We start from the raw sequence: 88,475 nt of genomic DNA, 5'->3' as shown, positions 1-88,475 counted from the left end.
AGCCCGCACACAGTTGAAATGCATTCCAACTGTGTGCGGGCTTGCTCGCGAAGAGGCAATTACAGGCTCCGATTTGCTCCAGTGAATAAAAAAGGCCCGCATTGCGCGGGCCTTTTTTCAGCGCAGCAGGGCGGTCATCAACCCGCCACCAACACCCGGATCGCTTCCAGTCGCAGCGCCGCCTTGTCGAGCATGGCCAGGCCTTGCTCGCGTTGTTGGCGCAGGGCCACCAGTTCGCTGTCGCGTACGGTCGGGTTGACCGCTTGCAGCGCCGTCAGGCGCGACAGCTCTTCGTCAGTGTCTGCAGCCAGGCGGCGCTTGGCTTCGGCCACACGCTCGGCGTGGCGTGGGGTGATCTTCTCTTCACCGGCGTTGATCCGCGGCGTCAGCTGGTCGCGCTGGGCCTGGATAAACTTGTTGGCGCTGGCCCGTGGCACGCTTTCCAGCTGGTCGTTCAGGGTTTCAAACGACACGCGGCTGGACAGGTCGTTGCCGTTGGCATCCAGCAGGCAGCGCAGGGCGGCCGGCGGCAGGTAGCGGCCCAGTTGCAGCGAGCGCGGGGCAACCACTTCGCTGACGTAGAGCAGCTCCAGCAACACCGTGCCAGGCTTGAGCGCCTTGTTCTTGATCAGCGCCACGGCGGTGTTGCCCATCGAGCCGGACAGCACCAGGTCCATGCCGCCCTGCACCATCGGGTGTTCCCAGGTGATGAACTGCATGTCTTCGCGCGACAGCGCCTGGTTGCGGTCGTAGGTGATGGTCACGCCTTCGTCGTCGCCCAGGGGGAAGCTGGCGTCGAGCATTTTTTCGCTGGGCTTGAGGATCAGCGCGTTTTCCGAATGGTCTTCGCTGTCGATGCCGAACGCGTCGAACAGGGTTTCCATGTAGATCGGCAGGGCGAACTGGTCGTCCTGTTCGAGGATGGCCTCGACCAGTGCATCGCCTTCACCCGCACCGCCGGAGTTGAGCTCCAGCAAACGGTCGCGACCGGTGTGCAGTTCCTGCTCCAGGCGCTCGCGCTCGGCACGGGCCTCGTCGATCAAGGCTTGCCATTCGCCATCGTCGGCGTTTTCCAGCAGCGGCAGCAGGCGCGGGCCAAACTGGTGCTGCAAGGCGTTGCCGGTCGGGCAGGTGTTGAGGAAAGCGTTCAGCGCTTCGTTGTACCACTGGAACAGGCGCTCTTGCGGGCTGGTTTCCAGGTAGGGCACGTGCAGTTCGATCACATGTTTCTGGCCGATCCGGTCCAGACGGCCGATCCGCTGTTCCAGCAGGTCGGGGTGCGACGGCAGGTCGAACAGCACCAGGTGGTGGGAGAACTGGAAGTTGCGACCTTCACTGCCGATTTCCGAGCAGATCAGCACTTGTGCACCGAACTCTTCATCAGCGAAGTAGGCGGCGGCACGGTCACGCTCGAGGATGTTCATGCCCTCGTGGAACACCGTGGCCGGGATGCCGGAGCGCACGCGCAGCGCGTCTTCCAGGTCCATCGCGGTTTCGGCGTGGGCGCAGATCACCAGGACCTTGGTGCGCTTGAGCATTTTCAGCTGGTCGATCAGCCACTCGACCCGTGGGTCGAAGCGCCACCAGCGGTTTTCTTCTTCGATGTCCGGCTGCGACTGGAAGCTGACTTCCGGGTACAGCTCGGCGTGCTCGCCCAGCGGCAATTCGAGGTATTCGTCCGGGTTCGGCAGCGGGTAGGCGTGCAGCTTGCGCTCCGGGAAGCCTTGCACAGCGGCGCGGGTGTTGCGAAACAGCACGCGGCCGGTGCCATGGCGGTCGAGCAGCTCGCGCACCAGGCGCGCGCTGGCCTCGGTGTCGCCATCGTTGACGGCGGTCAGCAGCGCTTCACCTTCGTTACCGAGGAAACCCTGGATGGTCTGGTGTGCGGCAGGCGACAGGCGGCCTTTATCCAGCAGCTCCTGCACGGCTTCGGCCACCGGGCGATAGTTCTCGCTCTCGGCGCGGAAGGTCAGCAGGTCGTGGAAGCGGTTCGGGTCGAGCAGGCGCAGACGCGCGAAGTGGCTGTCCTGGCCCAGCTGTTCCGGGGTCGCGGTGAGCAGCAGCACGCCCGGGATGACCTCGGCCAGTTGCTCGACCAGCGCGTACTCGGCGCTGGCCTTGTCTTCATGCCACACCAGGTGGTGGGCTTCGTCGACGACCAGCAGGTCCCAGCCGGCTGCGAACAGCGCGTCCTGGGCCTTCTCGTCGTCCACCAGCCACTCCAGGGCGACCAGCGCCAACTGGGTGTCTTCGAACGGGTTGGTCGCATCGCTCTCGATGAAACGTTCTTCGTCGAACAGCGCAACCTGCAGGTTGAAGCGGCGGCGCATCTCCACCAGCCACTGGTGCTGGAGGTTTTCCGGCACCAGGATCAACACACGGTTGGCGCGACCCGAGAGCAGCTGGCGATGGATCACCAGGCCGGCTTCGATGGTCTTGCCCAGGCCCACTTCGTCCGCCAGCAATACCCGTGGCGCGATACGGTCAGCGACTTCACGGGCGATGTGCAGTTGGTGCGCAATAGGTTGCGCACGCACGCCGCCCAGGCCCCATAGCGAGGACTGTAGTTGGCGGCTGGTGTGTTCCAGGGTGTGGTAGCGCAGCGAGAACCAGGCCAGCGGGTCGATCTGCCCGGCGAACAGACGGTCGCTGGCCAGGCGGAACTGGATGAAGTTGGAGAGTTGGGTTTCCGGCAGGGTGACCTGCTCGTTCTGCCCATTGAGGCCGTGATACACCAGCAGGCCATCGACGTCGTCGACTTCCTGCACGGTCATTTTCCAGCCTTCGAAGTGGGTGATGGAGTCCCCCGGCGAGAACCTCACGCGAGTGAGGGGCGCATTCCGTAGCGCATACTGGCGGGTGTCGCCAGTGGCCGGATAGAGCACGGTCAACAAGCGGCCGTCCTGTGCCAGAACGGTGCCTAACCCCAGCTCTGCTTCGCTGTCACTAATCCAGCGTTGCCCCGGTTGATACTGCTGCGCCATGCTGCCTGACTCCCGCCGTGAAAAAGCCGACTATCTTAACGGAACAAGGCCCCACGCCCAAGGACTCTGACAAAAACTACTCCGTTTGCGCCAGCGTCCGGAAGCCGAATCGACGGGTGGCAGGCACTTGCGAGTGTCGACTGGGTCACAGCTTGGCGAGTGCGTTCTCAAGTCGCCACGCGGCCCGCCGACAGCCTGTTGATCAGGAGAATAACTATTATGCTGCCACCCATGCTGCCCGTCAGCGTTGTGCCGGTCACTTCGCAACTCGACCCGGTACGCCAGAAGCCGGATATCCCGCCCGTGGTGCCAGTACAAGCGGGCTCCAACGAAAGCACGATCGACCTGAAAAAGGGCGATGCCGAGCAGTCGACCTTTCTGCTGCGTGAAGAGCAACGCCGCCAGCAGGAGCAGCAAAAACGCCGGCGCGAAGCCGACGAAGACCCGGAGCAGCACCTGGCGATTCCCGGCGACCTGCTCAATGCCGACAACACCGTGCCGGTGGCGCCGCTGATCGAAGATGCGCCGCGCCAGGGCTTGTGGGTGGACGTCGAGGTCTAGTCGCGCAACGCCTGCAATGCCGCCATCAACTGCGCGATGTCATCGTCGTTGTTGAGTGGGCTGACGGAGATCCGCGCGATGCTGGCCAGCCCGCGCGCCTGCATGTCCAACGGCGTGTAGGCCACGCCATTGGCACCGATATTGATGCGCTTCAAGGCCAGGCGGCGCTTGAGTTCGAAAGCGTCCCAGCCGTCCAGGTTAAAGGCGATCAGCCCTGATTGCGCAGTGCCCAGGTCATGCAGGGAAATACCCGGCATCTGACGCAAGGCCTGGCGAATTCGCTCACTGGTGTGTGCGATCCGTTCCCACACTTGCTCAAGCCCCAGTCGATTCATCTCCTGCAACGCGTTGCCCAGCCCCGCCAACAAGGCAAACGACACTTCGCTGGTTTCAAAGCGCCGGGCGTCGTTGCGCAGGTCGAAACCGCCTGCGCTCCACGGCGCCGAAAACACATCGCGCTGGGCCGGATTCAGGCGCGGTAAAAAGTCCGGGCGCACATACAGCAGCGCGGTACCACGCGGCCCGCGCAGGTGCTTGCGCCCGGCGGACTTGAGCACATCGCACTGCAGCGCCTGCACATCCACCGGCACCTGGCCGACGGCTTGGCCGGCGTCGATGAAATAGGCAATGCCATGACGTCGGGCCACGGCGCCGATGGCTTCGGCGGGGTTGATCAGGCCACCGTTGGCCGGCAGCCAAGTCAGGTCGATCAGCCTGACGTGCGCATCGATCATCGACTCCAGCGCCAGCGGGCAGACCGCGCCGGAGGCATCGCAAGGGATGACTTCCACGCGCGCGCCGGCCTGCACCGCCAGGTCCATGCTGGCGAGGTTGCCCCCCCATTCATGGCGGCCGACCAGGATGCGATCACCCGGTTGCCACGGGCCCAGTGCCTGGAATGCCAGGCTCCAGGCGGCCGAGCCGCTGCTGGCGAAGGCGATCGACGCGGCGGGTGCGTTGAGCAATTGCGCGGCGGCGCGGCGGGCTTTTTCCACCAGCACGGCGCCATGCTCGCCGGCTTCCATGGGGCCATCACGGGCTTCGCGGTGCAGTTGATCGATAATCGCGTCGAGGGTCGCCTGGCTTGGCAGCGAGGCACCGGCGTGATTGAAATGCACGATGCCCGACTGGCAGCCGGGCGTGCTGTCGCGCAATTGCTGGACGTCGAGCGGGCTCACGGTTGCAGCTCGAAAATCGCGTCAACCTCCACGGCCACGCCGGCCGGCAGGCTGGAAACGCCAACGGCGGTGCGCACATGCCGACCTTTTTCGCCGAGGGCATTGACCAGCAGGTTCGAGGCGCCGTTGGCAACCCCGCTCTGGCGCTGGAAATCGCCGCTGCTGGCAATGAATACACCCAGGCGCAAAATACGCACCAGGCGCGACAGGTCATCACCCAGCGCATGGCTCAATTGTCCCAGCAGGCCCAGCGCCGCCAGCTCGGCTGCCTGGGCGCCTTCTTCATCGCTGAGGGATTCGCCCAGGCGGCCGACGTAGGCGGGCTTGCCATCGACCATCGGGATTTGCCCGGAGACGAACAGTTGGTTCTGGCTGATCACATAGTTGATGTAGTTGGCCGCCGGTTGGCTCGGGGTCGGCAGCGTCAGGCCGAGGGCTTGCACGCGTTGGCGCAGGGAGTCGCTCATGATCCATCCTCCTGGGTTAAGAGGTGCCAGCATGTTGGCCGAGGAGGGCGGCGACAAACGGATAGATCTCACCCGACGTATCGAAAAAACTCACGCGTCGCGGCAGGCTTCCAGCAGCCATTCGCTGAAGCACGCGGCGGCGTCACCGGCCGGGCCGGGCGGCGCGATCAGCCAGTAGCCGATGTCGCTGTGATACGGCGGCCAGTCGAAGGCTTCCACCAGGCTGCCGTCCTGGAGCCTGCGCTGGATCAGGCGATGACGGCCCATGGCGATGCCTTGGCCGGCCACGGCCGCTTCGACCACGATGTTGTAGTCATGCAGCATCACGCGCGGGTGGCGGACGAGGTCGACGTGGTAGTGCGCAGACCAATCCGTCCATTCGAAGGGGCGGTGCGAGGTGGCCATCAGCAGTGGGCTGTCATGCATCGTTTTGAATGTCGGGCTGCACACCGGGGAGATGACTTCCGGCATCAGCCGCGTGGCCTGCACGTCGGGCCAGTCGCCTTTGCCATAGCGAATCGCCAGGTCGACCTCGGCGCCGGCCACGTCCGCCAGTTGAATCGCCGGTAACAGCTCCACCTGGATATGCGGGTAGCGGTTGAGAAACCCGGCCAGGCGCGGTGCCAGCCACAGCGTGGCAAAGGAGGCGAGCAGGCCGACACGCAGCACGGTGGTGCTGGGCGCTGTTTTTTGGGTGCGGGTCGCGGCGGCGATGGCGTCGAGGGCCGGGCGGATTTCGTCGTAGTACTGTTGGCCGTCAGTGGTCAGATCGATCGCGCGGGTGCGACGGATAAACAACGGTTTGCCCAGGTGCTGTTCCAACTTTTGCACCTGATGGCTGAGTGCACTCTGGGTCACCGACAACTCGCTTGCCGCCTTGATAAAACTCAAGTGCCGCGCCACGGCTTCAAAGGCGCGCAGGGCCAGCAGCGGGGGAAGGTCCTTGTGCAGTGCCACGTGAGCGCATCTCCTGGGGTGGATGGGAAGTGCCGATTTTGGGCGAAGGCCTGCATTTTGTCGCCCGCTCAATTGCCGTGAGGCGCTGGAGCCCGCATTATTGAGCGATTCCCGCCACGACGTAAGCCAAGCCATGAGTGAAGACGACAAGCTGATCGACCTGAACGCCGAACGTGCCAAGCGTGTGCATGACCTCAATGACAAGCGCCTGAATGAAGTGCGCCAAGCGTTTGAGCAGGCCATGCCGCTGGGAAAAGCCAAGAAAAAACTGAAGAACAAACCGAAAAAGCGTTGAAACAACCTGCATCCGTTGATGCAGGTCAGTTATTGCCCTTCTTTACGCCCCGTCGCGGGCGACATTGATCCTCGTCAATTTTCCAATCCGCCTTCTCCATTAACTTAGCCCTATCGCAACAGGGCAAGTGCAGGAGGCCGGTCATGTTTATCGATAATGTGGTATTTGCCGGGGTGCTGACTGTCAGCCTCATGGTGCTGTTTTTTGTAGGATTCGGGATTTTTATCTGGAAGGACGCTAATAAGCGTAAAGAACCGTAAGTCTTTCTGGATTACATGAGCACGCAAGGCATTTTGGGCGACTTCGGTCGCCCTTTTTTTTGTTTGTTTTTTGGCATGTCCACTATTGCGGGAATGGCTGAAATGGACCCCGCGTTTATTGCAGATTAGCTTTTGTGTGGGGGCCGGCTTGCCTGCGATGCAGGCAACTCGGTCTTCCCGTGAGACCCAGTCGATGCCTTCGCAGGCAAGCCAGCTCCCACAGTTGAGCGTGTTCCCCCGCACCACTGCGGTCGGTTTTTGGGTTGCTGTGTGAGTAGACCCAAAGCGTGCGCGCTTTTGTGTGGGGGCTGGCTTGCCTGCGATGCAGGCAACTCGGTCTTCCAGTGAGACCCAGCCGATGCCTTCGCAGGCAAGCCAGCTCCCACAGTTGAGCGTGTTCCCCCGCACCACTGCGGTCGGCTTTTGGGTTGCTGTGTGAGTAGGCTCAAAGCGTGCGCGCTTTTGTGTGGGAGCTGGCTTGCCTGCGATGCAGGCAACTCGGTCTTCCAGTGAGACCCAGTCGATGCCTTCGCAGGCAAGCCAAGCTCCCACAGTTGAGCGTGTTCCTCCGCACTATTCGGGTCGGCTGTTGGGGCACCGTGTTGTAGATCTTGATCCAAGGCGCTTTATCACAAGACAAAAAAAAGGCGCGATCCCAATCAAGGATCGCGCCTTTTGTTCCGAGGGCAGCCTGTCAGCTACCCAGCGCCTTGGAGGCCAACCAGAACAGCCCGGCCGACAGGCCCACGGTCGCCGGCAAGGTCAACACCCAAGCCATCAGGATGGTCTTCACGGTGCCGCCTTGCAGGCCGCTCTTGTTCGCGACCATGGTCCCGGCCACGCCCGACGACAGCACGTGGGTGGTCGATACCGGCAGGCTGAAGATGTTGGCCAGGCCAATCATGCTGGCGGTGGTGATCTGCGCCGACATGCCCTGGGCATAGGTCATGCCCTGCTTGCCGATCTTCTCGCCGATAGTCAGTACCACACGCTTCCAACCCACCATGGTGCCCAGGCCCAGGGCCAGTGCGACCGCCAGGATCACCCAGAACGGTGCGTATTCGGTGGTAGCGGTCAGGTCTTTGCGCAGCTTGTCGAGGTCGGCCTTGTCACGTGCGGACAGATTCGGCAGCTTGCCGACTTTCTTCGCGGTGTCGTCCAGGCAGAGCAAATACCGGCGTACTTCAATGCGGTGATCGGCAGTCAACGAATGGTAATCGGAAACACCTTTCAAGGTATTGACCAGCGCGTTGATGGTCGGCTCGGTCTGCTGCGGATTGCACTGGAACTTGCCAGGCAGGTCGTTCTGCACGCTTTTACCCAGGGCCAGGAACTCGCCGAGGGTGTCTTGATTGCGCTGGTAGAACTGACTCAAATGCACCGTCGCGTCGCGGGTACGTTCGATCTGGTAAGTGGTGCTACCGAGGTCGAGAACGAATTGCGCCGGCACGATGCCGATCAGCACCAGCATGATCAGGCCGATGCCTTTCTGGCCATCGTTGGAACCGTGCACGAAGCTTACGGCCATGGCGGAAATCACCAGCACCAGGCGGTTCCAGAACGGCGGGTGTTTCTTGTCGTCGAGCTTGCGACGCTGGTCCGGGGTCTTGTGCATCTTCGACAGCGGGCGCCACCACTTCAGCGCAATCAGCACCAGGGCGGCAACGAGGAAACCGGCCATCGGCGAGAACACCAGGGATGCGCCGATATCGATCGCTTTCTGCCAGTTCACACCGTCAGCCAAGGGGATGTCGTTGATCAGCGCGTTGGCCAGGCCGACACCGAGGATCGAGCCGATCAGGGTGTGGGAGCTGGAAGCGGGGATCCCGAAGTACCAGGTGCCCAGGTTCCAGGTGATCGCCGCCGCCAATAAAGAGAAGACCATTGCCAGGCCATGGCCGGTATTCACATTGATCAGCAACTCCACCGGCAGCAAGTGCACGATGGCGTAGGCGACACCGACACCACCGAGCAACACGCCGAGGAAGTTGAACACCCCGGAGAAGAACACGGCCAGGTGCGGCGGCATGGCTTTGGTATAGATGACTGTGGCCACCGCGTTAGCGGTGTCATGAAAGCCATTGATGAACTCGAAGGCGAGGACAAAGGCCAGGGCGAGCAACAGGCTCACTAGAACCCAAGCATCCAGTCCGCTGAATAAATCGATCATGAAGGTTTTCTGACCCGGTCGTAAGGGGGCGCGATTATGCCAGAAAACCTCAGTAATCGATGCACTAGCTGCTCATCGGTAACAATCTTCATTGAAAAAGCCGCGGCAAAAGGCGCCCATCCCAGGGTTTTCGGGGGGTTGGCAAGTCTTTGATTTATAACGCGGAGGGTGCCAGGGGCCGAGTTTTTTGGCAAAAACCGCATGCCTGAAACATTTGTATGAAATTTCGCTCGCGGCAGTGGGATGCCAGATAGCCGGCTGCTAGCTATGTGCCAGCAGCCTGGCGTGACCCGTGGCTCAAACCGAAGCGCTTATGGCTCTTCGGCTTTGAGTTCCTGTTCAATCTTTTGGATTTCCTGGGCAAATGCCTGGTCGAGCAGGCTGGCTCGTTTGCGCCATGGTTTGCGTTCAGGTTCAGGCTGGGCGGCGTAGGTGGTGATTTCCCCGCCGTAAACGTCCTTGTAACGTTGCTCCTGGCGCTCAAGTTCCGCGCGCAGTTCGTCTTTCGTCACATCGTTACCTAATTGAGTTGAGTAATTACATTGCAGCACGGTGCCTGAATGTCGCCCTCGGGCTCTTTCAAGTTAAACCGTTGCAGCGTTGAACTTGAAACAGGCACGAACGGCCATGGATTATTGCTGACATTCGAGGCAGGTAGTTGCGATCAACAATGCACGGCATCTGCATCATCTGGCCAGCTCCCGTCCCGACAGTGAAACCGGGCGGACCTGCATACAGGGTGCATTATAGCGGCGCATTTGAATAACACTATCGGCATAAAGTTAAAAAGCGTCAACTTTGTGTGAGCGTTTTGTTACACGAGCGCGTCAGTGTTTGCATAAAAGTTGGCGTCATAAAATCCACCCCACTTCGGACGTTAAAACCCCGCCCTAACTTTAGTTGGTTGGTGGGCGGACCCGTCCACGGTTATGCAAAATTGCGATTATCGAATGAGCGTCCGATAATCGCCCAATGTTCCCGGTCGTGCCTTGTGCATCCCGGCCGGCGCGGCTTGTAATAGCAGTCAAACCCCCTTGCGGTTGACAATAAGAGAAAGGATCCCGACATGAACGATCAATTGCGCAACGCTTTCGCCTCAGTGGCGCCGCCGATCGTTGCCTCACCGGCCAAGCGTATCCAGGCCTTTACCGGTGATCCGGACTTCATGACCTCCCTGGCCCGTGGCCTGGCCGTGGTGCAGGCGTTCCAGGAACGCAAGCGTCACCTCACCATCGCCCAGATCAGCCATCGCACGGAAATCCCTCGCGCCGCCGTGCGCCGTTGCCTGCACACATTGATCAAGCTGGGCTACGCCACCACCGACGGGCGCACCTATTCGCTGCTGCCCAAGGTCCTGACCCTCGGCCATGCCTACCTGTCATCCACGCCACTGGCGGTGTCGGCCCAGCCTTACCTGGATCGCATGAGCGAGCAGCTCCACGAAGCCTGCAACATGGCCACCCTCGAAGGGGACGACATCCTCTACATCGCGCGTTCGGCCACCACCCAGCGCCTGATCTCGGTGGACTTGTCGGTGGGCGGGCGCTTGCCGGCCTATTGCACCTCCATGGGCCGCATCCTGCTGGCGGCGCTGGACGATGCCTCCCTGCAGGATTACCTCGACCATGCCGACCTGCAAACCAAGACCAGCCGTACGCTGACCACCCCCGAAGCCTTGTTCGAATGCCTGCAACAAGTGCGTCAGCAGGGCTGGTGCATCGTCGATCAGGAATTGGAGCAAGGCCTGCGCTCCATCGCCGTGCCGGTGTATGACGCGTCCGGCCAGGTGCTGGCTGCGCTCAATGTCAGTACCCACGCCGGGCGGGTCAGCCGCAGCGAGCTGGAGCAGCGGTTTCTGCCGAGCATGCTGAGTGCGAGTCGGGATCTGAGCGCGCAGCTGTTTGCCTAACTGTTCGGTGACCGCACAGATCCCGGTTTGATCAATTGACGATGTTTCCCCTGGCTTATTACTGTGCGGCAGCGCTCTGAGCGCCGCCCAATAATAACGACGACCCCAGGCCGTCAGCCCGCCATCGGTGTGGAATAAAAATAATGAATCAGCCTTCTGTCGGTACCACGCTGGACGTCCAGTCCTTTATCAACGCCCAGCCGCTGTCACGCTACCAGTGGCGCGTGGTTATCCTGTGTTTCCTCATCGTGTTCCTCGATGGCCTCGATACCGCGGCCATGGGCTTTATCGCGCCCGCGCTGTCCCAGGACTGGGGCATTGATCGCGCCAGCCTCGGCCCGGTGATGAGCGCCGCGTTGATCGGCATGGTCTTCGGTGCCCTGGGATCGGGGCCGCTGGCTGACCGGTTCGGGCGCAAGGTCGTGCTGGTCGGCGCGGTGTTGGTGTTTGGCGCATTCAGCCTGGCCTCGGCCTACAGCAGCAATGTCGACCAATTGCTGGTGCTGCGCTTCCTTACCGGGCTGGGCCTGGGCGCCGGCATGCCGAACGCGACGACGTTGCTGTCGGAGTACACCCCCGAACGCCACAAGTCGCTGCTGGTGACCAGCATGTTCTGCGGCTTCAACCTCGGCATGGCGGGTGGCGGGTTTATCTCGGCCAAGCTGATCCCGGCGTTTGGCTGGCACGCGTTGTTGATGATCGGCGGCATCCTGCCACTGATTCTCGTGGGGGTGCTGGTGCTGTGGTTGCCGGAGTCGGCGCGCTACCTGGTGGTGCGCAACCGTGGGACCGACAAGGTGCGTAAAACCCTGTCACCCATCGAGCCGACCATCGTCGCCCAGGCTACCCACTTCAGCGTGCCGGAGCAGAAAACCGTCAAGGCGCGCAACGTGTTTGCGGTGATCTTCTCCGGCACTTACAGCGCCGGCACCTTGCTGCTGTGGCTGACCTACTTCATGGGCCTGGTGATCGTGTACCTGCTGACCAGCTGGTTACCGACCCTGATGCGTGACAGCGGCGCCAGCCTGGAGCAGGCCGCGTTTATCGGCGCGTTGTTCCAGTTTGGCGGGGTGTTGAGTGCAGTCGGGGTAGGGTGGGCGATGGACCGGTTCAACCCCCACAAGGTTATCGGCACTTTCTACCTGCTGGCCGGGGTGTTTGCCTACGCGGTGGGGCAAAGCCTGGGCAATATCACCTTATTGGCGACTTTGGTGCTGATCGCCGGGATGTGCGTCAACGGTGCGCAATCGGCGATGCCGTCCCTGGCGGCCCGTTTCTACCCGACGCAGGGGCGTGCCACCGGTGTGTCGTGGATGCTCGGCATCGGCCGCTTCGGTGCGATCCTCGGCGCGTGGATGGGCGCCACCTTGCTGGGCCTGGGCTGGAACTTCGAGCAGGTGCTGACCGCGCTGGTAATCCCGGCGGCGCTGGCTACGGCAGCCGTGGTCATCAAAGGCATGGTCAGCCACGCCGACGCCACCTGACCCGCCGTTGCAGGGGCGGGCTTGCCGGTGATGCGGGCGCCTCGGTCAATCATTGAGCGCGGTGATGCGGTCGCTGGCAAGCCCGCTCCTGCAGGGGTGGGGCGCTTCTGATGGCGTGTCGACGAGAAGATTAGCTAGACAACAATCCGTTCGATAATCGAACACTGAGTCGATTATCGGATTGTTCAGCCCATTTACCCGGCTTAATCTTCAAGCACTTCGGCGCCACCTCAGCGCCTTTTTCGATCCACACCGGGAGCCCGAACCCCATGGCTGAAATTCTTGCGCTGCGCGACGCGGTGAAGCAATTCGTGAACGACGGCGATACCGTCGCACTGGAAGGCTTCACCCACCTGATCCCTACGGCAGCGGGTCATGAAATCATTCGTCAGGGCAAGAAAGACCTGACGCTGGTGCGTATGACGCCTGACCTGATCTACGACCAGTTGATCGGCGCCGGCTGTGCGCGCAAGTTGATTTTCTCCTGGGGCGGCAACCCTGGCGTGGGCTCCTTGCACCGCCTGCGTGACGCGGTCGAGAAGCAATGGCCGCAACCCTTGGAAATCGAAGAACACAGCCACGCCGACCTGGCCAATGCCTACGTCGCCGGCGCCTCGGGCCTGCCGTTCGCGGTACTGCGTGCCTACGCCGGTTCCGACCTGCCCAAGGTCAACCCGCTGATCAAGACCGTGACCTGCCCGTTCACCGGCGAAGTGCTGGCGGCGGTGCCGTCGGTGCGCCCGGACATCACCGTGATCCATGCACAGAAGGCCGACCGCAAGGGCAACGTGCTGCTCTGGGGCATTCTCGGGGTGCAGAAGGAAGCGGCCCTGGCGGCCAAGCGCTGCATCGTCACCGTCGAGGAAATTGTCGATGACCTCAACGCGCCGATGAACAGCTGCGTGTTGCCGACGTGGGCACTGACTGCGGTGTGCCATGTGCCTGGCGGCGCGCATCCTTCCTACGCGCATGGTTACAACGAGCGTGATAACCGCTTCTATCAGGCGTGGGACCCGATTGCCCGCGACCGTGCGACGTTTACCGCCTGGATCGACGAATACATCCACGGCACTGCCGACTTCAGTGAATTCCAGGCCAAGCTGGCCACCGTGCAGGAGGCCAAGTAATGGCTTACTCGACCAATGAAATGATGACCGTCGCCGCCGCGCGTCGCCTCAAGAACGGCTCCGTCTGCTTTGTGGGTATCGGCCTGCCGTCCAAGGCCGCCAACCTGGCGCGCCTGACTTCCTCGCCCGACGTGGTGCTGATCTACGAGTCCGGCCCGATTGGCGCCAAGCCTTCGGTGTTGCCGCTGTCGATCGGTGATGGCGAGCTGGCGGAGACCGCCGACACGGTGGTGCCGACCGGTGAGATCTTTCGTTATTGGCTGCAGGGCGGGCGTATCGACGTCGGCTTTCTCGGCGCCGCCCAGGTCGACCGCTTTGGCAACATCAACACCACCGTGGTGGGCGATTACCACCAGCCCAAGGTGCGGCTGCCGGGGGCCGGCGGCGCACCGGAGATCGCAGGTTCGGCCAAGAGCGTGCTGATCATCCTCAAGCAGTCGTCGCGTTCGTTTGTCGACAAGCTGGACTTCATCACCTCGGTCGGCCACGGCGAAGGCGGCGATTCACGCAAACGCCTGGGCCTGCCAGGGGCTGGGCCTGTAGGGATCATTACCGACCTGTGCATCATGGAGCCGGAAGCGGGCACCCATGAATTTGTGGTCACCGCGCTGCACCCTGGCGTGACCCGCGAACAAGTCGTGGCCGCCACCGGTTGGGCGATTCGATTTGCCGACCAGGTCAGCACCACCGAGGAACCCACCGACGTCGAGTTGAGCGCCTTGCGTGACCTCGAAGCACGTACCGCCGCCGCCCATGGCCAAGCCCCCGGAGAAGCCTGATGCGCGAAGTATTTATCTGTGACGCCATTCGTACCCCCATCGGCCGTTTCGGCGGTGGCCTGTCTACCGTGCGCGCCGATGACCTCGCCGCGTTGCCGATCAAGGCACTGATCGAGCGCAACCCTTCGGTGGACTGGAACGCGGTCGACGAAGTCTTCCTCGGCTGCGCCAACCAGGCCGGTGAAGACAATCGCAACGTCGCGCGCATGGCCCTGCTGCTGGCGGGCCTGCCGGAAAGCATCCCTGGCGTGACCCTGAACCGCCTGTGTGCCTCGGGGATGGATGCGATCGGCACCGCGTTCCGTGCAATCGCCAGCGGCGAAATGGAGTTGGCGATTGCCGGGGGCGTCGAGTCGATGTCCCGTGCACCCTTCGTGATGGGCAAGGCCGACGCGGCGTTTTCGCGCAACATGAAGCTCGAAGACACCACCATTGGCTGGCGTTTTATCAACCCGTTGATGAAAGCCCAGTACGGCGTGGATGCAATGCCGCAGACCGCCGACAACGTCGCCGACGACTTCAACGTGTCCCGCGCCGACCAGGATGCGTTCGCACTGCGTAGCCAGCAACGCACGGCTGCCGCCCAGGCTGCCGGGTACTTCGCCGAGGAAATCGTGCCGGTACGCGTTGCACACAAAAAAGGCGAGACCGTGGTGGAGCACGATGAACACCCACGGGACACCACCCTCGATGCCCTGGCCAAACTCAAGCCGGTCAACGGCCCGGACAAGACCGTCACCGCCGGCAATGCCTCGGGCGTGAACGATGGCGCGGCGGCGCTGATCCTGGCCTCCGCCGACGCCGTGAAAAAACACGGCCTCACGGCCCGCGCCCGGGTGCTCGGCATGGCCAGTGCCGGCGTGGCACCACGCGTGATGGGCATCGGCCCGGTGCCGGCGGTGCGCAAGCTGGTGGAGCGCCTGGGCCTGGCGGTCAGCGACTTCGACGTGATCGAACTCAACGAAGCCTTCGCCAGCCAAGGCCTGGCCGTGCTGCGTGAATTGGGGATTGCCGACGACGCGCCGCAGGTCAACCCGAACGGCGGCGCCATCGCCCTCGGCCATCCGCTGGGCATGAGCGGTGCGCGGCTGGTGTTGACGGCACTGCATCAACTGGAAAAAACCGGCGGCAGCAAAGGCCTGGCGACGATGTGTGTCGGCGTCGGCCAAGGCCTGGCCCTGGCGATTGAACGCGTCTAATAAGAGAGGATTGCTCCATGAGTGACAAGCCCGGTTACCGGCGCCCGCAAGCGGGCACTCAACCTGATTACCTGCACCCGGCCTACCAGTCGACGAACCTGCGTTCGCCGTCCAAGCCCTTGGTGTTTCTGCCCCATTCGTTGTCGGAAATCACCGGCCCGACCATCGGCGCCGAGCGCGTCAATGCGCAGGACAACGACCTCACCGCCCAGCACGCCGGCGAACCGCTCGGTGAGCGCATCATCATTCACGGGCGTGTGCTGGATGAAAACGGCCAACCGGTGCCGGGCATCCTCGTGGAGATCTGGCAGGCCAACGCCGCCGGTCGCTACAACCACAAGCGCGACCTGCACGACGCGCCGCTGGACCCGAACTTCACGGGCACCGGCCGCACCGTCACCGACGCCGAAGGCTGGTACCAGTTCCAGACCATCAAGCCCGGCGCCTACCCGTGGGGTAACCACCACAATGCGTGGCGCCCGGCGCATATCCACTTTTCACTGTTCGGCCCGAGCGTGCTGACGCGCCTGGTCACACAGATGTATTTCCCCGGCGACCCGCTGCTGGAGTACGACCCGATCTACAACTGCGTGCCGGACACCTCGGCCAAGCAGCGCCTGATCGCCCGCTTCGACCTGGAAAAAACCATTCCTTCCTATGCCCTCGGCTACCGCTGGGACATCGTCCTGCGCGGCCGCGACGCCACGCCGATGGAGAAATGAGATGACACTCACTGCGACCACGTCCCACACCGTCGGGCCGTATTACCACATCGGCCTGACCTGGCTGAACCGCGAAGACCTCACCGTGCCCGCCACCCTCGGCGAGCGCGTGGCGATCAGCGGACAGGTGGTGGATGGCAACGGCGATGTCGTCAACGACGCCATGCTGGAAGTCTGGCAGGCGAATGCCGCCGGCAAGTACGACCATCCCGAGGATGAGCAGGACAAGGCTGTCGACCCCAACTTTGAAGGCTTTGGCCGGGTGCCGGTGGATGCCGAAGGGCGGTTTCGTTTTACCACCATCAAGCCAGGTGCCGTTCCGGGCTTGAAGGGCACGACCCAGGCGCCGCATTTGGTGGTGCTGGTATTCGCGCGTGGGCTGGTGAAGCACCTGCTGACGCGGATTTACTTTGACGGCGAGGCGCTGAACGGCGATGACGCGCTGCTGGCGTGTGTGCCCCAGGAGCGGCGGCGCACGCTGATCGCCAAGGCGGATGGGGCGGGTGTGTATCAGTGGAATGTGATTTTGCAAGGCACAGACGAAGAGACCGTGTTTTTTGATTATTGAGTTGGCTGAAGATTTTTCGCCGGCAAGCCAGCTCCCACAGGGGGATGCGTTCCACATGTGGGCGCCGGGCTTGCCGGCGATGAGGCCGGTTCAGGCAACTGCTGTGCAAAAGTCTGCTTGCGGAACATGGTTGTTGCAAAGTATGTCTAGGCTATAACCGTTCCCACTGAGTGAAAAAACATGACAACAAAAACCAGCCACTACACCGGAGAAGAACGCAGCAAACGGATTTTTGCGATCGTCGGTGCGTCTTCCGGCAACCTCGTCGAATGGTTCGACTTCTACGTCTATGCCTTCTGCGCCATCTACTTTGCCCCGGCGTTTTTCCCGTCGGACGACCCCACGGTCCAACTGCTCAACACCGCTGGCGTCTTTGCCGCCGGCTTCCTGATGCGACCTATCGGCGGCTGGCTGTTTGGCCGGGTGGCCGACAAGCATGGTCGCAAGAATTCGATGATGATCTCGGTGCTGATGATGTGCGCCGGCTCGCTGGTGATCGCCTTCCTGCCCACCTACAAAGACATCGGCGCCTGGGCGCCGGCGTTGCTGCTGGTGGCGCGGTTGTTCCAGGGCTTGTCGGTCGGCGGCGAATACGGCACCACCGCGACCTACATGAGTGAAGTCGCGCTCAAGGGCCAACGTGGCTTCTTTGCCTCGTTCCAATACGTGACGCTGATCGGCGGGCAACTGCTGGCAGTGCTGGTGGTGGTGATCCTGCAGCAACTGCTCAGCGAAGACGAACTGCGGGCGTGGGGCTGGCGGATTCCGTTCGTGATCGGCGCAGTTGCAGCCGTGATCTCCCTGCTGCTGCGTCGCACCCTCAAGGAAACCACCAGCAAGGAAACCCGCCAGGACAAGGACGCCGGCAGCATCGCCGCGCTGTTCCGTGACCACAAGGCTGCGTTTATCACCGTGCTTGGCTACACCGCCGGCGGCTCGCTGATTTTCTACACCTTTACCACCTACATGCAGAAGTACCTGGTGAACACCGCCGGGATGCACGCCAAGACTGCCAGCTACATCATGACCGGCGCGCTGTTCCTCTACATGTGCATGCAGCCGCTGTTCGGCATGCTGGCCGACAAGATCGGTCGCCGCAACTCGATGCTGTGGTTCGGCGCGCTGGGCACGCTGTGCACGGTGCCGATCCTGCTCAGCCTGAAAACCGTCAGCAGCCCGTTCCTGGCCTTTGTGCTGATCACCCTGGCCCTGGCCATCGTGAGCTTCTACACCTCGATCAGCGGCCTGGTGAAAGCCGAAATGTTCCCGCCACAAGTGCGCGCCCTCGGCGTGGGCCTGGCCTATGCGGTGGCCAACGCGATCTTCGGCGGTTCGGCGGAATACGTGGCCCTGGGGCTCAAATCCATGGGCATGGAAAACACCTTCTATTGGTATGTCACCGGCATGATGGCGGTGGCCTTCCTGTTCAGCTTGCGCCTGCCGAAACAGGCGGCGTATTTGCACCACGATTTGTAAGGGACCGTTATGACGCTGCGCACGAGCAATCAATTGTTCGACGCCTACTTCACCGCTGACAGCATGGCCGAGGTGTTCTGCGACCAGGGGCGCCTGCAGGGCATGCTCGATTTCGAAGCGGGCCTGGCCCGTGCCGAAGCGCGGGTCGGCTTGATTCCGCACGCCGCCGTTGCCCCGATTGCCCAGGCCTGCCTGGCGTCGCGGTACGACGTGGACGCCCTCGGCGTGGCGATTGCCACGGCGGGGAATTCGGCCATTCCGTTGGTGAAGGCGCTGGGCAAGTTGATCGCCAGTGAGGATGCCGGCGCCGAGCGTTATGTGCATCTGGGCGCGACCAGCCAGGACGTGATGGACACAGGCCTGGTCCTGCAAATACGCCAGGCGCTGGCGTTGATCGAAGCTGACCTGGCGCAACTGGGCGGCGTGCTGGCCGCGCAGGCGCAGCGTTATGCCGGCGTGCCGCTAGCTGGGCGTACCTGGTTGCAGCACGCGACACCGGTCACGTTGGGGATGAAAATCGCCGGTTGGCTGGGGGCAGTGACGCGCAGTCGGCAACGTCTCGCCGAGCTGAAACCGCGTCTGCTGGTGCTGCAATTTGGCGGTGCGTCCGGCACCTTGGCGGCGCTCGGTGAACAGGCGATGCCGGTGGCCGAGGCCTTGGCTGCCGAATTGCAGCTGGGCCTGCCCGAACAACCCTGGCATACCCAGCGCGATCGTTTGGTGGAGTTTGCCAGTGTGCTCGGCCTGATCGCCGGCAGCCTCGGCAAGCTGGGGCGTGATATCAGCCTGCTGATGCAGACCGAGGCGGCGGAAGTCTTCGAGCCGTCGGCGCCGGGCAAGGGCGGTTCCTCGACCATGCCGCACAAACGCAACCCGGTGGGCGCCGCCGTACTGATCAGCGCGGCGACTCGCGTACCTGGCCTGGTGGCGACACTGTTCAGCGCCATGCCCCAGGAACACGAGCGCAGCCTGGGCCTGTGGCACGCCGAGTGGGAAACCCTGCCGGAGATTTGCCGGTTGGTCTCAGGAGCGCTGCACCAGGCCTTGCTGGTGAGCGAGGGGTTGGAGGTCAATCCTGAGCGCATGGCGCAGAACCTCGACCTGACCCAGGGCCTGGTGCTGGCCGAAGCCGTGAGCATCGTGCTCGCCCAACGCCTGGGGCGCGAGACCGCCCACCATCTGCTCGAGCAATGCTGTAAACGCGCTGTCGCCGAGGGGCGTCACTTGCGTGCGGTGCTGGCGGACGAGCCGCAAATCACCCACGAACTGTCCGCCGCTGAACTCGACCGCCTGCTCGACCCGGCCCACTACCTGGGCCAGGCGCACACCTGGGTGACCCGCGCCGTCACCGAACATTTTGCCTTGACCGCCTGAGGAGAACGCTGTGGCTTTTGTACAACTCGCCGAGGGCGAACTGCATTACCAACTGGATGGACCTGCGGAGGCACCCGTGTTGGTGCTGTCCAACTCGCTGGGCACTGACCTGCACATGTGGGACATCCAGATCCCGGCTTTCACCAGGCATTTTCGCGTGTTGCGTTTCGATACCCGTGGCCATGGCAAATCCCTGGTCACCGAGGGGCCCTACAGCATCGAGCAACTGGGGCGCGACGTGATTGCGCTGCTGGATGCGCTGGATATCCAGCGGGCGCATTTCTGTGGGCTGTCGATGGGCGGCTTGATCGGCCAATGGCTCGGCATTCATGCCGGCGAGCGCCTGCAGCGCCTGGTGGTGTGTAACACCGCCGCCAAGATCGGCACGCCGGACATCTGGAACCCGCGTATCGAGATGGTCCTGCGCGATGGCGCGGCGGCGATGGTAGCGTTGCGCGATGCATCGATTGCGCGCTGGTTCACCGCCGATTTCGCTGCGGCCAACCCGCACCAGGCCCAGCAGATCACCGACATGCTCGCGGCGACCTCGCCCGAAGGCTACGCGGCCAATTGTGCGGCGGTGCGCGACGCCGATTTCCGCGAGCAACTGGCCTTGATCAAACTGCCGACCCTGGCGATTGCCGGCACCGAAGATGCCGTCACGCCACCGGCCGGCAGCCACTTTATCCAGAGCCATGTGCAGGGCGCCGAATACGCCGAGTTCTATGCTGCGCACCTGTCCAATGTGCAGGCGGGTGGGGCGTTCAGTGGGCGGGTGCTGGAGTTTCTGCTGGCGCATTGAACCTGTGGTGAGCGGGGCGTTGGGGGGCGAAGCGAGCTGGGGTCAGTCAGTGCGTTTTTTTCGATGGACCTTGTCGCAGGTTTTGGGGCTGCTGCGCAGCCCAACGCGGGGCAAGCCCGCTCGCCACAACAAGCCCACTAGCCACAACAAGCCCATTAGCCACAATAAGTCGGCTCAGCAAAACAAGCCTGCTCAGCAAGACAAGTGTGCTGGCTACGGTAGGTGTGTTTGCCACAGTGGGCGAGTTTTTATCACATTCAGTCGGGAGTATTTTTTGTGGATGAGAAACAACGTTATACCGATGGCCTGCAGGTGCGCCGCGAGGTCCTGGGTGATGCGCACGTCGACCGCAGCCTCAATGCCCTGACCGAGTTCAACAGTGAGTTCCAGGAAATGATCACCCGCCACGCCTGGGGTGACATCTGGACCCGCCCGGGCCTGCCCCGGCACACCCGCAGCCTGATCACCATCGCCATGCTGATCGGCATGAACCGCAGCGAAGAACTCAAGCTGCACCTGCGCGCCGCGGCCAGCAATGGCGTGACCCGCGCCGAGATCAAGGAAGTGCTGATGCAGAGCGCGATTTACTGCGGCATACCGGCGGCGAACGCGACGTTCCACCTGGCTGAGTCGGTGTGGGATGAACTGGGTGTCGAGTCGCGGGATCAGGCCTGAACACAGACTCCGCGACGCAGCGGGGGGCGGTAAAATGGGAGGTTGAGTGTTTCAGCTATGCTGACGGGGAGTAGCGGCTTATTCCTACAGCTCCTAAGGGGCGTCGTGTTTATCCTGCGCTACGGATCTTCCTATCCGACCTGAGCCCCGGCCCTAATGAAATTACTGCTGCATCCCGCCAGGGTTGTCGCCTTGGTGTTCCTGGCCGCGATAGGGGTCGGAACCTTCATTCTGATGCAGCCGATTTCCCATGCCGAGGGGGGCGCCGTCCCGTGGGCGACGGCCTTCTTTACGGCGGTATCGGCCGTCTGCGTGACCGGGTTGGTGGTGGTGGATACGGGTACGTACTGGTCGACCTTCGGCCAGTCGGTGATTCTGCTGCTGTTCCAGCTTGGCGGTTTCGGCATCATGACGGTGGCGACCCTGCTTGGCCTCATGGTTAACAGCCGGTTGCGCCTGCGCACCAAGATGGTCGCACAGTTGGAGTCGCGCTCATTGGGGGTGGGCGACATTGCTGGCGTGGCCAAACTGGTGCTGGTGGTGACGTTCGCCTTGGAGCTCATCACGACCGTGTGGCTCACTTTAAGGTTGCATTGGGGCTATGGCCAGTCATGGGCCGATGCGGCTTGGAGCGGCCTGTTTCATGCGGTATCGGCGTTCAACAACGCAGGGTTCTCGATTTATCCCGACAGCCTGATGCATTACGCCACGGATACCTGGATTCTGTTGCCTGTGATGGCCGCCATCATTATCGGCGGCATTGGCTTTCCCGTGCTGTATGACCTGCGCAGCCGGTTCAACCATCCTCATCGCTGGTCGCTGCATACCAAGCTCACCTTGTCTGGCACGGCGATCTTGCTGGTGGTCGGGTTTATCACGCTGTTGCTGTTCGAGTGGGACCATTCAACCACCCTTGGCCCGATGGCCGTGACCGATAAAGTGTTATCGGCAGCATTTGCTTCCGTGTCCGCGCGTACCGCCGGGTTCAATTCGATCGACATGGGTGCACTGACCTCGGAAAGCTGGGCGGTGCATTACTTTCTGATGTTCGTCGGCGGCGGCAGTGCAGGCACTGCGGGCGGGGTGAAAGTCGGTACTGTGGCGATCCTGGTCTTGCTGGTGATTGCTGAAATTCGTGGGCACAGTGATTGCGAGGCCTTTGGCCGGCGAGTCGGCGCTGCGGCCCAGCGTCAAGCGATAACCGTGCTGGTCCTGAGCAGCGCCCTGATCGTGTTGGCAACGCTCTTTATCCTGCGTGAAACCGCGTTGCCCACAGACCAGGTCATCTTCGAAGTCATCTCGGCGTTTGGTACCGTCGGCTTGTCCACCGGTATCACCGCCGAGCTACCCACCTCAAGCCAACTGGTGTTGACGCTGCTGATGTTCGCCGGACGGGTGGGCACTATCACGCTGGCGGCGTCACTGGCCTTGGGCAAGCACCGTATGCCCTACCGTTACCCAGAGGAGCATCCCATTGTTGGCTAACTTTCTATTTTCAGAGAAGTTCTCATTTGCCAAGGGCGACAGCGTGGTGGTAATCGGTCTGGGCCGCTTCGGCGGCTCCGTGGCCCAATCGCTGATGCGGCTGGGGCACGACGTCATGGGCATCGACCGCGACGCGGCACCGGTTCATGAGTGGGCTGACCTGCTGACGCATGCGGTGCAGGCCGACTCCACCAACCAGCAGGTGTTACGCCAACTGGGCGTTGCCGACTTTGCCCATGCCATTGTGGGCATCGGCACCGACCTGGCCGCCAGCCTGTTGACCATCATGACGCTGACCGAACTGGGGATCCCGGATATCTGGGTCAAGGCCCGAACAGCCGAGCACGGGCAGATAGCCCAACGCATTGGCGCTCACCACGTTGTCTATCCAGAGAAGGAAATGGGTGAGCGTGTGGCTCACCTCATTACCGGGCGGATGATTGATTTCATCGAGTTCGACGACGGTTTCGCCATCGCCAAGATTCATTCGCCCGTGTCGAGCCACAACAGCACGCTGGTCGATGGGCAAATCCGCGAAAAATTCGGCGTGACGGTCGTAGGGTTGAAGCGTGCCAGTCAAGATTTTCAGCATGCCACCCCGGGTACGCAGGTACTGCCGGGGGATCTGCTGATCGTGTCTGGGCCGACTCATCTGATTCAAAAATTTGCCGGCCATTCGACATAGCCCGGGAGCTGTGTTGCAGGTAAGCCTGTGGTGAGCGGGCTTGCCGCGCGTTGGGGGGCGAAGCGGGGGTGAGTCAGTCAGTGCGTTTGTTCAGTGCCTGGATTTGGGGCTGCTGCGCAGCCCAACGCGGGGCAAGCCCGCTCGCCACAACAAGCCCGCTCGCCACAACAAGCCCGCTCGCCAAAACAAGTGCGTTTGCCACAGTGGGGTGAGCCTTTATCACGTTCAGTCGTGAGTGTTTTTGTGGGTGAGAAACACCGTTATGCCGATGGCCTGCAGGGGCGCCGCGAAGTACTGGGTGGTGCGCATGTCGACCGCAGCCTCAATGCCCTGACCGAGTTCAACAGTGAGTTCCAGGAATGATCACCCGCCACGCCTGGGGTGACATCTGGACCCGCCCGGGCCTGAGGCGGTCGAGCCGGCTCAGGCCGCCTACGTGGTGTAGACCCTCTTGCGCAATGGAAGCCCCATTTCTTCTTTCAGGCCGTTTTCGGTAAATGCCCGTGGATTGGAGGTGGTTTTCGCGGTGCTGGGGTCGCCGTCGAAATCAACCGGGGGGACTGCCGATTCCAGACCGATCGCCTGTCGCTCCCTGTTGGGTTCACCTTCCTGGTTATTATCGGGTTCTGCGGTTGCGCCCTTTAGATTTTGGCCTGTGGCACCCGCGAAGGCGTGTCCCCTTTCATGCGCGAGACTGGTGATCGGGGAGGAACTGTCGTCATGCATATACATCGGGTTGTAATTGATCGTGCCCAGGTCAGCTTTTTCTCCGGCTTTACCCTCCACGATATAACCCAACTGTGACTCGCTCAGGGCTTCGACGGCGCCGCCGGCTTGAAGATGCTGTTGGATGGCCTTGGTGTTGAAGCCGTAGGTCATGTCATACCGGGTGTCCAGCTCGCGCAGTGTGACCGGCGCGTTGTTGCTCGCGGCCAGTTCGTCCTCTTTCTTCAAGGACTGCTGGCCTATGGGCGACATTCTCAATAGCTCCAGATCGTCTTCGACGCGCTGTTTGAACTCGGCGGAACCCTCGACCTTATAGGCAGTTTTCCCGGCATCACTGGGCGTTACATCAATCCTGCGTGAGCTGGGCGAGTGGACCACGTTATCCGAAGGTTTGGCGTAGATCACCGTGTTGTCATGGTAAGACCTCACGTTGTTTTTACCCCTGCCGGTGTAAATGACCGAACTGCCATGGCTGACCATCAGGTTGTCACCACCGCCACCGTGCATCACGGTGTGGCCATTTTTGGCGATCATGAAGTCGTTGCCGCGCCCTCCGTCCATATGCACCTTTCGGTGGGCAGGGCCCTGCATGGCCTGAAGGCGGTCATCGCCATTGTCGCCATACAGCGCACTGCTGCCACTGCCCGCGATCAGTGTGTCGTTGCCTTCCCCGCCTGATGCGACCCCACGCCCCCTGCCCATCACGATAAAGTCGTCGCCTGCGCCGCCCTTGATTTGGGTGTTGCCGCCACCACCGCGGGCGTAGTCGTCACCGTCTCCCAAATCGATCTTTATGGGCGTCGTGACGTCTGGAGCCACCACCACGGAATCGTTGCCGCCGTGGGTCTTGATATACAGGGGCTGGACCATTCCCTGCTCGGGACGATTGAGCAGCTCGAGGCTGTAGGCTTTACCGTTGACCGTCGCGAGCAGCTTCCCATCGGGGGCGCGCTTGATGTTCACCCGGTCTGCATGGTTGCCGGTTTCTAACACCATTTGACTGAATATGGTGCTGACGTCGCCGTTTTTTTCGGCGCTGAATTCAACCTCCTGGGAGATTTTCACATTCTTGTCCTGAAACAGGACCTCGCTGTTAACGTAGCTTTTGTGTCCCAGGGCGATTTCCGGAGACGGACGGGAGGCAGGGGTCAGGGCATCGGAGTCAGGGCGTTTGTATTTGATCTGGACGGAAGGTTCTGGCGGTGTCGGCGATGGACTGTGGGTGTAATTCGTCATTACGGGCGTGGACGCAGAGATAGTCATGGTAAGGCTCGATCGTTGCTGGCAGATTTTCCTTTGAGTGGTGGGCAGGGAAGTGTTGTTCCGAGGAGAGGGCAGTCAAACACTTGTCTTGATGTTGCGTGCCTTGGGAGCGGCCTGGATTTAATGGGAGTCGGCGTCCCACACCCAATTCCACACGCCGGGCAGATGCACGGGCTCGCTGACATCCTTGACCGTACGCGCCAGCGCGGCGCGTTGCAGGGCGCCGGTGTCGGTGTAGAACGGCTCGGCGGCCGTCGGCATGCCATTGATGCGGGCGCTGTCGAGCAGGATCTGCAGGTACTCCTGCAGGTGCCGCGCGGTGTAGCGGTTGATATCGTGGAAGGTCACCACCACCGGTATCACCCCGTCCACTGTCGGTAGCTCGCCGAGCGCGATGTGTTCGCGCACCACCGACAGTTGTCGATACAGATTGGCGCGGCGGCGCGGGCTGCCGTTGAAGCCCCAGATCTTGCCGTCATTGGCACTCAAGTCGGTGAGCAACACCTGCATGCCATGGCGCTGGTAGGCGGCGAACGTGCGGCGGTCGTAGTTCCAGAACGGTGGGCGCACCAGCACGGGCGGCGTGCCGGTGATCGCGGCAATGTCGGCCGCACCTTGGGCGAGGGTGCTGTCCAGCTCGGCGTCATTCAGCCAGCGATGGTTGGTATGAAACGCTGTCGCCGTGTGAAAGGCCAGGATATGCCCGCCCGCGTACTCACGCTCCATGGTCTTGCGGCCGCGGGAGCTCCCGCCGGAACGGCTCGCTTCGGTCTGCAGGAAAAACACCGCCTTGATCCCCGGCAACACCGGGTTGTGCGCCAGGTCGGCGACCACGGAACGACTGGGGTTGTTGTAGCCCGAGGCACTGGGGCCGTCGTCGAAGGTCAGCAGGAAACGGATCGGTGCCTGGGCTTGCAGGCGCTGTTCGGTCTGCGGCGTCAGGGGAATGGGCGCACCAATGCAGCCGCTGAGGCTCAGGGCCAGGGCACAGAGGGCGAAGGCGATGACGAAGGATTTCATGGTGTGCGCGGGCCCGGATAGAAGCCGCTGCTGAGTGGATCAGCAGCGGCAGGCGCGCACCATACAGCAAGTCCGGCGGCGGTTTACAGCAGACTTATCGGGTAACTGACGATCAACCGGTTTTCGTCGAATTCATTGTTGCTGTAGTCCCGGCGCATGCTTGAGTTGCGCCAGCGTACCGTCAGGTTTTGCAGGGCGCCGCTCTGCACGGTGTAGCCGATTTCGCTTTCACGGCCCCATTCCTTGCCGTCGGTGATGGTGCCGGTGTGCACGTTGCTGCCGCTGATGTAGCGGTTCATCAGGGTCAGGCCGGGGACGCCGAGGGCGGCGAAGTTGTAGTCATGGCGCACCTGCCAGGATTTTTCCTCGGCGTTGTCGTAGCTCGAGTTGTAGCTGTCGTTGGCCAGGGTGCCGCCGCTGGTGCCGTTGACGCGCATCCAGGCGCTGTTGCCGGTGAGTCGTTGCAGGCCGACGTAGAAGGTGTTGCCGCCGTACTTGGCGGAGAACAGCCCGGACCAGGTCTTGTTGTCCAGGTTGCCTGCGCGGGCGCTGCCGTCGTCCTTGCCGTAGAAGAATCCGAGGTTGGCCCCCAGCGTCCAGTCGCCGATGGGCTGGCTGTGGATCAGGTTGACGAACTGCTGGCTATAGATGTCCTTGAGCTGGGCATTCCACAGGCCGATCTGGGTGCGCTTGTCGTTGAACGCATACTCGCCGCCCTGGAAGTTGAAACGGTCGGAGGTGAAGGCGGGTTTACCGACCATCGACAGGTCGGTCATGCTGCTGTCGTCGCGCGGGCTGTTGGCGCGGAACTGGCCGCCGTAGAGGGTCAGGCCATCGATTTCCCTGGAGGTGATCTGCCCGCCGCGCAGGGTTTGCGGCAGGGAGCGGCCATCGTCCGAACGCAGGATCGGCAGCACCGGCATCCATTCGCCCACCTTGACCTCAGTCTTCGATATCCGCGCCTTGAACGCCACGCCCAGGCGGCCGAACTCGTCCGCCGGGCGACCGTCATGATCCAGCGGCAATAATTGAGTGCCGCCGGTGCCGCGCCCGCCATCGAGCTTCACCGAGTACAGGCCCAGCACATCCACGCCGAAACCGACCGTGCCCTGGGTAAAGCCGGACTTGGCATCGAGGATGAAACTTTGCGTCCACTCCTGCGCGCCGCCCTGGGTCTTGGTGGGGTTGGTGTAATTGCGGTTGAAGAAGAAATTGCGCAGGTTGAGGTTGGCGCTGGCGTCTTCGAGAAACCCATGTTCTTCGGCGACGGCAGGCAACGCAAGACTGGCGACAGCGGTGGCCAGCAAGAGCCGGCGCGGGTGGAAAGTGCTCATGGTGTCGGACCTGTTGTTATTGGGGTTATGCAGGTGGCGGCCATGGTGCGGGGCGGTGCGGGGACGATTCAATCGGGGGAGGGCGGGTTGTGGGCGATGATCGAACGCAAGTTGCCGGGCCGTCGGGCCCGGCAGTCAGGGTCAGCGCTTGGGCAGGTCGAAGTGGGTCCAGGGGAAGCTGGGCAGGTAGTGCTGGGCGGCAACGATCAGCGCCACCATCACCACCAGGAACACCGCTTGCAACGGGCTCCAGAACGCCCAGTGCAAGCCATTCAGCCACGGGTAGCCTTCGGCGAAGGCAGGACTCATGGAGCCGATGCGTTTTTTGTGCAACAGGTGGATCAGGACCATGCCGGCATAGGTGAGCGCGCCGAGCACGCCGAGCATCAGCCCGCAGGCCACCAGCATGATCGCCTGCGGCACGCCGTGGCGTATCACCAGCCAGTATTCATTGGGGTTGATTCGCTTGGGGATCAGGTACTGGCTCAGCCACAGGTCGGGTACCCGATAGGTGGAACTCATCCCGGCCCACAGCTGTGTCACGCGAAAACCGATGGCGGCCGGTACGAACGCCATCAGCATGAAGATCACGAGCGACATCAGGTTCAGGTTGTCGGGTTTGTCGTGCGCGATGCTCAGGCCGAACCCCAGGGTGAACACGGCCCACAGCCGGATAAACACCTGGGTGTAGATGGGCCGGGGCACGAACTTGCGCCAGAAAAACAGTTGTTTGTGGGGCAAGCGCTCGAGCAGTTGCGGGTAGCGCCAGGTGAGCGTTTCGGCCAGGTGTTGGCAGGCCTGCCAGTCGTTTTCGCCGAAGGTGTCGGTCAGGCGTTTTTGTTGCGTGGCCGACATCGGCGTCAGCAGCAGGCGCGCGGCCAGCGCATCGGCCGAGTTGCGCCGCTTGTCCTGGGCTTTGTCGAGCAGGTTGGCGTAGAAGCTTTCCTGCTCGCAGCGGGACACCAGTTGGCGCCATATCCAGGCGGGTTCCGGGTACACGCCTTTCTGGTCGTCCCAGCCGAACGCCTGGCACACCCGTTCAAACAGCGGCACGCTCCATTGGGTGTCGTGGAGCAGGTGCAGGACGATACGTTGCCACTGTTGCTGCAGGTCAAAGACCCGCAGCCAGGGCTGGTTGTTGTAGTGGGTGAGCCGGGTGATGAACTCACGCTCGGCCTTTTGCTCGAGCAGTTCCTGCAAGGTGCGGCGGTAATCCTGCAGCAGCTCGCTGGTCAGCGCTTCGTATTGCCAGGGGGTCATCGCCACCTGCTGCCACGGCGTCAGCCATTCCAGGTGCTGCACTGCCCAACTGGCGATGGCGCTGCGCTCGCCCGGGGCATCGAAACAATGGCGCAGCAAGAGGGCCTGGAAGGCGTCGGCGCAGCCTTGTTGGCGGGCCTGGGCCCAGCGCTCGTCGAGGTTATGCACGCTGAGGCCGCTGAGCAGCGCCTGGGCCGGGTTCGGCGCCGGCGCCTCGAAGGGGGCAGGGCTGAGCGGGCGAACGTCCATCAGTTCGGCCAGGTCGCTGAGGTTGCCGTAGGCGGCTTCGGCCACAGGCGCCTCGACCCGGTCCTCGTCCTCGTCCTGGTTATCGACGCGCCAGCGCGCTTCACTCAGGGCTTCTTCGTAGGCCTCGCGCAGGCGCTGGAAGCCTTCGGCGTCTTCGTCCGGGCGGCAGCTTTTGAGCAGCCGCGCATAAGTGCGCTTGATGGTGCGCTCGTCGGCATCTTCCGGCAGTTGCAGCACAGTCCAACAATCCATGGAGTGTTCCCTCAGCGCCAGAACCCGTTGTCGAGTTGCTCAAGTTGCCGGGTCAGTTCACTGCGCGCTTCGCGTATACGGCGTTCGTCCTGGGTGTCGAGCACCTGCTGGAATTGCCCGGCCCAGTGCCCGAGCTGCTCGCGCAACTCACCCAGGCTTTCCTGGTAGAGGCGTTCGAGGCGGGCGACGAGCACGGTGTTGACCTGCTGGTCGCGGGGATGAACCTTCAACTCTGCCAAGGCTTGCAGGCGCTGCTGGATCTCCTGCGGGTTCAGTACGCCGGGGTTGTTCTCGATCACCAGCGAGTGTTGCTCGCCGGTCAGCGGGATCTTCACCTGGGCTTCCAGCAGGCCGTTGTTGTCGTAGGTGAAACGCACGTCCAGCGAGACTTCACCGGCCTTGCGCTTGGGCACGGCAATTTCCAGCTGGCCCAGCTCGATGTTGTCTTTGACCAGGCGGCTTTCGCCCTGGTAAATCTTCAACAGTACGCGGGTCTGGTCGTCGTACAGGGTGAACACACTTTTGACCCGGCTCACCGGCACGCTGCTGTTGCGTTCGATCAACGGCAGGTAGTGGCCGCTTTCGATGTGGCTGCCGTACTGGTTCGAGGTCTCGATACCAAGGGTGTAGGGGCAGACGTCAGTCAGCACGACTTCTTCGAGGGCGGCCGAGCGTGCCTTCAGCGCGGCCTGGATCGCGGCGCCGTGGGCGACCACCTGATCGGGGTCGAGGCTGATGGACGGGAAGCGCCCGAACAGGCCGGCGGCGAGTTTGCGCACCAGCGGCATGCGCGTGGTACCGCCGACCAGCAGGATTTCATCGAGGTCGCCAACGCGAATCCGCGCATCGCGCAGGGCCCGTTCGATCGGCGCGCGCAGGCGTTCGAGCAGCGGCGTGTAGAGCTTGGCCAGCTCCTGTTGGGTGATGGTCGTGACCCATTGCTGGCCGTCGACGCGCAGGCTGAAGTCGGCGCTGTCGTCCTGTCCCAGGGCCTTGCGCACGCGCTCGGCCTCGCGGCGCAGGGCTTGCAAGACGCTGCTGGTGGGCGGGAAACCCTGGGCGTTGCGCTGGCTGTCGACAAAGTGTTCGAGCAGCAGCGTATCGAAGTCTTCGCCGCCGAGGAAGTTGTCGCCGGCGCTGGCGCGCACTTCCATCACGCCGTCGAACAGCTCGATGATCGACACGTCGAAGGTGCCGCCACCGAGGTCGAACACCAGGAACGAGGTTTCCTTGTCGCGCTGGTGCAAGCCGTAGGCGAGGGCGGCCGCGGTGGGCTCGTTGATCAGTTTCTCGACGTTGAGCCCCGCCAGTTCACCGGCGATGCGCGTGGCCTTGCGTTGGCCGTCGCTGAAGTAGGCGGGCACGCTGATCACGGCTTCGGTGACGGTATGGCCGTAGGTGCGCTCGATGTCTTCCTTGAGACTCTTGAGCACCAGTGCCGAGAGTTCTTCAGGACGGAACGAACGGTCGCCCAGGCGCACTTCGGTGGCACTGCCCATGTAGCGCTTGAACAGCGACGTGGTCAGGTGCGGGTGCGTGTGCAGCCGTTCTTTGGCGGCCTGGCCGACCAGCACGCGGCCTTGGTCATCCAGCCCGACCACGCTGGGGGTGAGCATCTGGCCCAGGGCGTTGGGCACCAATTCAGTGGCATCACCCCGCCAGACTGCCGCGAGACTGTTGGTGGTCCCCAAGTCGATTCCTACGATCATTACGACAAGCTCCCTCTGTGGTCTGTAAGAATCTGTTACCAATTTTACCCTGAAAGGTTGAAGGGAGCGCAAGGTGCACGACCGGGGATAGGCGGATCGGTGGGGTTGGAGCGAGATGGGCAACCGAGCAAAAAACACGCGGCTTTTCTGTAGGAGCTGGCTTGCCTGCGATTGCATCGAATGGGTGTCACTGATGTACCGAGGTGCCTGCATCGCAGGCAAGCCAGCTCCCACAGAAAAGCACCGTTGAGCAGTGAACAGGCATAAAAAAACCGCTTCCGGTAAGGGAAGCGGTTTTATCTACACCCGCACTGTCAGAACAACTTCAGCGGCGGTGCTTGTTCTTTCAACGGCTCGTTCTTCGCGGTCTGCTCGTTCCAGCCACCGCCGAGGGCCTTGTACAGGTTGACCTCGCTGTTCAGTTGCGCCAGGCGGTCGGTGATCAGCGATTGCTGGGCACTGAACAGTTGGCGCTGGGCGTCGAGGAAGGTCAGGTTGCTGTCGACACCGATGCGGTAGCGACGCTCGGCCAGGCGGTAGTAATCCTGGTTGGCGGCGACGAAGCCACGTTGGGCATCCAACTGCTGCTTGTAGGTTTCACGCGCGGCGAGGCCGTCGGAAACTTCCTGGAAGCCGGTCTGGATCGCCTTCTCGTAGTTGGCCACGTTGATCTCTTTCTGGATCTTCGAGTAGTCCAGGCTTGCGCGCAGGCTACCGGCGTTGAAGATCGGGATGTTGATCTGCGGGGCAAACGACCAGGTCCCCGAGCCGCCTTTGAACAGGCCGCCCAGGGTCGGGCTGGCAGTGCCGGCACTCGCGGTCAGGCTGATGCTCGGGAAGAACGCCGCGCGGGCTGCGCCGATATTGGCGTTGGCCGCCTTGAGGTTGTACTCGGCCTGCACAATGTCGGGACGACGTTGCAGCAGGTCCGATGGCAACCCGGCAGGCACTTCGCTGAGCAGGTCATCCGACAGCGGCTTGCTGGTGATGTTTGCCGGCAAGCCGGTGCCCAGCAGCAGGGTCAGGCTGTTTTCGTCCTGGGCCACCTGGCGGGTGTAGCGCGCCAGTTGCACACGGGCGTTTTCCACCGAGGTGCGCGCCTGGCTGAGGTCGAGGGCCGAGGCCACGCCGACTTCATTGCTGCGCGAGGTCAGCTTGTAGCTCTGCTCGAACGCGCCGAGGGTGTCCTGGGTCAGCTTGAGCAGTTCCTTGTCGGCCTGCCAGGTCAGGTAGGCGTTGGCCACGCTGGCCACCAGGCTGATCTGGGTGCTGCGCCGCGCTTCTTCAGTGGCGAAGTACTTCTGCAGTGCTTCTTCACTCAGGCTGCGCACACGACCGAACAGGTCCAGCTCATACGAGCTGATCCCGAGGCCGGCCGAGTATTGGCTGGTGATCCCGGCTTCGCCGGTCTGCGACAACTTGGCCGGGGTACGCGAACGGCTGCCGCTGCCCGTGGCCGAGATGGCCGGGAACAGGTCGGCACGCTGGATCTGGTACTGCGCGGCGTAGGCGTCGATGTTCAAGGCCGCAACGCGCAGGTCACGGTTGTTCACCAGCGCGGTCTGGATCAGCTGTTGCAGGGCAGGGTCATGGAAAAACTGCTTCCAGCCCTGCTCGGCAGCGGCCTGGCCCGGCGCCTGGGCCGACGAATACGCCGGCCCCTGCGGGTATTGCGCTGCTACCGGCGCGTCGGGGCGCTGGTAGTCAGGTATCAACGAGCAGCCACTGAGCACGAATGCCGTGACGGCTAGGGAAAGTAGCGACTTGCTCATTGGCCAGCCTCTTTAGGAGTTTCAGTAGTGTCGGTCTTTTTACGCTCGCCAACGGCCGACACGGTTGCAAAGAACAGTGGCACCCAGAAGATCGCCAGGACGGTGGCGGTGATCATACCGCCAATTACGCCGGTACCGATCGCGTGCTGGCTGCCCGAGCCGGCGCCAGTGGAGATCGCCAGGGGCAATACGCCGAGCATGAACGCCATGGACGTCATGATGATCGGACGCAGACGCATGCGGGACGCCTCGATGGCCGCTTCGACGATGCCCTTGCCTTGTTCGTGGAGCTCTTTGGCGAACTCCACGATCAGGATGGCGTTCTTCGCCGCCAGGCCCACTGTGACCAACAGGCCCACCTGGAAGAACACGTCGTTGGACAGGCCGCGCAGGCTGGTGGCAATCAATGCACCGATCACACCCAGTGGCACTACCAGGATCACCGCGATCGGGATCGACCAGCTTTCGTACAGTGCCGCGAGGCACAGGAACACCACCAGCAGCGACAGCGCGTACAGCGCAGGCGCCTGGGAGCCGGAGAGGCGCTCTTCATACGACAGGCCGGTCCATGCATAGCCGACGCCGGCTGGCAGGTCCTTGGCGATACGCTCGACTTCCGCCATCGCATCACCGGTACTGTAGCCAGGTGCCGGGGTACCGAGGATTTCCATCGCCGCTACACCGTTATAGCGCGAGAGTTTCGGCGAACCGAAGATCCACTGGCCCGACGAGATGGCCGACAGCGGCACCATCTTCCCGGAGCTGCTGCGCACGAACCACTTGTTCAGGTCTTCCGGAGACATCCGGCTGGCCGCGTCACCCTGCACGTACACCTTCTTCACACGACCACGGTCGATGAAGTCGTTGATGTAGCTACCACCCAGGGCAATCGCCAGGGTCTGCTGGATATCCGCCAGGCTGATGCCCTGGGCGCTGGCCTTCTCGTCGTCGACGGTGAGCTCGTACTGCGGCTCATCGTTCACGCCGTTGGGACGCACACCTGCGAGGATCTTGCTTTGCGCCGCTGCACCGAGGAACTGGTTGCGTGCCGCCATCAGCTTCTCGTGGCCGACGCCACCCTGGTCTTGCAGGAACACGTCGAAACCGGTGGCGTTACCCAGCTCCAGTACCGAAGGCGGCACGATGGCAAATACCATGGCGTCCTTGAAGGCCCCGAAGAAGTAACCCTGCGCACGCTTGGCCACCTCGAATACCGACATCGACGAGTCACGCTCATCCCACGGTTTGAGCATCACAAACGCGAGGCCCGAGCTCTGGCCACGACCGGCGAAGTTGAAGCCGTTCACGGTAAACACCGACTTCACGGCCTTGCCTTCGCCCGGCTCGCCTTCCTTGTCGTTCAGCAGGAAGGCGCGCATGTCGTCGATGACTTTTTGCGTACGTTCAGCCGAAGAACCGACCGGCGTCTGTACCTGGGCAAAGATCACACCCTGGTCTTCCTCAGGCAGGAACGCGCTTGGAATACGGGTAAACATCCAGATCATGCCGGCCAGGATCAGCACGTAGACCAGGAACGCTGGAAACTTGTGCTTGATCATGTTGCCCACGCCGCGCTCGTAGCTCAGTACGCCACGGTCGAAGGTGCGGTTGAACCAGCCAAAGAAACCGCGCTTGGGTTGGCCATGCTTTTCAGGATCGATCGGCTTGAGCATGGTGGCGCACAAGGCCGGGGTGAAGATCAAGGCAACCAGTACCGACAGCGCCATCGCCGAAACAATGGTGATGGAGAACTGTTTGTAGATCACACCGGTGGAACCACCGAAGAACGCCATCGGCAACAGTACCGCCGACAGTACCAGGGCAATACCCACCAGGGCGCCCTGGATCTGGCTCATGGATTTGACCGTCGCTTCTTTCGGCGACAAGTGCTCCTCGGCCATGACCCGCTCGACGTTTTCCACCACCACGATCGCATCGTCCACCAGCAAGCCGATGGCCAGGATCATGCCGAACATGGTCAGGGTGTTGATGGTGAAACCGAACGCTGCGAGGATCCCGAAAGTACCCAGCAATACCACCGGTACGGTCATGGTGGTGATGATGGTGGCGCGGAAGTTCTGCAGGAACAGGAACATCACCAGGAACACCAGCACGATCGCTTCGACCAGGGTGTGTACAACACCGGAAATCGATTCGGTCACGACCGGGGTGGTGTCATACGGCACCACCGCCTTCATGCCAGGCGGGAAGAACGGCTCCAGGGACGCCACGGTGGCGCGGATGGCCTTGGCGGTGTCCAGGGCGTTCGCACCGGCAGCCAGCTTGATCGCCATGCCGGAAGCCGGCTTGCCGTTGAACTGAGCACTGATGCTGTAGTTCTGGCCGCCCAGTTCGATACGCGCGACGTCACCCAGGCGCACCTGCGAGCCGTCGGCATTCACTTTCATCAGGATCTTGGCGAACTCTTCGGCGCTTTGCAGGCGCGTCTTGCCGATGATGGTGGCGTTCAGTTGGGTGCCGGGCAGGGCAGGCAGGCCGCCGAGTTGACCGGTGGCCACCTGGACGTTCTGCGCCTGGATCGCGTTGCTCACATCCACCGGCGTCAGCTGGTAGTTGTTCAGCTTGGCCGGGTCGAGCCAGATACGCATGGCGTACTGCGAACCGAACACCTGGAAGTCACCTACACCCGCGGTACGCGAGATCGGGTCCTGGATGTTGGACACGATGTAGTTGGAGAGGTCGTCCTTGGTCATGCTGCCGTCTTCCGACACCAGACCGATCACCATCAGGAAGTTCTTCACCGACTTGGTCACGCGGATACCCTGCTGCTGGACTTCTTGCGGCAGCAGTGGGGTCGCCAGGTTAAGCTTGTTCTGCACCTGGACCTGGGCGATGTCCGGGTTGGTACCCTGGTTGAACGTCGCGGTGATGGTCATGCTGCCGTCGGAGTTACTGTCCGAGGCGACATAACGCAGGTTGTCGATACCGTTGAGCTGTTGCTCGATCACCTGTACCACGGTGTCCTGCACGGTTTGTGCAGAGGCACCTGGGTAGGTCACCTGGATATCAATGGCGGTTGGCGCAATGGCCGGGTATTGGTTGATGGGCAACTTCAGGATCGACAGTGCCCCGACCAACATGATCACCAGGGCAATTACCCAGGCGAAAATGGGACGGTCGATAAAAAATTTCGACATGGGTTACTCCCCCTGGCCAGCAGCGGCAGCAGGAGCAGCGGCGGAACCTGCGGGCTTGGCGTTGTCCGCGTCCTTGACCTTGACTTCGATGCCCGGCTTGATGAATTGCAGGCCTTCGGTGATCACGCGGTCACCGGCGTTCAAGCCTTTTTCAACCAGCCAGTAGGCGCCGGCAGTGCGGTTGGCCACCAGCTGGCGCTGCTCGACCTTGTTGTCCTTGTTCACCACCAGCGCGGTCGGGATGCCCTTGATGTCGCGGGTCACGCCTTGCTGCGGGGCCAGGATGGCCTTGCTGTTCACACCGGCCTGCAACTGGGCGTGGACGAACATGCCAGGCAACAGGGTGTGGTCAGGGTTGGGGAACACGGCGCGCAGGGTCACGGAACCGGTGGTCTGGTCAACCGACACTTCGGAGAACTCCAGCTTGCCGTCCAGGCCGTAGTCGCTGCCGTCTTCCAGGGTCAGCTTGACCTTGGCGGCATTGGCGCCGGCTTTCTCCAGCTGGCCGCTTTCCAGGTCGCGGCGCAGTTTCAGCATTTCAGCCGAAGACTGCGTGACGTCGACGTAGATCGGGTCCAGTTGCTGGATCACGGCCATGGCATCGGCCTGGCCGTTGCTGACCAGCGCGCCTTCGGTCACCGAAGAACGCCCGATACGCCCGGAGATCGGCGCGAACACTTTGGTGTAGCGCACGTTGATCTGGGCGGTTTGAACGTTTGCTTCGGCAGTCATGCGGTTGGCGACGGCGGTGTCGTATTCCTGGCGGCTGACGGCTTGCTCATCGACCAACTGCTTGTAGCGGTCGGTGATGGACTTGGTCTGGGTCAGGCTGGCTTGTGCGCTTTTCAGCGTGGCCTCATAGACCGACGGGTCGATCTGATAAAGCTGCTGGCCTTCTTTCACATCCGCGCCTTCCTTGAACAGGCGCTTGAGAATGATCCCGTTGACCTGTGGGCGAACTTCCGCGATGCGGTAGGCAGTGGTGCGGCCCGGCAGTTCGGAGGTCAGGGTATAGGCTTGCGGTTGAAGGGTGACCACGCCGACCTGAGGGGTTTGAGCGGGCGGAGCCGCTTCTTCCTTTTTACATCCGCTGAGCAGCGATGCCAGGGCGACGGCAGTGACCAGAGCGGTAACAGCTGGCTTAAGTTGCATGAAGATCCTCGGGTCAGGCGCGCAGAGTGCGCACAAGAAGTGTGGAAGGGTAAAAAACAAGCTGTGAGTAGATAAGTAGCTTGCTACGCAATATACTTACGTTCATGGTTGTTTGTAAACTCTTGACAGGCTTCGCGGAATGTTGACAAAGCACCGCCCAAAGCCTCGATTTTAGTACGTTCGGCGCCCATGACGGTGTCGTCCCACAATTATTCAGATGATCGTTACCGCCTATTGATCGTGCGTTACCGATAGTCCCAAGTGTCCTGATTGAGGTTTTACTGCCATGGTTCGTCGCACCAAAGAGGAAGCTCAGGAAACGCGCAGCCAGATTCTCGCCGCCGCCGAGCAAGCCTTCTATGAGCGCGGCGTTGCGCGGACCACGCTGGCTGACATCGCCGCGCTGGCCGGGGTGACGCGGGGTGCCATCTATTGGCATTTCAGCAATAAATCCGATCTGTTGCAGGCGCTGCTCGACACCCTGCATGAGCCGCTGGATGAATTGGCGCGTGCCAGCGAAAGCGAGGATGAACTCGACCCGCTCGGGTGCATGCGCAAGCTGTTGATTCATTTGTTTCATCAAGTAGCCCTGGACCCGAAAACCCGGCGCATCAATGAGATCCTGTTTCATAAGTGCGAATTCACCGATGAAATGTGCGATATGCGCCGCCAGCGCCAGACCCACAGCCTGGAATGCAACCTGCGCATCGGCCTGACACTGCGTAATGCGGTCCATCGCGGGCAACTTCCGGAAAACCTCGACACTACCCGAGGGGCAGTGTGCATTCATGCCTACATCAACGGGTTGATTGGCCAGTGGCTGCTGGTCCCCGACAGTTTCCAACTGCACCAGGACGCCGAGCGCTGGGTGGATGCCGGGCTGGACATGCTGCGCTGGAGCCCCAGCCTGCGCAATTAAGACAAAATGCGTAATTGCATCCAGTTGTGTCAACAGTAAAGCCCAAGGACCGTCAATCGTCCTTTTGCCTGATCGGTGGGGTGACTTTATATACGGGCTGGCGGGCGGTTGATAGGTAGCCGCCTAAGTATTTTGTAGCGATTTTGTTGCAAGGCTGTGAAGGAATGTTTCTTCGCACTCAAGAAAAAGCCCCGGTTCTCGCGAACCGGGGCTTTTTCGTTTCAGCAAGTTACATCACAGGGCCAGTGTCGGGTAGTCGATGTAGCCGACCGGACCCTTGCTGTAGAAGGTGTCCGGGCGTGGCTCATTGAGCGGCGCCTCGGCCTTCAGGCGTGCTGGCAGGTCCGGGTTGGCAATGAACGGTACGCCGAAGGCCACCGCATCGGCCTTGCCCGCCGCCAGCCAGGCGTTGGCGCTGTCCTTGGTGAAGCGCTCGTTGGCGATGTACGCGCCGCCGAAGGCCTTTTTCAATTGTGGACCGAGGCTGTCGCCGGCTTCTTTCTCGCGGGAGCAGATGAACGCGATACCGCGCTTGCCCAGCTCGCTGGCGACGTAGGTGAAGGTTTCTGCCAGGTTGTCGTCACCCATGTCGTGGGCATCGGCGCGTGGTGCCAGGTGCACACCGACACGGCCGGCGCCCCAGACTTCGATGGCTGCGTCGGTCACTTCCAGCAGCAGGCGTGCACGGTTTTCCAGGGAGCCGCCGTAGAGGTCGGTACGCTGGTTGGTGCTGCTCTGCAGGAACTGGTCGAGCAGGTAGCCATTCGCGCCGTGGATTTCCACGCCATCGAAGCCGGCGGCCTTGGCGTTTTCGGCGCCGGTGCGGTAGGCGTCGACGATGTCGGCGATTTCAGCGGTTTCCAGCGCACGTGGCGTCGGGTAGTCCGCCAGTGGGCGCACCAGGCTCACGTGGCCTTTAGCCTGGATGGCGCTCGGAGCCACCGGCGTTTCGCCGTTCAGGTACGACTCGTGGGAGATACGGCCCACGTGCCACAGCTGCAGGAAGATCTTGCCGCCGGCACCGTGCACCGCCTTGGTGACGTTGGCCCAGCCACGCACCTGGTCGTTGGACCAGATCCCCGGGGTGTCCGGGTAGCCCACGCCCAGTGGCGTCACCGAGGTGGCTTCGCTGAGGATCAGCCCGGCGGAGGCGCGTTGCACGTAGTACTCGGCCATCAGCGCGTTGGGTACGCGGCCGGCATCGGCACGGCAGCGGGTCAGCGGCGCCATGATGATGCGGTTCGCCAGTTCCAGGTCGCCCAGTTTGATCGGATCGAAAATAGTCGTCATGGGGAAAACACCTTTCTCTTTGAAGTTGATCAGTTGGTCGCAGGGGCCAGGTCGGCATCGCCGCTCTGACGGAAAGTAATCAAGGTCACCACCAGCGCGAGGATCGCCAGGGCGGCGGCTGCCAGGGGCACGCTGGTCAGGCCGAAACCGTGGGCAATGACGCTGCCGCCGACCCAGGCACCCAGGGCGTTGCCGATGTTGAAGGCGCCGATGTTCAAGGTGGAGACCAGGTTCGGTGCGGCCTTGCCGAAGGTCACCACGTTGATCTGCAGCGCGGGAACGGCGGCAAACGAGGCGGTGGCCCACAGGAACAGGGTGATTTCAGTCGGGATCACGGCGATGCTGGTCCAGGTCAGCGCGGTGGACACTACCGCCATGCTGATGAACACGCCGATCAGCGTGGCCGCCAGGCGTTTGTCCGCCAGCTTGCCGCCGATGATGTTGCCCACGGTGAGGCCCAGGCCTATCAGCAGCAGGGTCCAGGTCACGCCTTTGGGGGAGACGCCGGTGACGTCGCCAAGCAGTGGTGCCACGTAGGTGAAGAGGGTGAACATGGACGCGGCGAACAGTGCGGTCATGGTCAGCGACAGCCAGATGCCGGCGCCTTTGAGTGCGGCCAGTTCGGCACGCATGTCGAGTTTTTCTTCGTCACGCTTGGCCGGCAGGAAGCGGATCAGGCCGATCAGCGCCACGACGCCAATCACCGTCACGGCCCAGAAGGTCGAGCGCCAGCCGGCTGCCTGGCCCAGCGCCGTACCCAGCGGCACGCCGAGCACGTTGGCCAGGGTCAAGCCGGTGAACATCAAGGCGACTGCCGAAGCGCGTTTGTTGGCCGGTACCAGGTTGGCGGCCACCACCGAGCCGATCCCGAAGAACGCACCGTGGCACAGCGCGGTGACCACACGGGCAAACATCAGCACGTTGTAGTCACTGGCCAGGGCGCACAGCAGGTTGCCGACAATGAAGATGCCCATCAACGCTACCAGGGCGGCCTTGCGGGGCAGCTTGGCAGTGGCCAGCGCCATGAACGGCGCACCGATGGCCACGCCCAGGGCGTAGCCGGTGACCAGCCAGCCGGCGCCGGGAATCGACACGCCGAGGTCCGCCGCCACATCGGGCAGCAAGCCCATGATGACGAACTCGGTGGTGCCGATGGCGAAGGCGCTCAGGGCCAGTATGAGTAGCGAGAGGGGCATTTGCGTTTCCTTGTTACAGCGGTGCGCTGAGTTCAGTGATGAGCGCCGTGAGGAAGGCTTGGATCACTTCCTCATTGCGTTTGAAAAAGTGCCACTGCCCGGCCTTCTGGCTGCTGATCAGTCCCGCCCGTTGCAAGGTCGCCAGGTGGGCCGACACCGTCGACTGGGACAAGCCGCAGCGCTGGTCGATCTGCCCGGCGCAGATGCCGTATTCGTGGTTGTGCAGTTGCTCGGGGAACTGCACTTTCGGGTCTTTCAGCCAGGTGAGGATGTCTCGTCGTACTGGGTGCGCCAGGGCTTTTATTATTTCGTCGAGGTCGATGGACATGGCAGGTGCTCGGTGTCGTAAAGCGTTATATCGCGATGAGGCGAACCTTAAATCGTTATATCCCGATATACCAATATGATTTTGGTCTGAGGTCAGGCTAAATCGGTATATCGGGTTATAACGATACGTTGTCGGCAGTGCTAGACTGCGCGCCATGAATTATCTCGCACATCTGCACCTGGGCGGCCAACTTCCTGCACAACTGCTGGGCAGCCTGTATGGCGATTTCGTCAAAGGCCGCCTGCAGGGCCAGTTCAGCCCGCAAATCGAGGCGGCGATCCAACTGCATCGGTCCATCGACCGCTTCACCGACAGTCACCCGCTGGTCGGCGAGGCGTTGTCGCGTTTCAGCCTGACCCGCAGGCGCTACGCGGGGATTGTCGTTGATGTGTTCTTCGATCATTGCCTGGCGCGCGATTGGGCGCTGTATGCCGACCAGCCGCTGGAGCGCTTCACCGCGCAGGTCTACCGCGTGCTTGCCGCCGAGCCGCAGTTGCCAGGACGGCTGGCGCAGATTGCGCCGTACATGGCGGCGGATGACTGGTTGGGTTCTTACCGCGAGTTTGCGGTGATGGAGCAGGTCTTGCGGGGGATCTCGCGACGCCTGACGCAACCCGAGGAACTGGGACAGGCCATGCAGGAATTGCGGGTGCTGTATGAGCCGCTGAGTGAGGATTTCCGGCGGTTCTATCCGCAGTTGCAGGCGTTTGCACGCACCCAACTGATCAGTGGGATCTAAGGTGGGAGCGGACTTGCCTGCGATCGCGGTGTGTCAGCAACCGCAGCATTCACAGGTAGACCGTCATCGCAGGCAAGCCAGCTCCCACACTTTAAACCGTGTTCAGTTGATATCAGGCTGCAAACGCAGGTCGGGTATCCACCTGTTCAGCTTCCGGCAACGGCCCAAACAACGCCTTCTGCACCGCTTGCTGCGCCTGGAACGCCAGTGCCGCGCGTTCCTGTCCGGCGCAGGCGATCGGCTTGAGCACGTGGATTTCCACATCGCCCTGGTCATTGGCAAACAGGCGCATCAGGTGCGAGAGCAAATCGTCATCGCCAATGAACGGGGCCAGCGGGTCGACTTGCCCGTCGCGCAGGTAACGGATCGCCACCGGCTGCAGCGACACATCGGCCTCGATCGCACTCGCCAGCAAGCGCCCGTGGAAGGTGCGCAGGCTGCGCCCGTCAGTGGTGGTGCCTTCGGGGAACATCAGCAGCGGGTGCTGTTGCTCCAGATGACGGGTCATCTGCTTGCGGATCAACTGGCTGTCACCTGAACCGCGGCGGATAAACAGGCTGCCGGCCTTGGCCGCCAACCAGCCGGCCACCGGCCAGGTGCGCACTTCGGCCTTGGACAGGAACGACATCGGCGTGACCATGCCCAGCAGCGGGATGTCGGTCCACGACACGTGATTGCTCACCCACAGCATCGGCGTTTGCGGCAGCTCACCGTGCACCGTCACGCGAAAGGGCAGGGCGTTGGTCAGTCGCGCCATGAAAAACCGCGACCAGCGTTGGCGGCGCACCATCGAATTGGCCACCCCCATGCGTTCGAACACGCCAAACACACTGGCCATGCTCAAGCCCAGTGCCACCACCCCCAGCACCCGGGCAATGCGCCCGTATACGCGCAGGCGGCTCATCACATGGCCGCCTTGAAGTGACGTGCATAGCGCGGGCACAGCTCGTCGCGCTTGAGCAGGATGAACACGTCGGCGACCTGGAAGTCTTCATCCCAGCACGGCTCGCCGCAGATCTTCGCACCCAGGCGCATGTAGGCCTTGAGCAGCGGCGGCATTTCGGCGATCACGTTGGACGGCAGGTCCAGCGCCGGCAGCGGTTTTTTCGGTTCGGCGCGCAGGTGTTCGTTGCACAGGTAGCGTTCGCGCAGGCGCTGCATGATCGCGTGGGCCTGGATGCCGCCGTCGTGCATCGGGATGCTCGCGCACCCCATCAGGTAGCTGTAGCCGCCCTGGTTGAGCACTTCGGCCAACTCGCCCCACAACACGGCGATGGTGCCGCCATTGCGGTAGGCCGGGTCGACGCAGGTGCGGCCGATTTCCAGGATCGGGCCCTGCAAGTGCAGCAAGCCATGCAGGCTGAATTCTTCTTCGCTGTAGAACCGGCCCAGGGTGCTGGCGGCCTGGTGGTCGAGCAAACGGGTGGTGGCGACGAGTCGACCGCTGTTCAAGTCCCGCACGCCGATGTGGCTGCAGTGAACATCATAGTCATCCATGTCCAGGCCCAGTTCCGCGCCTTTCAGCTTGGCGTTGAACTCGCCGCTGAACACGTTGAACCGCAGGGCCTGGGCTTCCTGCAAAGCCTGCGCGCCGATCAGGCGTTCGGCTTGCAGACGGCGTTCATTGCCGGTGTCGCTGATGCGGGCGATCTGAGTCATGGCGAGTCTCCGAGTGCCGGCCACGATTTCGGCCGGTCGACTTTGTTGTCCAAAGTCAGGCTATGTAGCCTCGGTGTCATCTCCATGAAGTTATGGTGACGCTTGGATGACAGGCGTTTTGATAGGGCTGCACCGCAACGGTCGCCCGATATTGTTTTCCTACTTTGGATTTGGAGTAGGACGACCGCTTGGAGGGAACCGGATTACCCATGCTGCCACACAGGCTCTGGATGTGAGGGCAGATGGGCGCCTTATGCCGTTGGACGTTTGCCAAGCCTTCCGTTGTGGAGGTAGGAGCACTATGCCGGTTTCGCCAGTTTCGAATACCACTCCCGCCTGGTGGGAAATTAATAATCATGAAAAAAGTCAGGGTTCTGAGCCGCCGGAGGTGCAAGTCATCAGCAAACGGTACAGCGGCACCCGCAGCCAGGATGGTCGGTCTTATGGCGAACCCGTCAACAACAAGGTCGTGGCGTCGGGCATGCACCTGTTTGTATACAAGCCAGATAGTCGTGATCCTGGGAAAAAACCCGAGGACATTTGGAGTGCTTTCAGCCAGTGGAATCAGGACAACTGTGTGACCGTTGCGGCAATAAAGATGGCGATGATGCAGTTTGGTGAGCAGCCAACCGACGTATTCAAGGAGGTGCGAGAAGTCCCGGGTGGTTTCCAGGTTACGTTAAGAAATAACGAGTCGGTTTACGTGACCCAGGCTGAGCTTGAAATGACGTCCATGGCAATGAAGTTCAAGGGGACGGATCCAGGGGCGATCACCTCGGCGAACGTAATCAGTACGGTTATGGCCAAGGTTGAGCAGCAGAAATTATCCAAGGAACAGAACAGGAATGTGGGGTTTGGCGAAGCGCTGCAGGTCTTGAATCGCCCTGACGCCCTTCCTTTGGCGCTTGCGCGGCTTGGCTTGGGAAATATGATTGAAATGGTATCGCCTGAAGACTTGCTCAAGGGCCGTTTAGGGGCTTTTTCCAGCGGCGCTAAAAACGGCAGTCATAGCTCTGTGAGCGTGGGTGGTAAAGAGGAGCGTTGGGGGCTGCGCGGCGGTCCATCCCCGACTGGGGAGGATATTTACGCATATGCATTCAAGAAATCATAAGCGTGCGATGCTTGTCATAGCGGGTTGTCACAAAACCATCATTAGTCTCGGCTAGCCTCGCGGGCTTGAATGCCCCCTTGAGTTTGCGTCCATGGTCCGAGGCCTGTTGTGCGTTGCCCTGCTGTTAGCCACCGTCACCGCCCGCGCCGAAGCCTGGCCGGACAAGGACTGGGTCAAGGGCACACCGCTTGAAGGCCCCGCTGTCGAAGCGCTCAACACTTATGCGTTCCCGCCGCGTGATGACACCACCCGACAAGGCATCCGCACCGATGCGTTGCTGGTGATCCGTGACGGCCAAATCATTTATGAACGCTACGCCGCGCCCACCACTGCCACCACGCCACACCTGACCTGGTCCATCAGCAAAAGCCTGATGGCCACCGTGCTGGGCGTGGCCTTCGGTGATAATCGCTTCAAACTGACCGACCCGGCGGCGCGGTTTTACCCGCCGATGAAACAGCACCCCACGGTGACCATGGCTGACCTGTTGCACTGGGCCTCGGGCCTGGACTGGCAGGAAGACTACGAATACGCCCCGTTGAAATCCTCGGTGGTGGCGATGCTCTACACCCGTGGCCACGCCGACATGGCCGAGTTCGCCGCCGACACCGAAGTTTTCGCCGCCCCGGGCCAGGTCTTTCGTTACTCCAGCGGTGACAGCAATATTCTCTCCGCCACCCTTAAAGGCATGCTCGGCCACAAGGCCTACATGAGCTACCCGTGGGATGCACTGTTCAAGCCGCTGGGGATTCACAACGCCACGTGGGAGACCGACGCCGACGAAACCTTTGTCGCCTCGTCCTACGCCTACCTCACCGCCCGTGATCTGGCGCGTGTCGGTCTGCTGATGGCGCGAGACGGGCGCTGGGGGGAGCAACAGCTGGTGCCCAAGGCCTGGGTCGATTTCAATCGCCAGCCGTTCGGTCGCTACCAGGCCGGCCAGGACGAAGCCGTGCCTGGCGGCCAATGGTGGCTCAACCAAGGGGCTCCACGCCCGTGGCCCGACGCCCCTGCGGACACCTTCGCCGCCCTGGGTCACTGGGGCCAGGCGCTGTTTGTGATGCCTGAAGAACATTTGGTGATCGTGCGCTACGGCGATGACCGCGATGGCAGCTACCGCCATAACGAACTGCTCAAGCGCGTGCTGGCGGCGGTGAAGCCATGATCCGTCGTCGCCCGTGTACCAGCCTGTTTCTGCTGCTGTTGCTCGCCCTGCTGGGATGGATCTGGCACGAGCGCGTCAACCTGCAAGCCTTCCCCGACATCATCGCGGCCTATACCGCCAAGGAGTATTGCTCGTGTCGGTATGTGGCGAACAACCCGGCTGAATATTGCCGGGGGTATGTGCAGCAGTACGTGCCCACCAGCGCATTCACCGACAACCCGGAGCGCAGTGAAGTGACGGCCAGTGGGTTGGGGCGCACACACAGCGCGCGGTGGTTCGGCGATCGGCAGGGGTGTCGCCTCAACCCCTGACACACCACCTTACCATACAGTAACCACCTTGCCGGCGATGGCGGCGGCACCGGCGATAGGGTTGTCGGCTGGTCTACCGCTATCGCAGGCAAGCCAGCTCCCACATTTGCTCGGCTTTGTCAGCTCCATCGCGCCAGCACGCGGTGCCATGTGTCGCCCGAATTCCTGACACACCACCTTCCCATGCAGGCGCCGGCAAGCCGGCGATAGGATTGTCGGCTGGTCTACCGCCATCGCAGGCAAGCCAGCTCCTACGTTTGCTCGGCTTTGTCAGTTCCATTGCACCGGGCCCACGGCACAGTTAAGGTTCGTGCAGGTTTTTTGCCGCATGAGTCTTTATGTTCAATGTCAAACCCCTGGCCTTCTTCCTGCTGATCGCCGCCGCTGCGCCTGCACACGCCGATTGGTACCTGGACAACGAGTCCTCGCGCCTGTCCTTCGTGACGACCAAAAACACCGAGATTGCCGAGGTGCAGCGCTTCCTGGTGTTGCACGGCAAGGTCGACGGCAAAGGCGCGGCGCAGTTGGAGGTGGAGCTGGAGTCGGTCAATAGTGGCATTCCGCTGCGCGATGAGCGCATGCGCAATCAGTTGTTCGAGATCAAGACCTTCCCTGACGCGCTGATCAACGCGCAGATCAACCTGCAACCCATCAACGACCTGGCGCCTGGCGCGCAGTTGGAATTGCGCCTGCCACTGAGCGTGACGTTGCATGGCAAGACCCAGACCTACAGCGCCGAGCTGTTGGCAACGCGCCTGGATGATCGACGGTTCCAGGTGGTGACCCTGGAACCGGTGGTGTTGCATGCCGAGGATTTCGAGCTGGTGCCGGGTGTGGCCGCGTTGCGCAAGGCGGCGGGGCTCAAGTCGATCAGTTTGTCGGTGCCGGTGGGTGCGGTGCTGATTTTCACGGCGCGCTGACGTGAGCGGCGCGGTCTTCCCGTGGCGCAGCGCCAACCGTTTCGAGTTGTTGATCGACGGCCCGCAATTTTTCCCACAGATGTTGGTGGGCATTGCCCGCGCCGAGCGGCAAGTCGATGTGGAGTTGTACCTGGTGGAAGCCGGCGCCTGCGCCGAAGCCATGGTGCAGGCGCTGGTGTTGGCCGCCGAACGCGGGGTGCAGGTGCGCTGCCTGTTTGATGATTACGGTAGCCTGGCCTTTGCCTTGGGGCTGCGCAAACGCTTGACCGACGCCGGTGTGGCGTTGCGTTTTTACAATCGCCTGAACTGGCGACGGTGGATGCGCAATCTCTACCGTGACCACCGCAAGCTGTTGTTGATCGACCAGCACATCGCCGTGGTCGGTGGCACGGGCGTTACCGATGAGTTCTGGACGCCGGGGCAAGACACTGCCGACTGGCACGAAGTGATGGTGCAGATCAGCGGCCCGCTGGTGCAGGACTGGCAGGCACTGTTCGATCGCCAGTGGCACGCCAACGCCGCGCGGCGCGAGTGGAAACCTGCCACGCATTTTGGTTTACCCCGCTTGCCCAAGGTGCCGGCGACCGGGCCGGGCCTGGGGCGCGTGGCCTATGCCGATGCCCGCCAGCACCGCGATATTCTGCAATCGCTAATCCGCGCCTTGAACAGCGGCCAGCACCGTATCTGGCTGGCCACGCCGTATTTCCTACCGACCTGGAGTGTCCGCCGTGCCTTGCGCCGCGCAGCCGGGCGCGGGGTGGACGTGCGCCTGTTGCTCACCGGCCCACGCACCGATCACCCGTCCGTGCGCTACGCCGGGCACCGTTATTACCCGCGCCTGCTGCGTTCGGGGGTGCAGATCTTTGAATACCAGCCGTGTTTCCTGCACCTGAAGATGGTGCTGGTGGACGATTGGGTCAGCGTCGGCTCATGCAACTTTGATCACTGGAATTTGCGCTTCAACCTGGAAGCCAACCTGGAAGCGTTGGACCCGGAATTGACGCAGGCGGTGGCGGGCAGTTTCGAGCGCGACTTTGCCCAGAGCCTGGCGGTGAGCCTGGAGGCGTGGAAGGCGCGGCCATTGTGGCGGCGGGTGAAGCAGCGGGTGTGGGGGTGGATTGATCGGCTGGTGGTCAACTTGCTTGATCGACGCGGCTGATTCGCTCACATCGATAAACGGTGGGAGCTGGCTTGCCTGCGATAGCGGCGGTGAATGTTCCACCACTATCGCAGGCAAGCCAGCTTCCACATTGACCGTGTCTACAGCTTCAGGTCAGAGCAGTTCGAAGGTTTGTTGCTGCACATCCTGGGAGTCCAGCCCGATCTGCACGTTGAACTGGCCGGGTTCGGCGGCGTACTTCAACTGGGTGTTGTAGAACTTCAAATCGTCCTCGGTGATGGTGAAGTGCAGCGTGCGCTCCTCACCGGCCTTGAGCATGACCTTCTGGAAGTTCTTCAGTTCTTTGATCGGGCGGATCATCGAGCCGGCCACGTCCTGGATATACAGCTGCACCACGGTTTCGCCGTCGACCTTGCCGGTGTTTTTCAGCGTGACACTGGCGTCGAGCTTGCCGGTCTTGTTCAGGGTGGTCGACGACAACGCCATTTCCGACAGGCTGAACGTGGTGTAGCTCAGGCCATAACCGAACGGGAACAGCGGCCCGGTGACGTCATCGAAGTACTGCGAGGTGTAGTTGCCCGGCTTGCCCGGGGTAAAGGGCCGGCCGATGGTCAGGTGGTTGTAGTAGGTCGGAATCTGCCCCACCGAACGTGGGAAGGTGATCGGCAGCTTGCCCGACGGGTTGTAGTCACCGAACAGCACGTCGGCAATCGCGTTGCCGCCTTCGGTGCCGGCGAACCAGGTTTCCAGGATCGCGTCGGCCTGTTGGTTCTCTTCGAGGATCGACAGCGGCCGACCGTTCATCAGCACCAGCACCAGCGGCTTGCCGGTGGCCTTGAGGGCCTTGATCAGGTCGCGCTGGCTTTGCGGGATGTTCAGGTCGGTGCGGCTGGACGACTCGTGGGACATGCCGCGCGATTCACCCACGGCAGCCACCACCACGTCGGCATCCTTGGCGGCCGTGACCGCTTCATCGATCAGCACTTGCGGCGAGCGGGTGTCATCCACCACTTCCGGGGCATCGAAGTTGAGGAAGTTGAGGTAGTCGACCACGGCCTTGTCGTTGGTGATGTTGGCGCCCCGCGCGTAGATCACCTTGCCTTTTTCGCCGATCACGGCATTCATGCCGTCGAGCAGGGTCACCGACTGCGCCGGTTTGCCGGCGGCGGCCCAGCTGCCCATCATGTCGATCGGTGCCTTGGCCAGCGGGCCGACGAGGGCGATGGTCGCGGACTTTTTCAGCGGCAGGGCGTCGTTCTGGTTCTTCAGCAGTACCAGGCTGCGGCGCGCGATATCGCGGGCCTCGCTGCGGTGCAGGCGGCTTTCGGCGTAAGTGTCGGCCGGGTCATCCTCGGCCTTGCCGATGCGCAGGTACGGGTCGGCGAACAGGCCCATGTCGTACTTGGCGCCGAGCACTTCGCGCACGGCGTTGTCGATGTCGCTCTGCTCGATCTCGCCGGACTTGAGCAAGCCGGGCAATTCCTTGCCGTACAGCGAGTCGTTCATGCTCATGTCGATGCCGGCCTTGATCGCCAGCTTGGCGGCTTCACGCCCGTCCTTGGCCACGCCGTGCTTGATCAGCTCGAAGATCGCGCCATGGTCGCTCACGGCCAGGCCCTTGAAGCCCCAGTCCTTGCGCAGCAGATCGTTCATCAGCCAGGTGTTGGCGGTGGCGGGGACGCCGTTGATCGAGTTCAGGGCGACCATCACGCCGCCGGAGCCGGCCTTGATCGCCGCGTGGTAGGGCGGCAGGTAGTCCTGGTACATCTTGACCGGGCTCATGTCGACCACGTTGTAGTCACGCCCGCCTTCCACCGCGCCGTACAGGGCGAAGTGCTTGACGCTGGCCATGATGCTGTCGGCATTGGCGGGGCTGGTGCCCTGAAAGGCCTTGACCATCACTTCGGCGATGCGCGAGACCAGGTAGGTGTCTTCGCCGAAACCTTCGGAGGTGCGGCCCCAGCGCGGGTCGCGGGAGATGTCGACCATCGGCGCGAAGGTGATGTCGAGGCTGTCGGCGGCAGCTTCCTGAGCGGCGATGCGCCCGGAGCGGCCGATGGCGTCCATGTCCCAGCTGGACGCCAGGGCCAGGCTGATCGGGAAAATCGTGCGGTGGCCGTGGATCACGTCATAGGCGAAGAACATCGGGATCTTCAACCGGCTGCGCATGGCCGCGTCCTGCATCGGACGGTTTTCCGGGCGGGTGATCGAGTTGAAGGTGCCACCGATGCGGCCGGCGGCGATTTCCTTGCGGATCAGCTCGCGGGGCATCTCGGGGCCGATGCTGATCAGGCGCAACTGGCCGATCTTTTCATCGAGGGTCATCTGCTTGAGCAGGTCGCTGACGAAGGCGTCCTTGTCCTTGAGCGCAGCAGGCTTTGTTTCTGCCCAGACGGGGTGGGTGGCCAGAGTGGCAACAAGGCCGAGCAAACACAGCTTCTTCATGAATATCCTTTTTCGGCTCACTGCACAGCGCTGGGGCTGATCGGCCAAAATGTGGGGAGCGTCTATTGTTGTTCGGGTGTTGTTCAGATAAATGCAGCACACTCTGAACTCTTTTTCGCGCTGGGCATCTTTGTAGCTGATTGGCTCAATGCATTCCAGTGGTGGCGGATTATGCCCCAAGCGCGCGGTTTATAGGGTTAGTCGTCACATTCCATCCAGTTTGGTCAGGAGAAACACCATGCAAGCAGCACACTCTTCCCGCTGGGGCCTCAAGGCCGCGGCTTTGCTACTGATCAGCACGGTGCTGAGCGGTTGCGGCATCAACACCATCCCGACCCTGGATGAACAGGCCAAGGCCGCCTGGGGCCAGGTGCAGAACCAGTATCAACGCCGTGCCGACCTGATCCCCAACCTGGTGGAAGTGGTCAAGGGCTACGCTGCCCATGAGCAGGACACCCTGACCGCCGTCATTGAGGCACGGGCCAAGGCCACCTCGATCCAGGTGGATGCCAGCACCCTCGACAACCCGGAAAAACTCAAGCAGTTCCAGCAGGCCCAGGATGGCTTGAGCGGTGCCCTCAGCCGCTTGATGGTGGTGTCCGAGCGCTACCCGGACCTGAAGGCCAACCAGAACTTCCTGGCCCTGCAATCGCAGCTTGAAGGCACCGAAAACCGTATCGCCGTGGCCCGCCGCGACTTTATCCAGGCGGTGCAGGCCTACAACACCGAGATCCGCACTTTCCCCGGTCGCTTGTGGCACAGCGTGATGTACAGCGATCTGCCGATCCGCGCCACGTTTGAAGCCACCAGTGCCGATGCCGATAAAGCGCCGCAAGTGAAGTTCAAATAAGGCTGCATTGAGGTGTCGATGCGTTTATTCAGGATAGGCCTGGCGCTGTGGCTGCTGGCCTGCGTGGGCGTGGCCCAGGCGGCGCTGACCTTCCCGGCATTGACCGGTCGGGTGGTGGACACCGCCCAGATGATCGACCCGGCGACCCGGGAGCAGATCACCCAGCAATTGCAGGCGCTCGAGCAAGCCCGTGGCGACCAGATCGTGGTGGTCACGGTGCCCGACCTGCAGGGTGTGCCGATTGAAGACTACGGTTATCAGTTGGGCCGCCAGTGGGGCATTGGCCAGAAGGGCAAGGACAACGGCGCGCTGTTGATCGTCGCCCGCGATGAGCGCAAATTGCGCATCGAAGTCGGCTATGGCCTGGAAGGCGTGCTGACCGATGCGCAGTCCTGGGTGATCATCAACCAGGTGATCGCGCCCAAGTTCAAGGCCGGCAATTACAGCCAGGGCATCAGCGATGGTGTTTCGGCGATGGTGCAGGTGGTCGGCGGTGAACCGCTGGCGGTGCCGGCGCACGTGGCGGACGCCAACTTTGCCAAGGATAATCCGGGGTTTTCCATCGGCCTGTTTATCTTGCTGATCGGTGTGCTGTGGCTGTGCAATCGGCTGGGGCTGCCGGTGGGCGCCATCTTGCTGGCGATCCTCAGCAGCAGCGGGCGCGGCGGTGGTGGCGGAGGCGGAGGCGGTGGTTTCCGCGGCGGCGGTGGCGGCTTCGGCGGCGGCGGGGCCTCGGGCGGCTGGTAATGACAATAACGACAACAGAGCATCTACAACCATGGCACTACTGAGTGAACACGAGCAACGCCAGGTCGCCGAGGCGATTGCCCGCGTCGAGCAGCAGACCGACGCCGAACTGGTGACGGTACTGGCTGCCCGCGCGGACGACTACGCCTACATCCCACTGCTGTGGGCCAGCCTGATCGCGTTGGTGGTGCCGGGTGTGGTGCATTACTTGTCCGGCTACTTGACCATGTACACCTTGCTGTTGGCGCAATGGGCGACGTTTATCGTGCTGTGCCTGGTGTTTCGCCTGCCCAAGGTCACCACCCGCCTGATCCCGCGCTCGGTGCGCCATTGGCGCGCGTCCAACCTGGCGCGCCGGCAGTTCCTGGAGCAGAACCTGCACCACACGCTGGGCAGCACCGGTGTGCTGATTTTTGTCAGCGAGGCCGAGCGCTACGTGGAGATCCTGGTGGATGAGGGGATTTCCAAGCGCCTGGATGACAGCAGTTGGGACACCATCGTCAGGGCGTTCACTCAGCAAGTGAAACAGGGGCAGACACTGGCGGGGTTTATTGCCTGCATTGAAGCCTGCGGGGAGTTGCTCAAGGTGCATGTGCCGGTCACGCAGACCCGCAATGAACTGCCCAATCGCCTGGTCGTGCTCGAATAGTCCATCTTGCTCCAGGTCGGAACTGGCTTGCCTGCGGGGCGGGCAACTCGGTCTGTCAGGCCCGTCGAGGTGATGCAATCGCGGGCAAGCCCGGCTCCCACAAAAGGTGCGTCCCGCCGTGGATGGGCAGGGTTGATTGACCGTTGATCAAATAACCCCGTGCCCTCGGCCCCCATCCCCCCTAAAATCCCCGGCATCCCCAGCCCGAGGCTTTTTTGTTCATGTCTGTCACCGCTCAACCTGCCCGCCCTGCGCCGGATCATCACGCCCAGTTCATCGAACTGTTGAGCGCAAGCCTGGCGCAGCATGCGTTTATCAAGCTGGTGCTGGCCAAGTACGTTGGTGCGGAAGCCGAGCTGCAACGGCTGATCATCAAGCAGGTAGAGGTCAAGGAGCAGCCGTGCCTGTCCTTCGTCTACCGCTACAAGACCCGCGACATCACCAAGAATTTCGCGCTGGCCGAAGGCGTGGCGATGATTGCCGAGTTGCTGCCGGCGTCCTTCAAGAACGCGCACCTGCTGTCGCTGACGGATGAAGCGCAGCTGGAATACAGCAAGAAGAACAAAAGCTCGCTGTTCAAAAGCAAGCCGCAGCAACTGCGCGAGGCGCCTTCGGCTGAGCATAACCGCGAGAAGAATCGCTTTCTCGACCTGAGCCGGCCGTTCCTCGCTGACCTCGGCGTGACCGATGCCAGGCAGGCGCTGATCCCGTCGATGTCGCGCAAGTGGAAGCAGATCAACAAGTTCATCGAAGTGTTCAGCCATGCGCTGACCTCATCACCGTTGAAACTGGACCAGCCGGTGCGCGTCGCCGACTTCGGCTCGGGCAAGGGTTACCTGACCTTTGCGATTCACGATTACCTGCGCAACACCCTCAAGGCCGAGGGTGAAGTGACCGGCGTGGAACTGCGTGAAGACATGGTGACCCTGTGCAACAGCGCCGCTGCGCGCCTGGAGCATCCGGGCCTGGTGTTCAAGTGCGGCGACGTGCGCAGCGTGGCGCCGAGCGAGCTGGACGTGATGATCGCCCTGCATGCCTGCGACATTGCCACCGATTACGCGATCCACACCGGCATCCGTTCCGGCGCGTCGATCATCATGTGCTCGCCGTGCTGCCATAAGCAGATTCGCCTGCAGATCCAGAGCCCGGCGCTGCTCAAGCCGATGCTGCAGTACGGCCTGCACCTGGGCCAGCAGGCGGAAATGGTCACCGACAGCTTGCGTGCGCTGTTCCTCGAAGCCTGTGGCTACGAGACCAAAGTGTTCGAGTTCATCTCGTTGGAGCACACCAACAAGAACAAGATGATCCTCGCGGTCAAGCGCGCCGAGCCTTTGGACAACGCGCAGTTGCTGGCGAAAATCCAGGAGCTGAAGGCGTTCTACCACATCACCGAGCACTGCCTGGAAACCCTGCTGCGGGCGGATGGCTTCTTGAACTGAACACACCACGTGCAGGCGCTGGCTTGTGTGGGAGCTTTCGAGCTTTAGCGAGGCTGCGAAAGCGGCGGTATTGGCGATAGAGGGGTTGGCTGACCGACCGCTTTCGCGAGCAAGCCCGCTCCCACATTTTGACCGTACCCCGCCACAGATCTCGTAGCCATCCCGCGATCCCCCTGTGGCAGCTGTCGAGCTTTAGCGAGGCTGCGAAGGCGGCGGCATGGGCGATAGAGGGGTTGGCTGACCGGCCGCTTTCGCGGGCAAGCCCGCTCCCACATTTTGACCGTACTCGGCCACAGATCTCACATACCCCCGCAATCCCCTGTGGGAGCTCTCGAGCTTTAGCGAGGCTGCGAAGGCGGCGGCACGGGCGATAGAGGGTTGGCTGACCGACCGCTTTCGCGGGCAAGCCCGCTCCCACATTTTGACCGTACCCCGCCACAGATCTCATAGCCATCCCGCAATCCCCTGTGGCAGCTGTCGAGCTTTAGCGAGGCTGCGAAAGCGGCGGTATTGGCGATAGAGTGGTGGGCTGATTCACCGCTTTCGCGGGCAAGCTCGCTCCCACATTTTGACCGTACCCGGCCACAGATCTCATAGCCATTCCGCGATTCCCCTGTGGGAGCTGTCGAGCTTTAGCGAGGCTGCGAAGGCGGCGGCATGGGCGATAGCGGGGTTGGCTGACCGGCCGCTTTCGCGGGAAAGCCCGGCTCCCACACAAGCCGGCGCCTGCATTAGATAGCGTTTACCTTTGGCGCCGGCGCAGGCTGCACCGCCGTCTTGCGCCCGAGCATCACCGTGACGATCACCCCACAGGCGAACAGCCACGTAATCGGCTCGATATGTTCGCCAAAGAACAGCGCCGAAAAGGCGATGGTGAAGAAGATCTGCAGCAATTGGATCTGGCTGACCCGCGCGATCCCGCCCATGGCCAACCCTGCGTACCAGGCGAAGAATCCCAGGAACTGCGAGAACAGCGACACATAGCCAAACGCCCACCAGGTGCGCATCGAAATCGCGCCTTGATGCTGCGCCGCCAAGTACCAGACCGGGCCGATCAGCACCGGCGTCGACAGTACCAGCGCCCAGCAGATCACTTGCCAGCCGCCCATCTCCTTGGCCAGCCGGCCGCCTTCGGCATAGCCCAGCCCGCCGACGGCAATCGCGCCGAGCATCAACAAATCGCCGGCCTGAATACTGCCGGCGCCGGTGATCAGCGCGTAACTCAACACCAGCGCACTGCCCAGCGCCGCGCAGGCCCAGAAGGCTTTGGACGGTCGCTCATGCGACAGCCACGCGGCATACAGTGCCACGCACAAGGGTTGCAGGCCGTTGACCAGCGCGCCATGGGAGGCTGGCAAGGTTTGCATGGCCCAGGCCGACAACACCGGAAAGCCCAGGATCACTCCGGCGATCACCAGGCACAGCCCGCGCAGCTGGCGCCAGGTCGGCCAGCGCTCACGACGCCACAGCAACAGCGCCGCCGCCGGAATCGCCGCGAACAGCGCACGGCCGAGGCCGTTGAGCAACGGGTGGATTTCCTGCACCACGATGCGGGTGAAAGGCAGGGTCAGGCTGAAGATGATGACGCCCAGCAGGCCGAGGGCCATGCCGGTATTTTCGCGCGAACTCATGGGAGGGATCCGAAATCCAGAGGGCTTCAAGGGAAGCCCATCTAGCCACATCCCCCGCCAATCGCGGGCCTACAGCTGGGTGCGGATTTATCCGTACAGTTGCGGGCCAGGGCGATGGGATCGCTGCTGTTTCGCGGGTAAACCAAGTCGCCCGCATCGCCGGCACGCCGCCGCCTACAGGTTCAGAAGAACCGCGTGATGCTGATCTTGGCGTTGCGCCCTTCGCTGTAGACACCGTCGCCGCTGAGTGCTGGCTGGTAGCTGCGGTTGAACAGGTTGTCGACGGTGAAGTTGATCTCGGTGCCTTTGAGACCCGCCTGCTGCGGTTTCCAGTTGGCGAACAGGCCCTGGGTGTCGTAGCTGGGGTTTTCGGTCTGGTCGTAGATAAAGTCGCCAATGGTGGAGTTGAAGCCGCCAGGATAAATGTCGGTAGGCACGCGATCGGTCTTGCGCACAAACTGGCCCTGCCAGCCCACTTGGGCGTCCCAGCTCGGGATCTTGGTGCCGAGGACTACCACCCATTTGGCCGGTGGAATATCCCGTGCCCACACGTGCCGGTCGGTAGCCCAAGGGTTGGTGTAGGGGTTATCTCGTTTACCTGTAGCCCAGGAGTAAGTCAGGGAGCCGAACACGTACGTCGAGTCGTAGTAGCTTTCCAGCTCGAAGCCCTTGATGGTCATGCCGCCCACGTTGCGATAGTTGGTCCTGGACGCCGCATCGGTGCACACCGCATCGATACTGCCCGGCACGGTCATTTGCCGTTCGCAGCCGAGGCCGGTGGCCTTCATGATCTCGTCTTCGATGCGGTTGTGAAACAGCGTGGTGCGCAACTGCAGGTTGTCATCGCGGGTGAAGACGCCGGAGAAGTGCGTGACGTTGCCCGCCGTAATCGCGGTGATGCGCTCCGGGTCGAGGTTGAGGCTGGTGGCGCTGCGCGTGCTGGCAGAGCCTTGCACCTCGTACTGCTCATCGATGACCGGCGCGCGCCAGGTGCGGTTCCAGCTGGCGAAGAAGGCGACATCCGGGGTCACGTTCCAGAAGGCTGCCAGGCGTGGCGACCAACCGGTGTAGGTGCGGTCGCTGTAGTCATGGCCGACGCGCGGGTCCGGGCTGCTGTAGTACGGCGCATCGTTGGCTTCGCCGCGGTTGCGCACGTGGTCATAGCGCAGGGACGGCGTGAGGGTGACGTCGCCAAGTGTCACGGCGTCCTGCAGGTAGAACGCATTGGTGTCGACTTTGCCGTGGGGCATGAAGTACGGCTGGAAATGGCCATAGTTGTATCTAGCGGTGTTGTAGGTCGCGCCCGGCATCCAGCTTTCGGTTTCGCGGTCGTGCTTGCGCACCTGCACGCCGGTGGTTACGGCGTGTTCCAGCGGGCCGGTGGTAAACAGGCTGATGTTGCGCAGCTCAAGGATGCGGTCAGTGTAAGACGTTTCCATCTTGCGCCCGCCGGTGGCCAGGCTGATCACCGCATTCTCGGCGCGCTCGTCGGTCTGATCGGTCTTGGAGAACGAGTAGCTGAGTTTCAAGTCGATCAGCGGGTTGTTCAACGGCTGGTATTCGTACTTGCCTGACCAGGTGGTGTCCACGGTTTCGCGGTCGGCCAGAAAGCGTTTCAGTGCGCCTTCGTAGCCATATCGGTCGATGGCTGATTGCGTCGGCGGCGACGGGTAGGTTTTAGCCGAGAACGGCGCCATGCGCTCGCTTCTGGCGCTGGAATAGGACAGGCCCATGCTGTGCTCGTCGGTGAAGTGCGCGTTGAACTTGAGCAGCTCGCCTTCTACATCCTGCGCGCTGTTGGGCAGGCGCTTGGGGTTGATCGGGTATTCGTTGCGTGGGTCGGGCGGGGTGCCGGCGAGCTTCAAGTCGTCGCCGTCGCGTTTGGTCAGGTAGATCAGGCCATCCATGCGGCCGTCGTCGGTGCGGCCATACACTGCGCCGGTGTACACCTGTTCGTGGGTGTTGCTGGAGTAGCCGTACTTGGCCATCGCCCCGGCGTTACGCCCATCCTTGAGCAGGTCCGGCGCATCCTTGGTGATCATGTTGACCGTGCCGCCGAAACCGCCGTTGCCGTTGAACGGCGAATACGGACCTTTCTCCACCTCAATGCTTTTGATCAGCTCGGGTTCGATGAACACCGTGCCTTGCTGGTAGCGCTCGAAGCCGCTTTTGGTCGCGCCATCCACGGTCATTGGCACATCTTCGGCATCGCCCATGCCGCGAATGTTGATGGTCTGGCCACCGGGCTTGGGCGAGCCGCCCATGGACACTCCCGGCAAGGTCTGCAGCAGCGAAGGGATGTTGTCGGGCTGGTAGCGGTCGATATCGGCCTGGCTCAAGGTGGAGCGCCCGACGGTGCTGGAGTCGACCTCGTTGCCGGTGCCGATCACGCTCAGGGCTTCCAGCTGGATCGCGCCGCTCTGGGTGGTTTTTGCCTCTTCGGGCTTTACCACGTAAGTGCTGCCGACCCTGATCAGGATGAACTCGCCGTTTTTCAGCAGGGTGCGAATCGCCACTTCCGGGCTGAACTCACCGTTGAGCGCCGGTGCCTGCACGTTCTTGAGCAGTGCTTCATCGAACAACAGCTGGATCTTCGCCTGCTGCGCCACTTGGCTCAGCGACGTGCCCAGCGACTGGGCGGGCAATTGCAGCTTGAACGACTCGGCCTGGGCGCTGAGGCTGAAGGCCAGGCAGGTGGCAATGACGGTCGGTCGAAGAAACAGGTGCGAAGCGTGGCAAGGCGCGCGAAACATGAAATCCCCCGGTGTGGCCAAGTGGCCGAAAAATGCGTGCGTATCAAACGCAGACCGGAGGAAGACGGGGCAGGCAAAAAAATCCACACCTGCGAATGAAAAATATTCTCAAGTACTGTTTCGAGGGTTATTTGTTGGGCTCGATCCGCACGATGCCATCGGCCGAAGCCACGGTTTTCACTGGCAGCAAGGCGGGCAGGGCGTTGAGCAGGGCGTCCGGATCGTTGACATCGAGATTGCCCGAGACCTTCAGTTGCGCCACCGCATTGCTGACCTGCAACGGCGCCTGGGGACGGTAGAGGCTCAGTTCATCGATCAGGCTGACCAGCTCGCGGTTGCGAAACGACAAGTGCCCGCTGCGCCAGTCGGCCACTTCTTCGGCGGTGAGGGTTTGTTGCTGCACGGTGCCCTTGGCGTAGCTGTAGGTGGCGCGCTGCTGGGCGCCGAGCAGGGTTACCGGGCTCTTTGCGTCCGGCTCGAAAGCCACCTTGCCGTGGGCGACGCTGACCACCAGTTGCTGTTGGCTGCGGCGTACATCGAAGCCGGTGCCGACCACCCGCACATAGGCCTCGCCGGCCTGCACGAACAGCGGCCGCTCCTTGTCGGCGGCCGCCTCGATATACAGCTGGCCCTTGTCCAGGTGCACGATGCGCTGGTGCGCGGTGAAGTCCACGCGCAGGCGCGTGTTGGCATTTACATACAGCGTGCTGCCGTCGGGCAGGTTGAAGGTGCGCATGCCCTTGGCATGGGCCGCCACTTGCGTGTGATACAGCTCGCGGGGCGCGCCGATATGCGTGGCCAGCACGGCGCACAACACTGCGGCGGCGACGGCCAGGGCAGGGCGCCACACCGACGGCTTGCGCTTGGGCAGGGGCACCGGTTTGTTCAGTTGCTGCAACTGTGCCAGGTCGGCCCACAGTTGCTCGAACTCGGCATAGGCGCGAGCATGCGCCGCAACCGCATGCCAGGCGGCAAACGCCTTGCGGTCGGCACGGCTCGCGTCATTACGGTTGCGTGCAAACCAGCTGGCGGCTTGGGCATCGATGGAGTCACTCGCTTCGATATCCAGGGCGTCGGTGTCGCTCAGGCGGTTCATTCTGGCTGCTCCGTGCCGGGGTCTGATTGAAGGCGTCGCTTGCAATGCAGCAGGGCAAAAGCGATGTGCTTTTCCACCATGCTCGTCGAAATGCCCATGCGCTCGGCGATCTGCGCCTGACTCAAGCCTTCGAAGCGGTGCAGCATAAGGGCTTCTCGCCGGCGCGGCGAGAGTTCGGCGAGGACTTCTTTCAACTGTTCCAGGCGTTGCAAGCGCTGCGCGGCGGCCATGGGATCGTTTTGCTCGTCGGTGACCGGTTCGGCGTCCCTGTCGGCCTGATCGGAATGGGCGGTGTGCCGTACCTTCTGTCTGCGCCAGTGATCACGCAGCAGATTGCGCGCCATCTGGAACAGAAAGGCCCGTGGCTGCTCGACCTTGGCCCGGTCGCGGTAGTCCAGCCACTGGGTAAAGACATCCTGGGTCATGTCCGCCGCGTCGCTGGCGTTGTCCGTGCGTTTGCGCAGGAAATGCAGAATATCTGCATAAAACCCGCGAAAAGCATCGGCCGACAGCGGGTCGGGCTTGGGACGAGACATGGATATCCTTCGTGACGAAGCACGGCGTAGAAATGCTGCGAATGATATCGAGAATTATTGTCATTTGTCTCGGTTTAATTGTCGACGCCGGCTTGTCGACGATCGCGTCGGGGCAGTCGATGTTGATGTTGACTGCGAGAGCGCTATCGCCGGCAAGCCGGTTCCTACAGGGTCAGCGCAGCAATGTCTTTAGTTGCTCGATCCCGGCTTCACTCAACGGGAACACCGGCAACCGTGGATCGCCGGCTTCCAGCCCGGTCAGGCGCAAGCCGGCCTTGATCGTTGCCGGTAGTCCGCCCTTGAGGATGAACTCCAGCAGCGGCAGTTGGCGGTAGAACAGTTCCCGCGCCTGGGTCAGATCATTCGCCAGCACCGCGTCGTACAAAGCCAGGTTGAGCTGTGGGATCAGATTTGGCGCTGCGGTGCACCAGCCTTTGGCACCCGCCACGAAGGCTTCCAGTGCCAGCGGGTTGCACCCGTTGAAGAACTGCACGTCGCTGTGGCGCCGTAATTGGTGCATGCGTTGAATATCGCCGGTGCTCTCCTTGACCATCGTCACGTTCTCCACGTGCTTGACGATCCGCAGGATCAAATCCACCGACATGTCCGTGCCGCTGGTGGCCGGGTTGTTGTAGAGCATGATCGGCACGCCGATGCTGTCGCCAATCGCAGCGTAGTGGGCGAGGATTTCCGCTTCGCTGAGTTTCCAGTACGAGGCCGGCAGCACCATCACCACATCGGCGCCATTTGCCTCGGCGTAACGGGCGCGCCGCACGGCTTTAGCGGTGGTCAGGTCCGAGACGCTGACCACAGTCGGTACCCGCCGGGCAATTTTTGCCAGGCTGTAGGCGCTGACTTCATCCCACTCGGCATCGCTCAGATAAGCGCCTTCGCCGGTGCTGCCCAGGGGCGCGATGGCATGGACGCCGGCGTCGATCAAGCGGTCGATGGAGCGGCCGAGGGCGTCGAGGTCGATGCGCTTACCGTCAGCGCTGAAGGGGGTGATGGTGTAGCCGATGATGCCGTGAATATCGGGGCTGGACATGGGAAGTCTCCTGTCGGAAAAGGGGCGGGTCAGTTCAGGCAATCGGCGTGCTGGCGCAGGTTCTGTCGCACGTAGTAATTGAACGCGGCGCCATGGCGCTTGGGCCGGGAGATCCAGTCGTGGGCCTCGCGCCCCAGCTCCGGCAGGATCGGCTTGATCGTGCCGGCCGCCATCGCCAGCAACTGCAGCTTGGCGGCGCGCTCGATCAACTGTGCAATCACGCAGGCCTCCTCGACGCTCGCGCCGGTCGACAACTGGCCGTGGTGCGAAAGCAGGATCGCGCGTTTGTCACCGAGTGCCGCGGTGATGATTTCGCCTTCTTCGTTGCCCACCGGCACCCCTGGCCAGGCCTCGAGGAACGCGCAGTCTTCGTACAGCGGGCAGAGGTCCATGTGGGACACCTGCAGCGGTACTTCCAGCATCGACAGCGCGGCGATATGCGTGGGGTGTGTGTGAATGATGCAGTTCACATCCGGGCGCCCTCGGTAGACCCAGCTGTGGAAACGGTTGGCCGGGTTGGGAATGCCGTGGCCTTCCAGCACTTCAAGGTCCTCGTTTACCAACAGCAGGTTGCTGGCGGTGATCTCATCGAAGCCCAGCCCCAATTGCTGGGTGTAATAGGTGCCGTGTTCGGGCCCGCGCGCAGTGATCTGCCCGGCGAGGCCCGAGTCGTGGCCGTGCTCGAAGAGGATACGGCAGGTCAGCGCCAGCTTTTGCCGCACGGTCCACGTATTATCCGCCAGGGTATTTTGCATCTGGATCAGTGCTTGCTTGACCAGCTGGTCTTTCGGGAGTGCTAATGTCTTGGCCATATCGGTGTCCTTTGGGTGGTTCAATGGACGTCTGGTTTGCTGGTCTCCCGCTGCTCGCAAGGTCGCTGGGTGAACGCAAATGACACTAAAGATGCTATATGACACAAAGTGTCATTGGCAAGCACAGCTCATCGCTTCCTGCATGGATTAACCGCGGAACATGTCTATCCGTTTGAAATTATTGAGAAAAAAACTTGGCGTAACCTTGGAGAGCCTGGCTGAAAAGTCCGGGATGACCAAGAGCTACCTGTCCAAGGTTGAGCGCGGCCTCAACACGCCGTCGATTGCCGCCGCGCTGAAACTGGCCAAGGCGCTGAACGTGAAGGTCGAAGAGCTGTTCAGCGAAGACAGCGTCAGCCTCGACAGCTACAGCCTGGTGCGCAGCCATGAACGGCCCGACACGGCGCCCGGTTACGCGGTGCTCGCCCATCAGGTCAGCGAACGCAGCCTGCTGCCCTTCATCATCTACCCGCCGGCGGAATTCACCGACAAGACCTTCAAGGAGCACGTGGGGGAGGAGTTTCTGTTTGTGCATGAAGGCCAGGTCGAAGTGGATTTCATGACTGAGCGCGTGATCCTCGAGCGTGGCGATGCGCTGCACTTCAATGCGCAGAAGCCCCACCGCCTGCGCTCGGTGGGGCCGGTGCAGGCGCAATTGCTGGTGGTGGTGCACAGCGCGCAGGACTGACGTCACTTGGGTGTTGTGAACACGCTCATGGTGGACGCTGGCAAGCCAGCGCCTTTATTTGATCGAAGTCGCCCGGAAAGTCAGCGTTCGACCGGGACTGACAGCGCAGGATTGCCCAACGGATGGGTGCGCGCCGCAAAGAATTCCAGCGCCACGCCCGACCCATCAAACAGCTCAGAGTACCGCCGCTTCTGCTGGCGAATAAACCCGTCGCTGCGCCCCGATACCGAGATTGCCAGCGTGGTCACCGGGGCTTGGCGAATCGCATCCACCAAGTGTTTATCCTGCGGCCCGAGGTCGTGGCCGAAGAGGCACAGCGCGCCTTCATGGGTCAGCAGTTGCTCATAGCAGAACGACAGGTAATCCGAGCTGCGGATGGTCTTGAGCTTCTCGTCTACCGTGCCTTCGCTGACGAACAGCGGCACATCGTCGAGGGTCTTGATCGTGTTATTGATCGCAAAACTGCTCAGCAGGGTGCTGTCGGTGGTCGGCAATTTGCGCGCGGTCCCGTCGAGGTTGCGCACCAGGTGCAGGCCTCCGTGCAGGTACAGAATGCGCGTGGCCTCGGTGCGCGTGTTGCGCAGGTCGAAGCTTGAGTCGGCGCTGCGAAACAGGTCGTCGATGCCTGGCGTGTGCAGGATCGCCCAGTAGTTGAGCAAGTCGTAGTTACTGGTAAACACCGTGGTGTATTGCGCCAGCTCCGCGTTGATCGTCGCCAGCGTCGACGGCTGCACCAGGCGCCACGGAATGTGCACCGCGTGGATGGTATTGATCAGCGCTTCCTTGATCGCGTAGTAGCGATTGCGCGGTGCCGCCGAGCTGACTGCCAGGGCCTTGTTGACCCGGCTGGTGGTCTTCAGCGCGCCAAGGGCCTGTTCGAAGCTGCGGGTTTGCAGGGCGTCGAACACGCTGAGTTCGGACTGGCCGAGGGGTTTTTCTTCGACGGTGCGCGCGTTTTCGAACAGCGAGTCGTAGGCGAAGTCTTCCCAAATCGTACGGCTGGCGCCGTTGCCGATCAGAATCCCGCTGAAGGCAGTGCGGCTGCGCAGTGCGCTCCAGTCTTCAAGGTGGGCGTCAATATCCTGGAAATCCTTCATTGCGGCGGGTCTACTCGAATTCGGCTGGACGGTGACTTTATCACGAGCCGGCGTTGATCCTGATCAAGATGCCGCAGGCGGGTGAAGTCGATGCTGTAGGCATAAACGTCATCCGAGGATTCGCCATGAGCAGCACCTTCTTCATTCCCGCCGTCAATATCATGGGCACCGATTGCCTCGACGAAGCCATGACCGCTATCCGCAACTACGGTTTTCGCAAGGCACTGATCGTCACCGACGCCGGCCTGGCCAAGGCGGGCGTGGCCAGCATGATCGCCGAGAAATTGGCGATGCAGGACATCGACTCGGTGATCTACGACGGCGCCAAGCCCAACCCCAATGTGGAAAACGTCGAGAACGGCCTGGCGCTGCTGCAACACAGCGCCTGCGATTTCGTCGTGTCCCTGGGCGGCGGCTCGCCCCATGACTGCGCCAAGGGCATCGCGCTGTGCGCCACCAACGGCGGGCATATTGGCGACTACGAAGGCGTCGACCGATCGAGCAAGCCGCAACTGCCGCTGGTGGCCATCAACACCACCGCCGGCACCGCCAGCGAGATGACCCGTTTCTGCATCATCACCGACGAAAGCCGCCACGTGAAAATGGCCATCGTCGACCGTAACGTCACGCCACTGCTGTCGGTCAACGACCCGGCGCTGATGGTCGGCATGCCCAAGGGCCTCACCGCCGCCACCGGCATGGACGCCCTGACTCACGCCATCGAAGCCTATGTGTCCACTGCTGCCACGCCGATCACCGACGCCTGCGCGATCAAGGCCATCGAGCTGATCAGCGCCAACCTGCGCCTGGCCGTACGCGACGGCAGCGACAAGGCCGCACGGGAAAAAATGGCGTACGCTCAGTTCCTGGCGGGCATGGCGTTCAACAACGCGTCCCTGGGTTTCGTGCACGCCATGGCCCACCAGTTGGGCGGGCTCTACGACCTGCCCCATGGCGTGTGTAACGCGGTGCTGTTGCCCCACGTGCAAAGCTTCAACGCCAGCGTCAGCGCCAAGCGCTTGAGCGACGTCGGCCGCGCGCTGGGAGCGGATGTCAAAGGCAGCACGGACGAAGAGGGCGCCCAGGCCGCCATCGCCGCGATTCGTGCGCTGTCCCTGGACGTCGAAATCCCCGCCGGGCTGCGCGAGCTGGGCGCCAAGTTGCAGGACATTCCGCTGTTGGCCACTAACGCGTTGAAGGACGCGTGCGGGCTGACCAACCCGCGCCGGGCGGATCAGCGTCAGATCGAGGAGATCTTTCGCAGCGCGTTCTGATCCGTACGGCACCCGGCGGCGCACAGAAATGCGCCGCCTGCCAACGCCATGCACAACAATGCCAATGGCCATGATTGCTGACTCACCAACAGGCTGGCCACGCCGCCGATCATGGCGGCCATCAGTTGATGCATAAAACCGCTCAAGGCCATGGCGTAAGGGCCGTTGATGGGGGAACCATCATTGGCCAGGGACAAGCTGATCGGGTAACTCATCGACTGGCCGAACACCGCCAGGCAATACGGTAACCACAGCAGCACAGCGAGCCCGCTGGCAAATACACTGCCGAGCAACATCACGGCAGCCCCCAGCAATATCAAGGCCACGCCCCAACTCATCATCGTCAACCGCCCCGTTTGTACAACGAGGCGATTGACCATCAACGCCCCTGCCAGATACGCGCCGCTTATCGGCCATCCCAGCCAGCCATACTGCGTCGCGCTCCAGCCGAAGTGCCCCTGCAGTATCAGTGGTGCGCAGGTGTTGAACGCAATGATGACGCCATAGCCCAGGCCGCCGATCATGGCCGCGTGGAGAAAGCCGGGGTGTTGCATAATTGTGGCGTAGATCCGCCAGGTCGGTAGCGAGGAAGCCGCCTTCACCCGCCGCGCAAACGTTACCCACCGCAAGATCACCATCAACGTGACGGCTGCGATCGCCAACGTATAAAAGATCGCTTTCCAGCCGAATGCCACTTGCACCAGCGAACCTGCAAACTGGCCAATACCCAGCGCGATCACAAAGGTCATGCCCAACCACGACAAGCCTTTGGCCAACAGTTCCCCGCTGAAGCTATCCCGCACCAACACTCGCGCCATCACCGAAACACCGCCCGCGCCGACTCCCTGAATCAGCCGCAATACCAAGAATGTTTCTACGTTCAACGCCGATGGAATGGCGCTACTGGCCATGGCATATACCGCCAGTGACGCCAGCAATACCGGCTTTCTGCCAAACCGTTCGCTCAGTCTCCCCCACAGCAGCATCGGCAGCGCCATACCCACCAGGTACACCGCCAGAGCCAAGGCTACCTGGTCCTCGGCGGCGCGCAGGGCTAGGGCGATGGCGGGCACTGCGGGCAAGTAACTGCTGATGCCGAGCTGGGCGAGGAAAGCGGCGCAGCAGGCGAGGGTAAGGGTCGTGGTGCTTCTCAAGGGGTGACATCCGTCAGTGGTACTTCTGAAGTCATCATCGAAAATCCAGCTGCCAACATGAACCGTGCGATGTGATGCTCTGATTATTGAGCAACCGCAAACGTCAGCGGTTGTCGTGTTCTTCTAGAAGCATCACGAGTCTTGAACAAAATGAACGTATCGTTTGAGGGAGCATGTCCGCGCGCAGTGTTATACGAATGGCGGCTTTTCCTCTGTCAGGCGTTTCCTATAGAGAGGACGTCGCGCGGACTTTCTAATGTGGGCAGCCTCCTACGATACTCAGTGGCAATTAATCGCCTTGGGCTGTCCAGTCATGGCTCAAGGCGCCGGCGCCGTTCAATTTGTTGAGGTCGGCTCTCACGATAGTGAGTAAGGTGGCAGCGTAGGGGGCGAATGTGACGACGGCCTATGACGGCCTGTCTCTCAGATAGCCAAAACGAGCGGGATGAAGGGAGTGCTAGATGAGAGTTCTGTTATTCGGTGCCACCGGCATGGTCGGCCAGGGCGTCCTGCGCGAGTGCCTGCTTGCCCCTGACGTGCAGGAAGTGGTCGCCGTCGGGCGCACGCCGCTGACCCAGGAGCATGGCAAGCTGCATCAGGTGTTGCACAGCGACATGCTGGATTTCCAGCCGTTGGAAAACTTGCTGCAAGGCTTTGACGCGTGCTTTTTCTGCCTCGGGGTGTCCTCGGCGGGCATGAATGAAACCCGCTACACCCACCTCACCTATGACCTCACCCTCGTTGCCGCCAGCACCCTGGCTCGGCTCAATCCGCAGATGACCTTCATTTACGTGTCCGGCGCCGGGACGGACAGTTCCGAGGCCGGCAAGTCGATGTGGGCGCGGGTCAAGGGCAAGACCGAGAATGCCTTGTTGCGCCTGCCGTTCAAGGCGGTTTACCTGTTCCGACCCGGGATCATCCAGCCGTTGCATGGGGTGCGCTCGAAGACGCCGTTGTATCAGGCGTTTTACTCCGTGCTCGGGCCGTTGCTGTCGTCTGTGCGTCGGCTCAAGCCGGGTTGGGTGGTCAGTACTGAAACCGTTGGCCGGGCCATGCTGGCGGCGGTGCGCCATGGCGCGCCACAGCCGGTGGTGGAGCAGGCCGAGATCAATCGCCTGGCGTCCGAGCGCGGCTGATGTTGCACAAGAGCCTGGTGCGCCGCCTGGACCTGATCACCCTGCAACTGTTCGTCGCGGTGTTCGAGGAGGGCACCCTGACCCGCGCCGCGGCCCGCGAAGCCATCGCGGTGTCGGCTGCCAGCAAGCGCCTGATGGAGTTGGAGCAGGTGCTCGGCGTGAGCCTGTTTGTGCGTCGGGCCAAGGGCATGGACCTGACCGCGGCCGGCGAGACCCTGTTGCACCACGCGCGGCAGATGCTGTTCAACGTGGAAAAAATGGGCCTGGAACTCGGTGAGCACAGCCACGGTGTGCGTGGTTACGTGCGGATGCTGGCCAATTTGTCGGCGATCATTGAGTTCCTTCCGGAAGACCTGCGCGATTTTTCCGAACTGCACCCCGAAGTCAAGACCGACCTTGAAGAGCGCCCCAGCAACGGCGTGGTCCAGGGCGTGCTGGATGGCGTCGCCGACCTGGGCATCTGCTCCAGCGACACCGACACCAAGGGCCTGCCCAGCGTGACCTATCGCCATGACAAACTGGTGGTGCTGATGCCGGCGGATCACGCGTTGGCGGCACGCGCATCCCTGGCTTTCGCCGACACTCTGGACAGCGACTACGTTGGCCTGCACGCCGCCAGCTCGATCAACATGCGCACCCACGCCGCCGCGCGCGAGGCCGGCAAAATGTTGCGCCTGCGCATCCACGTGCCGGGGTTTGATGCGATGTGCCGGATGGTCCAGGCCAATATGGGCATCGGCATCCTGCCGCAGAAGGCCTACGAACTGTTTGGCCGCGCCCTGGGATTGCACGCGGTGCCGCTGACCGATGCATGGTCGCACCGCAGCCTGATCCTGGTGGTGCGCGATGAAGCGCAGTTGTCGCCCGTCAGCCGCTTGCTGTTCGACTACCTCAGCGCGCCCCTGTAGAAGCCCTGCGGCGATGGCGATCTCGACATCGCCGCAGGGCTCAAGCATCCGGTCGCTCACCAGTGTGTTCGCGTTTCGCGAACGCTCCTTGCCAACTGACGGTTGGATTTTTCCTGCGACTGTCCTCTAGCCTTGGCCGCACATTCCAAGAACAAGAGGTACACCCCATGACGGCTCCCCTGAGCGGTATCAAGGTGATCGAGATCGGTACGCTGATTGCCGCGCCGTTCGCCGCCCGGCTGCTGGGCGAATTCGGTGCCGAGGTGATCAAGATCGAAGCCATGGGCCAGGGCGATCCACTTCGCAAATGGCGAAAGCTGCACGAAGGCACATCGCTGTGGTGGTACCTGCAATCGCGCAACAAGAAGTCCCTGGCGCTGGACCTCAAGTCCGCTGAAGGCCTGGGCCTGATCAAGCAGCTGCTGGGCGACGCCGACGTGCTGATCGAAAACCTGCGCCCCGGTGGCCTGGAAAAACTCGGCCTGGGCTGGGACGTGCTGCACGCGCTCAACCCCAAGCTGACCCTGGTGCGCATCTCCGGCTATGGCCAGACCGGCCCTTACCGCGACCGCCCAGGCTTTGGCGCGATCGGCGAGGCCATGGGCGGCATTCGCTACACCACCGGCAACCCGGATTCGCCACCGGCGCGGGTCGGCGTGAGCCTGGGTGACTCCCTTGCCTCGTTGCACGGTGTGATCGGCGCGCTGATGTCGCTGCTGCGGGTCAAGACCGGCCAGGGCGACGGGCAGATTGTCGATGTGTCCCTCGCCGAAAGCGTGTTCAACCTGATGGAAAGCCTGGTGCCGGAATACGACATGCTCGGCCACGTGCGAGAACGCAGTGGTGGCGCCTTGCCTGGCATTGCGCCGTCCAATACCTACCTGACCGCCGACGGTGCTTATGTGGTGATCGCCGGCAACAGCGACCCGATCTACAAGCGCCTGATGACCACCATCGGCCGCGTCGACCTGGCCGAAGCCCCTGAGTTTGCCCACAACGACGGCCGCGCGGCGAAGAGTGGACTGCTGGATGCCGCGATCACCCACTGGACCAGCAGCTTGCCCATCGACCAGGTGCTCAGCGCCCTGGAAGCTGCCGAAGTGCCGGCCGGACGCATCTACTCGGTGGCGGATATCGTCAGCGACCCGCATTACCAGGCGCGCGAAATGCTGCTCGATGCCGAGTTGCCTGGCGGTGTGTCGGTGAAGATGCCCGGCATCGTGCCCAAACTTTCCGAAACCCCCGGTGGCGTCAACTGGCAGGGCCCGGCCCTGGGCCAGCACACCGATGACATCCTTGGCAGCCTGGGCCTCACCGGCGCCGATATCCAACGCCTGAAAACCTCGGGAGTGGTGCAATGATCACTGACTATGGCGACCCGCTGATCGTGCAGGAAGTCTCCCCGCGCGATGGCCTGCAAATCGAACCGACCTGGGTCGAGACCGTCGACAAGATCGCGCTGATCGATCAGCTGTCGCTGGCCGGTTTTTCGCGTATCGAAGCTGGTTCGTTTGTGTCGCCCAAGGCCATCCCCGCGTTGCGCGACGGCGAGCAGGTGTTCCAGGGCATCGCGCGCAAACCCGGGGTGATCTATGTGGCGCTGATCCCCAACCTCAAGGGCGCCCAGCGCGCCATCGAGTCGCGCGCCGATGAGCTGAACCTGGTGATGTCCGCCAGCCAGACCCACAACCTGGCGAATATGCGCATGCGCTGCGAGGCCTCGCTGGCAGCATTCGGTGACATCGTGCGCTTTGCCGGCGATCACCCGGTGCGCCTCAATGGCAGCATCGCCACCACCTTCGGCTGCCCGTTCGAAGGCAAGATCGATGAAGACCGCGTGCTACAGATTGTCGACGCGTATCAAGCCCTCGGCATCCAGGGCATCAGCCTGGCCGACACCACCGGCATGGCCAACCCGCGCCAGGTGGAACGCCTGGTCAAACGTGTGTTGCAGCGCGTGCCGGCGGGCGACCTGACCCTGCATTTCCACAACACCCGCGGCCTGGGCTTGTGCAATGTGCTGGCTGCCTACGAGGCCGGCGCCCGACGTTTTGATGCGGCGCTGGGTGGCCTCGGCGGTTGTCCGTTTGCGCCGGGGGCGTCGGGCAATATCTGCACCGAAGACCTGGTCAACCTGTGTGACGAGGTCGGCATTCACACCGGTATCGACCTGCCGCACCTGCTGCATATGTCCCGGCGCTTGCCGGCCTTGCTTGGCCATGAGTTGCCCGGCCAGGTGGCCAAGGCCGGGCGCAACAGCGACTTGCATCCGCCACCGGCCTACATCGCCACGCTGTAACGCCGCACCAGACAACAAAAACAATCGGACGCCTGTGAGCAGTCCGCTGGAGAGAAACCCATGAGCACTAATACGTTGGAGGCCGGCGCGCGCCCGGCCGCTGAAATCGATGCCGAAAAAGCCCTGGTCAGCAAGGTCGCCTGGCGCCTGATGCCGCTGATCATGGTGTGTTACCTGTTCGCGTTTTTTGACCGTATCAACATCAGCTTCGCCAAGTTTCAGCTGCAAACCGACCTGAGCCTCAGCGACACCGCCTACGGCCTGGGCGCCGGTTTGTTTGTGGTGGGCTATGTGATCTTTGAAGTGCCGAGCAACATGATGCTGTACAAGGTCGGCGCCCGGCGCTGGATCGCGCGGATCATGATGTCCTGGGGCCTGGCCACGGCGGCCATGGTGTTTGTCACGGCCGAGTGGCAGTTCTATGGCCTGCGCTTCATCATCGGCGCAATGGAGGCGGGCTTCGCACCTGGCGTGTTGTACTACCTGACCCTGTGGTTCCCGCAGCATTTCCGTGGGCGCATCACCTCGATGCTGTTCCTGGCCTCGGCCTTCGCCGGCCTGGTGGGTGCACCGTTTTCCGGCCTGGTGCTCGAGCACCTCGACGGCGTACTGCAGATGCGCGGCTGGCACTGGCTGTTCCTGCTCGGCGGCTTGCCGTGCATCGGCCTGGGGTTCCTGGTGTTGACGTTGCTCAAGGACCGCATCGAAGACGCCCATTGGCTGACTTCTGCGGAAAAGGCCTTGCTGTCGAGCCGCATCGCCAAGCATGAGCCGAACACCCATGGCGGTTCACTGCTGTCGGCGATACGTATTCCGGGTTTCTTGATGCTCGGCTTTATCTACTTCCTGATCCAGGTGGCGTCCTACGGCCTCAACTTCTGGGCACCGCAATTAATCCGCAGCGCCGGCACCCAGAGCCCGGTAATGATTGGCCTGCTCACGGCCATCCCGTATGTGTGCGGTGCGATCAGCATGGTGGTGATCGGGCGTCTGTCGGATGCCACCGGCGAGCGCCGCAAGTTTGTCTGCGGCCTGGTGGTGCTCGGCGCGGTGGGCTTCTTCAGTGCCGGGATCTTTGCCGACCACACGACGTTCCTGATCATCGCCCTGGGCATGTTGGGCGCGGGCATCATCGCCTCGATCCCGACCTTCTGGACGTTGCCTCCCAAGCTATTGGCCGGCGCCGGTGCGGGCGCTGCGGGTGGGATCGCGGTGATCAACACCCTCGGGCAGTTCGGTGGGATCGTCAGCCCGGTAATGGTGGGGCGGATCAAGGACCTGACCGGCAGCACCACCCCGGCGCTCTACGTGATCGGGGTGTGCGCGCTGTTGGCCGCGGCGCTGCTGCTGTGGGGCCTGCCGCAGAAACTGCGCACCCTCGACAAAGGCTGATCAGCCCGCCGTCGCCAAGGCCCGGGCCGGCGTGGCGCTGAACTGAATCAACGCCACGCCGCCGATCAACAGCAACGCCCCCAACACGCGGGGCGTTGTCAGTTGGCGCTCCACCAGGCCGAACAGGCCGAAATGGTCGAGCAGCAGCGAGGCAAGAATCTGCCCGGCCATGGCCAACGCAATAAACCCCGACGCGCCCAGCTTGGGCAGCAACATCAACGCCAGGGAAATAAAACACACCCCGAATGCGCCGCCGGCCCACATCCACAACGGCGCCTTGCTGATGAATGCGAGGCTTGGCAACGGCAGGCGCAGCGCTATGATGACCGGCAGCAGCACGATAATGCTCACCAGCAACGAGGCGAGCGTGGCCCAGAGTGGGTGGCCAAGCCCGCGACCGAGGTTGGCGTTGATCGCGCTTTGAAACGGCACCACCGCGCCGGCAATCACCGCCAACGCCAATAATCCCAGCCAGTGCAACGTGGTCATGGTGAATCTCCCAGAGGTTTTGCTGGACTCTAGGCTATTCGTCGCGCAAATTTAAATTCCAAATTCTTATGTCAGGCATGCAGCTGATGAATGATCTGCGCCGCATCGACCTTAACCTGTTGGTGATCCTCGACGCCTTGCTCAGTGAGCAACACGTCACGCGGGCCGCCGAGCGCCTGCACCTGAGCCAGCCCGCCGTCAGCCATGCGCTCGCGCGTCTGCGTGACCTGCTGGGCGACCCGTTGCTGGTGCGCCAGGGCGGCAGCCTGGTACCCACCGCCCGCGCCCTGGAGTTGGCGGCACCGCTGGCTGAAGCATTGGCCCAGGTGCAGGCACTGCTGGCGCCGAATCGCTTCGACCCGGCCTCGGCCAAGCGGCGTTTTCGGCTGGCGATGTCGGACTACAGCGCGGCGATATTCCTGCCCGGACTGGTGCGCACCCTGCGCCGCGAAGCGCCGGGCATCGACCTGCAAATCATCCAGGCCAGCCGTGAAGGCATGGTCGACGGCGTGCTCAACGGCGACCTCGACCTGGCCGCTGGCGTGTTCCCTGACATGCCCGCCGAACTGCGCACCACGCCATTGTTCGACGAGCACTACACCTGCCTGGTGGACCGCGCCAGCCTGCCGGAAGGCGGTGTGCTGGACCTGCCCACCTACCTGTCGCGGCCCCATGTACTGCTGGAGATGCGCGGCAGCGGCACGCCGGAAATCGAGCGCGCGCTGACGGCGATTCGTGAGCGCCGACATGTGGCGATCAGCCTGCCGCACTGGGGCGTGGCGCCGCAGTTGATCCAGGGCACGGACCTGATCCTGACCGTCTCATCCCGAGGCTTGCTGAACATCGACCATCAGCACTTGATGGCCGTACCGCCGCCGTTTCATATTCCCTCGTTTGCGTTCGAGCTGGCGTGGCATACGCGTCGCGGTGGGGATTCGGGGTTGCAGTGGTTGAAAGAGCAACTGCAGGGTGTATTGTCCGTAGGCCCCCGATAACAGGAAACACACATGCTTTCAGGCCTCAACCACCTGACCCTGGCCGTCACCGATCTGGAGCGCAGCGTGCGCTTCTACCATGAGCGGCTGCACCTGAAACTTGACGCCACCTGGGACACCGGTGCCTACCTCTCCTTGCCGGGCCTGTGGCTCTGCCTGTCGCTGGACCCTCTTCGCGGGTCGGTGCCGGCGGCGGATTACACCCACTACGCGTTTACCGTTGAGGCGGCTGATTTTACTGCGCTGGTTGCCCAGCTGCGCGCCGCCGGCGTTCAAGAGTGGCGCGACAATCGCAGTGAAGGGGCTTCGTTCTACTTCCTCGATCCCGATGGCCACAAACTCGAAGCGCATGTTGGCGACCTGGCCTCGCGTCTTGAGGCCTGTCGCAACAAGCCCTATGCCGGGATGAAGTTTTACTCCTAGCGCACATCCACCACACCTTTCCACCGTCTGTCAGAGTCGTGCCCATGACCCCATCCTTGCTGTTTGCCGTCCTCGCCTCGGGTTTCATCTACGGTATTACGCCTGGGCCAGGCGTGCTGGCCGTATTCGGCATCGGCGCCGCCCGTGGCCGACGTGCCGGAGCGGGTTTTCTATGCGGGCACTTGCTCGGCGACGTGGTGTGGTGCAGCACCGCGCTGATCGCGATTGTGGGCGCGCGCGAAGTCGGCAGCCGTGCATTTGATGTATTGGGTGTGCTCAGCGGGTTGTACCTGTTCTGGCTTGGCTGGCGCGCGATCCGCACCCAGCGCCGCAGCAGTGATACGCCTCAGGGCGCCGCGCGGCATCCGTTCTGGCACGGCATCCTGTTCGGCCTGACCAACCCCAAGGCCTACCCGGTGGCCGTGGCGACGTTTACTGCGTTGCTGTCCAGCCGTGCCGAACTGCTGACCTGGGCGATGCTGCCTTCGTTGATCCTTCTGAGCTTTGTCGGCGGCCTGCTGGCCTACGCGATCCTGATCGGCGTGGTCGGTGCCCAGCGGGTGCGTACCGTGTATCAGCGGCATGAAATCCTGATCACCCGACTCTGTGGCGTGATGCTCATCGGCTTTGCCATCAACGCCCTGGCCCATGCATTGCCGGGGCTGTTTGGCAGCAAACCGGCCTGAAGCGGCAGCGACCGTTCGTCGTACTGGCGAGTTTTTTCTAAACCTTTGCCGCCGTAAAAATTCGAATTCAGGGCGGGGTGTAGTCCCCGCACCCATTTTTGCCCTGGAGGAACCCATCATGAGCCGCATGGCTATCCGGTTACGCACCGCCAGTTTCGCGATGCTGCTGGGCCTCGGCGCCAGCAATGCTTTCGCCCAGTCGCCTGCTGAATTCATCGAGCAGGCTTCGGCCAAAGGTATGGCCGATATCGAAACCAGTCGCATGGCCCACGCCAAGACCTCGTCCCAGGAAATCAAGGACTACACCATCGAGGTGATCAACGAGCGCACCCTGGCCAACCAGCATCTGGCCGCCATTGCCAAGAAGCTCGACCTGCCGGTGGCGCCGCGCGAGAAGATTGTCGACAAGGCCGAGACCTTGATGCCTGAACTCAAGGACGGCGACTCGTTCGACGCCGCCTACACCGCCCAGCAGGTCAAGGAAAACGAAGACGCCATCGCCCTGTTCAAACAGGAAGGCGCAGCGTCGGATGTGCCGGAAATCAAGGCATTGGTGGATGAGACGCTGCCCAAGTTGGAGGAGCGCCTGCAAAAAGCCCGTGCCCTGGCATCGACCTACGGTAAAGGTCATCAAGGCGACGGCTGACACTTTCGCCGGTAGCAAAAACGGCGGTTGGAGCACATCCAACCGCCGTTTTTTTATGCCTGGTTCAAATCGGTTTTATTCGGCACCGCATCGTCGACGGCTTCACCGCAACTGCTATTGAGCGTGACGCTGCCGGTGGCGCCGATGCTGCGGTATTCCTTGCGCAGTTTTTCCAGCTCCTTGCGGTCCAGCCCGTCCAGGCTCAGCACCGCGTTCTGCGCATCCTTGGACACACGCAGCAGTTCGTCGATCTTGATATGCAGGATGTCGTTGTCGCGGTTTTGCGTGTTCTGGATCAGAAACACCATCAGGAAGGTGATGATGGTGGTCGAGGTGTTGATGATCAGTTGCCAGGTGTCGTTGTAGTGGAAGTAGGGTCCGCTCAGGCTCCACAGGAAAATCAACGCGACGGCCGCGTAAAACGTCCGGGCACTGCCTGCCCAGCGGGACAGAGATTGGGAGACTGCGGAGAATTTCATGACCGTTTTCCTCAAGGGTGGGTGATGGAAATACTGACCGCAGGGATGCTCTGAAATTTCTTTTTACAATTGCTGGGCGTGATCGGAGGTATGCGCTTTTTTTACAAGTGTTTAGGAGGGGGCCTACGCCGCCCCTGCCGTGATGGGCGCGAGACTGGATTTTTATCCGGATATTGCTCATGCACGCTGACGTCGCCTGTGACCTGCCCATGCTCTACCACCGAACCGAGGACCACTATTTTGCCGCGACATGCTCGCTGCATCGCCGCCACAACGCCTGTATCAACGCTTATCTGACCGACGAAGCGTTGGACCCCTTTAACCTGTTATTCATCCGGGTAGGGAGTGGCCCCCTGGGCGACGCGGTGGCCGCGATAGTGGATGTGATTCGCGGTACAACGCTGGATATACGCGTGGTGATCCATGAGGAAAAGGTCGAGGGGTTGCGTGACGTACTCACGGAGCTGGGCTTCCAGGCGGCTGAAGTTACCACCGCGATGGTGCTCGAACAGTCGCACCTTGTTCCGCCGACGAGCGACAGCGCCGTGCAGATCAGCCTGACGCAGCACCTGGACGACTGGGCAGCTCCGCTCGGCAATGCGTTTTCGATGCTGCCCGAAGGCCTCGCGCGCTATCAGGCCCGGCACGAACGGGCGCTTGAGGCGGGTGAGGCGCTTTACCACTTCATCTTGTCCAGCGAAGGGCAGGTGAGGTCTTCGTTAACGTTGTCGATGTGTGACGGGGAAGCGCGGCTGAATGATGTCGGCACGCTCATGGACTCTCGCGGACGAGGCTACGCCACCCAATTGATTCAAGCGGCCTTGCGTCACGCTACGAGCCTGGGCGCCGAACGGTGTTTTCTTGAAGCATCGACGCAGGGCTTACCGCTGTATCGAACGTTGCGCTTCGCGCGCTTATTCGACTACCAGTCGTTTGTTCGTGGACCCCTCGCCGCGCCGTCATCAGAAGGCCATTTTGACTTGCCCGCGATCCTCGAGCCGTAACAGATACTGCTTGGCCTCAAGCCCCCCGGCAAAGCCGGTCAGCCCGCCTGACGCGCCAATGACGCGATGGCACGGTGCGATGATCGAGATGGGGTTACGACCATTGGCCGCCCCCACGGCACGCACGGCCTTGGGGTTGCCGATCTGTTGGGCGATCTGGCTGTAGCTGCGGGTTTCGCCGAAGGGGATGGTCAGCAGTGCCTGCCAGACCTGCCTCTGAAATTCAGTGCCGGCGAAGTCCAGTTCCAACTCGAATCGATGGCGCGTACCGGCGAAATATTCCGCCAGTTGACGCTTGGTTTCCAACAGCACCGGGCTGTCATTGGCTTCGTGCAAGGCGCCCAGGCGCACACGGTTGGCGCGCTCGCACTCCCACAGAATGGCACTGAGTTTGCCGTCGCGCGCCACCAGGGTGAGGACGCCGACAGGGGAGGGCATGAGGGTGTATTCGTAAGCCATGATCGAGCTCCTGGGTGGGCGGGTATGGGTTCAATCTAGCGCAGCCCGCGCCACTGAAAACTTCGTTTCTTGCGGTTGAATTCAGGCCGGTCAGTGCGCTTGCTGCAGCACTTTGAGCGCCGCAGACGCGAGGAAACCCGAGCGGCTTTTTTCCTCGGGGTGATGCAGCACGTATTCATCGATGCGGTTGAGCAAATAGCCCGGCAGGGTGATGTTGAGCTTTTGCGCCTTGCCCAGGTACTTGGTGACATCAATGTCCACCACCGCCCAGGTGCAGCCGGCGTACTGTGGGTTGGCTGCATGCACGGTGACTTTCTGCGCGCTGGGGATCGCTGCACCGTCTTCGGCAAGGATCTCGAAGTGCCCTTCAATGGCTTCACGCGCCATGGCCATGGCGTCATCGAGGTCGTCGCCTGCCGAGAAGCAGCCAGGGATATCCGGGACTTCCACGCCCCAGGCATGGTCTTGGTCGCCGGTTGAAATTGCGATGGGATACAGCATGTTCGTTGTCCTCCAGGGACGGCTTAACTCAGCAGAGCTTGTTTGAGAATGCTCTTGGCGGTCTTGTCCAGCAGGTCCTTCTTTGGATGAGGGATCGTTACCAGCCCCGGTTTGGTCGGGTGCCTGAAGTGATGATGACTGCCCCTGATGCGGACCAGATACCAGCCATCGGCAACGATGTGCCCCATCAAATATCGGCTATCCACAGCACCTCCTTGTGGTGTGTGTTGGTGGTGACTATAACCACGAAAAATAAATTATCAACACTATACCTACCAGCGGTCGGCGACCGGTATTTCGGTAGGCGGTATCTGGAGTGTATGACCGCGCAGGAAGGGCGTTTGGAAGAGGTATTGCGGGGTTTTGCGAATGCGTCAGCGAGACGGCATGACCTCTGCGATCACGGCGAGGAACGCGTCGACCAACACACTGTGTCTGTGTGTGGGGGTCAGCACCAGCAACTGTGCGCACGCATCCGCTTCCACCAAGGGTCGATAGGTGACGCCCTTGTTCATCAAGCTGCGGGTACACGCCGGCACCAGCGCGACCCCTTGCCCGGCCGCGACCAGCGCGATGATCGAGGTGATCTGTCGCCCGGTCGGCCCGGCACGCAGCGGCACGCCGTGGTGGCGGTAAAGTTGCTCGATGGACTGGTTCAGTCCCGAACCGTAGTCGGCGGGAAACAGGATCAGGGGATAGGTGCTCAGTTGGGCCAGGCTGATGTGCGCTTGCTGGGCCAGCGGGCTGTCGCTGGACACTGCGGCCACCAACGGCTCCTGACCCAGCGACAGCGCCTGCACCTGCTCGTTTTGCGGCAACAACCGGCTCAGGCCGATATCCAGCCGCCCGTCCGCCACCTGCGCTCCGAGGCTGCCGGAAGCGCATTCCACCAGCGTCAATTGCACATCGGCAAAGCGCTGGGCAAAGGCCTGGATGGTCTGGCTGAACAAATCCGAGAGGGCAATCGAGCTGACGTAACCCAATGTCAGCTGCCCGGCAGTGCCCGCCGCGAGTTTGGCGGCGATCACCTGCGCGAGTTCCACCTGTTCGAGTACGCCACGGGCGTAGGGCAAAAACGCGCGGCCTTGGGCAGTGAGGGTCACCGTTCGGCTGGTGCGATCAAACAGCTTGAACCCCAACTCGGTTTCCAGCGCCGAGATCTGCCGGGTCAACGGTGGCTGCGCCAAGTGCAGGCGCAAGGCGGCGCGGCCGAAGTGCAATTCTTCGGCGACCGTCAGAAAGTAACGCAGCTTGCGTAGGTCGAGCATCCTGATCCTTGGGTATTGATCGGTCGGAAATCGGTATTGGTCACGATCATGCCGCTCATTCTATAAAGGCGTTACAAAATAAAACGAGAGGTTTCATGAAACCGCGCCTGCATTGTGCCCGCCTTGCCCTGTTCCTGTGTGGCTGCGCGGCGTTTCTCAACCTCTATGCGACCCAGAGCATTCTGCAGACCTTTGCCGCGCAGTTTCATATCAGCGCCAAGGCGGCAGGGTGGAGCATCACCGTGACCACCCTGGCGGTGGCGATCACGGCCCCTTTCGTCAGCCGCCTGACCGGGCGTTTCGAGCAGCGCAGCGTGATCGCCGTGGCTGCGCTGTTGCTGGCGGTGCCGGCGTTGATGACAGCCTATGCCGACAGTTTCGCCGAAGTGTTGGTGTGGCGCTTTGTCGAGGGCATGTTGATTCCGGTGGTGTTCGCCACCAGCGTGGCTTATATCGGCGACCGCTGGAGTGGCGGCACAGTGACTGAAGTCACCAGCCTGTATGTCGCGGGCACCGTGTTGGGCGGGTTCGCCGGGCGCTTTGTCACCGGGGTGATGACCGAGTACGTGGGCTGGCGCGAAGCCTTTGAATTGCTCGCGGCCCTGAGTTTGATGGTCGGCGGGTTTATCCAGTTTCTGCTACCACCCAACCGCGCGAGTACGGTCGCGGTCAAAGCCTCTTCATCGGGGGTGTTTCGCCTGCCTTTGCTCGCCGCTTACGCCGTAGGTTTCTGCGTGTTGTTCTCGCAAGTCGCGGCGTTTACCTACGCAGGTTTGCACCTTGGCTTACCGCCTTTCAATCTCGGGCCTGCAGCGTTGGGCACGCTGTATATGGTGTTCCTGTTGGCGTTGATCGTGATCCCCATCGCCGGGCGTCTCAGCAAAGCCCGTCCGCACACCGAGTTGCTGACGGTCGCTGCGGTGCTCGGCGTCAGTGGCTCGGCGCTGACCCTGACGTCGTCGCTGTGGTGCATCGTGGTGGGCCTGGCGCTCAGTTCCACCGGCGTGTTCCTCGCGCAGGCCGCCGCAAATGCCTACATCAGCGCCACCGCCGATGGCAACAAGGCGCGCGCTGTGGGGCTGTATCTCACCTGCTACTACCTCGGCGGCAGTTGCGGCGCCATCGTGCCGGCCTTGATCTGGGAACGCTGGGGCTGGGCGGGCTGCGTGACGCTGATCATCGGTTTCCAATTACTGACGTTGCTGATCGCCTTGACCGGCTGGAAGCCGCCTAAACCCGAGCTGATTCCTACCTCATGAACGACACCGTCGCTGTGCCTGCGTCTGAAATATCCACTCGCCGTCGCGTGCTGTTCGCCGGTTGCAGCGCTCACGCCATCCACGATGGACTCACCGACGCCATCTACGTGCTGCTGCCTATCTGGCAAGCTCAGTTCGCCTTGTCCTACGCGCAGATCGGCCTTTTACGCGGCGCCTATTCCGGGATGATGGCGGTGTTCCAATTGCTGGCCAGCCGCGCCGCCAAACGTTGGGGCCGCGTACCGCTGCTGGTGGGGGGTACGGCGTTGGCAGGGTGTGCCTACCTGTTGGTGGGGCAGGCGACCGGATTGACGCTGTTGCTGGTGGCGCTGTTGCTGGGCGGCTTGGGCGCCAGCACTCAGCATCCGCTGGCATCCTCGATGATCACCGACGCCTATGAGGACGGGGGCGGGGTCAAGCAGGCGCTGTCCCAGTACAATTTCTCCGGCGACATCGGCAAAACCCTGATCCCGGGGCTGATCGGCCTGCTGCTCACCGTCATCAGTTGGCGAGCGAGCGCCACACTGCTGGGGCTGATTGGCCTGGCGGCGGCGGGGCTGTTGTGGTGGCTTATTCCTATTCAAGCCTGCGAATCCACCGTCAGCAAAAAAGCCAGGCCGCTCAAGGGCGTCGGCTCCGTCACTGGCCTGCGCGCATTGATCCTCACCGGTACGCTCGACAGTGCCGTGCGCATGGGCTTTCTCACGTTTCTACCGTTCCTGCTGCAAGCCAAGGGCGCCGGTACCGCCGGCATCGGCCTGGCGCTGACGATGCTGTTTATCGGTGGCGCCTTCGGCAAATTGCTGTGCGGTTACCTCGGTGCACGCATTGGCATGATGAAGACCGTATGGATCACCGAAACCAGCACTGCGCTGCTGATCGTTGCCGCCGTATACCTGCCGCTGACCGGGTTGATGGTGATGTTGCCGCTGCTGGGGTTGGCGCTCAATGGTACGTCTTCGGTGCTCTACGGCGCGGTGCCGGACCTGGCCGGCGCGGGCAAGCGCGAGCAGGCGTTTGCGCTGTTCTACACCGGCACAATCGGCGGCGGGGCGCTGGCACCGGTGGTGTTTGGCGGCGTGGGGGACGCGCTGGGTGTGCCGGTGGCGGTGATGGTGCTGGCAGGAGTCTTGTGTGTGACGTTGCCGCTGGCGTGGGTAGTGCAGCAGGGAGTGGACAGGAACGAACGATGATCGCTTTTCGCAGGTGAAACTCAGTTTCGTCCTACGTCATGACCTGGGCCTCCTGGGTTGGAGCGTTCGCGCTTCATCAACGGATGAAGCCAGGATTCAAAGTGTCGCCGCCAGCGAAAACGGAATGCGCAACGCCCCGATCGGCCCTTCGCGCGTACCGCACATCTCGTCATGAACGCAGTGCTGCACCAGTACACACGGAAACGGCGGAACCCTTTGCAACACATCGCGCAAATGCGTGGTGGAGCCGATGCGCATCGGCTTCCCGCTATTGTCCAGTAACGTCATTTCGACGTCATCCAGTCTCACGCGAGCGATATAGAAACCGCCTTCCAGCGACAACAATTCCAGCTCACGTATTTCGCCTTTCCCAGCCAGTTCGGCCAGCTGTTGCAGATTCATGATTGAGCCTCGCTTCAGGGTCATTGGCGACGAAAGAACAAAGTGACCTGACCCCACTCGACACCAAACTTGGACATGCTCGAGCGGTTGATCAGGGTGTCCTCGTCCATCAGATACATCCAGTCGTCAAAGCTGACTTCGTAGACGGAGCCATCCACCGGTAGGTTGAGACGGTAGCGCCAACGCAGTGCGTTGCCCGCCACCTCGCCGATAGCTTCGCCGACCACGTCTCCTGCCCGACCGCGCCAGCGTCCCGGGCCGTCCGGGGTCAGCGTCCAGATTCGTTGCTGACGCGTGCCGTCGCTGTAGAGAAACCGCTCGTCGAGAATCAACGCATCGCCCTCGCGCCGGCTGGCGATATTCACCTCAAAGCGCTTGGCGACTTCACCCGAACGCTTCTGGAAGATGCCCCAGGCTTTCACGGGCTTGCTGAAGAAACGCTCCAGGTCCAGCTGCGGTTGCTGGCCGGCGTAGTGATCGACCCCCACGTTGCCGCAACTGCTCAAACTCAACACCAGCAACAATGAAATCCATAGACGCGTCATTGTCCGGCTCCATGAAGGTGCGCGGCGTAGTGCCATCGCTCAGGATTGATACTTGTACAAAAATATTGATTTGTACATGTTTGTGCGAGGCGACTGACGAGTAGCACAAATCCCACCCATAAAAAAACCGGCCACCAAGGACCGGTTTTTTTAGGCCTCCCTCGTCAGAACCATCCTGACGTGGGCGCAAAATCTGAGTGGAGCGGGTAGAGGGAATCGAACCCTCGTCGGAAGCTTGGGAAGCTACTGTTCTACCATTAAACTATACCCGCTCAGAGCGGCTGACTTTGTACCAGATGTGCGCCGGGATTTGAAGTTTTTCTTCGAAAAATGTGTGGGTTGCGTGCGCCAGGCGAGGCAGCAAACTGATCTCGGTGGGGCGCGAGCGTGCGTAAGGGCTGGGTTTGCCCGCGATAGATGGACCTTTGGGGTCAGGCTATCGCGGGCAAGCCAGTGCCTAGGCACGCTGGCGAGCGTGTTTCAGATGGCGAAGGCATGCTGGGTCTGGCCCTGGTGATAGCGCAATCGGTTGACCTGCCGCTCGGGTTTGAGAAAACCCACCACCGCCGCACGACTGTCCCGGCACGCCGCCTTGTGCTCCATGTCCAGGAAGTGCCCGGTCGCCTGGATGGTGCTGAAGCTGCTGTTCGTCACGTACTGCCCGAACTGCCTGGCGTCATCGGCGCTGGTGTATTCGTCCCACTCGCCGTTCAAGAACAGCACCGGTACGTCGATCTGCCGTGCGGCCTTGAGGTAGCACAGGCGGTCACTGTGCAGCACCTGGCTGATGTGAAAATGCATCTGCCCGTACTCGTGCTCGGCCAGGCTGCTCACATGCTTGTAGTTGAAACGCTTGAACAGGGACGGCAAGTGTTTGCCGATGGTGCTGTTGACCAGGTGGCCGACGCTGTGGCGATCAAGGTTGCCGAGGTAGTCGACACCACGCTCCAGATAGTCGCGCATCGGCGCGTTGATCACCGGGGAGAACGAGCTGATCACAGCCTTTTCCACACGGCGCGGGCGGTGGGCGAGGGCGACCAGGGTCGCGGCGCCGCCCCAGGAAAAGGACAGCACGTGCTCGGCCGCGAAGTGGTCGATCAGTTCCAGCAGGATCTGGCCTTCGACTTCTTTCGTCAGCATGTGCTCATGGCGATTATGGATCTTGGAGCGACCGGCGTAGGGCTGGTCGTACAAAACCACATTGAATTGCGGGTACAGGCTTTTCACGGTTTGGGCGAAGGATGCCGTGGTGGCCATGGAGCCGTTGACCAGGATGATGGTCTTTTCAGCAGCGTCCGCGCGATAGAACTCCGTGTAAACCCGATACTGACCCTGTATATCCAGCACAGCGATTTCTGGCCTCATGTCGTAAGACTCCTGGCAAGCGGGTAGGGCGCGCAGATCACTCTGCACGAGCTTTGTGACAGGTAGGCATACGCCTGGAAAATGAGGGCCCATGTCGATCCGATGACGGCTGGCCGACGGGTGTTGTTATGGCGGGCTGTTTGCCTGGGAGGCCCGTAGATCAAGCGCGGGCGGGGCAAGGTGTTTCTTGGAGGTTATAGGCGACTCGCCAGTCATAATTTGGCTGACGGTTTGATTCAAGCAGTCGAGTGGCCAGCTCGCAAGCCGGCAGACGGGTTTTTTGCCATCACCGGCTGAACGGTCGTCAGACCTGTCGGATTTCTTCCTCGGACAACGCCCTATACTCGCCTGGCGCCAGGCTCAGGTCCAACACCAACGGGCCCATCCGCTCCCGGTGCAAGCCCGTCACTTTGTTGTTGAAATGCCCGAACATGCGCTTCACCTGGTGATAGCGGCCTTCGATGATGCTCAGGCGTGCGGTCCTGGGCCCCAGCAACTGCAGATCGGCGGGTTGCGTGGTCAGGTTTTCAAACGCGAAATACACGCCCGCCGTAAAGGTAGCCGCGTAGTGCGGGCCGATGTCCTGCTCGGTCTGCACGAGATAGACCTTGGGCAGCTTGGTCTGCGGTTGCGTCAGGCGCCGTGACCACTGGCCATCGTTGGTGATCAGCATCAGGCCCGTGGTGTTGAAATCCAGACGACCGGCGATGTGCAGCTCGTCTTTGTCCGGCTCATCCAACAGGTCCAGGACCGTGCGGTGTTGCGGGTCAGCGGTAGCGCTCACGCACCCCTGGGGTTTGTGCAGCATGAAGTAACGCGCTGCGCGGCCCGCCTGCAACACTTCAGCGTCCACGCACACGCGGCTGAATTCGCGTACTTCATGGTGAGGATCGCTGACGGCGACACCATCAACGCTGACACGCCGCTCGACCAGCAACACCCGCACTTGCTGGCGATTGAAACGCGGCAGATTGCTGAGGAAACGGTCAACGCGCATGGCGAATCTGTTCATCGACCTGCGCGCACCGCGGGCACAGGCAGGCCTTGTTGCGCAGTTCATCGGGCAGCGCTTCAAGTATCGCCGGGTCGATGGTGACGCTATAGCACCAGCAAGGCTGATCGGCGGTACGTGGGTCGGCCAGGGTGCAGTCGTTGCGGGCACCGCAGGCAGGGCAAAGGGTTGGCGTGGTCATGGTCGGTCGGGCAGGGCCTCGGAAGTCCCTGCACGATACAGCGCCGTTCAGTCGCGTTCCAGCACGACGACCCGCTGTCCGGCACCGATGCTGCTGCCCGGCTGTACTGGAATCTTGCGCACCACCCCGGCAAACGGCGCCAGCACCGGGATCTCCATTTTCATCGACTCCAGGACCACCAGCACATCGCCGGCCGCCACGCGCTCACCCGAGCTCACCTGGACTTGCCAGAGATTGCCGGCGATATGGCTGTCGATGCTGTACTCATTGGCTTGCAACGGTGTGTCCTGCGCCAGCGGCGGCGCTGACTCTTCACTGTCGAAATGCGCCTGGCCGCTGGCGATCCAGCGTTCGCGCTCGGCGTTGAAAGCGTGCTGCTGGTGCTCACGAAAGGCGTCGATCGTGGAGGCTTCCCGCGCGAGAAATGCCTGGTAATCCGCCAGGTTCAACGTGCTGTCTTCGATGCTCAGCTCAAAGCGCCCCAGGGGAAAGTCCCGCCGAATCTGCAGCAGTTCCTGCGCGCTCACCGGGTAGAAGCGAATCTGGTCGAAAAACCTTAGCAGCCATGGCTTGCCATCGAACGCCGCTACCTCTCGATAGCGGTTCCACATCTGCAGCGTGCGCCCGACGAACTGATAACCGCCGGGGCCTTCCATGCCGTACACGCACAAGTAGGCGCCGCCGATGCCCACCGAGTTCTCGGCGGTCCAGGTGCGCGCCGGGTTGTACTTGGTGGTCACCAGCCGGTGGCGCGGGTCGAGCGGCGTGGCCACCGGTGCGCCGAGGTAGACGTCGCCCAGGCCCATGACCAGGTAGCTCGCCTCGAACACGGTGTGGCGCACTTCATCGAGGTTGGCCAGGTCGTTGATACGGCGGATGAACTCCAGGTTGCTCGGGCACCAGGGTGCGTCCTTGCGCACGGTGGTCATGTATTTTTCGATGGCCAGCTGACACGCCGGGTCGTCCCAGGACAACGGCAAGTGCACGATGCGCGACGGCACCTGCAGGTTTTGCCGGGCGCACACGGCGCTCCACTCGCTGGCGATCAGTGCCAGCAGATCCGCCAGGGGCAGTTGTTCGGGCTGGTAGTGGATCTGCAGGGAGCGGATGCCCGGCGTCAGGTCGATCACGCCGTGCAGCGCACGGGCTTCGAAGGCTTGCATCAGGGCGTGGCCGCGAAAACGCAGGACCAGGTCCAACTCGGCGGCACCGATTTCCAGCAGCAGATGGGTGTCGCCTGCGAGGCGGGCGACCAGGCGGGTGTCGTCCTCGCTGATATCCAGCACCACCGGCGACCTGTAGGCGCCCGGCGTGCCGGGGATGGCGGCGCCTTGGTCAGCCTGAAGAACCGAGTTGTCGGCATCGCTGGCAAGCTTGCTCCTGCAGACGCGGTTCTCGTTCATGGCCAGTTCGCGGGCGGTCTTGAGGTCGACCGGCTCGAAGCGCACCTTGTCGCCGGCCTTGAGCTGCCCCAGTTGCCACAGGTCCGCCTCGATCACTGTCACCGGGCAGACGAAACCGCCGAGGCTCGGGCCATCCGGGCCGAGGATCACCGGCATGTCGCCGGTGAAATCCACCGCACCAATGGCATAGGGATTGTCGTGGATATTCGACGGATGCAGCCCCGCCTCCCCGCCGTCCATGCGTGCCCACGATGGCTTGGGCCCGATCAACCGCACGCCGGTACGGCTGGAGTTGAAATGCACTTCCCACGGCGTGGCAAAGAAGGTGTCGATGTACTCCGGCAGGAAATATTCCGGCGCGCCGTGGGGGCCGTAAATCACTCGCAGCGTGCGCACCTGCGGCAGCGGTTCGGCGAGGCACTGCTGGCCAGCACTCGCGTCCAGCAGCGGCGCCAGGTGCAACACATCCCCGGCGCGCAACGCCCGTCCACCATGGCCGCCGAACTGGCCGAGGGTGAAGGTACTTTTACTGCCCAGGTAGTCCGGTACTTGCAGCCCGCCGCGCAGGCACAGGTAGCTGCGCGCGCCGGCGCCGGCGATGGTGCCAAGGCTCAACACCGCGCCGGCCTCGATCAGCAGCGCGGTGTTCATCGGCACCGGCTGCTCATTCAACAACAATGGAATGTCCGCGCCGGTCACCGCGACCACCGCCGCACAGTTGAAGCGCAGCAGCGGCCCGCTCATGGTGATTTCCAGCGCGGCGGCGCCGTCGTCATTGCCCAGAAGGCGATTGCCCCTGCGCAGCGCGCGGCTGTCCATCGGCCCTGACGGTGGCACGCCCACGGCCCAGTAACCGAGGCGGCCGGGATAGTCCTGCACGCTGGTTTGCGTGCCGGCGCTGAGCACCTCGAAGGTGTTGGCGACGTAGACCAGATCTTCCAGGCAACGCGTCCAGGGCCGACCGCTGGCGAAGGGGGCTGCGAGCAGAATCTGGCGCAGGTAGTCGCGGTTGGTTTCCACCCCATACAGCTGGCTGTCGCTCAAGGCCTGGTGCAGGTCCAGGCGCGCCTGTTCGCGGGTCGGGGCCCAGGCGATCAGCTTGGCGATCATCGGGTCGAAGTACGGCGGGATCTCACACCCGGCCTCGACCCACGTGTCGATGCGCAGGCCTTCGCCTGCGGGGAAGTCCACACAGGTCAACAGCCCTGGGCTCGGCTGGAAGTCGCGGCCGGGGTCCTCGGCGTACAGCCGCGCCTGGATCGCATGGCCCCGAGGCTTTACGTCCAACTCACTCAACGGCGGCAGTTCACCCGCCGCCAGTTGCACCATCCAGCGCACCAGGTCCACGCCCCACACCTGCTCGGTGACGCCGTGTTCCACTTGCAGGCGTGTGTTCACTTCAAGGAAGTAGAAGCGCCCGTCGGCGCTATCAAAGATAAATTCCACGGTGCCGGCGCTGCGGTAATTCACCGCCTTGGCGAGGGTGATGGCGGCTACACACAAGGCCTCGGCCATGCCTTCGGGCAGGTTCGGCGCCGGGGTTTCCTCAAGGACTTTCTGGTTGCGCCGCTGCACGGAGCAGTCGCGCACGCCGAGGGCGATCACGTCACCTGCGCCGTCGCCGAACACCTGCACTTCAAGGTGACGCGCGTGCTCGATGTACTTCTCGATAAACACACCGGCGTCGCTGAAATTGTTCTGGCCCAGGCGTTTGACCGCCTCGAACGACTCGCTCAACTGCGCCGCGCTGCGGCACACGCGCATGCCAATCCCGCCGCCGCCGGCGGTACTTTTCAGCATCACCGGGTAGCCGACGGTGTCGGCGGCCCGCAACGCAGCGTCGAGGCTGTCGAGCAGCTCGGTGCCTTCCAGCAGCGGGATGTGCTGTTGCCTGGCCAGGGCGCGGGCGGTGTGCTTGAGACCGAACACGCGCAACTGTTCGGGCGTCGGCCCGACAAAGGCAATGCCCGCGTGTTCACAGGCTTGGGCAAAGGCGGCGTTTTCCGACAGGAACCCGTAGCCCGGATGAATCGCCCTGGCACCACAGGCCTTGGCGGTCGCGAGGATTTTTTCCACCGCCAGGTAGGTCGTGGCGGCGGCGCCTTCACCGAGGCTGTAGGCCTCGTCGGCGTGTTGGATATGCAGGCTCGCCGCATCGGCTTCGGCATAGATGGCGACGCCCTTGACCTGCAGTTCGCGCAAGGTGCGCAGGATGCGGCAGGCGATGGCGCCACGGTTGGCGATCAACAGTTTTTCGAACATGGCAAAACCCTGCGGGCCGTCCCGCAAAGTGAGGGAGCACTTCGGTCGTCCGAAATGCATGCGGTCAGTGTGGGAGCGGGCTTGCTCGCGAATGCGGTGTTTCAGTCAATCTATGTATCGCTGACACACCGCCTTCGCGAGC

81 protein-coding genes, 1 tRNA gene and 1 pseudogene are annotated in these 88,475 nt (G+C 62.3%); 42 read left to right on the top strand and 41 right to left on the bottom strand.

What is annotated here, in order from left to right:
• Positions 1-137: 137 nt before the first annotated feature.
• Positions 138-2,984, bottom strand: coding sequence for an RNA polymerase-associated protein RapA (gene rapA, locus QMX97_RS07775; RefSeq protein WP_282396659.1), 2,847 nt, complete (start codon positions 2,982-2,984; stop codon positions 138-140).
• Positions 2,985-3,203: 219 nt separating this feature from the next.
• On the opposite strand from rapA, the gene QMX97_RS07770 reads away from it, so the two are divergent.
• Positions 3,204-3,545 (top strand): aspartate-semialdehyde dehydrogenase, encoded by a 342-nt coding sequence (locus QMX97_RS07770; protein WP_065902935.1) that lies wholly within the window; start codon positions 3,204-3,206, stop codon positions 3,543-3,545.
• Here the strand turns inward: QMX97_RS07770 and QMX97_RS07765 are convergent.
• From QMX97_RS07765 to QMX97_RS07755, 3 genes are all read right to left on the bottom strand, one after another.
• Positions 3,542-4,723, bottom strand: a complete 1,182-nt coding sequence (locus QMX97_RS07765; protein ID WP_282396658.1) for an aminotransferase class V-fold PLP-dependent enzyme — start codon at positions 4,721-4,723, stop codon at positions 3,542-3,544. The genes QMX97_RS07770 and QMX97_RS07765 overlap by 4 nt on opposite strands.
• On the bottom strand, positions 4,720-5,190 hold the full coding sequence (locus QMX97_RS07760; RefSeq protein WP_065902931.1) for a RidA family protein: 471 nt from the start codon (positions 5,188-5,190) through the stop codon (positions 4,720-4,722). Before QMX97_RS07760 ends, QMX97_RS07765 begins: the two co-directional genes overlap by 4 nt.
• Before the next feature lie 90 nt (positions 5,191-5,280).
• Positions 5,281-6,147 (bottom strand): LysR substrate-binding domain-containing protein, encoded by an 867-nt coding sequence (locus tag QMX97_RS07755; protein ID WP_282396657.1) that lies wholly within the window; start codon positions 6,145-6,147, stop codon positions 5,281-5,283.
• Between the two features lie 100 nt (positions 6,148-6,247).
• Between QMX97_RS07755 and QMX97_RS07750 the strand changes: the two genes are divergently transcribed.
• Together QMX97_RS07750 and ccoM are read left to right on the top strand one after the other, a co-directional pair.
• Complete coding sequence (locus QMX97_RS07750) at positions 6,248-6,442, top strand: hypothetical protein (RefSeq protein ID WP_282396660.1); 195 nt, start codon at positions 6,248-6,250, stop codon at positions 6,440-6,442.
• A gap of 143 nt (positions 6,443-6,585) precedes the next feature.
• Positions 6,586-6,702, top strand: coding sequence for a cytochrome c oxidase subunit CcoM (gene ccoM / locus QMX97_RS07745; protein WP_276145525.1), 117 nt, complete (start codon positions 6,586-6,588; stop codon positions 6,700-6,702).
• A gap of 694 nt (positions 6,703-7,396) precedes the next feature.
• Here the strand turns inward: ccoM and QMX97_RS07740 are convergent.
• Together QMX97_RS07740 and QMX97_RS07735 are read right to left on the bottom strand one after the other, a co-directional pair.
• The gene (locus QMX97_RS07740; protein WP_065902928.1) at positions 7,397-8,872 is read right to left on the bottom strand and encodes an inorganic phosphate transporter; all 1,476 of its coding nucleotides are present in this window, start codon (positions 8,870-8,872) and stop codon (positions 7,397-7,399) included.
• A gap of 311 nt (positions 8,873-9,183) precedes the next feature.
• Complete coding sequence (locus QMX97_RS07735; RefSeq protein ID WP_181285158.1) at positions 9,184-9,384, bottom strand: hypothetical protein; 201 nt, start codon at positions 9,382-9,384, stop codon at positions 9,184-9,186.
• Positions 9,385-9,938: 554 nt separating this feature from the next.
• Here QMX97_RS07735 and pcaR point away from each other — a divergent pair.
• From pcaR to QMX97_RS07665, 14 genes and pseudogenes are all read left to right on the top strand, one after another.
• The gene (gene pcaR, locus QMX97_RS07730; RefSeq protein WP_065902926.1) at positions 9,939-10,781 is read left to right on the top strand and encodes a pca regulon transcriptional regulator PcaR; all 843 of its coding nucleotides are present in this window, start codon (positions 9,939-9,941) and stop codon (positions 10,779-10,781) included.
• Between the two features lie 143 nt (positions 10,782-10,924).
• A complete protein-coding gene (locus tag QMX97_RS07725) occupies positions 10,925-12,265 on the top strand; it encodes an MFS transporter (protein WP_065902923.1) in 1,341 nt (446 codons plus the stop codon).
• A 269-nt stretch (positions 12,266-12,534) separates the two neighbouring features.
• Complete coding sequence (locus QMX97_RS07720) at positions 12,535-13,392, top strand: CoA transferase subunit A (protein WP_065902921.1); 858 nt, start codon at positions 12,535-12,537, stop codon at positions 13,390-13,392.
• The gene (locus QMX97_RS07715; RefSeq protein ID WP_065902919.1) at positions 13,392-14,171 is read left to right on the top strand and encodes a CoA-transferase subunit beta; all 780 of its coding nucleotides are present in this window, start codon (positions 13,392-13,394) and stop codon (positions 14,169-14,171) included. Before QMX97_RS07720 ends, QMX97_RS07715 begins: the two co-directional genes overlap by 1 nt.
• Entirely contained in the window at positions 14,168-15,370 is a 1,203-nt protein-coding gene (gene pcaF, locus QMX97_RS07710; RefSeq protein ID WP_177410378.1) for a 3-oxoadipyl-CoA thiolase, read from the top strand. Before QMX97_RS07715 ends, pcaF begins: the two co-directional genes overlap by 4 nt.
• Before the next feature lie 17 nt (positions 15,371-15,387).
• Positions 15,388-16,092: a protocatechuate 3,4-dioxygenase subunit beta gene (pcaH, locus tag QMX97_RS07705; protein WP_106804910.1), complete on the top strand. Its 705-nt coding sequence runs from the start codon at positions 15,388-15,390 to the stop codon at positions 16,090-16,092.
• A 1-nt stretch (position 16,093) separates the two neighbouring features.
• The gene (gene pcaG / locus QMX97_RS07700) at positions 16,094-16,660 is read left to right on the top strand and encodes a protocatechuate 3,4-dioxygenase subunit alpha (protein WP_282396656.1); all 567 of its coding nucleotides are present in this window, start codon (positions 16,094-16,096) and stop codon (positions 16,658-16,660) included.
• Between the two features lie 180 nt (positions 16,661-16,840).
• Positions 16,841-18,136 (top strand): MFS family transporter, encoded by a 1,296-nt coding sequence (locus QMX97_RS07695; RefSeq protein WP_065902911.1) that lies wholly within the window; start codon positions 16,841-16,843, stop codon positions 18,134-18,136.
• Between the two features lie 9 nt (positions 18,137-18,145).
• Positions 18,146-19,510, top strand: coding sequence for a 3-carboxy-cis,cis-muconate cycloisomerase (locus tag QMX97_RS07690; protein WP_213552343.1), 1,365 nt, complete (start codon positions 18,146-18,148; stop codon positions 19,508-19,510).
• Between the two features lie 10 nt (positions 19,511-19,520).
• On the top strand, positions 19,521-20,312 hold the full coding sequence (gene pcaD, locus QMX97_RS07685; protein ID WP_282396655.1) for a 3-oxoadipate enol-lactonase: 792 nt from the start codon (positions 19,521-19,523) through the stop codon (positions 20,310-20,312).
• 276 nt (positions 20,313-20,588) lie between these two features.
• Positions 20,589-20,987 carry a 4-carboxymuconolactone decarboxylase gene (gene pcaC / locus QMX97_RS07680; protein WP_282396654.1) on the top strand — a complete coding sequence of 133 codons (399 nt, stop codon included), beginning with the start codon at positions 20,589-20,591 and terminating at the stop codon, positions 20,985-20,987.
• A gap of 156 nt (positions 20,988-21,143) precedes the next feature.
• Complete coding sequence (locus QMX97_RS07675; RefSeq protein ID WP_282396653.1) at positions 21,144-22,472, top strand: potassium transporter TrkG; 1,329 nt, start codon at positions 21,144-21,146, stop codon at positions 22,470-22,472.
• Positions 22,462-23,157, top strand: a complete 696-nt coding sequence (locus tag QMX97_RS07670; protein ID WP_213552340.1) for a TrkA family potassium uptake protein — start codon at positions 22,462-22,464, stop codon at positions 23,155-23,157. The genes QMX97_RS07675 and QMX97_RS07670 overlap by 11 nt, the downstream gene beginning before the upstream one ends.
• A gap of 243 nt (positions 23,158-23,400) precedes the next feature.
• Positions 23,401-23,579: pseudogene (locus QMX97_RS07665) on the top strand (4-carboxymuconolactone decarboxylase); the annotation flags it as partial.
• 10 nt (positions 23,580-23,589) lie between these two features.
• Here QMX97_RS07665 and QMX97_RS07660 read toward each other — a convergent pair.
• The 8 genes from QMX97_RS07660 to QMX97_RS07625 all read right to left on the bottom strand — a co-directional run bounded on the left by QMX97_RS07660 (position 23,590) and on the right by QMX97_RS07625 (position 37,052).
• Positions 23,590-25,146, bottom strand: coding sequence for a M91 family zinc metallopeptidase (locus QMX97_RS07660; RefSeq protein WP_282396652.1), 1,557 nt, complete (start codon positions 25,144-25,146; stop codon positions 23,590-23,592).
• A 120-nt stretch (positions 25,147-25,266) separates the two neighbouring features.
• The gene (locus tag QMX97_RS07655) at positions 25,267-26,166 is read right to left on the bottom strand and encodes a polysaccharide deacetylase family protein (protein ID WP_065899477.1); all 900 of its coding nucleotides are present in this window, start codon (positions 26,164-26,166) and stop codon (positions 25,267-25,269) included.
• 83 nt (positions 26,167-26,249) lie between these two features.
• On the bottom strand, positions 26,250-27,500 hold the full coding sequence (locus QMX97_RS07650) for an OprD family porin (RefSeq protein ID WP_106804904.1): 1,251 nt from the start codon (positions 27,498-27,500) through the stop codon (positions 26,250-26,252).
• A gap of 141 nt (positions 27,501-27,641) precedes the next feature.
• The gene (locus QMX97_RS07645; RefSeq protein WP_282396651.1) at positions 27,642-29,261 is read right to left on the bottom strand and encodes a J domain-containing protein; all 1,620 of its coding nucleotides are present in this window, start codon (positions 29,259-29,261) and stop codon (positions 27,642-27,644) included.
• An 11-nt stretch (positions 29,262-29,272) separates the two neighbouring features.
• Positions 29,273-30,970 (bottom strand): molecular chaperone HscC, encoded by a 1,698-nt coding sequence (locus tag QMX97_RS07640; protein ID WP_065899474.1) that lies wholly within the window; start codon positions 30,968-30,970, stop codon positions 29,273-29,275.
• 314 nt (positions 30,971-31,284) lie between these two features.
• Complete coding sequence (gene adeC, locus QMX97_RS07635; protein WP_065899473.1) at positions 31,285-32,742, bottom strand: AdeC/AdeK/OprM family multidrug efflux complex outer membrane factor; 1,458 nt, start codon at positions 32,740-32,742, stop codon at positions 31,285-31,287.
• The gene (locus QMX97_RS07630) at positions 32,739-35,900 is read right to left on the bottom strand and encodes an efflux RND transporter permease subunit (protein ID WP_065899472.1); all 3,162 of its coding nucleotides are present in this window, start codon (positions 35,898-35,900) and stop codon (positions 32,739-32,741) included. Before QMX97_RS07630 ends, adeC begins: the two co-directional genes overlap by 4 nt.
• A gap of 3 nt (positions 35,901-35,903) precedes the next feature.
• Positions 35,904-37,052, bottom strand: coding sequence for an efflux RND transporter periplasmic adaptor subunit (locus QMX97_RS07625; protein ID WP_106804900.1), 1,149 nt, complete (start codon positions 37,050-37,052; stop codon positions 35,904-35,906).
• A gap of 286 nt (positions 37,053-37,338) precedes the next feature.
• On the opposite strand from QMX97_RS07625, the gene QMX97_RS07620 reads away from it, so the two are divergent.
• Positions 37,339-37,971 carry a TetR family transcriptional regulator gene (locus QMX97_RS07620; protein WP_065899470.1) on the top strand — a complete coding sequence of 211 codons (633 nt, stop codon included), beginning with the start codon at positions 37,339-37,341 and terminating at the stop codon, positions 37,969-37,971.
• Positions 37,972-38,205: 234 nt separating this feature from the next.
• On the opposite strand, the gene QMX97_RS07615 is transcribed toward QMX97_RS07620, so the two are convergent.
• From QMX97_RS07615 to QMX97_RS07605, 3 genes are read right to left on the bottom strand one after another with little or no spacing between them, the layout of a single operon-like run.
• Positions 38,206-39,261: an alkene reductase gene (locus QMX97_RS07615; protein WP_065899469.1), complete on the bottom strand. Its 1,056-nt coding sequence runs from the start codon at positions 39,259-39,261 to the stop codon at positions 38,206-38,208.
• 29 nt (positions 39,262-39,290) lie between these two features.
• A complete protein-coding gene (locus tag QMX97_RS07610) occupies positions 39,291-40,457 on the bottom strand; it encodes an MFS transporter (RefSeq protein WP_065899468.1) in 1,167 nt (388 codons plus the stop codon).
• Between the two features lie 13 nt (positions 40,458-40,470).
• Complete coding sequence (locus QMX97_RS07605) at positions 40,471-40,785, bottom strand: helix-turn-helix transcriptional regulator (protein ID WP_065899467.1); 315 nt, start codon at positions 40,783-40,785, stop codon at positions 40,471-40,473.
• 154 nt (positions 40,786-40,939) lie between these two features.
• Here QMX97_RS07605 and QMX97_RS07600 point away from each other — a divergent pair, with 154 nt between their 5' ends.
• Positions 40,940-41,524 carry an ACP phosphodiesterase gene (locus tag QMX97_RS07600; protein ID WP_282396650.1) on the top strand — a complete coding sequence of 195 codons (585 nt, stop codon included), beginning with the start codon at positions 40,940-40,942 and terminating at the stop codon, positions 41,522-41,524.
• 112 nt (positions 41,525-41,636) lie between these two features.
• Here QMX97_RS07600 and QMX97_RS07595 read toward each other — a convergent pair whose 3' ends face one another.
• Together QMX97_RS07595 and olsB are read right to left on the bottom strand one after the other, a co-directional pair.
• Positions 41,637-42,428 carry a lysophospholipid acyltransferase family protein gene (locus tag QMX97_RS07595; RefSeq protein ID WP_106804898.1) on the bottom strand — a complete coding sequence of 264 codons (792 nt, stop codon included), beginning with the start codon at positions 42,426-42,428 and terminating at the stop codon, positions 41,637-41,639.
• Positions 42,428-43,183: an L-ornithine N(alpha)-acyltransferase gene (gene olsB / locus QMX97_RS07590; protein ID WP_049709576.1), complete on the bottom strand. Its 756-nt coding sequence runs from the start codon at positions 43,181-43,183 to the stop codon at positions 42,428-42,430. The genes QMX97_RS07595 and olsB overlap by 1 nt, the downstream gene beginning before the upstream one ends.
• 301 nt (positions 43,184-43,484) lie before the next feature.
• Here olsB and QMX97_RS07585 point away from each other — a divergent pair, with 301 nt between their 5' ends.
• The 5 genes from QMX97_RS07585 (at position 43,485) to QMX97_RS07565 (ending at position 47,849) form a co-directional block, all read left to right on the top strand.
• Positions 43,485-44,294: a hypothetical protein gene (locus QMX97_RS07585; protein WP_141697254.1), complete on the top strand. Its 810-nt coding sequence runs from the start codon at positions 43,485-43,487 to the stop codon at positions 44,292-44,294.
• A 91-nt stretch (positions 44,295-44,385) separates the two neighbouring features.
• The gene (locus tag QMX97_RS07580) at positions 44,386-45,459 is read left to right on the top strand and encodes a serine hydrolase (protein WP_282396649.1); all 1,074 of its coding nucleotides are present in this window, start codon (positions 44,386-44,388) and stop codon (positions 45,457-45,459) included.
• A complete protein-coding gene (locus QMX97_RS07575) occupies positions 45,456-45,770 on the top strand; it encodes an amidase (protein WP_282396648.1) in 315 nt (104 codons plus the stop codon). The genes QMX97_RS07580 and QMX97_RS07575 overlap by 4 nt, the downstream gene beginning before the upstream one ends.
• Positions 45,771-46,108: 338 nt before the next feature.
• A complete protein-coding gene (locus QMX97_RS07570) occupies positions 46,109-46,690 on the top strand; it encodes a YceI family protein (protein WP_065899461.1) in 582 nt (193 codons plus the stop codon).
• Position 46,691: 1 nt separating this feature from the next.
• A complete protein-coding gene (locus QMX97_RS07565) occupies positions 46,692-47,849 on the top strand; it encodes a phosphatidylserine/phosphatidylglycerophosphate/cardiolipin synthase family protein (RefSeq protein ID WP_282396647.1) in 1,158 nt (385 codons plus the stop codon).
• A 114-nt stretch (positions 47,850-47,963) separates the two neighbouring features.
• On the opposite strand, the gene bglX is transcribed toward QMX97_RS07565, so the two are convergent.
• Positions 47,964-50,255, bottom strand: coding sequence for a beta-glucosidase BglX (gene bglX, locus QMX97_RS07560; protein ID WP_282396646.1), 2,292 nt, complete (start codon positions 50,253-50,255; stop codon positions 47,964-47,966).
• A 238-nt stretch (positions 50,256-50,493) separates the two neighbouring features.
• On the opposite strand from bglX, the gene QMX97_RS07555 reads away from it, so the two are divergent.
• The 4 genes from QMX97_RS07555 (at position 50,494) to QMX97_RS07540 (ending at position 53,940) form a co-directional block, all read left to right on the top strand.
• Positions 50,494-51,105 (top strand): LemA family protein, encoded by a 612-nt coding sequence (locus QMX97_RS07555; protein WP_106804894.1) that lies wholly within the window; start codon positions 50,494-50,496, stop codon positions 51,103-51,105.
• An 18-nt stretch (positions 51,106-51,123) separates the two neighbouring features.
• Positions 51,124-51,852 (top strand): TPM domain-containing protein, encoded by a 729-nt coding sequence (locus tag QMX97_RS07550; protein WP_065899457.1) that lies wholly within the window; start codon positions 51,124-51,126, stop codon positions 51,850-51,852.
• Between the two features lie 31 nt (positions 51,853-51,883).
• On the top strand, positions 51,884-52,501 hold the full coding sequence (locus QMX97_RS07545; protein WP_106804892.1) for a TPM domain-containing protein: 618 nt from the start codon (positions 51,884-51,886) through the stop codon (positions 52,499-52,501).
• A 221-nt stretch (positions 52,502-52,722) separates the two neighbouring features.
• Entirely contained in the window at positions 52,723-53,940 is a 1,218-nt protein-coding gene (locus QMX97_RS07540) for an SAM-dependent methyltransferase (RefSeq protein ID WP_065899455.1), read from the top strand.
• A gap of 731 nt (positions 53,941-54,671) precedes the next feature.
• Here the strand turns inward: QMX97_RS07540 and QMX97_RS07535 are convergent.
• The 6 genes from QMX97_RS07535 to QMX97_RS07510 form a co-directional block, all read right to left on the bottom strand.
• Positions 54,672-55,571 carry a DMT family transporter gene (locus QMX97_RS07535; protein ID WP_282396645.1) on the bottom strand — a complete coding sequence of 300 codons (900 nt, stop codon included), beginning with the start codon at positions 55,569-55,571 and terminating at the stop codon, positions 54,672-54,674.
• Positions 55,572-55,753: 182 nt separating this feature from the next.
• Complete coding sequence (locus QMX97_RS07530; protein WP_282396644.1) at positions 55,754-58,324, bottom strand: TonB-dependent receptor; 2,571 nt, start codon at positions 58,322-58,324, stop codon at positions 55,754-55,756.
• A gap of 127 nt (positions 58,325-58,451) precedes the next feature.
• Complete coding sequence (locus tag QMX97_RS07525) at positions 58,452-59,420, bottom strand: FecR domain-containing protein (protein WP_282396643.1); 969 nt, start codon at positions 59,418-59,420, stop codon at positions 58,452-58,454.
• Complete coding sequence (locus QMX97_RS07520; RefSeq protein WP_065899451.1) at positions 59,417-59,956, bottom strand: sigma-70 family RNA polymerase sigma factor; 540 nt, start codon at positions 59,954-59,956, stop codon at positions 59,417-59,419. Before QMX97_RS07520 ends, QMX97_RS07525 begins: the two co-directional genes overlap by 4 nt.
• 172 nt (positions 59,957-60,128) lie before the next feature.
• The gene (locus QMX97_RS07515) at positions 60,129-61,001 is read right to left on the bottom strand and encodes a dihydrodipicolinate synthase family protein (protein ID WP_282396642.1); all 873 of its coding nucleotides are present in this window, start codon (positions 60,999-61,001) and stop codon (positions 60,129-60,131) included.
• Between the two features lie 29 nt (positions 61,002-61,030).
• Positions 61,031-61,813, bottom strand: coding sequence for an aldolase (locus tag QMX97_RS07510; protein WP_065899449.1), 783 nt, complete (start codon positions 61,811-61,813; stop codon positions 61,031-61,033).
• A gap of 160 nt (positions 61,814-61,973) precedes the next feature.
• Here QMX97_RS07510 and QMX97_RS07505 point away from each other — a divergent pair, with 160 nt between their 5' ends.
• Positions 61,974-62,501, top strand: a complete 528-nt coding sequence (locus tag QMX97_RS07505; protein WP_282396641.1) for an XRE family transcriptional regulator — start codon at positions 61,974-61,976, stop codon at positions 62,499-62,501.
• Between the two features lie 80 nt (positions 62,502-62,581).
• Here QMX97_RS07505 and QMX97_RS07500 read toward each other — a convergent pair whose 3' ends face one another.
• Positions 62,582-63,598 (bottom strand): DUF4917 family protein, encoded by a 1,017-nt coding sequence (locus tag QMX97_RS07500; RefSeq protein WP_065899447.1) that lies wholly within the window; start codon positions 63,596-63,598, stop codon positions 62,582-62,584.
• Between the two features lie 125 nt (positions 63,599-63,723).
• On the opposite strand from QMX97_RS07500, the gene yiaY reads away from it, so the two are divergent.
• Positions 63,724-64,872 (top strand): L-threonine dehydrogenase, encoded by a 1,149-nt coding sequence (gene yiaY / locus QMX97_RS07495; protein ID WP_282396640.1) that lies wholly within the window; start codon positions 63,724-63,726, stop codon positions 64,870-64,872.
• Here yiaY and QMX97_RS07490 read toward each other — a convergent pair.
• Positions 64,839-66,026 carry an MFS transporter gene (locus tag QMX97_RS07490; RefSeq protein WP_282396639.1) on the bottom strand — a complete coding sequence of 396 codons (1,188 nt, stop codon included), beginning with the start codon at positions 66,024-66,026 and terminating at the stop codon, positions 64,839-64,841. The genes yiaY and QMX97_RS07490 overlap by 34 nt on opposite strands.
• A 461-nt stretch (positions 66,027-66,487) precedes the next feature.
• Here QMX97_RS07490 and QMX97_RS07485 point away from each other — a divergent pair, with 461 nt between their 5' ends.
• The 5 genes from QMX97_RS07485 to QMX97_RS07465 all read left to right on the top strand — a co-directional run bounded on the left by QMX97_RS07485 (position 66,488) and on the right by QMX97_RS07465 (position 71,761).
• Entirely contained in the window at positions 66,488-67,162 is a 675-nt protein-coding gene (locus tag QMX97_RS07485; RefSeq protein WP_065899445.1) for an NAD(P)H-binding protein, read from the top strand.
• Positions 67,162-68,070 carry a LysR family transcriptional regulator gene (locus tag QMX97_RS07480; RefSeq protein WP_120447824.1) on the top strand — a complete coding sequence of 303 codons (909 nt, stop codon included), beginning with the start codon at positions 67,162-67,164 and terminating at the stop codon, positions 68,068-68,070. The genes QMX97_RS07485 and QMX97_RS07480 overlap by 1 nt, the downstream gene beginning before the upstream one ends.
• Positions 68,071-68,237: 167 nt before the next feature.
• Entirely contained in the window at positions 68,238-69,431 is a 1,194-nt protein-coding gene (locus QMX97_RS07475; RefSeq protein WP_262134002.1) for a CaiB/BaiF CoA-transferase family protein, read from the top strand.
• Positions 69,428-70,369, top strand: coding sequence for a hydroxymethylglutaryl-CoA lyase (locus QMX97_RS07470; protein WP_282396638.1), 942 nt, complete (start codon positions 69,428-69,430; stop codon positions 70,367-70,369). Before QMX97_RS07475 ends, QMX97_RS07470 begins: the two co-directional genes overlap by 4 nt.
• Positions 70,370-70,429: 60 nt before the next feature.
• The gene (locus QMX97_RS07465) at positions 70,430-71,761 is read left to right on the top strand and encodes an MFS transporter (RefSeq protein WP_065899441.1); all 1,332 of its coding nucleotides are present in this window, start codon (positions 70,430-70,432) and stop codon (positions 71,759-71,761) included.
• Here QMX97_RS07465 and QMX97_RS07460 read toward each other — a convergent pair whose 3' ends face one another.
• Positions 71,762-72,250 carry a DMT family transporter gene (locus QMX97_RS07460; protein WP_065899440.1) on the bottom strand — a complete coding sequence of 163 codons (489 nt, stop codon included), beginning with the start codon at positions 72,248-72,250 and terminating at the stop codon, positions 71,762-71,764.
• Between the two features lie 77 nt (positions 72,251-72,327).
• On the opposite strand from QMX97_RS07460, the gene QMX97_RS07455 reads away from it, so the two are divergent.
• The 4 genes from QMX97_RS07455 to QMX97_RS07440 all read left to right on the top strand — a co-directional run bounded on the left by QMX97_RS07455 (position 72,328) and on the right by QMX97_RS07440 (position 75,000).
• Positions 72,328-73,245: a LysR family transcriptional regulator gene (locus QMX97_RS07455; RefSeq protein ID WP_282396637.1), complete on the top strand. Its 918-nt coding sequence runs from the start codon at positions 72,328-72,330 to the stop codon at positions 73,243-73,245.
• A 12-nt stretch (positions 73,246-73,257) separates the two neighbouring features.
• Entirely contained in the window at positions 73,258-73,668 is a 411-nt protein-coding gene (gene fos, locus QMX97_RS07450; RefSeq protein ID WP_120447828.1) for a fosfomycin resistance glutathione transferase, read from the top strand.
• Between the two features lie 44 nt (positions 73,669-73,712).
• Positions 73,713-74,354 (top strand): LysE family translocator, encoded by a 642-nt coding sequence (locus QMX97_RS07445; RefSeq protein ID WP_282396636.1) that lies wholly within the window; start codon positions 73,713-73,715, stop codon positions 74,352-74,354.
• A gap of 118 nt (positions 74,355-74,472) precedes the next feature.
• Positions 74,473-75,000, top strand: coding sequence for a DUF4142 domain-containing protein (locus tag QMX97_RS07440; RefSeq protein ID WP_016975135.1), 528 nt, complete (start codon positions 74,473-74,475; stop codon positions 74,998-75,000).
• 53 nt (positions 75,001-75,053) lie between these two features.
• Here QMX97_RS07440 and QMX97_RS07435 read toward each other — a convergent pair whose 3' ends face one another.
• Positions 75,054-75,479, bottom strand: coding sequence for a low affinity iron permease family protein (locus QMX97_RS07435; protein WP_065899436.1), 426 nt, complete (start codon positions 75,477-75,479; stop codon positions 75,054-75,056).
• A 179-nt stretch (positions 75,480-75,658) separates the two neighbouring features.
• On the opposite strand from QMX97_RS07435, the gene QMX97_RS07430 reads away from it, so the two are divergent.
• Positions 75,659-76,483 carry a GNAT family N-acetyltransferase gene (locus tag QMX97_RS07430; RefSeq protein WP_282396635.1) on the top strand — a complete coding sequence of 275 codons (825 nt, stop codon included), beginning with the start codon at positions 75,659-75,661 and terminating at the stop codon, positions 76,481-76,483.
• Here QMX97_RS07430 and QMX97_RS07425 read toward each other — a convergent pair.
• The 4 genes from QMX97_RS07425 to QMX97_RS07410 all read right to left on the bottom strand — a co-directional run bounded on the left by QMX97_RS07425 (position 76,442) and on the right by QMX97_RS07410 (position 78,711).
• Positions 76,442-76,942 (bottom strand): methylated-DNA--[protein]-cysteine S-methyltransferase, encoded by a 501-nt coding sequence (locus tag QMX97_RS07425; RefSeq protein ID WP_106804878.1) that lies wholly within the window; start codon positions 76,940-76,942, stop codon positions 76,442-76,444. The genes QMX97_RS07430 and QMX97_RS07425 overlap by 42 nt on opposite strands.
• A 90-nt stretch (positions 76,943-77,032) precedes the next feature.
• On the bottom strand, positions 77,033-77,443 hold the full coding sequence (locus QMX97_RS07420) for a type II toxin-antitoxin system HicB family antitoxin (protein ID WP_282396634.1): 411 nt from the start codon (positions 77,441-77,443) through the stop codon (positions 77,033-77,035).
• A gap of 23 nt (positions 77,444-77,466) precedes the next feature.
• Complete coding sequence (locus QMX97_RS07415; RefSeq protein WP_065899432.1) at positions 77,467-77,649, bottom strand: type II toxin-antitoxin system HicA family toxin; 183 nt, start codon at positions 77,647-77,649, stop codon at positions 77,467-77,469.
• A 168-nt stretch (positions 77,650-77,817) separates the two neighbouring features.
• The gene (locus QMX97_RS07410; RefSeq protein ID WP_106804877.1) at positions 77,818-78,711 is read right to left on the bottom strand and encodes a LysR family transcriptional regulator; all 894 of its coding nucleotides are present in this window, start codon (positions 78,709-78,711) and stop codon (positions 77,818-77,820) included.
• A gap of 95 nt (positions 78,712-78,806) precedes the next feature.
• On the opposite strand from QMX97_RS07410, the gene QMX97_RS07405 reads away from it, so the two are divergent.
• Together QMX97_RS07405 and QMX97_RS07400 are read left to right on the top strand one after the other, a co-directional pair.
• The gene (locus tag QMX97_RS07405) at positions 78,807-79,970 is read left to right on the top strand and encodes an MFS transporter (protein ID WP_282396633.1); all 1,164 of its coding nucleotides are present in this window, start codon (positions 78,807-78,809) and stop codon (positions 79,968-79,970) included.
• Positions 79,967-81,163, top strand: a complete 1,197-nt coding sequence (locus QMX97_RS07400; RefSeq protein ID WP_282396632.1) for an MFS transporter — start codon at positions 79,967-79,969, stop codon at positions 81,161-81,163. The genes QMX97_RS07405 and QMX97_RS07400 overlap by 4 nt, the downstream gene beginning before the upstream one ends.
• A 96-nt stretch (positions 81,164-81,259) precedes the next feature.
• Here the strand turns inward: QMX97_RS07400 and QMX97_RS07395 are convergent, their stop codons facing one another.
• The 7 genes from QMX97_RS07395 to uca form a co-directional block, all read right to left on the bottom strand.
• Complete coding sequence (locus tag QMX97_RS07395) at positions 81,260-81,565, bottom strand: DUF6482 family protein (protein WP_282396631.1); 306 nt, start codon at positions 81,563-81,565, stop codon at positions 81,260-81,262.
• 20 nt (positions 81,566-81,585) lie between these two features.
• On the bottom strand, positions 81,586-82,110 hold the full coding sequence (locus QMX97_RS07390) for a DUF3833 domain-containing protein (RefSeq protein ID WP_106804874.1): 525 nt from the start codon (positions 82,108-82,110) through the stop codon (positions 81,586-81,588).
• Between the two features lie 198 nt (positions 82,111-82,308).
• Positions 82,309-82,382 (bottom strand) — tRNA-Gly (locus tag QMX97_RS07385).
• 208 nt (positions 82,383-82,590) lie between these two features.
• Positions 82,591-83,475 carry an alpha/beta hydrolase gene (locus QMX97_RS07380; protein WP_106804873.1) on the bottom strand — a complete coding sequence of 295 codons (885 nt, stop codon included), beginning with the start codon at positions 83,473-83,475 and terminating at the stop codon, positions 82,591-82,593.
• Between the two features lie 304 nt (positions 83,476-83,779).
• Positions 83,780-84,472: a 16S rRNA pseudouridine(516) synthase gene (locus tag QMX97_RS07375; RefSeq protein ID WP_282396630.1), complete on the bottom strand. Its 693-nt coding sequence runs from the start codon at positions 84,470-84,472 to the stop codon at positions 83,780-83,782.
• On the bottom strand, positions 84,462-84,668 hold the full coding sequence (locus QMX97_RS07370; RefSeq protein ID WP_065899424.1) for a cysteine-rich CWC family protein: 207 nt from the start codon (positions 84,666-84,668) through the stop codon (positions 84,462-84,464). The genes QMX97_RS07375 and QMX97_RS07370 overlap by 11 nt, the downstream gene beginning before the upstream one ends.
• A 47-nt stretch (positions 84,669-84,715) precedes the next feature.
• Complete coding sequence (gene uca, locus QMX97_RS07365) at positions 84,716-88,333, bottom strand: urea carboxylase (protein ID WP_282396629.1); 3,618 nt, start codon at positions 88,331-88,333, stop codon at positions 84,716-84,718.
• Positions 88,334-88,475: the final 142 nt, after the last annotated feature.

It is taken from the genome of Pseudomonas sp. PS01298, from assembly GCF_029959745.1.
GTDB lineage: Bacteria > Pseudomonadota > Gammaproteobacteria > Pseudomonadales > Pseudomonadaceae > Aquipseudomonas > Aquipseudomonas aylmerensis.
Note: the sequence above shows the minus strand (reverse complement) of the source record. Positions and strands in the feature narration are given on the sequence as shown.

Excerpts from the sequence above, each read along its gene's own strand:
- QMX97_RS07760 (WP_065902931.1), bottom strand. The coding sequence starts at position 5,190 with ATGAGCGACTCCCTGCGCCAACGCGTGCAAGCCCTCGGCCTGACGCTG.
- QMX97_RS07695 (WP_065902911.1), top strand. The coding sequence starts at position 16,841 with ATGACAACAAAAACCAGCCACTACACCGGAGAAGAACGCAGCAAACGG.
- QMX97_RS07510 (WP_065899449.1), bottom strand. The coding sequence starts at position 61,813 with ATGGCCAAGACATTAGCACTCCCGAAAGACCAGCTGGTCAAGCAAGCA.
- fos (WP_120447828.1), top strand. The coding sequence starts at position 73,258 with ATGCTTTCAGGCCTCAACCACCTGACCCTGGCCGTCACCGATCTGGAG.
- QMX97_RS07640 (WP_065899474.1), bottom strand. The coding sequence starts at position 30,970 with ATGATCGTAGGAATCGACTTGGGGACCACCAACAGTCTCGCGGCAGTC.
- QMX97_RS07440 (WP_016975135.1), top strand. The coding sequence starts at position 74,473 with ATGAGCCGCATGGCTATCCGGTTACGCACCGCCAGTTTCGCGATGCTG.
- QMX97_RS07715 (WP_065902919.1), top strand. The coding sequence starts at position 13,392 with ATGGCTTACTCGACCAATGAAATGATGACCGTCGCCGCCGCGCGTCGC.
- QMX97_RS07620 (WP_065899470.1), top strand. The coding sequence starts at position 37,339 with ATGGTTCGTCGCACCAAAGAGGAAGCTCAGGAAACGCGCAGCCAGATT.
- pcaR (WP_065902926.1), top strand. The coding sequence starts at position 9,939 with ATGAACGATCAATTGCGCAACGCTTTCGCCTCAGTGGCGCCGCCGATC.
- QMX97_RS07545 (WP_106804892.1), top strand. The coding sequence starts at position 51,884 with ATGGCACTACTGAGTGAACACGAGCAACGCCAGGTCGCCGAGGCGATT.
- bglX (WP_282396646.1), bottom strand. The coding sequence starts at position 50,255 with ATGAAGAAGCTGTGTTTGCTCGGCCTTGTTGCCACTCTGGCCACCCAC.
- QMX97_RS07650 (WP_106804904.1), bottom strand. The coding sequence starts at position 27,500 with ATGAGCACTTTCCACCCGCGCCGGCTCTTGCTGGCCACCGCTGTCGCC.
- pcaH (WP_106804910.1), top strand. The coding sequence starts at position 15,388 with ATGAGTGACAAGCCCGGTTACCGGCGCCCGCAAGCGGGCACTCAACCT.
- QMX97_RS07550 (WP_065899457.1), top strand. The coding sequence starts at position 51,124 with ATGCGTTTATTCAGGATAGGCCTGGCGCTGTGGCTGCTGGCCTGCGTG.
- QMX97_RS07390 (WP_106804874.1), bottom strand. The coding sequence starts at position 82,110 with ATGACGCGTCTATGGATTTCATTGTTGCTGGTGTTGAGTTTGAGCAGT.
- QMX97_RS07410 (WP_106804877.1), bottom strand. The coding sequence starts at position 78,711 with ATGCTCGACCTACGCAAGCTGCGTTACTTTCTGACGGTCGCCGAAGAA.
- QMX97_RS07595 (WP_106804898.1), bottom strand. The coding sequence starts at position 42,428 with ATGAGCCGCCTGCGCGTATACGGGCGCATTGCCCGGGTGCTGGGGGTG.
- uca (WP_282396629.1), bottom strand. The coding sequence starts at position 88,333 with ATGTTCGAAAAACTGTTGATCGCCAACCGTGGCGCCATCGCCTGCCGC.
- QMX97_RS07430 (WP_282396635.1), top strand. The coding sequence starts at position 75,659 with ATGCACGCTGACGTCGCCTGTGACCTGCCCATGCTCTACCACCGAACC.
- QMX97_RS07660 (WP_282396652.1), bottom strand. The coding sequence starts at position 25,146 with ATGACTATCTCTGCGTCCACGCCCGTAATGACGAATTACACCCACAGT.
- rapA (WP_282396659.1), bottom strand. The coding sequence starts at position 2,984 with ATGGCGCAGCAGTATCAACCGGGGCAACGCTGGATTAGTGACAGCGAA.
- QMX97_RS07400 (WP_282396632.1), top strand. The coding sequence starts at position 79,967 with ATGAACGACACCGTCGCTGTGCCTGCGTCTGAAATATCCACTCGCCGT.
- QMX97_RS07770 (WP_065902935.1), top strand. The coding sequence starts at position 3,204 with ATGCTGCCACCCATGCTGCCCGTCAGCGTTGTGCCGGTCACTTCGCAA.
- QMX97_RS07600 (WP_282396650.1), top strand. The coding sequence starts at position 40,940 with ATGAATTATCTCGCACATCTGCACCTGGGCGGCCAACTTCCTGCACAA.
- QMX97_RS07535 (WP_282396645.1), bottom strand. The coding sequence starts at position 55,571 with ATGAGTTCGCGCGAAAATACCGGCATGGCCCTCGGCCTGCTGGGCGTC.
- QMX97_RS07515 (WP_282396642.1), bottom strand. The coding sequence starts at position 61,001 with ATGTCCAGCCCCGATATTCACGGCATCATCGGCTACACCATCACCCCC.
- QMX97_RS07530 (WP_282396644.1), bottom strand. The coding sequence starts at position 58,324 with ATGTTTCGCGCGCCTTGCCACGCTTCGCACCTGTTTCTTCGACCGACC.
- QMX97_RS07395 (WP_282396631.1), bottom strand. The coding sequence starts at position 81,565 with ATGAATCTGCAACAGCTGGCCGAACTGGCTGGGAAAGGCGAAATACGT.
- QMX97_RS07505 (WP_282396641.1), top strand. The coding sequence starts at position 61,974 with ATGTCTATCCGTTTGAAATTATTGAGAAAAAAACTTGGCGTAACCTTG.
- QMX97_RS07570 (WP_065899461.1), top strand. The coding sequence starts at position 46,109 with ATGTTCAATGTCAAACCCCTGGCCTTCTTCCTGCTGATCGCCGCCGCT.
- QMX97_RS07405 (WP_282396633.1), top strand. The coding sequence starts at position 78,807 with ATGAAACCGCGCCTGCATTGTGCCCGCCTTGCCCTGTTCCTGTGTGGC.
- QMX97_RS07420 (WP_282396634.1), bottom strand. The coding sequence starts at position 77,443 with ATGCTGTATCCCATCGCAATTTCAACCGGCGACCAAGACCATGCCTGG.
- QMX97_RS07445 (WP_282396636.1), top strand. The coding sequence starts at position 73,713 with ATGACCCCATCCTTGCTGTTTGCCGTCCTCGCCTCGGGTTTCATCTAC.
- QMX97_RS07375 (WP_282396630.1), bottom strand. The coding sequence starts at position 84,472 with ATGCGCGTTGACCGTTTCCTCAGCAATCTGCCGCGTTTCAATCGCCAG.
- ccoM (WP_276145525.1), top strand. The coding sequence starts at position 6,586 with ATGTTTATCGATAATGTGGTATTTGCCGGGGTGCTGACTGTCAGCCTC.
- QMX97_RS07540 (WP_065899455.1), top strand. The coding sequence starts at position 52,723 with ATGTCTGTCACCGCTCAACCTGCCCGCCCTGCGCCGGATCATCACGCC.
- pcaG (WP_282396656.1), top strand. The coding sequence starts at position 16,094 with ATGACACTCACTGCGACCACGTCCCACACCGTCGGGCCGTATTACCAC.
- QMX97_RS07725 (WP_065902923.1), top strand. The coding sequence starts at position 10,925 with ATGAATCAGCCTTCTGTCGGTACCACGCTGGACGTCCAGTCCTTTATC.
- QMX97_RS07645 (WP_282396651.1), bottom strand. The coding sequence starts at position 29,261 with ATGGATTGTTGGACTGTGCTGCAACTGCCGGAAGATGCCGACGAGCGC.
- QMX97_RS07460 (WP_065899440.1), bottom strand. The coding sequence starts at position 72,250 with ATGACCACGTTGCACTGGCTGGGATTATTGGCGTTGGCGGTGATTGCC.
- QMX97_RS07455 (WP_282396637.1), top strand. The coding sequence starts at position 72,328 with ATGCAGCTGATGAATGATCTGCGCCGCATCGACCTTAACCTGTTGGTG.
- QMX97_RS07625 (WP_106804900.1), bottom strand. The coding sequence starts at position 37,052 with ATGCAACTTAAGCCAGCTGTTACCGCTCTGGTCACTGCCGTCGCCCTG.
- olsB (WP_049709576.1), bottom strand. The coding sequence starts at position 43,183 with ATGACTCAGATCGCCCGCATCAGCGACACCGGCAATGAACGCCGTCTG.
- QMX97_RS07575 (WP_282396648.1), top strand. The coding sequence starts at position 45,456 with ATGATCCGTCGTCGCCCGTGTACCAGCCTGTTTCTGCTGCTGTTGCTC.
- QMX97_RS07555 (WP_106804894.1), top strand. The coding sequence starts at position 50,494 with ATGCAAGCAGCACACTCTTCCCGCTGGGGCCTCAAGGCCGCGGCTTTG.
- QMX97_RS07520 (WP_065899451.1), bottom strand. The coding sequence starts at position 59,956 with ATGTCTCGTCCCAAGCCCGACCCGCTGTCGGCCGATGCTTTTCGCGGG.
- QMX97_RS07630 (WP_065899472.1), bottom strand. The coding sequence starts at position 35,900 with ATGTCGAAATTTTTTATCGACCGTCCCATTTTCGCCTGGGTAATTGCC.
- QMX97_RS07485 (WP_065899445.1), top strand. The coding sequence starts at position 66,488 with ATGAGAGTTCTGTTATTCGGTGCCACCGGCATGGTCGGCCAGGGCGTC.
- QMX97_RS07470 (WP_282396638.1), top strand. The coding sequence starts at position 69,428 with ATGATCACTGACTATGGCGACCCGCTGATCGTGCAGGAAGTCTCCCCG.
- QMX97_RS07480 (WP_120447824.1), top strand. The coding sequence starts at position 67,162 with ATGTTGCACAAGAGCCTGGTGCGCCGCCTGGACCTGATCACCCTGCAA.
- QMX97_RS07435 (WP_065899436.1), bottom strand. The coding sequence starts at position 75,479 with ATGAAATTCTCCGCAGTCTCCCAATCTCTGTCCCGCTGGGCAGGCAGT.
- QMX97_RS07425 (WP_106804878.1), bottom strand. The coding sequence starts at position 76,942 with ATGGCTTACGAATACACCCTCATGCCCTCCCCTGTCGGCGTCCTCACC.
- QMX97_RS07610 (WP_065899468.1), bottom strand. The coding sequence starts at position 40,457 with ATGCCCCTCTCGCTACTCATACTGGCCCTGAGCGCCTTCGCCATCGGC.
- QMX97_RS07740 (WP_065902928.1), bottom strand. The coding sequence starts at position 8,872 with ATGATCGATTTATTCAGCGGACTGGATGCTTGGGTTCTAGTGAGCCTG.
- QMX97_RS07655 (WP_065899477.1), bottom strand. The coding sequence starts at position 26,166 with ATGAAATCCTTCGTCATCGCCTTCGCCCTCTGTGCCCTGGCCCTGAGC.
- QMX97_RS07475 (WP_262134002.1), top strand. The coding sequence starts at position 68,238 with ATGACGGCTCCCCTGAGCGGTATCAAGGTGATCGAGATCGGTACGCTG.
- QMX97_RS07585 (WP_141697254.1), top strand. The coding sequence starts at position 43,485 with ATGCCGGTTTCGCCAGTTTCGAATACCACTCCCGCCTGGTGGGAAATT.
- QMX97_RS07370 (WP_065899424.1), bottom strand. The coding sequence starts at position 84,668 with ATGACCACGCCAACCCTTTGCCCTGCCTGCGGTGCCCGCAACGACTGC.
- QMX97_RS07675 (WP_282396653.1), top strand. The coding sequence starts at position 21,144 with ATGAAATTACTGCTGCATCCCGCCAGGGTTGTCGCCTTGGTGTTCCTG.
- QMX97_RS07465 (WP_065899441.1), top strand. The coding sequence starts at position 70,430 with ATGAGCACTAATACGTTGGAGGCCGGCGCGCGCCCGGCCGCTGAAATC.
- QMX97_RS07605 (WP_065899467.1), bottom strand. The coding sequence starts at position 40,785 with ATGTCCATCGACCTCGACGAAATAATAAAAGCCCTGGCGCACCCAGTA.
- QMX97_RS07500 (WP_065899447.1), bottom strand. The coding sequence starts at position 63,598 with ATGAAGGATTTCCAGGATATTGACGCCCACCTTGAAGACTGGAGCGCA.
- QMX97_RS07720 (WP_065902921.1), top strand. The coding sequence starts at position 12,535 with ATGGCTGAAATTCTTGCGCTGCGCGACGCGGTGAAGCAATTCGTGAAC.
- yiaY (WP_282396640.1), top strand. The coding sequence starts at position 63,724 with ATGAGCAGCACCTTCTTCATTCCCGCCGTCAATATCATGGGCACCGAT.
- QMX97_RS07615 (WP_065899469.1), bottom strand. The coding sequence starts at position 39,261 with ATGACGACTATTTTCGATCCGATCAAACTGGGCGACCTGGAACTGGCG.
- QMX97_RS07580 (WP_282396649.1), top strand. The coding sequence starts at position 44,386 with ATGGTCCGAGGCCTGTTGTGCGTTGCCCTGCTGTTAGCCACCGTCACC.
- QMX97_RS07525 (WP_282396643.1), bottom strand. The coding sequence starts at position 59,420 with ATGAACCGCCTGAGCGACACCGACGCCCTGGATATCGAAGCGAGTGAC.
- QMX97_RS07690 (WP_213552343.1), top strand. The coding sequence starts at position 18,146 with ATGACGCTGCGCACGAGCAATCAATTGTTCGACGCCTACTTCACCGCT.
- adeC (WP_065899473.1), bottom strand. The coding sequence starts at position 32,742 with ATGAGCAAGTCGCTACTTTCCCTAGCCGTCACGGCATTCGTGCTCAGT.
- QMX97_RS07380 (WP_106804873.1), bottom strand. The coding sequence starts at position 83,475 with ATGAGGCCAGAAATCGCTGTGCTGGATATACAGGGTCAGTATCGGGTT.